Raw genomic sequence first — 115,343 nt, 5'->3', positions numbered from 1 at the left:
GTAGGTCACGTTGTAGGCGACCACGCGCGAGGACTGCGACTTGTCGGACACCGTGTGGCACTGGCGCTCGGTGCGGTTCACGACGCGGCCGCCGACGTGGTTGCGGTCGACGCGGTTGCCGATGAAGCCGCCGGCCACGGCGCCGGCCGCGGTCGCGGCCTTCTTGCCGTTGCCGCCGCCGACCTGGTTGCCGAGCAGGCCGCCGATGACCGCACCGGCGACGGTACCGCCGACGTTGCCGTCGCGTTCGGGCAGGCGCTCTTGCACGACCACGTCTTCGCAGACTTCGCGCGGGGTCGAGGTGGTGTTGGTCTCGCGGACCGGATCGGTGCCGATCACGGTCGCGTACAGCTTCTGCTTCTCGTTGATCGGGTTGACCTTGACCACGTCGGCGTAATCGACCTGCGGCGAGGTGTTGATCGCGCCGTTGGCGGCGATGTCGCCGACCGTGCCGGCCGGCGCGAGTTCGGCGCCCGCGACCGGAGCCAGCCCGGCCTGGCCGGCCGCGCCGTTGCCTCGGAAGCTCTGGAACGCCGCGACGGCGACGCCGCCGACGAGCAGCGCGGCAATCGCTACAGCTATCATGTTCTTGTTCATTTGGAGCCTCCGGGGCGCGCTGAGCAGCTATGTAGGTACAGACGGTCGGGATAGGTTGCCGACCGTTGGGGGGACGGCGCCATTCCACCACTCGAAAGCTGAACCAGTGCCTATTGATTTTCGCCAATCTGTCCCCTGCGTGAATCGTCACGCGGCCGCGTGCTAGCGTGTTTGCAACCTGCGTCACAACTCGACCGAACATGGCCAATCCTCTGCTCGCTCCCCTATTGGGTTTTCTCGGACGCCTGAGCTATCCGCGTCTGTTCGTGGTTACCGCGGCGCTGTTCCTGGTCGACCTGGTCATCCCCGACTTCGTCCCGCTCGCCGACGAAATCCTGCTGGGCCTGGGCACCTTGCTGCTGGCCAACTGGAAAAACCGCAAGGCGCCTCCGACCATCGAGCCGCCGACGCCGCCCGCGCGCTGAGCGCATGCACGCCCTGGTCGACAGCCACTGCCACCTCGACGCAGCCGAGTTCGACCTCGACCGCGGCGAGGTGATCGCGCGCGCGCGCCAGGCCGGCGTCGCCCGCCAGGTCGTGCCGGCGGTCGACGCGGCCGGCTGGCCGAAACTGCGCGAGGTCTGCACGAGCGCGCCCGGTCTGTATCCGGCCTACGGCCTGCACCCGATGTATCTGTCCTCGCACCGGCCCGGGCATCTGCACGAGCTGCGCGATTGGATCGAGCGCGAACGGCCGCTCGCGGTCGGCGAATGCGGGCTGGATTATTTCGTCGAAGGCCTCGATCGCGACGAGCAAATGCGTTACTTCGAAGGCCAGCTGAAGCTCGCGCGCGAGTTCGACCTGCCCCTGATCGTGCACGCACGCCACGCGGTCGAGGCGACCATCGCAGCGTTGCGCCGCATCGGCGGCCTGCGCGGCGTCGTCCACAGCTATTCCGGCAGCGAGGAACAGGCCGAGCAATTGTGGAAAGCGGGTTTCCTGCTCGGGCTTGGCGGCCCGGTCACCTACGACCGCGCCAAGCGCTTGCGGCGCATCGTCGCGGCGATGCCGATCGAGCAATTGCTGCTCGAAACCGATGCGCCCGACCAGCCCGATGCCGCGATCCGCGGCCAACGTAACGAGCCGGCGCGCCTGGCCGGCATCGCCGAAACGATCGCCGGACTGCGCGGGATATCGCTGGACGAACTCGCCGCCGCGACCAGCGCCAACGCCGAGCGCCTGTTCAAGCTGCCGGCCACTTCAGACGCCGTCTCCGGGTAGGAGCGGCGTCCAACAGGGATTTCCTCCGGTCACGAGCCGCGACCGCGCCATCGCAACGACGGCGCAAAGACGGTTGCCAATGGATTTCGCTACTGCTGCCTTCGCACTGGGTTGAAAGCCCGCGGTCGCGGCTCGCGCCGCTCCTAGCCTGCCGCTTGCGCCTTGGGCTTGAGCAGGATCTCCAGCGCGCGCCCGACCGCGGCGAAGGCGAAGACGCCGGTGATATGCGTGGCTGCGCCAAGCCCGGCCCCGCAATCGAGCTTCAGGGCCGCATCGCCGGCGAGCTTCGGCCGCAGGCCGCAGACGCTGCCATCCGGCTGCGGATATTTGACGTTCTCCAGCGAGTAGATCGCCGAAACGCTGAAATAGCGGCCGGTGTTCTTCGGGAAGTTGAACTCGCTACGCAGCTTTTTGCGGATCAGCGCCAGCATCGCATCGTGTTCGGTGCGCGAAAGATCGCGCACCCGCACCAGGGTCGGATCGGTGCGGCCGCCGGCCGAACCGACCACGATCACCGGCAGCTTGCGGCGCCGGCACCAGGCGATCAGTTCGACCTTGCTGCGGAAACTGTCGCAGGCGTCCAGGACCAGGTCGAAACCGCGGTCCAGCAGCTCGTCCAGGTTCGACGGGGTCAGGAAACTCTGCACCGCGTCGACCTCGATCGCCGGGTTGATCGCGCGGCAACGTTCGGCCATGGCCTCGACCTTGGCGCGGCCGTACTGGCCTTCCAAGGCCGGCAACTGGCGGTTGGTGTTGGACACGCACAGATCGTCGGCATCGATCAGGGTCAGGTGGCCGATGCCGGTACGCGCCAGCGCCTCCACCGCCCAGGAACCGACGCCGCCCATGCCGACCACGGCGATGCGGCATTGGCGGAAGCGTGCGACCGAGCCGTGACCGTACAGGCGGTCGATGCCGGCAAAGCGTTCTTGCCAGAGAGTGTCGGAGGATTGCGGGGTCATGCGTATATTGTAAGGGCGACGGCACGGCTTTCCGGCGCGAGCGTTAGGACGCTGCGGCGCGCGAGCGCGCCTGGCCAGGCCGTCCGTCCCCGCGGCCCTGCCTCCGCTCCTCGAATAATGTGCCTTCGAAGGCGCCGAAAGGCTTGGCCGCCAAAGGTTTCTGACCTGGACCTCACATTGGCGCGTGCTATCGTGCGCCGACATTGGATGGAGGCCAGGCAATGAGCGATACCCAGCCCAGCAACGCCGAAGCGAAACGCAAAGGCAATGGTTCGAAGTACTTGTTTCTGTTTCTCATCGGCCTGGTCGGCGGCGTCGTCGCCACGGTCATGGCGGTACGCGCACTGGATCAGCGCAAGGACCATTTCCCCGACAGCGTCATGCAAGTGCAGCAGTGGCATCTGGGCCAGCTCAAGGGCAAGGTCGAACAGAACCGTTGCGGAGCCACCGACACGCTCCCGCATCTGAAGGCCCTGCGCACCATGGCCGACGATCTCGAACCGGCCTTCCCCGACCTCAAGGACGACACCCGCTTCGGCCAGCACGCAAGCAAGATGCGCGCTGCGCTCGACGGCGCGCTGACCAGCCCGCCGCTCAACTGCGCCGGCGTCGGCACCGTTTCGGAACAGATCGGCGAGGCCTGCAAGGCCTGCCATCAGGACTTCCGCGGCTGATCGCCCCGGCTTCCCCGCCGCGAGCTGAACGCGGTGGGGAAGAAGTCGGATACAGGGTCGAAAATTGAACACGTGTTCACGTGACTGCGCATAGCTTGGCTGATGCGTGGCAACTGTCCGCCACTCGCCCCTAAAGCGCAGGAGCCTCGAATGAACACCAATAACATCCGATTGCTGGGTCTGGCCACGGTCGCTACGCTGGCGCTTGCCGGCTGTGCGACCTCTCCGGGCTACGGCGGAGGCTACGGCAACAGTTATCCGCCGCCGTCGCAGCCGAGCTATGGCAACAGCAACCAGAACAATTGCTATGACTGCGGTGTCGTGACCCGCATCGAACAGACCACCGCGACCAGCACGGCGCCGCGCGCGACCGGTGCGATCCTGGGCGGTCTGGTCGGCGCCGTCGCCGGCCGCGAGATCGCCGACGATCACACCGACAGCAAGGGCCGTCGCAACACCGCGACCGTCGCCGGCGCCGCCGCCGGCGCACTCGCCGGCAACGCCATCCAGAACCGCGTCGGCGCGCCGACCTACAACATCTATGTGCGCATGAACGACGGCCGCACCACCGTGGTCAGCCAGAAGGACCTCGCCGGCATTCGCGAGAACACCTACGTGCGCGTCGCCAACGGTCGCGCCTACGTTCGTTGATCGACGGCCGGCGGCGATCGGGCTCGCTCCGATCGAACGCGAACCGGGCTGCATCGTTCCGGGCTTGCGATCAAACCGCGATGAAACAATGTAACGAGAAGTAACGGAAAAACGGCCCGCATCGCGGGCCGTTTTTTCTTGCGCGCGCGCCGCGCTTCGCGTTCACGACCCGCATCACGATTAAGCGCGGAACTGGCTCACTTATCGCGCGTTGCACGATCTTGCCTTCGGTTAGGGTTTTCGAGTCCGCCACCGGACCCCGCCCATCGCAACATCAGGAGATCGTGGAATGAAACTTCGCTTCGTGCATCTGGTTTCCGCGAGTGCCGTGCTCACCGGCGCCATTGCAGCCGCCGTCGCCGCACCCGGCGCAGCCCAGAACAATCCGCTACGCGTCGGCATGGTCGCCGTCTCCGGCGCCGCCGACGATTTCCTCGGCTCGGTCGAGATCAGCATCACCAACACCAGCCGCAAGGCCGTGCGCCTGCCGAAGTGGCAACTGCCGTCGGATCAGTTCGACGCCAAGTTGTTCAACGTCAGCTACAACGGCCAGCCGGTCGCCTACGAGGGCGCGATGGTCAAGCGCGGCCTGCCGCAGGCCGAGGATTTCGCGATCCTGCAACCCGGCCAGACTTATCGCCGCGTGATCGACCTCTCGGCCGGTTACGACCTGTCGCAGACCGGCCAATACGTGGTCAGCTTCAATGCGCCGCTGCAGCACGCCTCGACCTCCGACCGGGTCATGCTGCACCAGGCCAACGGCTTGCCGATGAGCGCGCAAAGCGCGCCGCTGAGCCTGTGGGTCGACGGCCTCGACCAACTCGGCGGCAGCAAGGCCTCGCCTGCGGCGAAGAAGCCGCCAGTCGGCCCGAGCGCGATCGTCAATGGCGTCAACTACGTCGGTTGCACCACCTCGCGCACGAGTTCGGCCGGCCAGGCCGTCAATGCCGCACGTAGCTACGCCGAGAACGCCAAGGGCTATCTCAATGCCGGCACGCTCGGCCCGCGCTACACGACCTGGTTCGGCGCCTACACCTCCAGCCGTTACAGCACCGCACGCTCGCATTTCGTGTCGATCGATTCGGCGATCGACCAGAGCAACGGCCAGATCACCATCAACTGCGGTTGCAGCAGCAGCGCTTATGCCTACGTCTATCCGAACCAGCCGTACCAGATCTACGTCTGCAACGCGTTCTGGAGCGCGCCGCTGACCGGCACCGACTCCAAGGCCGGCACCCTGATCCACGAGATGAGCCACTTCACCGTCGTCGCCGGCACCGACGATCACGCCTACGGCCAAAGCGCGGCGAAGAGCCTCGCCAACAGCAACCCGAGCGCCGCGCTCGACAACGCCGACAACCACGAGTACTTCGCCGAAAACACCCCGTTCCAGAACTGAGCCGCGCACCCGCGCAGCGCGCTCGCCCGCCGAGCTCCGAACGGCCCGCCATGGCGGGCCGTTCGCGTTGAGGCCGCCGTCGATGCGAAATCCGCTCGCGCTCGACCCCATGCATCGGACTCGCGCGTTCGGTAACCACGAGCCTTCCGCCGGAAGTGGATGCGAAAGCGGAAGCGGGCGCCAGGAGGGCGCAAGGCGCCGACTGGGAGACGAGGCCGGGTCGGCGCCGTGCGGGGCTCCTTCCGGATGGAGATTCGGAAGCGCGGACGGCGCGTGGCGGGATCGGGGCGCCGGCCGCGGCAACGCATGCAGGGACGCGGGACGGCTCGGCGAGGCCGTCGGGTTGCCGGGGGCGTCGTGCCCCCGGCGCTCTTGCGGGATTCGCCCAGGCGCATCGGCCGACCGGCGGCTTCGCGATGCACGCAGCCATGGCGCGCTTTCGCTCGCCGGCATTCAATCGATAAAACCCGGGGGAAAGCCGTATCCGCAGGATTCGCGCCGGGTTGCATTCGCAACGCAACGAATCCGACGGGCCCGGAATCGTTGCGATCGCGCTTGAGCGAAGCGGGCAATATCCGGAACTGTGACGAAAATCAAGAAATACACAGCAAAAAGCCCGGCCGAAGCCGGGCTTTTCTGACTCTATGCGCTGCGATCGAAGACCGCAGCTGAACTTCGGTGCGAGCTTTACAGCGGTTCGACTGCGTCGGCCTGCAGGCCCTTCTGGCCTTGGACGACGGTGAAGGAGACCTTCTGGCCTTCCTTCAGGCTCTTGAAGCCCTGGGATTGGATCGCGCGGAAATGCACGAAGACATCTTCGCCGTTTTCACGGCTGATGAAGCCAAAACCCTTGGCATCGTTGAACCACTTGACGGTTCCCGTTTCTTTGCCGGACATCGCTACTCTCTCCTTGGAACGTGATGTTGTTAACACGACCTTCGTCGCGTGCTGGTTGCAAGGAGGAAGCGAGGTGCAACGATGTAGCGGATCGATGGATCTACCGCATCGGGGCCACGATTCACGGTGACCCTTGGCAAACGCAGCGACCGCAACGTACCCCGACATGGGCCAAAATGCAAACAGCCCGGACAGCCTGTCCGGACAAGGGATTCGGCATGAATTTGGATACGTTTTATTACATTTTGGCCGGGGTGCTGGTCGTCGTCGGAATGGTCGGAACGGTGCTCCCCGCCCTGCCCGGCCTGCCCCTGGTATTCGCCGGAATGGTGCTCGCCTCCTGGGTGTCCGGATTCGAGAAAGTCGGCTGGGTGGTGCTGGTCATCCTCGGCGTGTTGACGGTGCTGTCGATGGGCGTGGATTTCGCGGCCACCGCGATGGGGGCCAAACGGGTCGGGGCCAGCAAGCTGGCGATCGTCGGCTCGATCATCGGCACCTTCGCCGGGCTGGCCTTCGGCCTGATCGGCGTGTTCATCGGCCCCTTCGTCGGCGCCCTCGCCGGCGAGCTGATCCACACCCGCCAGCTCAGCCAGGCCACCAAGGTCGGGGTCGGCACCTGGGTCGGCATCGTCGCCGGCACCGTGCTCAAGCTCGGCCTCGCCTTCGCGATGGTCGGCCTGTTCGCCTTCGCCTGGTTCTTCTGATCCATTGCTTCTGATCCGGCGCGCGACCGCGTCGCAGCCCTCGCGCTGCGACGCGGTTCACGTCTCGTTCGCGTCCGGATGCAAGACTGCAACGGTTTTGTCGTTCGCGATCCATACGCCGTGAGTATCGCCATGCCCTTGCAACGCAGCTTGATATCCGTCGCGCTCGCCAGCGCCCCCGTGCTCGCCTTCGCCCAGACCGCGCCGCAAGCGGCGACCCCGCAAGCCTGCCTGGCGATCACCAGCAATGCCGATCGCCTGGCCTGCTACGACGCCGCGCTCGGCCACCCCGCCGACGGTGCGCGCCAGGCCGATATCGCGGCCAAGGAAGCCAAGGCGATCCAGCAGAACCTCGCGGTCGGCGACGAAATCGCCGGCGAGCCCAAGCCGAGCGTCGGCGAACGCGCCAAACGCGCCCTGTCGGGCAGCGTCTTCAGCCACGACGACCCGCTTGACAGCGCCATCGCCAACGCCGGCAAGGGCAGCCTGCTCGACAGCCGTTGGGAGCTGGCCAAGGATTCCAAACTCGGCGTGTTCAACTTCCGGGCCTACAAGCCGGTGTACCTGCTGCCGGTGTTCTGGAACGACGACCCGAACACGCTGCCGTCGTCGCCGAACCCGCGCAACAACGTGACCGAGCCGCAATCGCTCAAGGACATCGAGGCCAAGTTCCAGATCAGCTTCAAGACCAAGGCGGTCGAGAATCTGTTCGGCGACAACGGCGACGTCTGGATGGGCTACACCCAGAGCTCGCGCTGGCAGGTCTACAACGGCGAGGACTCGCGGCCGTTCCGCGAAACCAATTACGAGCCGGAAGTGCTGCTGGTGTTCCGCAACAACTACCGCATCGGCGGCTGGAACGGGCGCATGGCGGCGATCGGCATCAACCACCAGTCCAACGGCCGTGCCGATCCGTTTTCGCGCAGTTGGAACCGGGTGATCGCCAACGTCGGCCTGGACCGCGAGAACTGGGCGGTGATGCTGCGTCCGTGGTGGCGTTTGTCGGACGGCAACGACGACGACAATCCGGACATCGAGGATTATATCGGCCGCGGCGACCTCACCGTGGTGCATCGCCGCGGCGGTCACGAGTTCTCGCTGATGGCGCGCCATTCGATGCGCGGCGGCGACCGTTCGCACGGTGCGTTGCAGTTCGACTGGGGCTTCCCGATCCACAACCAGTTGCGCGGCCATCTACAGATCTTCGACGGCTACGGCGAGAGCATGATCGACTACAACCACCGCGCGACTTACATCGGGCTGGGTGTGTCGTTGTTGGAGTGGTACTGAGTTCGACCGCCTGCGCGCCCGTCATGCGGGCGCCGCCGGGGCCTTGAACGCAGCCGCCGCGATTCGCGTCGCGGCGACAGGATCGCGGTCGCGGCTCGCGCCGCTCCTGTCCTCGAAGCACGGCGTGTTTACTGCACAACGACGGAGAACGCGATGAAGATGCGGCGCATCCTCTCGCTCGACGGCGGAGGCATACGCGGTCTGGTGAGTTGCCACTGGCTCGACGGCGTCGAGCGGACGCTGATCCAATCCGGCAAGCCCGGCCTGCTCGAGAGTTTCGACCTGATCGCCGGCAGTTCCACCGGGGCGCTGGTCGCCTGCGGCCTCGCGCATGGGCTCAGCCCCGCGGCCATGGCCGAGCTGTATCGGGATCAACGCCATCTGATCTTTCCGGATCTGGCCGGACGACTGTGGTCGCGTGCGGGACGCGTGTTCTACGCCGGTCTCTCGGCCCCGCGCTACGACGGCGTGGGTCTGGAGAAGGTACTCAAGAAGGTATTCGGCAAGACCACCCTCGGCCAGCTCAAGGCGCCGGTGCTGGTCACCAGCTACGACACGATTTCGCGCGCGCCGGTGATCTTCAAGAGCTTCGATGCTTGTCATCGCAAGCTGCCGGTGTGGGAGATCTGTCGCGCGTCTTCGGCCGCGCCGACCTATTTCCCGGCCCACCCGATGCACCTGCAGGGCAAGCTGCACGCGCTGATCGACGGCGGCGTGGTCGCCAACAATCCGACCGCCTGCGCCATCGCCGAGGCGATGCGCAAGGACGCCCAGGTCGACAACAGCCGCGACCTGGTGGTGCTGTCGGTCGGCACCGGCGAACGCACCCGCAGCATCGACCTGCACTCGGCCCGAGAATGGGGCGCGCTGGAATGGGCGGTGCCGATCATCGACGTCCTGTTCGACGGCAACACCGATTCGGTCGACTACATCGCCAGGCAGTTGGTCGGCGACGGCTATTACCGGATGCAGACCGAACTGCTGGTCGGCCTGGACGACCTCGACGACACCAGCGCCACCAACCTCGCCGCGCTGGAGATACTGTCGAACGAATATCTGCTCCGGCCGGCGACGAAGAAGATGCTGGCACAGTTGGTTAAGAAGCTTTGAGGGGCGATCGCATCGTCCCGTAACGTGGCGCCGTTGCTTGCAGATTCGCGGTCGCGGCTTGCGCCGCTCCTGCAGGGGGCCGCCTAAGCCTTCGGCCATCGACGACGCGAGAGCGCGGCATGGCGGTCGCGGCTTGCACCGCTCCTACCCGAAGCAGCCTTGCTGTTGCTGTGCGTCGATTCGACATCGCGAAGGCCATCGAAGACCCAGAGGGCGGCCCGCAGGGATGCGGGCCGTTTTTCATCGGGACAGGGATGTCCCGTATGTAGAGCCCTGCGTTGGCATCGCTCGTGCGGGCCTGTGATTCAAAACGAAAGCATTTTTCTTTGGTTACCTTTGACCGAAGGGAATCCAGACGGACTTTTGTTGCTTATGACAAAAGAAAGTAACCCGCCGCTTTAGTGGCGGAAGCTTTTAGCGTTTGATCCTGATCCTGCTTGAGCGATACGCCGCGAGACCGAAACAGCGCGGTCGCGGCTCGCGCCGCTCCTACCCTCGCGACAGCTCACGCCTCCGATCAATGACGGAGGCGTTGCGGACTCTGCGCGTCCCGCGGTCGCGGCTCACGCCGCTGCTACAGGGGATGCATGCGAGAAGCCGCATACGACAACGCCCGGCACTGGCCGGGCGCTGCATGGATACGACGGTAACGAGTCAAACGAAACCCCAGGCTTACTCCACCACCACCGGAATCTTGCCGATCCGCGCCTGCCATTCCTTCGGCCCGGTCTTGTGCACCGACTCGCCGGCCGAATCGACCGCGACCGTCACCGGCATGTCCTGCACGGTGAACTCGTAGATCGCTTCCATGCCCAGGTCGGCGAAACCGACCACGCGCGAGGCCTTGATCGCTTTCGACACCAGATAGGCCGCGCCGCCGACCGCCATCAGATACACCGAGCGGTGCTTCTTGATCGACTCGATCGCGACCGGGCCGCGCTCGGCCTTGCCGACCATGCCGAGCAGGCCGGTCTGCGCCAGCACCTGCTCTGTGAACTTGTCCATGCGCGTGGCCGTGGTCGGGCCGGCCGGGCCGACGACCTCGTCGCGCACCGGGTCGACCGGGCCGACGTAATAGATGAAGCGGCCCTTGAAATCGACCGGCAGCGCCTCGCCCTTGTTGAGCATGTCGACCATGCGCTTGTGCGCGGCGTCGCGGCCGGTCAGCAGCTTGCCGTTGAGCAGCAGCACTTCGCCGGGCTTCCAACTGGCGACCTCGTCGGCGGTGACCGTGTCGAGGTCGACACGGCGGCCCTTGGACGAGTCGTAGGTCAGCTTCGGCCAGTCTTCCAGCGACGGCGGGTCGAGCGCGACCGGGCCGCTGCCGTCGAGGGTGAAATGCGCATGGCGGGTGGCCGCGCAGTTCGGGATCATCGCCACCGGCAGGTTGGCGGCATGGGTCGGGTAATCCTTGACCTTGATGTCGAGTACCGTGGTCAGGCCGCCGAGGCCCTGCGCACCGATGCCGAGCGCGTTGACCTTCTCGTACAGTTCCAGGCGCAGCTCTTCGGCACGATTGCTGGCGCCGCGCGCCTGCAGATCGGTGATGTCGATCGGCTCCATCAGCGCTTCCTTCGCCAACAGCATCGCCTTCTCGGCGGTGCCGCCGATGCCGATGCCGAGCATGCCCGGCGGGCACCAGCCCGCGCCCATGGTCGGCACGGTCTTGAGCACCCAGTCGACGATCGAGTCGGAGGGGTTGAGCATGGCGAACTTGGACTTGGCCTCGGAACCGCCGCCCTTCGCCGCGACGATCACCTCGACGGTGTTGCCCGGCACGACCTTGACGTTGACCACCGCCGGCGTGTTGTCGCGGGTGTTGCTGCGCTTGCCGGCCGGGTCGGCGAGCACGCTCGCGCGCAACTTGTTGTCGGGGTGGTTGTAGGCGCGGCGCACGCCTTCGTTGACCATGTCCTCCACGCCCATGGTCGCACCGTCCCAGCGCACGTCCATGCCGATCTCGAGGAACACGGTGACGATGCCGGTGTCCTGGCAAATCGGCCGGTGGCCTTCGGCGCACATGCGCGAATTGATCAGGATCTGCGCGATCGCATCCTTGGCCGCGGTGCTTTCCTCGCGCTCGTAGGCGGCGGCGAGGTTCTTGATGTAATCGACCGGGTGGTAGTAGCTGATGTACTGGAGCGCATCGGCGACGGACTGGATCAGGTCGTCCTGGCGGATGACGACGGGTCCGCTCACGGCGGAAACGGCATGGGACTGGGAGGCGGTCACGGCGGGCGTAGGCTGGCGGTGGGGACCGCCATTCTACCCTTCCGGCCCGGCCGGGGCCCTTGCGCGGACGGGCCGGGCGCCGAGGACGCGGTAAAGCCGGCGTCCATCCTGGCCGCACTGACGCCGCAAGACCGGCGTCCATCCTGGCCGCCTTGTGCGACTAAGCTGGCGGCTGTTCTGGCCGCCTCCCTGGTCCCTCGTGCCCCATTCGCCCTCGCAACCCTCGCCGGCACCGCAAGCACCGGCCCACTTCAACCCGGCCCTGCTGATCATCGGCCTGGCGCTTTCCGGGCTCGGCGGCGTCAGCCCCTTGCTGCTGGTGCCGCGGTTCGAGTCGGTGTTCGCAGTCTTCGGCATGGATCTGCCGCTGCTCACCCAGACCCTGATCGACTATCCCTGGCTGCTGTGCCCGCTGCCGGTGCTGGTATTGGCGCTGTGGATGCTGTGGCCGAAGCGGCGCCGCGATCTGGTCGCGTTGTTGTTCGGCGGCATCGCCGGCATCGGCGCCGGCGCGCTGGCGGTCATCGCGATGTATCTGCCGATCTTCAGGTTGGCGCAGACACTCTGAGCGAGCGCTCCGAGCGAGGCAGTGCGACCTGCATCGCGGCTCCGCCGCGCCGCCGCTGAAACCGACGCGGCCTCAGGCTACATTGCCCGCCTGCATTCGCCCTGGAACCCTCGCCCGTGATCACCTGCTATCTGCGCTACGTCATCGACCCTTACCAACTGGCCGAGTTCGAGCATTACGGCAAGCTCTGGATTCCCCTGGTCGAGAAATTCGGCGGCCAGCACCATGGCTACTTCATGCCCTCCGAGGGCACCAGCAACGTCGCCCTGGCGATGTTCTCGTTCCCCAGCCTGGCCGCGTACGAGGATTACCGCACGCGCTCCTTCGACGATCCGGACTGCCAGGCCGCCTTCGCCTATGCGCAGGAAAAGCGCTTCATCGTCAGCTACGAGCGCAGCTTCTTCCGCCCCGTATTCAAACCCGACTGAGCCGCAGCCGCCCGGCGGCGCCTGCCCGGAGTGCCCATGCCCGTCATCAGCCACAACCCGCCCGAACTGTTTCCGCCCTATCGCGGCTACAGCCACGCCACCGAAATCCGCGGCGACGCGCGCCTGCTAGTCATCAGCGGGCTCAACGGCTATCTCGCCGATGGCGTCACCCTGCCCGAGTCCTTCGAGGAGCAAGGCGAGCTGATATGGCGCCACATGGGCGTGCTGCTGCGCGCGGCGGGCATGGATTATCGCCACCTGATTTCGTTGCGCACCTACCTGGCCGACCCCGCCGACGACGAGGCCAACGTGCAGTTGCGCCTCAAATACCTCGACGGACACCGCCCGTCCTCGACCGTGGTCTGCTGCCGCCTGCTCGACCCGCGCTGGAAACTGGAAGTGGAAGCGATGGCCGCGGCCTGAGCCGCGCGCTCGTCGCAGCGATCGCGTCGCGACCGCCCCCGCCTCAGCCCTGCACGAAGCGATCCGGGCGCCGCGGCCTCGATCGCCGACCACGCCACATACCGGCGGCCCCGTTCTTGGGCACAATCGCCGCATGAGCACATCCAGTGATGCGAGCCCGTCGCCCCGCCAGGCGCAGGCCGACGGCGGCAAGCCCAGTCTGCGCGAACGCTTCGACGCCTTGCGCAACCTGCGCCCCTTCCTCAAGCAGATCTGGGCGACCAGCCCGGCGCTGACCCTGATCACCCTGGGCCTGCGCCTAGTCCGTGCCCTGTTGCCGGTGCTCACCCTGTACGTCGGCAAGCTGATCATCGACGAGGCGGTGCGCCTGGTCGCCGCCCACCCCGGCTTCGATTCGCTGTCATCGGCCTGGGCCAGCGGCCACTTGAACACCTTGCTGAGCTTGCTCGCGCTCGAATTCGGCCTGGCGATCGGCTCCGACCTGCTCGGGCGCATCGTCGCCTACGGCGATGCGCTGCTGTCGGAACTGTTCACCAACGCCACCAGCGTGCGCCTGATGGAGCACGCGGCGACCCTCGACCTCGAAGACTTCGAAGACCCCGACCTGCAGGACAAGCTCGATCGCGCGCGCCGCCAGACCATGGGCCGCATGAACCTGATGAGCCAGTTGTTCGGCCAGGTCCAGGACACCATCACGGTGGTGAGTTTCGCCATCGGCCTGTTGGTCTATGCGCCGTGGCTGATCCTGCTGCTCGCAGTGGCCCTGATTCCGGCCTTCATCGGCGAGGCGCACTTCAACGCCCTGGGTTACTCGCTCAACTTCGCCTGGACGCCGGAGCGGCGCCAGCTCGAGTACGTGCGCCAGATGGGCGCCAGTGTCGAAACCGCCAAGGAAGTGAAGATCTTCAATCTTCATCGCTTCCTGATCGCGAAGTACCGCGAGCTGGCCGGCAAGTTTTTCAAAGCCAACCGCGCCCTCGCCCGCCGCCGCGCGCTGTGGGGCACGGTGCTGGCCGGGCTCGGCACCCTGGGTTACTACATCGCCTACGGCTACATCGCCTGGCGCACGGTACGCGGCGATTTCAGCATCGGCGACCTGACCTTCCTCGCCGGCAGCTTCCTGCGCCTGCGCCAGCTGCTCGAAGGATTGCTGATCGGCTTCTCGCAAGTCGCCGGACAAGCCTTGTACCTGGAAGACCTGTTCTCGTTCTTCGAGATCAAGCCGGAGATCGTCTCGCCGGCCGACCCGCTCGCGATCCCGAAGCCGATCCGCCAGGGCTTCGTGTTCGAGAACGTCGGCTTTCGTTATCCCGACGCCGAGCAGTGGGCGCTGCGCGGGCTCGACTTCGAACTGCGCGCCGGCGAAGTGTTGGCCTTGGTCGGCGAGAACGGCGCCGGCAAGACCACCTTGGTGAAATTGTTGGCACGCCTGTACGACCCCGACGAAGGCCGCATCCTGCTCGACGGCCGCGACCTGCGCGATTACGACCTCGACGATCTGCGCGCCAACACCGGGGTGATCTTCCAGGACTTCGTCCGTTATCACCTGACTGCCGGCGAGAACATCAGCGTCGGCCAGATCGATGCGATGGGCGACGCTGCGCGCATCCGCGAAGCGGCGCGGCGCGGCATGGCCGACGAAGTCATCGAGAACCTGCCGCGCGGCTACGACCAGTTGATCGGCCGCCGCTTCAAGACCGGCGTCGACCTGTCCGGCGGGCAATGGCAGAAGATCGCGATCGCGCGCGCCTACATGCGCGATGCGCAGGTGATGATCCTCGACGAACCGACCGCGGCCCTGGATGCGCGCTCGGAGTTCGAGGTGTTCCAGCGCTTCAAGGAACTGTCGGCGGAAAAGACCGCGGTGCTGATCTCGCACCGTTTCTCGAGCGTACGCATGGCCGACCGTATCCTGGTGCTGGCCGAGGGCCGCCTGGAAGCCAGCGGCACCCATGTAGAACTGCTCGCCCAGGGCGGACGCTACGCCGAGCTGTTCGAGCTGCAAGCCGCCGGCTATCGCTGAGCCGGCAGCGGATACCCGCCGGGCGGAACTGTACCGGCGCCTCGTTGTCCCAGTGCGGAGCGGCGGCTATGGTGACTGCGCCGTTGCCGAGCGCACTTCGCTCGCGACCTCACGATCCAGGAGCGCACATGACCCCGATTTTTCATCGCAGCGTCCTTTCCCTCGCCCTGCTGCTGAGCCTGGCGGCCTGCCAGCGCAACCAGGAGGCCGAAGCGGCGACCGCCAAGGCGGCGCCGGCACAACAAGCCACCCACCAGGTCAAGAGCGAACTCGGCGAGCTGCGCGTCACCGAGATCGCCTCCGGGCTCGAACACCCCTGGGCCGTCGCGCTGTTGCCCGACGGCGGCTTCCTGGTCACCGAACGCCCCGGCCGTCTGCGCCGGATCGCCGCCGACGGTGCGATCTCGGCGCCGATCGCGGGCGTGCCGGCGGTCTGGGCCGAAGGCCAGGGCGGCCTGCTCGATGTCGTGCTGTCGCCCGACTTCGCCAGCAGCCGGCGCATCTACCTCAGCTATGCCGAGCCCGGCGACAACGGCAGCGCCGGCACCGCGGTGGCCTCGGCGACGCTCGGCGACGCGGCCTTGGCCGACGTCAAGGTGATCTACCAACAGCAGCCCAAGCTGGTCGGCCCGAATCACTTCGGCTCGCGCCTGGCCTTCGACAAGCAGGGACATATCTTCATCACCCAGGGCGAGCGCCAACAACGCATGGCCTCGCAAGAGCTCGACAAGCTGCAAGGCAAGTTGGTGCGCCTGAACCTCGACGGCAGCGTGCCCGAGGACAACCCCTTCGTCGGCCGCAAGGACGCGCGCCCGGAGATCTGGAGCTACGGCCACCGCAATATGCAGTCGTTGGCTGTCGACCCGCGCACCGGCACCGTCTGGGAAGCCGAGCACGGCCCGCGCGGCGGCGACGAGATCAACCTGCCGCAGCCCGGCAAGAATTACGGCTGGCCGCTGATCACCCACGGCATCGACTACAGCGGGCTGAAGATTTCCGAAGCCGAAGGTAAAGAGAAACCCGGCCTGGAATCGCCCTACCACGTCTGGGAAAAATCCCCGGCCCTGTCGGGCATGGCCTTCTACACCGGCCATGCCGGCTCGCCGTGGAACGACAGCCTGTTCCTGGGCGCCCTGGCCGACGGTAGCCTGATCCGCCTGAGCCTGGACGGCGACAAGATCGTCAAGGAAGAACGTCTGCTCAAGGAGCTCGACTGGCGCATCCGCGACGTGCGGGTGTCGGCGGACGGGAAGGTGTATGTGTTGACCGACGAGAACGAGGGCAAGTTGTTGCGGTTGGAGCCGCCGGTCAAGAAGTGATTGGCGGCGCACGCCGGTTGCCTTTGCCTTTGCCTTTGCCTTTGCCGTGAAAGCTTGGCGCAGTAGCTATCTCGCGAGAACACCTGGAGACCCGGAGGGCGCCGCACAGGACGTGCGGCGTTTTCCGATAAGACAGGGACGTCTTATCGGAAAATCCCGGCGCGAGCTGCGCGCTCGCAGGGGAGCTTCGTCAAGGAAGGCCTTTTCTTTGGTTAGCTTTCTTTTGGGCCAGCAAAAGAAAGTAACCCGGCCGCGTTAGCGGACGGAAGCTCTGCTCTTGCTTGATCGATACCCGGCGAGATCGGTCGCGACTTACGTCGCTCCTACAGGGGTGAGAGCTCTGCACTTGCTTGAGGTTTTCAGAAGCAAGATCAAACGCTAAGAGCTTCCGCCACTAAAGCGGCGGGTTACTTTCTTTTGTCTAAAGCAACAAAAGAAAGTAACCAAAGAAAAATGCTTTTACTTTGAATCACAGGCCCGCACGAGCGGTGCATCCGCAGGGATTTTTCATACGGGACATCCCTGTCCCGATGAAAAACGGCCTGCATCCATGCAGGCCACCCTCCGGGTCTTCTATTGCCTTCGCAAGGTCGATACGACGCACGGCAACGGCAACGGCAACGGCAACAGAAAAATCTTCAAGGCAACCGAAGCCAAAGCCGAAGCTGAAGCTGAAGCTAAGCAGTAACGACGTCGTCTCCACCAGCGCCACCTACTATTCGCCCCACGAAAAAGCCGCCCCCTTTTGCAAGGAGGCGGCTTCCGGTTGCCGCAAAAAACCGAAACGCTGGCCAATCAGGACTTCTGTTTCGCCCTCGCGAACGCATCCGCCAGGGCGCCACCCATCGGCGCGGCGGCCTTCGGGGCGAACGAGCCACCACGGGCCGGGGGCGCTTCGCGACGGCCGCCGCGCGGGTCGTTGCCGCGGCCGCCATTGCGGTCGCTACGCTCGTTACGTTCGGCGCCCGCACCGGCCGGACGCGGCGCCGGCACGGCGTCGTCGAGACGGCGCGTCAGGGCGATGCGCTTGCGCGGGATGTCGACTTCGAGCACCCGCACTTTGACCACGTCGCCGGCCTTGACCACCTCGCGCGGGTCCTTGACGTATTTGTCCGACAAGGCCGAGATGTGGATCAGGCCGTCCTGGTGCACGCCGATGTCGACGAAGGCGCCGAACGCGGCGACGTTGCTGATCACGCCTTCGAGGATCATGCCGACCTGCAGGTCCTTGAGGTCCTCGACGCCGTCGGCGAACCGCGCTGCCTTGAACTCGGGACGCGGGTCGCGGCCGGGCTTTTCCATTTCCTTGAGGATGTCGCGCACGGTCGGCACGCCGAATTTCTCGTCGGTGAACTGCTCGGGCTTGAGGCCGCGCACGAACTGCGGGTCGGCGAGCAACTGCTTCACCTCGCGTCCGCATTGCTGGACGATGCGTTCGACCACCGGATACGCCTCGGGGTGCACCGACGAGGCGTCGAGCGGTTGCTCGCCATCGACGATGCGCAGGAAGCCGGCGCATTGCTCGAAGGTCTTGTCGCCCAGGCGCGGCACCTTGAGCAAGGCCTTGCGCGAGGCGAACGGGCCGTTCTCGTCGCGATAGCGGACGATGTTCTCGGCCACCGTGCTCGACAGGCCCGACACGCGCGCCAGCAAGGCCGCCGAGGCGGTGTTGACGTACACGCCGACCGCGTTGACGCAGTCCTCGACGCGGGCGTCGAGCGCGCGCGCCAGACGGTACTGGTCGACGTCGTGCTGGTACTGGCCGACGCCGATCGCTTTGGGTTCGATCTTGACCAGTTCGGCCAGCGGGTCCTGCAGGCGCCGCGCGATCGAGACCGCGCCGCGGATGCTGACGTCGAGATCGGGGAATTCCTTGGAAGCGAATTCGGAGGCCGAGTACACCGAGGCGCCGGCCTCGCTGACCACGGCCTTGGTCAACTTGGCTTCCGGCACCAGTTTGATCAGGTCGGCGGCCAGCTTGTCGGTTTCGCGCGAGGCGGTGCCGTTGCCGATCGCGATCAATTCAACCCCGTGCTTGATGCACAGCGCGCGCAGCGTGTGCAGGGACTGGTCCCACTGCTTGCGCGGCTCGTGCGGGTAAATGGTGTCGTGGGCGACGAACTTGCCGGTGGCATCGACCACCGCCACCTTGACCCCGGTGCGCAGGCCCGGGTCGAGGCCGAGCACGGCGCGCGGGCCGGCCGGCGCGGCCAGCAACAGGTCCTTGAGGTTGTCGCCGAACACGTCGATGGCTTCGGCCTCGGCCTTCTCGCGGGCCTGGCCGAACAGGTCGAGCAACAAGTGCAGATGCAGCTTCGCGCGCCAGGTCAGGCGGCAGGCATCGAGCAGCCAGCGGTCGGCGGCGCGGCCCTGGTCGGAGATGCCGGCGTTGAGCGCGACCCGGCCTTCGCCGTAGGCGTGGCCGGCCTCGGCATCGGCGCCGGGCTCAAGTTCGAGGAACAGCACTTCTTCGCGACGGGCGCGGAACAGGGCCAACAGGCGGTGCGAAGGAATCTTCGCCAGTGATTCGGCGTGGTCGAAGTAGTCGCGGTACTTGGCGCCTTCGGCTTCCTTGCCTTCGGCGACGCGGGCGCGGATCACGCCGACCTCAGTCAGCCAGCCGCGCAGTTCGCCGACCAGCCTGGCGTCTTCGCCCCAGCGCTCCATCAGGATCGCACGTGCGCCTTCGAGCGCGGCCTTGACGTCGGCGACTTGCTTTTCCTCGCTGACGAAGCCGGCGGCGAAGGCTTCCGGGCTCAGGGTCGGGTCGGCCAGCAGGCCGTCGGCCAGCGGCTCCAGGCCGGCTTCGCGGGCGATCTGGGCCTTGGTGCGGCGCTTGGGCTTGTACGGCAGGTACAAGTCTTCCAGGCGCGCCTTGCTGTCGGCCGCTTCGATGTCGCCGCGCAACTCGTCGGTCAGCTTGCCCTGCTCGGCGATGCTTTCGAGCACCGCGGCGCGGCGGTCTTCGAGCTCGCGCAGATAGCGCAGACGCGATTCCAGGTCGCGCAGTTGGATGTCGTCGAGGCCGCCGGTCACTTCCTTGCGGTAGCGGGCAATGAAGGGCACGGTCGCGCCTTCGTCGAGCAAAGCGATGGCGGACAGGGCCTGGGCGGTCTGGGCGCCGATCTCGACGGCGATGAGTTTGGCGATCTTGTTTGCGATCTGCGCGGACTGCGTGTTCTGGTCTTGCATCGTTTCCAATCGATTACCCCGCTGGCGGGGGACCGGGCGATTGTCGCAATGCCGGCGTGAAGGCGAAACCCATTGACAGGACTGGGTTTTTGGGGCGGGCGGATGAGAAAACGAGCCGAGAGGAGTGAGAAGTAAGCGGGAGCGAGGCGGTATCGGCTTTGCTCGCTCCTCACCCCTCTCCACTCACCCCTCTCTTTAAGAACCGTTCTCATCGCTCGGGTACAATGTGCGCCCCGCTCCACCCGATCGATCCTCGCATGTCCTCCGCTTTTGGCACCGAAACGGTGCTGGACGTCCGTCACTGGACGGACGACTACTTCAGCTTCACCACCACCCGCGACGACGGTTTCCGCTTCGAGAACGGCCAGTTCGTGATGATCGGACTGCAGGTCGAGCAGGCGGACGGCTCGCACAAGCCGCTGCTGCGCGCCTATTCGATCGCTAGCGCGAACTGGGAAGAGCAGCTCGAGTTCTTCAGCATCAAGGTGCCGAACGGCCCGCTGACCTCGCGCCTGAAGTCGATCCAGCCCGGCGACAGCGTGCTGATCGGGCGCAAGCCCACCGGCACCCTGCTGATCCACGACCTGCATCCCGGCCGCAACCTGTACCTGCTCGGCACCGGCACCGGCCTGGCGCCGTGGCTGTCGGTGATCAAAGACCCGGAGACCTACGAGCGCTTCGACAAGGTGGTGCTCTGCCACGGCGTGCGCAACGAGAAAGACCTGGCCTACCGCGACTACATCGTCAACGAGCTGCCGCACCACGAGTTCCTCGGCGAGCAGATCGCCTCCAAGCTCAAGTACTGCCCGGCCGTGACCCGCGAGGCCTTCGAGTACGCCGGCCGCGACCAGCGCGGCCGCCTGACCGAGATGATGGAAAGCGGGCGGATGATGGACCTGCTCGGAATCGAGCCGCTCGACCCCGAGCACGACCGCGCGATGATCTGCGGCAGCCCGCAGGTGCTGGCCGATTTCCGCGGCGTGCTCGACCAGCGCGGCTTCACCGCCTCGCCGCGCATCGGCACGCCGGGCCAGTACGTGTTCGAGCGCGCCTTCGTCGAGAAGTAAACCCGGGCGGCAGGCACGACGCCCGCCGCGACAGAGCGCGCCATTCAGGCCGCGCGCCGCTCCTGGCGCAAGGCGCCGCGGTAACGCCGGCTGCACGGGATGCGGGTGCCGTCGCTCATGGTGATGCGCGCATCGCCGCTTTCCAGCGGCTCGATCTCGCCGACGCAATCCAGGTTGACCATATAGCTGCGGTGCACGCGCACGAAGCGGGCTGGATCGAGCTGAGTCTCGATGCCGGCCATGGTCGTGCGCAGCGGATAGTCGCGTCCGCGCAGATGCAGGTTGACGTAGTTGGACGAGGCCTGCAGCCACTCGACCTCGGCCGCGGCGATCAGGAACTCCTTGCCGAGCTTACGCACCAGGAAGCGCTCCGGCCGTTCCGGAACGACCGGCTCGGGCACGTCGTCGGCGACGGTCAATACGCTGGCTTCGCCCTGCCAACGGCGCAGCAACAAGCGATAGGCCTCGATCCACACCACCATATAGGTGTAGGAGCGCACGTCCTTGAGGTATTCGTAGACGTATTCGGCCGCCCAGGGGCTGAAGTCGTAGCTTTCGCCGAGACCGATGTAGACCGCTTTGCGGATGGCGACCATGGCGGTCACGTGGGCGACCGACCAGGCCACGCTGCCGAGCAGGTGCAGGGCCACGGCGCGGCGCCAGGTATCGACATGGAACGGGACCTGGCGCGTGTACCAGACCAGGGCCGGCACCAGCGCCAGCGCGACCAGGCAACTGCTGCCCTCCCAGACCGGCGGCGCCCAATTCGGGATGTCGAGGCCGGCACGACGGATGTCCATCAAGGTGGTCAGGCTGCCGGCGACCGCATTGACCCCGAACAGGATCACCCAGCCCAGGATCTCGGCGGTGCGGCGCCAGGGTTGGTAGCGGTCCCAGGCGCTGGGCGGGACGGCCGGACGGGCGGGAGGAAGGGCGGCGGCGCTGGCGGCCGCGGGGATCGGGGACACATCGTCGTTCATGCGCGCATTCTCGCCCGGCGACCGTCGCACGCGACGACCGGTCGTCCCCTGGGGACCGCGATTCGTCCCCATGAACCGCCATCGGTCACCCCGGCATCGCTCGCCGACGCCCGTCGCCACAGGCTTGCGGCTCCGCCACTGCCGTGACCGCCCATGCAACGCCGATACGACATCGACGCCCTGCGCGCCCTCGCCTTCGCCCTGCTGATCCTCTATCACTGGGCGATGCTCTACGTCGCCGACTGGGGCTGGCACCTCAAAAGCACGCATCTGTCGGAGACCCTGCAGTTGCCGATGCTGTTCGTGAACCGCTGGCGCATGGACCTGATCTTCTTGATCTCCGGCCTGTCGGTGCACTTCCTGTTGCGCGGCAGCTCGCTCGGCCGCTTCGTCGCCCAACGCAGCTGGCGGCTGCTGCTGCCGCTGACCTTCGGCTGCCTGGTGGTCGTGCCGATCCAGCCCTATGCCCAGGGCGTGGCGAACGGCCTGGTCGAGCCGGGTTTCGTCGACTTCCTGTTGCGCTACTACCGCTTCCAGCCCTGGCCGGCGGAGGCCTTCGACGGCTGGGAGTATGGCTTTACCTGGAACCACCTGTGGTACCTGGTCTATCTGTGGGTCTACACCCTGGTCTTCGCGGCCGTGTTGCCGCTGTTCCGCAACGGCGTCGGCCGCCGCGCCCATGCCGCGCTGGCCGCACTGCGCGGTTGGAAATTGGTCGTGTTGCCGGCGCTGCCGCTGGCGCTCGGCTCGATCCTGCTGCAGCCGCATTTCGAGGAAACCGGCGACCTGATCCACGACTGGTACCGCCACGCAATCTATTTCACCGTGTTCCTCTACGGCTACTGGCTCGGCAACGAGGCCGGCCTGTGGCAGGAACTGCTGCGCCTTCGCCGCTGCACCCTGGCCTGGGCACTGGCGCTGTTCGCGGCCTATCTGGCGATGATCCGGCTGCTGCCCGAGGACGTGCCCGACAGCGTGCAATACGCGATCTGGACCGTGCGCAGCCTGTACATCTGGGCGGCGATCTGCACGATCCTGGGCTGGTCGCACCATCTGCTCAACCGCCCGTTCCGCTGGCTGCCCTGGGCCACCGAAGCGGTCTACCCCTGGTACGTGCTGCACCAGAGCCTGACCGTACTGATCGCTTACTGGGTGCTGCCGCTCGAGTTCGGCGCGGTCGTCGAGCCGGCCATCGTTCTGCTCGGCACCGTGCTCGGTTGCTGGGCGCTGCACGAAGCGATCCGGCGGGTGCCGTGGCTGCGGCCTTGTTTCGGTTTGAAGGCGTGGCGCCGCGAGCGTCCGCAGATCTCGCTATCGAACAGGACGACCCCACAAGCGGCGGAGGCCGCCTAATGGCTTGGGATACGAGCGACGCGGCGGGGACCTGGTCCGTCGGCGGGTGTCGGCTGCGACGTCGTTGCGCCGACACGGTCGCGGCTTGCGCCGCTCCTACTCCGTAAAGCGTGCGCTGCCGATTCGACGTGGCCGTACCGGCGGCTTCTGGGTAGGAGCGGCGCAAGCCGCGACCACGTAGCTTCGGCCGCCGACGCGGTCGCGGCTTGCGCCGCTCCTACCCTAAAGCGCTGCGTGCGCCTCAGGCCAGCGCTTTCTCGATATCGGCGGCGATCGATTCGGGCTTGTCGGTCGGCGCATAACGCTTGATCACGGCGCCGTCGCGGCCGACCAGGAACTTGGTGAAATTCCACTTGATCGCGTCGATGCCGAGGAAGCCGCCCTTCTCGTCCTTGAGCCACTTCCACAGCGGATGCGCCTGGTCGCCGTTGACGTCGATCTTGGCGTACAGGGGGAAGCTCACCTCGTAGGTCAGCGAGCAGAATTCCTTGATCTCGGCCTCGTTGCCGGGCTCCTGATGGCCGAACTGGTCGCAGGGAAAGCCCAGCACTTCGAAACCGCGCGCGGCATAGTCGCGCTCGAGTTTTTCCAGGCCGGTGTACTGCGGGGTGAACCCGCATTTCGAGGCGACGTTGACGATCAGCAGCACCTTGCCGCGATAGCGATCGAGCGACTGGTTCTGACCGTCGATGTCGACGGCGGAGAAATCGTAGGCGGTGGTCATCGCGGGGACTCCCTGGGGACTGGACGCACCATAACGCTTCGCGGTGGCGGTGTCTGGGGCTGGATACGGCTTTGAGGTTGCAGCTGCATCCAGTTCGCTGTTGCCGTCATCCCCGCGAAGGCCGGTTCCAGGGCTTTACCGCGGCCTCACTCTGAAGTCTCTGGGTCCCCGCCTACGCGGGGACGACGAGCACGGCGTCGAGCCTCCAGGCAGCAGCGTTTCGCTCTTGCCGTCATCCCCGCGAAGGCGGGGATCCAGGGCTTTATCGCGACCTCACTCTGAAGTCTCTGGGTCCCCGCCTACGCGGGGACGACGAGCACGGTGGCGAGGCTCCAGGCAGCAGCGTTTCGCTCTTGCCGTCATCCCCTCGAAGGCGGGGATCCAGGGCTTTACCGCGACCTCACTGGGAAATCTGTGGATCCCGGCCAGGGCGCATGGCGCCCTGGCGTTCATGGATGCGCGAGCCAGTGGCTCGCAAGCGCATCCACTCACCCCACAAAAAACGAACGGCCCGCACGAGGCGGGCCGTTCGAAGTATCGCAATGCAGGCTCGGATCAGAACGAAGCCTTGAACTCCGCACCGACGATGCGCGGGTCGTTGACGAAACCGACCAGGTTGTTGAAGTCGATACCGCCGACCGCACGCTTCTCGTTGAGGATGTTGCGGCCGTACAGAGCCACGTCGTAACGGCCGTTGTCCCACTGGTAACCGATGCGCAGGCCGCCTTCGAGCAGGTCCTTGCCGCGGAACTCGCGGGCCTCGTACAGGAAGAAGTTCACTTCGCTGCGGTAAGCCCAGTCGGTGTAGACGTAGAACTCGTTGCCGTTGGCGAGCGGCAGGCTGTAGCGCGCAGTGACGTTGTAGACCCACTTCGGCGCCTGCGGCAGCGGGTTGCCGTCGATCGCCGCGAGGGTCTGGCCGTTGCGCACTACGGTCGGGTCGGTGACGGTGCAGCCGCCGCCGCAGGGAGCCACGAACAGGTTGCTGTCCTGGATCTCGGTGTCGTTATAGCTGGCGCCGAAGGTGACCATCAGGTTGTCGGTGACATAGGCGTCGAGGTCGACTTCCACGCCCTGGCCGAGGGTCTTGTCGGCGTTGACCAGGATGGTCTGGTTGAGCGCGCCGCCGACGGCGTTGAGCTGCTGGTTGTCGACGGTGTAGCGGAACAGGGCGACGCCGAGACGTGCGCGCTTGTCCCACAGGTCGGCCTTGAGGCCGGCTTCGTACGAGATCACCTTCTCGGCGTCGGCGACCGACGGCTGCGGCGGGGTCTGGAACAGCAGGCGGCCCTGGATGCTGGGCGCGCGGAAGCCCTTGGCGATGCGCGCGTACAGATTGATGTCCGGGGTGGCCTGGAACACGCCGCTGATGTCCCAGCTGACGTCGTCGACGTCGGTGCGGACCTTGAACGGGCCCGACACCGGCGCACCGAACGGCGCGCTCTGCAGCACGCTGGCGCTGAAGTCCTTCTTGTCCTGGGTGTAGCGCAGGCCGCCGCGCAGCTTGAAGCGCTCGGTCACGTCGTATTCGAGCGAGCCGAACGCAGCCCAGGCCTTGTTGCGCTGCTTCTGCTGGGCATGACCGGCCTGCACGCCACCGGCGAGGCTGTCGTAGTTGAGGCTGTCGACGGTGATGTCTTCGTCGAAATAGAACAGGCCGGCCTGCCAGTTGAGCGGACCCGCGTAGCTCGATTCGATGCGGAATTCCTGGGTCCACTGGCGGTGGTCCGGCAGGCCGTCGGCCGACTCGGCGGCGAACGGAATGCCGACCGGGGTGCTGCCGCCGGGCAGGAACATCGCGCCGACGCCGCCGTCGATGTCGCCGCGGCTCAACGAGTCGGCGGTTTCGTAACCGGTGATCGAGTACAGGGTCAGCTCGTTCGGCAGTTCCCAGCTCAGGCGCGCGCTGGCGCCGTAGCTGTCGAGCTTCTGCGAGTTGCGGCCGTCGATGCCGACCTCGTCGATGTCGAAACCGTCGGCGAAATCGTTCGTGCCCTTCTTGAACAGCATGGCGCGGAACAGACGCGCGGTGCCGTTGAGGTGGCGCGAGTGGACGTTGAACAAGGCGTTGAAGGTGTCGCTGCCGTCGTATTGCAGCTGCAGGCGCACGGCGGATTCGTCGTAGCCTTCGAGTTCGCCGTTGCTGCGCGCGTTCGGATTGGTGTTGGTCACCCAGTCGTCGCGGCGCTGGTACATCGCCGAAGCGCGGGCCGACCAGTTGGCGCCCAGCGGGCCGCTGATGGCGCCTTCGAAATTGGTGGTGCCGTAGGTGCCGTAGGACACCTGGCCGTAGCCTTCCAGCTCGCGGGTCGGCTTGGCCGACTCGAACTTGACCACGCCGGCCGGGGTGTTGCGGCCGAACAGCGTGCCCTGCGGGCCGCGCAGCAGTTCGACGTTCTCCAGGTCGAACACCGGGAAGCCCTTCAGCAGCGGGTTCTCCAGGACGATGTCGTCATAGACCAGCGAGACCGGCTGCGAGGCGTTGAGGTCGAAATCGGTATTGCCCAGGCCGCGGATGTAGAAACGCGGGAAGGCGCGGCCGAACGAGGACTCGATGTTGAGGCTGGGCAGGCGGCCGGACAGGAAACGGATATCGCCGCCGCCGGAACCGAGCACGTGCAGCTTCTCGCGGTCGACCGTAGTCAGCGCGACCGGGACGTCCTTGGCGCGTTCGACCTTGCGCTGGGCGGTGACCATCAGCGCGTCGAGGGTCTTGGCCTCGCCCTCGGCCGGTGCGGCCGGTGCAGCCGTGGCGGGCGCTGGCTCCTGGGCGAAAACGGTGGCGGAAGCGAGGGTCAGGCCGATAGCGACGGCCAGGGCGTGACTACGGGGCGCAGGGCTGCGGAGAGCACGCAAGTGCTGGAACATGGTCGGGTTTCTCGATGGACGCGGCGCGTGGGGCGCCAGTTCGTGGGAAACCGCCGCCGCCGTGCTCCCTCGGGCACGCGCGTACGGCGATGGGCGATCGGACCGTCCCTTGACGGCCGTGACGCGGACTGCCCGCGCCGGTGGCGGCTCATTGACCGGCGAATGTTACCAAACCATTAAAGAGCCCGTGCTCGAATGGGCTTTCTAGCCGATCGGCGGGCTTGGCAGTTGGGCAAGAGCAAATCCCCCCTGCCCCCCTTTTCAAAGGGGGGAACGGCCTGGGAGTACTGGAACCGCCACGGGGACGACCTCAGGGCCGCGAACCGCTCGGGCGGGTTTGCTTCGGCTTACTTCGCCGCGGCGACCTTGGCCGGTGCGGCGAAGGGCTTCACGCCCAGGGCGTCGTAGACCTCGCTCGGGTAGTAGGCGGTGTCGCCCTGCAGCACCAACGAGACCTTGCGGATGTCGGCGATGTCGCGGGTCGGGTCGCCGTCGATCAGGATCAGGTCGGCGCGCTTGCCGGCCGTCACCGAGCCGCGGTCGTCGAGCACCCGGGCGACCTTGGCGGCGTTCCAGGTCGCGACCTGCAAGGCCTGCGACGGGGTCAGGCCGGCGCGCACGTACAGGGCCAGTTCGTGCTGCAGGGTGAAGCCGGGCACCTCGTCGGTGCCGGCCAGCAGCGGCACGCCGGCCTTGTAGGCGCGGCCGACGAATTCCACCGCCTTGGCGTAGGACTTGTTGTAGCGCGCCGCGGTCGCATCGTCGGGGATGTTCATCTCGGCCGAACGACGACCGCGCTGCACGTCCGGCGGCAGGTGGTCGGCGATGCCCTCGACGATCGGCGACAACTCGCCGTCGCGCTGATGCAGGAACTCGAAGGTCGCCAGGGTCGGGTCGATCGCGATCTGCTTCTTCGCCAGGGTCGCGATGAAGTCCTGCACCGGCTTGGAATCCAGGTCGAGGTCGGCGGCCTTGTCGGCGACCAGGTAGAAGCGCTGCAAAGTGCGGGTGTCGGTCTTGTCGTCGACGAAGAAATTCAGCAGCAATTGGTTGATGTGCTGCACTTCGTCGTAACCCTGGTCGACCACGTCCTGGGCGCGCATGAACGCCGGCACGTGGCCGCTGACGCGCAGGCCCTTGCTGTGCGCATAGGCCGCGGTCTCGCGCAGCAGCTCCTTCGGGAAGGAGTTATAGATCTTCACCTGCGGATAGCCGTTGGCGGCGTACCAGTCGACCGCCGACTTGGCCCCGGCGATGTCCTTGATGACGAAGCCGTTGCGCGCCGAGAAATTGCTCTCGCCCTCGATGAAGCCGGCCGGCACCACGTTCGGCGACAACAGCGTGCCGGCCTTGATCTCGCCGATCATCTGCTGCAGGGTCGCGTTGTCGTTGCCCATGTCGCGCACGGTGGTCACACCCGCGGCGATGTTGAGGCCACCGTCCCAGCGCGACAGGTGGCCGTGCATGTCGAACAGGCCCGGCATCAGCACGCGGCCGCCGCCGTCGACGCTGCGGTCGTACTTCAGCGACGCCGCGGCCTTGCCGACCGAGACGATCTTGCCGTCGGCGACGACCACGTCGGTGGCCTCGCCGAGCTGGGCCTTCTCGCTGTCGAACACGCGCACGTCGCGCAGCAGAGTGGTGCCGGAAAAGCGGTGGCCGAGCTTCTGCCGCAAATCCACCAACAGCTTGCCTTCGGCGGCTTTCTGGCGGGTCTCCAGGGCCGCGGCGTTGCCCTGCCAGCCTTCCTCGATCAGCTGCAGATAGCCGGGATAGATGAAGGCGAACAAGCGCGGTTCCGCACCGGTGGTGGCCCAGGCGAAGTTCGGGGTGAAGCCCTGCCCGGTCATCGCCAGCAGCTGCACCTTCTCGGTCTTGCCGTCGCGAGTGACTTCGGCCTCGTCGATCTTGCGCGCGCTCAGGCTGCCGTTGGGCAGCAGCGGCAGCTTGCCGTCGCTGCGCTTGGCCAGCGCATTGAGCACCACGGAGAAACCGGCCGGGGTGCCGCCGAGCGGTGCGTACAGACCGGGACCGGATACGGTCGCCTCGCCCGAATCGGACAGCGACTTCCACACCGCCTTGTCGCCCTCGCGGCGGAAGCTCTCGTCGACTTTCGCGCCGAAGGTCGAGGTGCCCTGGACCTGGTAGGTCTGGTAGGTGCCGTCCTTCGCCAGCGTGTAGGTCTCCTTGAGCTCGGGGCCGCGGCCGTTGTCCTTGAAGATGAAATCGACCGTGACGGTGCCGTCGTCGGCCCGGGTCACGACCTGCTGGCCGGCCTGCTTGCCGCCGTCGACCAGGGCCAGGTAACGCGTGGTCTCGGCCGCGAAGGCGCTGGTGGCGAAACCCGAGGCGAGGCAGACCGCGAGGGCCAGGCGGGCGACGGAGGGCAGGCGCGGCGCGCGCAGGGTCGAACGGGACATCGGCAATTGAGGCATCGGATCGTGCTCCGGAAGAAACAGCATGGAATAGGCAGAAACCTGGAATGCAAAAGCTTTAACTGGAGTGCGAAAGCTTTCAGTCGTGATGCGTGACCATCAGGACGTAACCGTCCGGGTCTCTGACCCGGAACTCGCCCTTGGGGCGGTAGAACGGATAGGCCATCGCGCCGGCGTCGATACCTGCGGCGAGCACGCGCTCGCGCATCGCCGCGACGTCGTCGCAATACACGTAGAACAGCACCGCCTGAACGGTGTCGTCGACCGGCCCGTCGGCCAGCACCAGCATCAGCTCGGCGCCGCCGGGGCTCTGCAGCGAGACCCAGACCGGATCGTCGCCGCAGGAGGGCTCGTAGTGGGCGTTGCCGATAGCGAAGCCGAAGGTGGCGTAGAAGGCTACCGCGCGCGGCACCTGGGCGACGTGCAGCATCGGCACGAAACGCTGTGCGCTCGGCGCCGTCACGAGGCCCGTCCTGACGCCCGTCCTGTGTGCCGGCTGCCCTGCGCCATCGCCCCGCTCCCTGATGAACTGCGCCGGAGTGTAAACCGGCCGCCGCCGGCGAACCTGGCCCCTTGGTCATGCTTTGCCCGGCCTCGCGGGCCCGCCCCGGGCGGCCATGCCTTTCGTCACGGGCCGCCCCTGCCCGGGGTCGGTTAGGCTTTAAGGTTCCTATTGACGAGGTTCCGCACGATGAAGCATCCCCTCGCGCTGGCGTTGGCCGTGGCCCTGTTCGCCACCGGTACCAGCCTTGCCCACAATGCCCAGGCCCAGACCAAAGCAGACCAAGCCGTGACCGCCAACGCTCAATCGAACGCGAACCCGTTCTTCCAGGAGAGCCCGCTGCCGCTGCAGTTCCCGCAGTTCGACAAGATCAAGGACGCCGATTTCGCGCCCGCCTTCGATCGCGGCATGGCCGACCAGCTCAAGGAAATCGACGCGATCGCCAACAGCGCCGACGCGCCGAGCTTCGACAACACCATCCTGGCGCTGGAGCGTTCGGGCCGCATCCTCGCCCGCTCGACCTCGACCTTCTTCAACCTGATGAGCACCGACACCAACCCGGTGCGGCAGAAGCTCATGCAGGAATACGCGCCGAAGATGTCGGCCCACCGCGATGCGATCAACCTCAATCCCAAGCTGTTCGCACGCATCAAGACCCTGTACGGCCAGCGCGATTCGCTGGGCCTGGACGCCGAGGGCGTGCGCCTGGTCGAGCGTTACTACACCGACTTCGTCCGCGGCGGCGCCAACCTCAGCGACGCGCAGAAGACCCGTCTGAAGGCGATCAACGCCGAACTGGCCGAACTGGGCGCCAAGTTCAGCGAGAACGTGCTCGAAGAGGTCAAGGACTCGGCCATCGTCGTCGACAGCAAGGCCGAACTCGACGGCCTGTCCGACGAGCGCATCGCCGCCGCGGCCGAAGCGGCCAAGGCGCGCAAGCTGGAAGGCAAGTACCTGCTGACCCTGCTCAACACCACCGGCCAGCCCCCGGAAACCGACCTGACCAACCGCGCCCTGCGCGAGAAGCTGCACAAGGCCTCGGTCGCGCGCAACAGCCGCGGCAACGCCTTCGACAACACCGCGCTGGTGTCCAAGGTCGTCACCCTGCGCACCGAACGCGCCAAGATGCAGGGCTACCCGAACTACGCCGCCTACGTGCTCGAGGACGAGACCGCCAAGAACCCCGAGGCGGTCAACAACATGCTCGGCCAACTCGCCCCGGCCGCGGTCGCCAACGCCAAGCGCGAAGCCGCCGACCTGCAGGCGATGATCGACAAGGAACAGGCCGCCAAGGGCGAGAAGAGCTTCCAGCTCGAGCCCTGGGACTGGGCGTTCTACGCCGAGAAGGTTCGCAAGGAAAAGTTCGCCTTCGACGAAGCCCAGCTCAAGCCCTACTTCGAGATGAAGAACGTGCTCGAGAACGGCGTGTTCTACGCCGCCGGCCAGCTCTACGGCCTGAAGTTCAAGCAGCGCACCGACCTGCCGCTGTACCGCCCGGACACCAGCGTTTACGACGTGTTCGACGCCGACGGCAAGCAGCTGGCGATCTTCATCGCCGACATGTACGCGCGCGATTCCAAGCGCGGCGGCGCCTGGATGAACTCCTACGTCGACCAGTCGGAACTGTTCGGCACCCTGCCGGTGGTGGCCAACCACCTCAACATCCCGGCGCCGCCGGCCGGCAAGCCGACCCTGATGACCTGGGACGAGGTCACCACCATGTTCCACGAGTTCGGCCATGCCCTGCACGGCATGTTCTCGAACGTGAAGTACCCCTACTTCTCCGGCACCAGCGTGCCGCGCGACTTCGTCGAGTTCCCCTCGCAGGTCAACGAGATGTGGGCCGACTGGCCGTCGGTGCTGGCCAACTACGCCAAGCACTACCAGACCGGCGAGCCGATGCCGAAGGAACTGCTGGACAAGGTCCTGGCCGCTTCCAAGTTCAACCAGGGCTTCACCACCACCGAGTACCTCGGCGCGGCCATGCTCGACCAGAACCTGCACCAGATCGGCGACGCCGCCCAGGTGCCGAAGGCCAAGGACGTGATGCCCTTCGAGACCGCTTCGCTGAAGAAGGACGGCATCTATTACACGCCGGTGCCGCCGCGTTACCGCACCCCGTACTTCAGCCACATCATGGGCGGCTACGCGGCCGGCTACTACGCCTACATCTGGTCGGAAGTGCTGGACGCCAACACGGTGCAGTGGATCAAGCAGCACGGCGGCCTGACCCGCGAGAACGGCGACCGCTTCCGCGCCACCCTGCTCTCGCGCGGCGGCAGCAAGGACGCCCTGCAGCTGTTCCGCGATTTTGCCGGGCATGAGCCGAAGATCGAGCCCCTGCTGGAGCGCCGCGGCCTGACCGCCCCGGCGGCCGGCGAACCCAAGAATAAATAATTCAAGCCCGCCCTTCAGGTTTTGCAACGCAAAAGGCCGCCCACCTGTCCGGTGGGCGGCCTTTTTGTCGTTGGAAGGCACATAACCACCGTTATCACGATCTAAAGATTTCCAAAGAATTTCCGCACTTTCGACGAAGCTCGACTTATGTCACATTCGGTCCAAGTGGAGCCCAACTAACCTGATTTTGGATATCGACGGCGTCGGTGCGCGCAAGCGAAACGACAGGATTTCGATCAACAGGGGACATCAGGATGGCCGCCATCTCCGTGGTCCAAGCCGCAAGCTCGTCCGGTTCCAGTTCCAACCGCAACGACCGACGCATCGCGCTGGTCGAACGCGACCCGATGTTGAGACAACAGATCCTGCATTCGCTGCAGATGCGCCAGTTCGCCGTCGTCGAATGCGCGAACGCCACCGCGCTATACCGCAACCTGCTCAGTTCGCCCTGCGATATCGCAGTGATCGCCAGCGACCTGCCCGACGACAATCCGCGCACGGTCGCCCTGCACCTGCGCCAACATTCCGACATCGGCATCGTCATGCTCGATGCCGATGCCGGCAACGGCTGCCAGACCGAGTCCTATCGCGAGATCGCCGACGCTTGTTTCCCCAAACCGGTCGACCTCGACGGACTCGCCGCAGTCATCACCGCGATGCACAGCCTGCAACACCACATGCGTGCGATGCCGTCGCGCAGCAGCGCCGGCCTGAGCGAATGGGAACTCGCCCTCGACGGTTGGACCCTGCGCACGCCGGACGGATCTTCGATCGACCTCAGCGCGCCCGAGCGCAGTGTCTTGTTACGCCTGGTCAATACCGGCGCCGGCGGCCATCCGGTTTCGCACGACAGTCTGATCGGTTCCTTGACCAGCGATGTCTACGATTTCGACCCGCACCGCCTGGAAATGCTGATCTATCGTCTGCGCAAGAAAGTCGCGCTGATGAGCCCCTTGCCGTTGCCTCTGCGCGCCGTGCGCGGCATGGGTTATCTGTGCACCATCGTGCGCGCGAACAATTGAATAGTCACTGCGGACTTTCATAGCGGCCGCAGGGGGCGGCCGACGTCGACAACTGTCCAAATCACATACTCGCTTGCGTGATCTCGCGTGAGTGAAGGTGATGCTGCATGAGTGTATTGCGTAGATGGGCTACCTAGCCTGCATCAACCGATGCCTGCCGTGCCAGCGAACGCGGCAGCAGCGATACCCGGGGACGAAGAACGAATCGCGGCCATAACGGCCGGCTGGCGTGCGCTCCGTCCTGCGCTATCGATCGGCTCACCGCAACGATCGTAGACGGAGACTGTTGCCATGAATCAGCGCGACACGCAGAACGGAATGCTTCTGACCACCGCATCGGCAGCCACGCACGACATCCGCACCCACGGCCTGCGAACGATGCGCACACCCCTGTTTCGATCGACCGCCTGCTGGTGCCTCGCGCTAGGCCTGGCCGCCACGCCCTTGTTCGCCAGCGCCGCCGAAGACGGCTCCGCACTGGCCGCGCCCGCGATCGAAAGCAGCGAAGACACCTCGTCTTCCAACGGCGAACAACCGATCGCCAGCGATGAACTGCTCGACGAGGAAGCACCGCTGCTGCCGCTGGTGTTCGATGGCATACCCAACAGTTCCACCTGGGATTCGATGGCCTTCGACGACGGCGGCATGGCCTCGCCGATGAGCGTGATCCAACCGCCCGACCCGGCCAACAACAGTCTGCCCGGCATCAGCGCTTATCTCAGCAACTGGTTGCTCGGCAACGACTACCAGGCCTGCGGCCTGCTCGGCAGCGGCTGCCTGACCATCGATCGCGCCAACTTCAATTATTCGTATCTGTCGCTGATCCTCAACCTGGTGCAGGCGCCGAACGTACTCGACCTGGACGGCAACCAACCCGCGAACCATTTGACTCTGATCGGCGCGGTGCAGTCCGACAGCTACATCCAGTTCCAGGACAGCAACTACACCGGCAACAACAACAACGCCTCGTGCGTGATCATCGGCCTGGCCTGCACCTGGAGCACCAATGCCGCGCAGAACAACCAGGTCATCATCGGCGACGGCAGCTATGCCAACGGCTCCAACACCATCGTCATGGGCACCAACGCCCGCCATCAGCTGCCGACCGTCACCGCGGCCTCGCAGGGCTTCGTCGGCGGCCCCGACACCAACTACGCCGCGCGCCTGGGCAATTCGGTGGTGATCGGCGACAACAGCTTCGGCAACGCCAACCGCCAGACCATCCTCGGCTTCGGCGCGACTTCGACCCACGCCAACAGCGTCGCGCTCGGCGCCGGCTCCAGCACCGCGATCGGCGCGCAGAGCGGCTACACCGCGTTCGGCCTGGTCGCGCCGCAGACCTCGGCCGGCGAAGTCTCGATCGGCGCAGCCGGCTCGACCCGCAAGCTGACCAACGTCGCAGCCGGCAGCACCGGCACCGATGCGGTCAACGTGGCCCAATTGCAGGGCGCGCTGGCCAACGCCGCGGCCGATCCGTTCGCGGTCAAGTACGACGACCTCGGCGGCACGCCCGACTTCGGCAACGTCACCCTGCAGGGCCCGGGCGGCACCGTCATCTCCAACCTCGGTGCCGGCGTCATCGCCGCCGGCAGCACCCAGGCGGTGAACGGCAGCCAGATCTTCGCGATCAGCCAGTCCAATGCGCAGCGCCTCGGCGCCGGCGCCTCGGTGGCGGCCGACGGCACCGTGACCGCGCCGAACTTCATCATCGACGGCAACGGCTACAACAACGCCGGCGACGCATTCGCCGCGGTCAATGCCGGCATGGCCAACGCCGATGCCTTCGCCGTGCAATACGACGACGACGGCCTCGGCAATCCCGATTACGGCAACGTGACCCTGCGCGGCCCGGCCGGCACCGGCACCTTGATCGGCAATCTCGCCGCCGGCCAGATCGCCGCCGCCAGCTTCGACGCCATCAACGGCAGCCAAATATTCGGCATCGGCACCTCGGTGGCGAACCTGTTCGGCGGCGGTACCACCTTCAACGCCGGCGGCACCTTCACCGCGCCGAACTACGTCATCGGCGGCAACAGCTACAACAACGTCGGCGCCGCGCTGACCGCGCTCGACGGCGGCCTGACCGGCAGCAACGCCTTCGCCGTGCGCTACGACGACGACGGCAGCGGCAACCCCGACTACGGCAACGTTACCCTGCAAGGCCCGGCCGGCACCGTGATCGACAACCTCGCCGGCGGCGCAATCGCGGCCGGCAGCCTGCAGGCGGTCAACGGCGGCCAGTTGTTCAGCCTCGGCACCTCGACCGCGGCGCTGTTCGGCGGCGGCGCCACCTTCAACATCGGCGGTGGCTTCACCGCGCCCAACTACGTCATCGGCGGCAATACCTATAACGACGTCGGCGCGGCGCTGAGCGCGCTCGACGGCGGCCTGGCCGGCAACGATGCCTTCGCGGTGAAGTACGACGACGACGGCAGCGGCAACCCCGACTACACCCGCGCCACCCTGCGCGGCCCCGCCGGCACCGGCACCACCCTGGACAACGTCGCCAACGGCCAGATCGCCGCCGGCAGCCTCGAGGCCGTCAACGGCGGCCAGGTGCAAGGCTTCGGCGACGGCATCGCCTCGATCTTCGGCGCCGGCGCCAGCTTCAGCGGCGGCGTTTTCGGCGCACCGAGCTTCACCGTGCAAGGCGGCAGCTACCAGGACGTCGGCGCGGCCTTCGCCGCGGTCGATGCCAGCCTGACCAACATCAACAACCGCATCGACAACCTGCCGCCGGGCAGTACCCCCGAACCTCGCATCGCCATCGACGGCACCGGCAACGCCACGGTCGGCGCCGGCACGCGCGCGATCGCCGCGGGCGCCAGCGCCAGCGCCATGGGCCAGCATGCGGTCGCGATCGGCGGCGATGCCTACGCTGCCGGCGACAACGACACCGCGATCGGCGGCAACGCCCGGGTCAACGCCGACGGCAGCACCGCGGTCGGCGCCAATAGCAGCATCTCGGCCAGCGCGACCAATGCGGTCGCGGTCGGCGAAAGCGCCAGCGTGACGGCGTCGGGCGCGGTCGCGCTCGGCCAGGGCGCGGTGGCCGACCGCGCCAACACCGTCTCGGTGGGCACCGCTAGCGCGCAGCGCCAGATCGTCAACGTCGCCGCCGGCAGCCAGGACAACGACGCCGTCAACGTCGCCCAATTGCGCTCCTCGCAGGCCGGCACGGTGCGTTACGACACCAACGTCGACGGCAGCGTCAACACCACCCAGGTGACCCTCAACAACGGCGGCAGTTCGGTGCAGATCCGCAACGTCCGCGCCGGCACCTCCAACACCGATGCGGTCAACGTCCAGCAGCTCAACGACGGCGTCAACCGCGCCATCACCACCTCCAACCAGTACACCGACAACTGGGGCAACGGCCTGCGCCGCGAGATCGGCCAGCTCGACGACAAGGCCAGCGCCGGCGTCGCTTCGGCGATGGCGGTCGCGGGGTTGCCGCAGTCCTACATGCCCGGCAAGAGCATGGCGGCGATCGCGGCAAGCTCGTTCCGCGGCGAAACCGGCTTCGCGATCGGCGTCTCGACGATCAGCGAAGACGGCCGTTGGGTCTATAAATTCTCCGGCAACAGCAACTCCAAGGGCGACGTCGGCGTGACCGTCGGCGCCGGCCTGATGTGGTGAGCCCGGAAACCTGACCTCCCCCCGGCGACCGCGCGCGCCCCGCCGTGGTACGCCAGGCCGCCCGAAGCGATTCGGGCGGTCTTCTTTTTGCCAGACCGTCGCTGCCGCGGCGCGGCGCCGACCTTGGATAGCCACCGCATCGCCGCCATCTAACCCACAGCCCTGTCCCGCCTGCGATCACGTCCCGAATGAATCCGAACGCCGCCGACACCCGCGATGCGCACACCGCCGCACAGGCCCTGTACGAGTGGCTGCGCCCGCACCGCCGGGTGTTCGTGCTGACCGGCGCCGGCCTCAGCACCGGCTCGGGCATCCCGCATTACCGCGACGAGAACGGCGCCTGGCAGCGCAAGCCGCCGATCGATTTCCGCGCCTTCGTCGGCGACGCCCGCGCCCGTGCCCGTTACTGGGCGCGCAGCTTCGTCGGCTGGCCTTCGTTCGCCGGCGCACGGCCGAACAGCGGCCACCAGGCGCTGGCGCGTTGGCAGGAACGCGACGGCCCGCATGCGCTGGTGACCCAGAACGTCGACGGCCTGCACGCACGTGCCGGCAGCCGCGACGTGGTCGATCTGCACGGCTGCCTGGACGAGATCGTCTGCCTCGACTGCGGCGCGCGGCGTGCGCGCGAGTCGGTGCAAGCCGAGTTGGCCGAACGCAATCCGGATTGGGTCGACCTCGACGCGGCGGTCCTGCCCGACGGCGACGCCGACCTGGAAGGCCTGGAGTTCGAGCGCTTCGCCACGCCGGTGTGCGGCCACTGCGGCGGCATGGTCAAGCCCGACGTGGTGTTCTTCGGCGAAAACGTGCCGCGCGCGCGCGTCGCCGCGGCCCAGCAGGCCCTGGCCGAAGCCGACGCGATGCTGGTGGTGGGTTCGTCGCTGATGGTCTATTCCGGCTTCCGCTTCGCCCGCGCAGCGCGCGAGGCCGGCCTGCCGCTGGCCCTGCTCAACCGCGGCGTGACCCGCGCCGACGACATCGCCACGCTCAAGCTCGAAGCCGATTGCTCGGCGACCTTGCAGGCGGCGTTGGGCTGACTCGGGAATCGGAAATCGGGAATCGGGAATCGGGAATCGGCTTACGCTACGCCGACGGTAGGAGCGGCGTAAGCCGCGACCAACCGAAGAAGTTGACGCCAGCGAAGCGACCGAAGCCCCAAACAATCGGCGCTTGTTTTTTTTGTATGTCGCAGCCCCTGACTGCGGACAACAACGTGGTATTCCACCGCTTCGCTCTATCGCGGCTCGCGCCGCTCCTACCCGGCAGCGGTGCGCTATCGCTTAGAACGTCCGGCGCAAGAAGTTAACGCCAGCGCCGCAACCGAAGCCCAGACAATCGGCGTCTGTTTTTTCGTATGCCGCAGACCCTGGCTGCGGACGAAGACGTGGTATTTCACCGCTTCGTTCTGTCGCGGCTTACGCCGCTCCTACCCAGAAGCGGCGGCGCGGCGGCCTCAGGGCGTCGGACGCCGATCGATGCGGCTGTGTTCGAGAAACAGCTTGCGCGCGGCCACGCCGATGTCGGGCTGGTCGATGAAGAAGCCCTGCACGCCCAGGGCGTAGAGCTGCAGGGCCTCGCCGAGCGCGCTCTGGACCACGCCGTTGGCGGTCTGGCTCAGGAAGGGTTCCTCGGCGCGCACCGTATACGGGTGCACCTGCAAGCCGAGCTGCAAGGCGCGGCCGAGCACCGGATGGACGAAACCGGTGTTGCGGGTGGTCAGCAAGGCATGGCCGTCGCCGTCGGCATCGCGCTTGGCCGGCAGGGCCACGCGCGGCAGCAGGCTGCTCTTGGACGGGCCCAGGCCGGCGACGTAGTGCGTCCGCATCCAGCTCAGCGCCGCGGTTTCGGTCAGCGCCGCATAGCCGGTGCCGGCGCCGATGCCGCCCGGGATCGCCGTGCCCAGATCGCCATAGATCGCGCTCAGGTCGCTGCCGTGCGCGAGGTGGTAGACGAAGTCGTAGGGTCGGTCGCGCTCGAAGTCGCCGTACAACTGCACCAGCGGCAGGTCGATGCCGGCCCTCGGCAGGATCCTGCGCTTGAGCTCGATCAGGTTGGCGACCTCGAAACTCTGGATGTAAACCCGCGCCGGGTCGGTGAAGCCCTCGGCGACCAAGGTCTGCACCAGCTTCTCGCCGAGCGAGACCTGGATCGGCGTGCCGTCGATGCGCTTGCCTTCGAGGGCGAACCAGGTCGGATGCTTGGTCTCGGGATAAATGCCGATGACGCGGCCGTCGCGGCTGTGCTCCTTGGCCAGAGCGATCACCTCGCGCAGGGTCGCGATCTCGAACCGGCCGTCGAAGCGCGTGTTGCCGGGGCGGATCTGCGGGATGCGTTCGCGTGCGCGCAGGGTCTTGAGTTCGGCCAGGGTGAAGTCTTCGGTGAACCAGCCGGTGAGGCGCTCGCCGTCGATGACCTTGCTGACGCGGCGGTCGGCGAACTCCGGGTGGTCGGCGACGTCGGTGGTGCCGGAGATCTCGTTCTCGTGGCGGACCACCAATTCGCCGTCGCGGGTCGCGACCAGGTCCGGTTCGATGAAGTCGGCGCCCTGCTGGATCGCCAGGCGATAGGCTTCTAGCGTGTGCTCGGGGCGATAACCGCTGGCGCCGCGGTGGGCGATCACGATCAGGCGCGGGCTATCGGCGGTCTGCACGGCGGACGAGGACTCCGGAGCGACGGGGGCGGGCGTGGCGTTCGCTGCCGCGCCGGCCAGCGCGCCGCAGACGATCCAGGCCAGTCTAAGAGATGTACTGCGCTTCACCGGTCGATTCTCCGCTAGTTCGTATGCATCCAGGCGCGTCCACGCCGGCCGGCCCGCGTGCCGGCGCCGGCGCAGTGCCGACGCGACAGGCGCGCCCGACCCGCCATCGTCGGGCCGGCCATCATCAGGCCGGCCATCATCAGGCATGGGCATTGCCGCGATTTGACGATCCCGCCCCAGAACGGTCCCGTATTGAAGCGCGGCCCGCCGCAGCCGCTATGATGCGGCGATCATTCGGGGAGAGCGTTCGATGAGCCTGGTGGCCAAGGTATTCCGGCACAAGTCGGTGGAACAACTGCAGGCCGAGGCCAGCAAACGTACGGATTTCCGCCGCGTACTCGGGCTCTGGCAGCTCACCGCGATCGGCATCGGCGGCATCATCGGCGTCGGCGTGTTCGTCCTCGCCGGCCACGAAGCCGCCACCAACGCCGGCCCCGCGGTCGCCCTCGCCTTCCTGCTCGCCGGCATCGCCAGCGCCGCGGCGGCGCTGTGCTACGCCGAGTTCGCCGGCATGATCCCGGTCACCGGCAGCGCCTACACCTACAGCTACGCCACCTTGGGCGAGCTGCCGGCCTGGCTGATCGGCTGGGACCTGTTGCTCGAATACGCGCTGATCGTGGCGGTGGTCGCGATCGGCTGGTCCGGCTACGTGCAGGCCCTGCTCGGCAGCGCCGGCTTCCATCTGCCGGTATGGGCGCAAGGCGCCATCGGCACCGGCGAAGGCCGCGTCTTCAACCTGATCGCGGCCCTGGCCACGATCGGCGTGTCGGCCTTGCTGGTGTTCCGTACCGAATGGGGCGCGCGCTTCAACACCCTGATCGTCGCGATCAAGGTCATCGCGGTGGTGCTGGTGATCGGCGTCGGCGCGTTCTACATCGACCCGGCCAACTGGGTGCCGTTCATTCCCGAACGCGTCGTCGACGCCAACGGCGTCGGCCACTTCGGCCTGCAAGGCGTGGCGACCGCCGCCGCGGTGGTGTTCTTCGCGGTGTTCGGCTACGACACCCTGACCACCGCCGCCGAGGAGTCCAAGAACCCGCAACGCGATCTGCCGCGCGCGGTGCTGCTGTCGCTGGGCGTGTCGATGGTGCTGTATCTGGCGGTGTCGCTGGTGCTGACCGGCATCGCGCCCTACACCACCCTCGGCGGCGACGCCCCGGTCTCGGAAGCCTTCACCCGCCTCGGCCTGCCGTGGATCGCCGCGGCCATCTCGATCTCGGCAGTGATCGGCATCGCCAGCGTGCTGTTCGCCTTCATGCTCGGCGCCGCGCGCATCTGGTTCTCGCTGTCGCGCGACGGCCTGCTGCCGGGCTGGTTCGCCAAGATCCATCCCAAGTACGGCACGCCGCACCGCCCCACCATCGTGCTCGGCATCTTCACCGCCCTGGTTGCCGGCTTCCTGCCGATCGGCGAGGTCGCCAAGCTGGTCAACATTGGCGTGCTCTCGGCCTTCATCGTGATCTGCGCCTCGGTGTGGGTGCTGCGCGTGCGCAAGCCCGACCTGCACCGCGCCTTCCGCACGCCGTTGGTGCCGCTGATCCCGCTGATCGGCATCGGCTTCTCGATCTGGCTGCTGTCCGAGCTGGCCGCGATCACCTGGCTGATCTTCCTGGTCTGGGTCAGCCTGGGCCTGCTGGTCTATTTCGGCTACGGCATGCGCCACAGCAAGCTGGCGGCCGAGGTGCAGGAGTGAGTTGACACAAACGCAGAAGTGAGTTGAGAGAAGTGAGGAATGAGTAAAGGCAAGAGCGGCTTTTCGCTCACTTCTTACTCCTCTCTGCTCACTTCTGATTGTCTCTGCTCACTTCTCACTCCTCCCGCTCACTTCTCCTCCCGCCCCTCACCGCGGCGCGATGTAACCGCCCGGCACGCCGTCGGGCGACAGCACCAACTGCCACAGCTGCGCGTGGCGACTGCGGAAGGTCGCCATCGAGGCGGCCAGATAGAACCGCCACATGCGCCGGAAGCGCTCGTCGTAGCGCGCCGTATCCAGATGTTCCCAACCGCGCTCGACGTTGTCGCGCCAGGCCTGCAGGGTCAGGTCGTAGTCGGCGCTGAAGTTGTGCCAGTCCTCGATCACGAAACGGTCTTCGACGTGCTCGGCGATCTGCTTGGCCGAGGGCAGCATCGAGTTCGGGAAGATGTATTTGGCGATCCACGGGTCGGAATGGGTGACCGAGCGGTTGCCGCCGATCGTGTGCAGCAGGAACAAGCCGTCGCGCTTGAGGCAGCGGCGGGCGACGTCGAAATAACCGGCGTAGTTCTTGACCCCGACGTGCTCGAACATGCCGAGCGAGAAGATCCGGTCGAAGGGCTCGTCGAGCTCGCGGTAGTCCTGCAGGCGGAACTCGATCGGCAGCCCGGCGCAGAGCTCGTCGGCCAGATCGGCCTGCTCGCGCGACACGGTCACGCCGACCCCGCGGATGCCGTAGCGCTCGGCGGCGAACTTCAAGGCCTCGCCCCAACCGCTGCCGATATCGAGCACGCGCATGCCCGGGCGCAGGCCGAGCTTGCGGCAGACCAGGTCGAGCTTGGCCTCCTGCGCCGCATCCAGGTCGTGCAGCGGCTGGCCGCGCTCGTCGCGCCAATAGCCGCAGCTATAGACCAGGCGCTTGCCGAGCATGGCCCGGTAGAGGTCGTTGCCGAGGTCGTAATGGCGCTCGCCGATGGTGAAGCTGCGGCGGTGGCTCTGCAGATTGACCAGGTGCGCACGCAGGCCGTCGAGAATCGCTGCCCAGCCGTGGACCTGCTCGTCGACATGGGCGCGCATCAGGCGCACCAGCATCTCGTCAAGCGAGTCGGTATGCCACATGCCCTCCATGTAGGACTCGCCCAGGCCGAGCGAGCCTTGCGCCATCACCCGGGAGTAGAACTCCTCGTCTTCGACGCGGATGTCCCAGGGCCGCTGGCCGCCGACGCGCACGTCGGCCAGTTCCAGCAACCCCTCGACTCGTTTACGCAGCGACGCAACGGACATGTCGGCCTCGGCTCGGTCGTTGAAACGCTCGGCACTGCCTGCGGATCACGGCGCTGATCGACCCGCTGTTCCCTGGACCACGCTTCCGGGGCAGCGCGCCTGCCTGCCGCGTCGCCGCACCATAACAAACGCCTCGTCGCGCGATGTGCCGGGCTTGGCTGTTTCGCGCGCGCTCCGGCGGCGGTCGGACCGCCGGGCCGCGGCGGCGCTCAACCTCCGCCGCTGAACATCGCGCGGTACTGCGGCGCGACGTGCGGCAGCAGCGCCGACGCCGGCACCTCGACGGTCTGGGTACCGTCCGAATACGGGCCGACCTCGTACGGGGCGAACACGAACTTGAGCCCGCTGAGCTTGCCGTCGGCGGCCCGGACCGGTTCGAACATGGCGAAGTTGGCCGGGTCGGCCGAGGTGCCGTCGTCGATCATGCGGCCGCCGGTCTCCATTTGTTCGGCGCGCACGGCCGGCGCCGGGTCGTCGGCGTCGATGCGCTGCGACAGGGCCGAGTGCAGTTGCTCGCGGACATAGCGCGAGATCGCGTCCCAGCCTTGCTTCTGCGGCACCAGCTCGGCGGCCTTGAGCTGCTTGTTCTGCTTGGGCAACCAGACGAAGCGCGCGATCAGCGGCGCGGCATGGGCGCCGCCGGTGTAGCTGCTACCGTCGGCCGACACCGCCACCAGGTCGGGCGTGTCGAGGATGTCGTTGAAGGTCAGCGACAACTCGTACGGCGACGGGTTTTCTTTCGCGGTGCGCCCGTTGGCCGACTCGATCAGCTCGGCGCGCGCCTGGTCGGCGTAGGTCTTGAGCTCTTTCGCCAGGCCCGGGTATTTCGCCGCCTGCGTGTCGTAGGTGATGCCGACCACGTAGTTCGGCGTGGTCTCGACGACTTCCTTGAGCTCGACCGGTGCGTCCGCGACGACCACCGGTGCCGGCAAGGTCGAGGCCGGGTCGGCCGGCGCCACGCCGGGCTGAGGCGAGGCTTCTTTCTTGCAGGCCGCCAGGGCCAGCGCAAGCAGGGAGACGGCGATGACACGCTTCATACAGCAATCCTTTTGGCAGACGTCCATGGTTGTTTCGCGCGACATTATCGCGCAAAGCGTGACGTCCACATCTAGATCGCCCTCGGTCCGCCGCTATCCGCGGCGCCGTTCACCACTCGTTGCGGTGGGGCAACAGGCCCTGCAGTTCCTGGTCGGTCAGGTTGCGCCACTGGCCGGGCTTGAGATGGCCCAGTTTGACGTTGCCGATACGGGCGCGCAGCAGTTGCTTGACCCGAAAACCGAAGTGCGCGGCCATCAGGCGGATCTGCCGGTTCAAGCCCTGCACCAGCACGATCCGGAAACCGAAGCGGCCGAGCTTGCCGGTCTTGCACGGCAAGGTGGTCTGGCCGTGGATCGGCACGCCGCGGCCCATGCCGCGCAGGAACTCGGGGGTGACCTCGTGGTTCACCGCGACCAGGTATTCCTTTTCCAGCTTGTTCTCGGCGCGCAGGATCTCGTTGACGATGTCGCCGTTGCTGGTCAGCAGGATCAGGCCTTCGGAATCCTTGTCGAGGCGGCCGATCGGGAAGATGCGGCGCTCGTGGCCGACGAAGTCGACGATGTTTTCCTTGACCGTCGACTCGGTGGTGCAGACGATGCCGACCGGCTTGTTGAGGGCGATGTAGACGTGCTGGCGCTTGCCCTTGACCACCGCGCGCGCGCGCAGGATCTCGCCGTCGATGCGTACCTCGTCGCCCTCGCCGACTTCGGCGCCGACCCCGCCGCGCATGCCGTTGACGGTGACCCGCCCTTCGGCGATCAAGCGGTCGGCCTCGCGGCGCGAGCAGAAGCCGGTGTCGCTGATGTGTTTGTTCAGACGCATAAAGACAGGATGCCGGAAACCGGCAGCAGACGGGCGAAGGGCGCGTAGGCTGGCACAGCGGCGCCGGCTTGGCGACCCCTGGCCGCGTTCGGATTCAGGGGCGGGTGCCCGATGCGCGGGCCCGAGGCTGGCTCAAACCTCCCGCGCAACAGCCTGGGCCACGCGCCGCCGGGCCTCAGCCCAGTTGCTCGGTGTATTCGGGGTGGCGTTGGATCCAGGCCGCCGCATAGGAACAGGCCGGGCGGACCTTGTAGCCGGCTTCGCGGGCGTATTCGAACGCCGCCCTGACCAGGTCGCCGGCGATGCCGCGGCCGCCGATCGCCTCCGGCACCAGGGTGTGGGTGATGACGAGCTGGTCGCCGTTGAGGTGGTATTCGAGCAGGGCCTGCACCCCGTCGACTTCGGTGAGGAAACGCTGCTGGTCGGGAACGTGGCGAACGGAAACGGCCATGGGTCTACCTGGGATGCGGATGAGGGCGGCCATCGGGGGCCGCAGTTGGAGAATATCGAGCCGCGATCGGGGGCCGCGCGGGCGGCCCCCGCCGGGACGACGAACCGGACCGGTATCCGGCCCGGTGCCGGGGCTCAGCGATTATCGCGCTTGCCCTGGTTGTGCCGGTCCTGGGTGCCGATCGATCCCTGGATGGCGTCCATCCGGCTTTCCGCGGCATGCAGTTCCTCGGCCTTTTGCGCCGCACCGGGCGACTGCGGGCCCGACTGCGGCACCTGGCCGTGCTTGGACTCGAGCTGCTGCCAGGGCTGCGCCTCGCGTGCCTGCTCCTGCTTGGCTTCCAGCAACTGACGGGTGTTGGCCAGGGCCTGTTCCGGGGTGATGCGCGGACGGCCGCCCTCGTCGTCGCCGCTGCCGGCGGCCTCGGACGCCTCCAACGCGGCCTTATCTTCACGCTGCGGCGTGTCGGCGCCGGCCGGTTCGGCTTCGGCGGCGGCACCGGCTGCGACCAGGCTTCCGGCCGCGCCGGACGATTGCGACGTCCGTGAGCGGTGGGTTTGTGCCTGCAGCGCCGGCGCGGCCGACTCCGAAGCGGCCGCGGACGCCACCAGAGAGCTCGCTGGCGAAGAGCCGGCCGCCGAGGTATCGGCCTCGACCGGTTTCTTGGCCTTGCGCGGTTTGGCCGCGGCCTTCGCCGGCACGCCGGTCACCGCCGGCGTCGCCACCAAGGGGGTGTCGACGACCGCATCGGTCGGCGTCACTGCCGCGACGCGGCTGTCGATCAACGGCGCCAACGGGGCCGCCGGCGTCGCCGCCCGCGGTCGGGCCGCGCGCGGCGCAGGCGCCTGGGCGACGAGCTTGCTTGCGGCCGGCTGGCTTACGACGGTTTTGCTTACGGCCGGTTTGTTGGACGCTGGCTTGTTCGCTGCAGGCGCGGCCTGCTTGGCCTTGTTCGGCAACGCCGTTTTCGCGGTGTTTTTCGCCGCTTTCCCGATCGCAGCCGACTTGCCCACGGCTTGCTTGACCGAAGCCGGCTTGATCGAAGCGGGCTTGATCGAAGCCGGCTTGGCCGAGGCGGGTTTGGACGGGATAGTTTTCTTGGCGTTCACCCGGCTGGCGGTCTGCGCCGCGCCGCGCTTGCCGGCCGCGGCCTGCCTGGCCGGCGCTTTCTTGACACTGACTTTCCTGACACTGGTTTTCTTGGCGACAACCTTCTTGGCGCTCGCCTTCTTGCTCGCCGTCTTGCTGGCGCTCGTCTTCTTGGAGACGGCCTTCTTGGCCGCCGCCTTCTTGATGGCGGTGGTCTTGCCCGCGCCCTTCTTCGCCGGCGCTTTCTTGCTTGCGGCCTTCTTGGCGACGGCCTTCCTCGCCGGGCGCTTGTTCGCCGCGCTCTTCGCGGCCGTGGTTTTCTTGGCCGCCTTGGTCGCGGCCTTGCGCGCAACCTGCTTGCCTGCGCGCTTCGCGCTCTTGCCCGCGGCGCTCTTGCCTACCGATTTACTGACTGACTTGCTGACGGACTTGCCGGCTTTCTTGATCGCCATGCCCTGCTCCTGTCGGTTTTTCCGGATGAGCGGTCACCCCCAAGGACCGTGCCTGTTTGTTAACACGCACGACCTTCATGACGGGTGAGCAAAGGTGAGACTCGACCCAGAGCGTCAGCCGCCTGTTCCTGACCGCCCGGTGTTGACACGATGTGTCACTTTTGGAACGCCGAAACCCCTTGAAATCGATGGCATGGAATGTGCTTCAATGTGAAGTACGTCACACTGTGAAAACAAAGGGGGTCTCAGATGCGTTACTTAAAATCCCTCGACGACGACCAGCAGGCCGAAGCCGATATCACCCGTCTTTATGAACTCGTGCGCACCGCCGAGCCCGATGCCGCCGAGCTGCGCCGGCTGGATGCCCAGATCTATGCCGGGCTGATCGCCTCTTACAGCGACGAAGCCTACGAGATCGGCACGGCCGTCAATGCCGCGCAGCTCCTGTCCTGAGCATCGCTCAAACGGCAACGGCGGCCTGAGCCGCCGTTCGCAAAGCCGCAATCCGGGGACGCGGCGATACGACATGGCAGCGGCCGAAGCCGCTGCCGCCCTTCTCAGCCGCCGAAGAAACTCGGCAGGCTCGGGCTCGCGAGCCGCTGCAGGAATATCCAGAAGATATTCGGCTCCATCAGCAGCATGAACAACACACCGTAGATCGCGCCCGACAAATGCGCGTTGTGGTTGATGTTGCCCTGGCCGCGCTTGTCCATCCAGTACGAATAGCCGACATAGGCCACCGCATAGACGATGGCCGGCACCGGGATCACGAACACGATGATCCAGCTCCAGGGATTGACCAGCACGAAGGCGAACAGCACCGCCGACACCGCGCCGGACGCGCCGAGGCTGACGTAGCCGCCGTCCTTGCGATGGCGCAGATAGCTCGGCAGGATCGCGACCACGATCGCCGACAGATAGAAGAACGCGTAGCCGAACGGCCCGACGACTTCGCCGAACAGGCGCTCGACCGCGCCGCCGAAGAAATACAGGGTGATCATGTTGAACAGCAGATGCATCCAGTCGGCATGCACGAAGCCGTGGGTCAACAGACGGTCGTACTGACGGAAACGCTCGATTGCCGGCGGCCACAGCACCAGGCGCTCGTACAGGCTGCGTTTCTCGAAGGCTTGCCACGTCACCAGCGCGGTCACGGCGATCAGGATTAGGGTGATCAGCATCGGTTCGGATTCTCGTCGGCGCGTCCGGCCGGGCCGGACTCGCTCAGGTCGGCTCGCCCGGCGGCGCCGGGCGGGTTCGGATGGGGGCGTTCAAGCTTGGCAGCGTCGCTCACGCGGCCTGGCGGTAGTGGTCCTGCATCGGGTAGCTGCGCGCGTACAAGGCGAATGCGGCCGCCGCGACGAAGGCGAAACCGGCGAAGAAGAACATCAGGAAGGCGTTCTCGCTGAGCCCGGTCGCAGCGATGTGGGTGGTCACCGCTTCGTTGCGCACCGCGGCGTTGGTCAGCATCACCCACAGGTTGCCGAAGGTGCTGGTGAGGTACCACAGCGCCATGATCACGCCCTTCATCGCGTGCGGGGCCTGGCTGTAGGCGAACTCGAGCGCGGTCGCCGAGACCAGCACCTCGCCGAGAGTCAGCAGCACGTAGGGAAGGACCTGCCATGCCAGCGACATGGGGTGGCCGGCGTCCATATACAACTGCAGCACCGCCGCCACGATCCAGGACAGGCCGGAGATCGCGATGCCGAAGCCCATGCGCCGCAGCGGCGTCGGCTGCAGGCCGATACGGCGCAGCGCCGGGTACAGCAGCAGGTTGTTGAACGGGATCAGCAGCATCACCAGCAGCGGATTGATCGCCTGCATCTGCGAGGCCGCGGCGCGCGCGCCGCCTTCGCCGGAGATCAGCCAGGTCGGCCACCACCACAGGTCGGTCGGCACGAACATCTTCTGGCCCTGCAGCACCCAGGTCGATGCCTTCTGGTCGAACAGCGACCAGAACGGGGTCACGAAGGCGAACACGATCAGGATGCGCAGCACCGCGCGCACGCCGTCGACCGCGGCGTCGGGGTGCTTGCCGCGGGCGCGGTCGAGCTGCAGGGAAATGCCGTAGCCGCCGAAACCGATCAGCAAGCCCAGCGCCAGGCAGGCGCTCTTGACGAAGCCCATCGCCGGCACCGCGGTCAGCGCCAGGGCGCCGACCGCCAGGGCCACGCCGAGGCCGGCGACGATCGCGCCGGGATTGCCCTGCCCGGCCACGCGCGCGCTCAGCGCGGTACGGGCGACGTTGAAGAAGGAGTCCGGATCGGGCGCGTCGCGGGTCGGCGGCACCCGCACGTAGCGGTTGCGGCCCAGCCAGAAGATCAGCGTGGCCAGGAACATCAGCGCGCCGGGAATGCCGAAGGCGATGCTCGGGCCGTACTCGCGCAGGAAGATCGGCATCAGCAGCGAGGCGAACAGCGAGCCGAAGTTGATCGTCCAATAGAAGGCATCGAAGACCAGCTTGGCCTTGTGCTTGTTGCTCTGGTCGAACTGGTCGCCGCAGAACGACACCACCAGGGGTTTTATCCCGCCGGCACCGAAGGCGATCAGGAACAGGCCGGTATAGAAACCGGCCTGGCTGTGCTCGAACATCGCCAGGCAGGCATGGCCGACGCAGTAGATCAGCGAGAACCAGATGACCGTGTTGTATTTGCCGAAATAGCGGTCGGCCAGCCAGCCGCCCAGCAAGGGGAAGAAATAGGTGCCGATCATGAAGCTGTGGAACACCTCCTTGGCGAGGTGTTCGCGCTCGGCCAGGTCGGAGGTCGAAGCCAGCAGCAGGGTCCCGACCAGGAACGAGGTCAGGATGTTGCGCATGCCGTAGAAACTGAAGCGCTCGGCCGCCTCGTTGCCGATGATGAAACCGATCTGGCGGGGCATTTTGCCCTGCGAATCGGCGGTGGCGGGGGCGGTGGCGGCTTGGCTCATCTACGGCAGTCCTCGGCGGTCGGGCGCGGAGGCGGTCGATAAGCGCCCCCGCTGGACCCGGGCGCGACGGCGACCGGGCGGTCCAGCCCTACAGCCTAACCGATCGCCCCGGCGGCCGGCCTGACCGCAGCCGCCGGCTCAGGGCCGGCGGCCGGGCCCGCCTGAACCGGTTTGGCTGGGCTAGGTCGGCTTGGTCGGCCGGTCCTGCCCCGCCCGCCCGTTCAGATCGCCGGCGTTGCCGCCGTACAGCGCTTCAAGCCCATTCGGTCAGCCCTTCGCGCTCGTACACGGTGGCGAAGGACGGCCGCGCCTTCATGCGCTGCGCGAACGCGCCCAGGTGCGGCCAGTCGTGCGCCGGCCGCGGCATCTTGCGGGTCCAGCGCATCAGCATGGTCAGGTAGAAATCGGCCGCGCTCAGGCGCTCGCCGAGCAGGTACGGGCCCTGCTTGGCGAGTTGCGCGTCGAGGCGTTCGCACGCGGCCTCGATGCGCGCCTGCGCACCGGCACGCACCGCCTCGTCGTCGGCCTGCAGGTCCCACGGATACCACCACAGGCGCAACGGCGATTGCAGGGTATTGGTGAGGTTGAAGATCCATTGGTTGTATTCGGCGCGCTGCGGCTCGTCGAGCGCCGGCGCCAGACCGGCCTGCGGATGACGGTCGGCGAGAAACATCGCCAGGCCCGCGGCTTCGTAGCGCGGCTGGCCGTCGACGATCAGGGTCGGTACCACTCCGTTCGGATTCAGCGCCAGGTACTCGGCGTTCTTGTGCGCGCGGGCTTCCATATCGACCGCTCGCAGTTCGTGCTCGATCCCCATCTCGATGAGCAGCCAATGGACGACGAAGCTGGCGGTGCCGGGCGAATAGTAGAGCGCGTACATGCGGAGGACTCCGGAAGTGAGGGCGACAGTCTAGGGGAGCGATGGCGGTTGCGGGGTTGGATCGTTGGAGGGAGCAAAAGCAAATCCCCCCTGCCCCCCTTTTCCAAAGGGGGAACAGCGCTGACAGATCAGGAGTAAGTCGCCTTCCCATGAAGTCGCCCCTCTGAAAGTCGCCCCTGCAGAAGTCGCCCCTCTGAAAGTGGCCTCGCTGAAAGTCGCCCCCTTTGAAGAAGGGGGCTGCGCGCTGCGCAAGTCCGATGCAGTGGCGAACCCTAATCGCGCGGGGGATTTGCTTTGCGCCCGCGAGCGACCACCGAAGCGGCACATCGCATGGTCGCACCGGACCCATTCCCCCACCTTTGCCTCGGAGCCGCCCTCCTGACAGCAGGCTGTCAGCAGTCTGCGTATTTGCGTGCGGATCGGACCCTCGCGGCCAATCCAGAGGTGCGGTTCTTCGCTACCATGCGGAGCGATTCCGGGGAGAACCGATCCGATGCCACGTACCGCCACACGTACCGTCCTGGTCGCCGCGTTGCTCGCGGCCGCCACCACCCCGCTGCATGCCGCCGCAGCCGACGACGCCCTGACCACCGTCGCCGAGCGCAGCGGCTTCCTCAAGACCGGCCGCTACGACGAAGTGATCGCCATGTGCGCGTCCTTCGCCAAGCGCTACCCCGACGCGGTGCGCTGCGAGGAGTTCGGCACCACGCCGGAAGGCCGCCCGATGAAGCTGCTGGTGGCGACCCGCAGCGGCGCGTTCACGCCGGCGCAGGCCCAGGCCAAGTCGCTGCCGGTCACCCTGATCCAGGGCGGCATCCACTCCGGCGAGATCGACGGCAAGGACGCGGGCTTCCTCGCGCTGCGCCAGATCCTCGACGGCGAGGCCGCGCCGGGCGCGCTCGACAAGCAAGTGCTGCTGTTCGTGCCGGTGTTCAACATCGACGGCCACGAGCGCTTCGGCCGCTGGAATCGTCCCAACCAGCGCGGCCCCGAGGAAATGGGCTGGCGCACCACCGCGCAGAACTACAACCTCAACCGCGACTACCTCAAGGCCGATGCGCCCGAAATGCAGGCCATGCTCAAACTGGTCGGCACCTGGGACCCGTTGGCCTACATCGACCTGCACGTCACCGACGGCGCCAAGTTCGAACAGGACGTCTCGATCCAGGTCGAACCGGTGCACTCCGGCGACGCCGCGCTGCGCCCGGCCGGCTTGGCTTTGCGCGACGGCGTGATCGAACGCCTCGCCAAGCAGGGCTCGCTGCCGGTGTCGTTCTACCCGTCCTTCATCGAAACCGACAACCCGGCCTCGGGCTTCGAAGACGCGGTGCCGCCGCCGCGCTTCTCCAACGGCTACATCCCGCTGCGCAACCGCCTGGGCATGCTGGTCGAAACCCATTCGTGGAAGGACTATCCGACCCGCGTGCGGATCACCCGCAACACCATCGTCAACGTGCTCGAACTGGTCGCCGGCCACGGCAGCGACTGGCGCCGCGAAGCCCTGGCCGCCGACCGGCGCGCGCAGGCGCTCGGCGGCCAGCCGGTCGCACTCGACTACAAGGCCACCGACAAAGTCCGCGACGTCGCCTTCCGCGGCTATGCCTATACGCGCACGCCGTCGGAGGTCTCCGGCGCGCTGATGACCCGCTACGACGAGACCAAGCCCGAGGTCTGGAACGTAAAACTGAAATACGACATCCAGCCCAGCCGCGTGGTCGAAGCACCGCGCGGCGGCTACCTGGTGCCGGCCGCGCAGGCGCCGTGGGTCGCGGCCAAGCTCGACCAGCACGGCGTGAGCTATCGCCGCCTCGGCGCCGCGCTCAAGGATGCGCAGGTCGAGACCTTCCGTTCCGACAAGACCGAGTTCGCCGCGCAATCGGTCGAAGGCCACCAGCGCGCCACTTTGAGCGGCGCCTGGAAGCCGGAAAACCAGAGCCTGGTCGCCGGCGCGCTGTTCGTACCGATCGCCCAGCCCAAGGCGCGCGTGGTGATGGCCCTGCTGGAACCGCAGGCGCCCGATTCGCTCGCGGCCTGGGGCGAGTTCAACAACGCCTTCGAGCGCAAGGAGTACATGGAGGACTACGTCGCCGAGGAAGTGGCGCGCGAGATGCTGGCCAAGGACCCGAAGCTGAAGGCCGAGTTCGAGGCGAAGATCAACAACGATCCGGCCTTCGCCAAGAGCCCGCAGGCGCGCCTGGACTTCTTCTATCGTCTGCATTCGGCCTGGGACGTGCGCTACAACCAGTACCCGGTGGTGCGTACGCAGCAGGTGCCGCGCTGATCGTCGGCGCGCGCTGAAGTAACGAGCCGCAACGCGCGGAGCCCCAGTGGCTCCGCGCGTTTTTTCGTCTCGCATCCACGTGTAGGAGCGGCGTAAGCCGCGACCGCCGAAGCCAGGACTCAACCGCTATCGCGGGGCAACCGGAACGAGGTCGCGGCTCACGCCGCTCCTACACTCGCGGACTTAGGCCGCGTTATCCTCGACGCCTGTCCCGATCGGAGCGTCGCGTAGCCATGCGAACCTTCCCTTCTGCCGCGATCGCGCCGATTCCGCGTTCGTTCGCATCCGCGTTCGCCGCGGCCCTGCTGCTCGCCGGCATCGCCGCAAGCTCGCAGGCGCTCGCCACCGAAAACACCGCGCGCATCGAAACCCGCGCGACCACCGTGACCGTGCTCAGCTTCAACCTCTGGCACGACAAAGGCGATTGGCCCAAGCGCCGCGCCATGATCCTCGCCGAGATCAAGCACCTGAAACCGGACGTGATCGCCCTGCAGGAAGTGCTGCAACGCGACGGCCTGCGCAACCAGGCCGAGGACTTCGCAGCCGCGCTCGGCTATCGGGTGCAATTCGTCTCGGTCGACCCGCCCGGTGCGGCGCGCCGCTACGGCAACGCCCTGCTCACCCGCAAACGCCCCGAGACGCGCGAGATGCGCAAGCTCGAACCGCTCGACGACTACCGCACCGCCGCGCACGCCCGGCTGCGCCCGGGCCCGCCGCGTACCCGTATCGACGTCTACGCCACCCACCTGCATAACGACCAGGCCGGCGGCGCCATCCGCGCCACGCAGGTATCGAGCCTGCTGGACTTCATCGACACCACCGCGCAGGGCAGCTACGTGATCGTCGCCGGCGACTTCAACAGCGCTGCCGACTCGCCGGAACTGCAGGCGCTGGCCGCGCGTTATCGCGACGCCTACGGCAACGCCCATCCCGATGCGTCGAGGAATGTCACGGCCCATACCACCCTCAACCCCGCCTACCTGCCGGCGCAGCGCATCGACCACGTCTTCTACGACCCGATCGGCTTCGAACTCGTCGAGGCCCGCGTCGTGCTCAAGCAAAGCCGCGAGGGCGTCTGGCCCTCCGACCACTTCGGCCTGCTGGTCAAGCTGCGCACCCGGCCCAAGCTCGTCACCCTGCGCGCGTCACCGAACTGACACTTGCGGCGACTAGCGTGGGTGGGTTCCCCTGCCCCGCCGGAGCCCCGCATGATCCGTTCGACCCTGACTTCGTTGTTGCTCGCCTGCGCCGCGACCGCGTTCGCCGCCCCCGCCGTCGCCGCTCACTGGTCGCTGACCGACCTCGTCGAAACCCCGGCGACCCAGCGCGATGCGGTGCGTCTGCCGCCGGGCACGCCCGACCAGGCCAACCTCAACCGATTCGGTTTCTATTCCGACCTGACCTACAACCCACGCGACGGCTATTGGTACGCCCTGTCCGACCGCGGCCCTGGCGGCGGCGTGATCGACTACGCCACCCGCGTGCAGCGCCTGCGCATTCCCTACGACCGCCGCAGCGGCCGCATCGGCCAGCCCATCGTCGATAAGACCGTGTTGTTCAGCGCGCGCCGCGGCGACAGCTTCAACGGCCTCAACCCGCAGTTGCTCAACGGCGACGCCGCCAAGCTCGGCCTGAGCTTCGACCCGGAAGGCTTCGCCGTCGGCCGCAACGGCCACTTCTACGTCGCCGACGAATACGGCCCGAGCCTGTACGAATTCGCCCCGAACGGCCGCTTCCTGCGCGCCTTCGCCACGCCCGCCAACCTGCAGCCGCGCAACGCCCAGGGCCAGCTCGACTACGTCGGCGACCGCAAGCTCGTGGCCAGCGGGCGCCAGGACAACCGCGGCTTCGAAGGTCTCACCCTCGCCCCGTCCGGCGACAAGCTGTACGCGGTGATGCAGGACCCGCTGGTGCAGGAAGGCGCCAACAACGACGGCCGCCGCAGCCGCAACGTCCGCATCGTCGAGTTCGACCTGCGCAGCGGCCGTTCCAGCGCCCAGTACGTCTACCAACTCGAACCGATCGCGGCCTTGAACGCGCTCGATCCGTCCAGCGACGACGATTTCTCCGCGACCCAGCAGGGCCGCAGCATCGGCCTCAGCGCGATCCATGCCTTAAGCGACCGCGACTTCCTGGTGCTGGAACGCGACAACCGCGGCCTCGGCGTCGAAGTCACCGCCGCTGCGCTGCATAAGCGCGTGTACCGGATTTCGTTGCGCGGCGCGAGCAACGTCGCCACGCGCTCGCTGGCCGGCAGCAACGACCTGCCCGCCGGCGTGCGTCCGGTCGACAAGGCGCCCGAACTCGACATCCTGGCCGCCCTGCGCGGCGCTGGCGCCCGCGACATCCCCGAGAAACTCGAAGGCCTGGCGATCGGCCCGCGCCTGCGCAACGGCAAGCACCTGGTGCTGATCGGCAGCGACAACGACTACAGCGTCACCCAGAGCGGCGCCGGCGAGCAGTTCGAGGTTTGCGTCGATCGCCGCAGCGGCGAACGCGCACAGGTTCCGCTGGATACCGATTGCCCGGCCGGCAAGGCCCGCATCCCGGGCACCCTGGTTGCCTTCGCGGTCGATTTCCGCCGCTGAGGCGGACGGATGGTCGCCTCCATCAGACTTGGCCGGCGTTCAGCCGTCGAGCACCTTTGCTGTTCCCCCCCTTTGAAAAAGGGGGCTGGGGGATTTGCTTTTCGCAGAAAGCGCAAGAATCAGTGCATGCAGCGAACCTCGCGCCCCTACTTCGCCATGTACTTCCAATTGCGCCCCTTGCCCTCGGCCATCCACTCCACGGCCTGGGCGACCCGCGCCTTGCGGGTGTCCTCGCGCTTCGCGCTCTCGATCCATTCGACGTAGTCGCGCCGCTGGCTCGGCGGAAACGCCTCGTAGGTCGCCTTGGCCTTCGCGTTCTTCTTCAGCGCCAGCGCGGCGGCCAGATCCGCGGGCAGTTCGACCGGCGGCTTGGGCTGCGCACGCTTGCTCGCAGGACGCGTTACGCCATCCTCGATCAAGGCCATCGCCTGCTTCACCAGGCCAGTGAGTTCGCGCTTGCCGGGCAGGTCGCCGATCTTGCTCAGACGGCCGAACTGGCCCATCGCATCGCTGTCGGCGGACTGCTGCGCACCGACGATGTTCGCGCCCTGCCAGAAGCCGAAGGTGGCGTGTTGCTTGAACGCCGCCATGCTGCACATCAGCTTGCCGCGGTAAACGAAACTCGGTATGCCCCACTTGATCGCTTCCTCGACCTGCGGACAGGCGACGTGTACGACGCTGCGCAGGTGTTCGAGGATCGGCTGCGCGAACGGCGCCGCCTTGGCGATATAAGCATCGATGCGCGGATCGGGCTGGCTCATGGCGGTCGACCGTCGGCCTGGCGATGAGGCCTTATTCTGCGCCGCTTACGCGCTCAGCGGCCACTGCCCCAGCACGTCGTAGGCGTTGCGCGAGCCGAGCTGGCTGTGGATCAGGACGAAGGCGTCGACGTGCCAGTCGATGGCCTCGATGGCGATCGGCGGATGCAGCGGACGCACGGCGTCGCGGACGATGGTCACGTGCGGCACCAGGGCGCGCCCGGACTCGACCCGCACGCCTTCCTTGGCCAGGGCCACGCCGAGCCGTTGGTACAGGCTGTCCAGGGCTTCCGGCGTGCGCTCGCTGCCGAGCCACCAGGGCACCGACTTGTTGCGGAAACTGCCGGCGCGGTCGAGCCGCAGGTCGAACGCCGGCAGGTCCAGGCTCGCCGCCGCGGCCTGCGCCCGCGCCGCGCGCTCAGGCTGGAATTCGGAGGTGTCGCCGAGGAATTGCAGGGTCAGGTGATAACGGTGCGCGCCGATCAGGCGCCCGCCGGCGTCGTGTTCGCGGTGCAGGGCCGCCGCGGCCGCGGCGATGCGCGCCTGGGTCGCCGCATCGGGCAACAGGGCGAAGAACAATCGATGAACATCGGGCGAAGCGGCCGGCGCCGCGAACAGCGAGTCTTGATGCATGGCCGCAGTGTAAAGCCCGCGCCGCGGCCTGCCCATTACGCGAACTGGGTCGACTCCACCGCACAGGCGCTGGGGCATGATGAGCGGGCCGCCGGCCGGCGGTTCGATAGCCCCGCGCGCCCGATCGCGACGGCGCCCCCAGCGAATGGAGTCCCTCATGAAGTCGATCCTGAATCTATGCGCCCTCGCCTTGCTGGCGCTGTCCCTGCACGCCCATGCGCAGACGGCGCCGGCTGCGGCCCCACAGGGCTCCGACAAGCATGAGCACGACCGACGCGCGCAAGCCAGGCGCGAAATCGAGGGCATCGTCGAGACCTTCAAGGCCGCGATCATCGCCAAGGACTCGGCCACCCTGAAGGGCCTGTTCCTGCCAGAACACAATTCCTGGATCCTGGTGTCCTCCGACGAAGAGTTCCGCCAGCGCAAGGCCAAGAACCCCAAGCTCAAGAAACTCGAGCCCGGCACCTACGTCGAGTTCGCCGAGCAGATGGGCCAGGGTAAGGAACGCTTCGAAGAGAAGTTCTCGAACGTGAAAATCGAAACCGACGGCGCCATCGCCAGCGTGCATTTCGACTTCGTCTTCCTCGAAGACGAGCGCATGACCGGCAAGGGCCAGGAAGCCTGGCAGTTGGTCAAGACCGAACAGGGCTGGAAGATCAACGCGGTGGTCTACTCCTCCTACCCGCTCCAGTAAGCCCGATGCTCCCGGCCCGCGCCGGGAGCATCGCTGAGCGGCATGCAGACGAGCGCTGCCGCACTTATTCGCTCAAGCCGATACAGCGCCCAGCGGCGCGGCTCAGGCCGTCGCCGCGAGCGGCACCGGTTCGTTCGAGGCGCGCTCGGAGTACGCATCCAACAGGCTCGCGACGATCTTGCGGGCACCGCTGAACGGCTTGCGCCCGTGCGCCATCTGCATGTTGTCGAGCAGCATCACGTCGCCGACCTGCCAGGGGAACCGGATCGAGGCCCCGGCGAAAGCCTCGCGTACCGCCTGCAGGTCCTCGGCGGCGATCTCGCCGCCGTCGCCGTAATAGGCATGACGCGGCAAACGGTCGGCACCGAACATGTTGAGCAGCGAGGTCGCCACTTCGGCGCCGAGGTTGCTGACGTGGAACAGGTGCGCCTGGTTGAAGAACACGCGTTCGCCGGTCAGCGGGTGCCGCGCCGTGCCGTGGTTGGTCTGGGCGGTGCGCAGGGTTTGCGCATCCAGCCACTCGTGGACGATGCCGTTGGCCTCGCAGAAACGCGCGACTTCGCCGCGGTCGGAGGTCTGGAACACCGTCTCCCAGGGAATGTCGACATAGGGCCGGTAGTGGCGCACATAACGCACGCCACGCGCCTCGAAGCGGTCCATACGCTCCTCGCCGATGGCGGCGGCGACCCGACGCATGTCGGCGATCGGGGTCTCGCCGCCGCTCTGCGGCGCCACCAGGCAGCAGAACGCGATCTTCAGCGGCCAGTCGCGCTGATAGGCGTTCTCGCAATGCAGGGCGATCTCCTGGTCGGGCGGGTACTCGGTGGCGGTGAACACGCCCTTGCCGACCGAACTGCGCGGGGTCGAGCGATAGGTGTAATCGAGCGCGCGCGGCGACACCGCTTCGCCGAAGCCCTCGAAGTCGCCGACCGAAGCGACGTCGAAGCCGCGGAACAGCAAGGCCCCGTGTTCAAGCAGGCGCTCCTCGATCAGTTCGCGGCGTGCCGAGACGAAGGCCGCCAGATCGCGCTCGCCGGCGCCGGGTTCGAATACGCGCGGTGCGCGGCCGTCGGCGAACAACGCGGTTTCCTTGAAAGCATGCATGTCCAGTACTCCTGTGAAACGCGGCGCCGCGGTAGCCGCCGCGGCGCGTGACGATGTTGGGGCGGCTCAGAACCGATAGCGGATCTTGGCCAGCAGTTGGTCGGAATCGCGCAATTCCAGCGCGTCGGTGAACTGATCGTAGGTGCCGAGCGGGTCGCGTTCGAGGAAGGTCGAGCCGCCGCGCGAATAGGCCACGAAGATGTCCGACTGCGGGCCGAGCAGATAGCGATAGCGCAACTGCAGGCCGAAGTTGTTGACGTCGAAGTCCGCCCTCGCCTGCCCGCTCGCCCGCATCTGCCCGTTCGGCTGCAGGATGTAGCCCTGGCCGCCGTCGGCCCGCACCGAGGCCCACTCGGTCTTCAGGCGCACCTCGTGATGCAGACCCGGGAACCAGCTCAGGTTGAGGCTGGCGTAGTCGCCGCGCCGCGAGTAACGGCCGAAGTTACGGCCGTCCTCCCAGATCAGCCAGTCGCTGCCGCGGTCCGGGCTGAAGATCAGTTGGGCATTGAAATCGTCGTTGGGATACCAGACCGCACTGAGCTCCAGCTCCGGCGTGGCCTTGCCCGACAATCCCTGCGGCAACATCGACAACGCCGCCCCGTAGGTCCAGTCGCCGTAGCGGCGGCTGACGAATTCGGCCTCGGAGCGATAACGCTGCGAGCGCTTCCACAGGCCGTTGCCGCGCGAGATCAGGTCGTCCCAACCGGAGCTGATCAGGCTGACGTTGAAATTCAGGCGGTTGCCGCTGCGGTAGTTGTAGTTGTTGACGATCGCCAGGGTGGTCGGCAGACGGTCGCCGCGGTCGTTGCTGCGCGCCTGCAAGTCGGCGAACCAGCGCACGCTGCGCAGGTTGGCGCCCTCGTCTTTGACGCGGTGGACGTAGTCGGCGGCGAGCTTGACCTCGTTGAGGCTGGCGCGGCGCTGGTAGCCCAGGTCGTTGAAGTCGAGGTGGTTGCCGACGTGATTGGCCTCGAAGCGATAGCGCCAGCTTTCCGACGGCGTCCAGTTGATGCGCATCCAGGCGCCGCTGTCGTTGACGCTGCGCCCGCGCTGGTCGATGAAGCTGCCGAGCACCTGGCCGTTGATCACCAGGGCATCGCTCGGCCGCCAGCTCATGTCGACCGCTTGCACCTGCGCGCTGCGGTCGCGGAACGGGCGTTCGGTGTCGGTGCCGAGCCAGCCGATGCTGAGCTTGTCGTGCACCGGGAACAACAAACGCGCGGCGTAGAAATCGCGGCCGGCCTCGCCGTCCTCGGTCGCCGCGAGCACGCCATAGCTGAGCCGGCCCAACGAGCCGTTGAGCTTGATCGCGGCGTCGATGTCGCTGGCGCCGCTGCCGTCGTCGGCATCGCCGCCGATGCGGCGGGTGTGGATCAACCGCCCCTGGTCGGGCGTGCTGAGGTCGAAGATGCCCTGGTTTTCGGTGAAGAACGGGCGCCGGTCGCTGAAGAAAGTCTCGATGGCGTCGAAGTTGATCACCAGGTCGTCGGACTCGACCTGGCCGAAGTCCGGGTTCACCGTCGCGCTGAGCTGGAAGCGCGGCGACGGCTTCCAGAACAGATCGACGCCGCCGTTGTACTTGGTGCGGCCGGTGATCATGTCGTGGTTGGCGGTGACATAGGGCCAGAAGTGCAGCAAGGCCTTGCGGTATTGCGGAATCTCCAGGCGCTCGAAGCCGGAGACGAAGCGGCCGCGTTCGATCGACACCGCCGGGTAGGACTGGCGCTCGCCGTTGCCGCCGAGCACGCGGCTGAAATACACCGCGATGTTGCGACTGGCCGAGTCGGTGCCGCGCATCGGCGCCACCGTCCACGGGATCAACATCTCGACCTGCCAGCCGTTCTCGGTCTCATCGACCGCCCAGCTCCAGTCGGTGTCCCAGTCGTAGTTGGGCACGTTCTCGTTGGTCACCACGCCGTCCATGATCGAGCCCGACAGGCCGACGCTGAAGGTGTAGGCGGTGCGGCCGTCGCCGTCGAAGTCGACCATGAAGTTGACGCCGTCGATGACGTCCTCCTGGTCGCGCTCCAGGCGCGGTTTGACCCGCGCGAACGCCGGCGCCTGTTCGAGCACGAAGGCGACGACGATGCCGTCCGGCGTCGACAGCAGGCGCGCCTGGGTGCCGCTGCCGCTGTCGGGCGCGGTCAGACGATACGGCTCGGTGACCTTGAAGTCGTCGTAGCGCTTGGCCTGTTCCCATTCGGTTTCGTCGAGCTTGCCGTCGATCACGATCGAGGCGCAGGCCGGCGAGCTGACCAACAGGGTCAGCATCAGCACCGAACCGGCGCGCAGCCGCGAGGCGGGAAAATCTGCAGTCATGTGGTGTCCAAAGGTGGGGCTGGAAGAAGGCGTGGCGCGTCGGGTCCGGATCAGGTCTCGGACAGATAGGCGAGCGTCTTGCGTTCTCCCTTGAACGATTCGCGGCCGTGCATCATCAGGATGTTGTCGATCATCAGCAGGTCGCCGCGCTGCCAGTCGAACAGCAGCTTGCTGGCGTCGAGCGCGCGGCGCACCTCGGCCAGGGCTTCCTCTTCCATCGGCTCGCCGTCGCCGTACTCGCATTCGTGCGGCAGGTTGCCCTTGCCGACCATCTGCTCGTACATGCTGCGCAGCTGCGGGTTCAAGGCCGAGGGGTGCCACTGCTCGGCCTGGTTGAACCACACTTCCTGGCCGGTCTGCGGATGGGTGACGAAGGCGTCGCAACGCGTGGTCACCCGCAGCACGCCGTCGGCCTGCCAGCGGCAGGTCGAACCCTGCTCGGCGGCGATGCTCTCGACCTCGGCCCGGTCCTGGGTCTGATAAGTGGTCTGCCAGTTCTTGCCGAGCGGGATGCTCGACTGGAAATTGCGCACGTAGTTGATGCCGCGCTCGCGCAGCTTGCGCACGATCTCGTCGGGCACCGCGCGCAGCACGTCGCTGCTGTTGGCCAGCGAGGTCTGTCCGCCCGAGGCGGCCGGGATCACGCTGTGGAAGAACAGGCGGCGCGGCCAGCGCGGCAGGTAGGACATCTCGTTGTGCAGGCTGATCACTTCGCTGGCCGGGTATTCGGTCGAGGTGTAGACGTCGGCGGCGACGCGGCTGCGCGGCGAATTGCCGCCGATGTAGTCGAAGGCCTGCGCGCCGAGGCGCTCGGAGCAGGCACGGAAATCCTCGGCGCCGGCGAGTTGGAAGCCGCGCAGCAGGATGCCGCCGTGCTTGAGCAACCAGGCCTGGACCTGCTCGCGGTTCTGGACGAGGTAATCGTGCAGCGCCGCCTGGCTGGCATCGCCGGCGGGGGTGATCACGATCGGATGGTGGTCGGAGTTGAACAGCGCGTTGACGTTCATGGCAGGTCCCTGTCGTTCTTGAAATCCGTAGCGTTCGAAATACTGTGCGGTTGCGGTCTCGCCCGGCGCGATGCCGGCGCGGCCGCTATACGCACAAACTTGCGGTCAGTTCCGCGTTGAGTTGCTCCAGCACCGCGGCGCGCTGGCTGTTGACGAAAAAGTGGCCGCCGTCGAACCAGGTCACCTGGCAGGCGCCCGAGGTTTCTTTGTGCCAGCCGTCGACCTGGCCGGGCTCCTTGTTCAGATCCTCGCGCCCGGCGAACACGCTGATCGGCATCGGCAACAGCGGGCCGTGTCGGTAGCGATAGTTCTCGGCGATGGCGAAATCGGCGCGGATCGCCGGCAGCAGCAGTTCCATCAGCTCGCGGCTTTCCAGCACTTCCGGCGGCGTGCCCTCGTACTCGCGCAGCACCTCGGTGAACTGCGCATCCGACAAGGTGTGCAGTTGCCGGGTCGGGCTGCGGAACTGCGGCGCATGGCAGCCGGACATGAACAGTTGGCTCGGCGTGCTCAAGCCGTGCAGGCGCAGGTAACGGCTCAGCTCGAACGCGACCAAGGCGCCGACGCTGTGGCCGAAGAACGCGCACGGCAGGTCGTCCATGCGCGAGATCACCGGCGCCACCGCCTGCAGCAATGCCGGCAATGACCCGATCGGCTCCTCGGCGATACGCGCGCTGCGCCCCGGCAACTGCACCGCGCAGACTTCGACGGCCGGGTCGAGCGCCTCCTGCCAGCGGAAGAAATTGAAGGCGTTGCCGCCGGCGTAGGAGAAGCAGAACAGCCGCATGCGCCGGGTCGAAGACGGCGTACGGATCAACCACGGCGTGGTCTGCAAGGAAAGCGACGAACTCATGTCAGGGTCTCGGCGAGGGCGCGCTCGGCATCGGCGCCGATGCGGGAAGTGCGCGTGGACGAGGGATGGGCGAGGAACTCGGCGATGGCCGAGGCGATGCGCTGCGCGTGCGGCTCGACCAGCATGGCGTAGTGGCCGGCATCGACCGCGACCGCCTCGAAGCCGCCGCTGATCGCCTCGATGCCTTCGGCGACGCGGTCCGACGAATCGGCGCGGAAGGCCTGCACCGGCGCGTCGATGCGGCTGGCTGTATAGCCCGACAACAGTTGCAGATGCGCACGGGTCACCGGCCACTGCGCCTGCAGATGGGCGAAGGCCGCGGCATCGGCATCGCGCCAGCCCAGGCGCTGCAACAGCGGCTCGACTTGTTCGAAGCGCTGCGCCGACAGCACCTCAATGGCCAGCCCGTCGAACTCGACCGACATCGGCCAGGCCATGCCGCGCCCCTGCAACTCGGCGCGCAGGGCGACCTCGGCCGCGCGCATCGGGTCCTTGTCGAGACCGGCGATGGGCAGATGGGTATCGAGCAGGCCGAGGTATTCGACCCGCTCGCCGGCGGCGAGCAACTGCTGGGCGATCGTCGCGGCGAGAATGCCGCCGCTCGACCAACCGAGCAGACGATACGGACCTTGCGGCTGCAGACTACGGATCGCCTCGACCTGCGCCTGGGCCATCGCCTGCAACGAGGCCGGGCGTTGGGGCAGGCCTGCGGCTTCCGGCGATTGCAGCCCATAGACCGGGCCCAGCGGAGCCAATCGCGCGGCCAGGGCGGTATAGAACGAAACCTGGCCGCCGACCGGATGCACGCAGAACATCGGCCGGCCCGTCGCCGCCGCTTGCAGCGGCACGCACAGCGAGGCCGGGCGCAGGTCTTGCTCGTCGATCGCCGCCGCCAATGCCGCCAAGGTCGGCGCCGAGAAGGTCGCCGACAGCGGCACGGCCACGCCGAGGCGCGCACGCAGTTCGTGCACCACGCGGATCGCCAGCAGCGAATGGCCGCCGAGTTCGAAGAAGCGGTCGTGCCGCCCCACCCGCTCGACGCCGAGCAATTGCGACCAGACTTCGGCGATGACCGCTTCGGTCGCGCCCTGCGGCGCAGCGTAGGCGTGCTGGACCCGCGCCGCGCCATCCGGCACCGGCAAAGCGGCGCGGTCGAGCTTGCCGTTGGCGGTCAGCGGCCAGCCCGGCAGCACCACGAACGCCGCTGGCAGCATGTGTTCGGCGAGCGAGCGCGCCAGGCGCTCGCGCAACGCCGCCGCAGTCGGTGCGGCGTCGCCGCGCGCCAGCAGATAAGCCACCAGACGCTGGTCGCCGGCCTGGTCTTCGCGTGCGACCACCACCGCCTCGCGCACGCCGTCGCATTCGCCCAGACGGGCCTCGATCTCGCCGAGTTCGATGCGGTGGCCGCGGATCTTGACCTGGAAATCGTTGCGGCCCAGGTATTCGATGCGGCCGTCCTCGCGCCAGCGTCCGAGGTCGCCGGTGCGGTACATACGCGCACCCGCCGTGTCCGCGAACGGGTCGGCGAGGAAGCGCTCGTCGGTGAGCTCGGGCCGATGCAGGTAGCCGCGGGCCACGCCGGCGCCGCCGATGTGGATCTCGCCGGTCACCCCGACCGGCACCGGCTGGCGTTCGCCGTCGAGGATGTAGAGCTGGGTGTTGGCGATCGGCGTGCCGATATGCGGGGCAACGCCGGCGCGGATCGGCGCCAGGGTGGCGTCGACCGTGCACTCGGTCGGGCCGTAGACGTTGAAGCAGCGCAGCGACGAGGTCGCGGCGGCGTCCCAGGCGCGCGCCGACAGCGCTTCGCCGCCGATCAACACCATCCGCAGATCGGTGCCGTCGCGCCGCAGCAGGCCGCGTTCTATCAACAACTCGAACTGGGCCGGCGTGCAATCGAAGGCCTGGATGCGTTCGCGCACCAGGAACTCCAGCATCGCTTCGGCGTCGGCGCGAACCTCGGCCGGCACCAGCACCACGCTGCGGCCGGACAGCAACTGTGTCAGCGATTGCAGCGAAGCATCGAAGGACAGGCCGGCATTGAGCGCAACCCGCGCGCCGGCCGCGCAATGGATGAAGGCCTCGCCCTCCAGCGCAGCCCACAGATTGAGCACGTTGCGATGCTCGACCATCACCCCCTTGGGCCGTCCGGTCGAACCGGAGGTGTAGATCGCATAGGCCAGTTGCTGCGGGCCGATTCCGGTCAGCTCCGGGTCGTGTTCGGGCTGTTCGGTCAGGCCGGCATCGTCGAGCAGCACCAGCGGCAGCGCAGTCGCGAGCGGCGATGCCGCGGACGTCGTCAACAAGGCCACCGGCGCGCTGTCGGCGAGCATGTAGTCCAGGCGCTCGCTCGGATAGGCCGGGTCCAGCGGCACGTAGCCGGCGCCGGCCTTGAGGATGCCGAGCACGCCCACGATGGTTTCTAGCTCGCGTTCGACCCGGATCGCGACGCGATCGTCTGCACGCACGCCCAGCGCGATCAGGCGATGGGCGACGCGGTTGGCGCCGCGGTTGAGTTCGGCATAGCTCAGGCTGCGTTCGCCGCAGACCAGGGCCTCGGCCTCGGGCGTACGCTGTGCCTGCAACTCGAAGCCGCGATGAATCGAGGCCGGCAGATCGAAGCTTGCCTCGGTGTCGTTGAAGCTGCGCAGCACCTGCCCGCGCTGCGACACGCCCAGCAATGGCAACGCGGCGATGACGCAGCGCTCGTCGGCGGCCATGGCTTCGAGCAACGACACCAGGCAGGCGGCGTAGCGTTCGGCGGTGGCGCGGTCGAACAGCGCGGTCGCATAGGCCAGGCTGCCGGCGATGCCATCGGCGCCGTCGGCCAAGGCCAGCGACAGGTCGAACTGGGTCGTCGTCAACGGGCTGTCGATCGATTCCAGCGCCAGTCCCGGCAAGCTCAGCGCACCGCCGCCCGGGGTGTTGTTGAAGGCGAACATGGTCTGGAACAACGGCCCGTAGCTCAAGCTGCGTACCGGCTGCACCGCCTCGACCACCTGCTCGAACGGCAGCTCTTGGTGGGCGTAGACATCGAGCATGGTCGCCTTCACCTGCGCCAACAGTTCGGCGACGCTGGCTTGGCCGTCGACGCCGATGCGCAGCGCCAGGGTGTTGACGAAGAAGCCGATCAGCGGCTCGATCTCGGTGCGCTGGCGATTGGCGACCGGACTGCCGATCACGACCTCGTCCTGCCCGCTCAGGCGCGACAGCAGGCTCGCCCAACCTGCGAGCAAAGTCATGAACACAGTCGTGCCGTGACGCTGCGACAAGGCGCGCAAGGCCGCCGAAGCCTGCGCCGACAGACGCAGCTCGACCCGGTCGCCGGCATAGTTCTGCACCGGCGGGCGCGGCCGGTCGCTCGGCAGCTCCAACAACGCCGGTGCGCCTTGCAGTTGCCCGCGCCAGAACTCGACTTGCTCGCGCAAAGTCTCGCCTTGCAACCACTGGCGTTGCCAGAGGGCATAGTCGGCGTACTGGATCGGCAGCGGCGGCAGCGGATCGGATCGGCCTTCGTGGAAGGCGGCGTACAAAGTCGCTACTTCGCGCACCAACACGCCGATCGACCAGCCGTCGGAAACGATGTGGTGCTGGGTGACCAGCAGCACGTGCTCGTCGTCGCGCAGACGCAGCAGGCGGCCGCGGATCAGCGGGCCGCGAGCGAGATCGAACGGCGCACGGGCCTCTTGCAAGCTCAAGCCGGCCAGCGCGTGTTCGCGCGCTGTCTCGTCGAGTTCGCGCAGGTCGTGTTCGATCAGGGCGAAGCCGGCATCGGCCGCGGCGATCAGCTGGACCGGCTCGCCATCGACCTCGGCGAAACAAGTGCGCAGGTTTTCGTGACGGGCGACGACCCGGTCGAGCGCGGCTTTGAGCGCCTCGCGATCCAACCTGCCGCTCAAACGCAGCGCCGCCGGCATGTGATAAGCCGCGCCGGCGGCCGGATCGAGTTGATCCAGGAACCACAGGCGTTGCTGCGCCCACGACAGCGGCAACGGCCCGTTGCGGTCGGCCAGTGCGATCGGCGCCAACGATTCGGCGGCGCGGTCGATGCGATCCAGGGCGCGCGCCATGCCTTCGAGACTCGGCTGCGCGAACACTTCGCGCAGGGCGAACTCGAGGCCGAGGGTGGAACGCAGTCGGGTGACCAGTTGCAGCGCCAACAGCGAATGCCCGCCGAGTTCGAAGAACTGATCCTGGCGACCAACCTGCTCCAGGCCGAGCAGCTCGCACCAGATCGCCGCGAGCGCGGTCTCGGTGTCGCCCTGCGGCGCCTCGTAATCGCGATGGATCACCGCGTCGTCGCCCGGCGCCGGCAAGGCCTTGCGGTCGAGCTTGCCGTTCGGGGTCAGCGGCAAGGCCGCCAGGGTCACGAACGCGCTCGGCAGCATGAACTCGGCCAGACTGCGCGACAGCTGCTCGCGCAGGTGCGCCGCCGACAGCTCGACGCCGTCAGCGGGGACCACGTAAGCGATCAGCCGCTTGTCGCCGCCCTCGCCTTCGCGCGCCACCACCACTGCTTCGCGCACGTCCTCACAGGCCGCGAGCTGGGTCTCGATCTCGCCGAGTTCGATGCGGAAGCCACGGATCTTGACCTGGAAGTCGTTGCGACCCAGGTATTCGATGGTGCCGTCGGCCCGCCAGCGACCCAGGTCGCCGGTCTTATACATGCGAGCCTGTTCGTTAGCGACGAAGGGGTCGCGGACGAAACGCTCGGCGGTCAGTTCCGGACGGTGCAGATAACCGCGGGCCACGCCTTCGCCGCCGATATACAGCTCGCCGACCACCCCGATCGGTACCGGCTCCAAGTGCGCGTCGACGATATAGATGCGGGTGTTCGCCACCGGCTTGCCGATGTGCGAGGCGAAACCGTCGGCGCGGTCCATCGCCACCCAGGTCGAGTACGTCGTGGTCTCGGTCGGGCCGTACAGGTTGGCGACCATGGCCACGTCGGTCTGGGCGAAGATCTGCTCGACCAAGGCGCGTTTGAGCGGCTCGCCGGCCAGGTTGACCGTACGTACCGACACCGGCACCCCGCCGCTCTGCAGCAAGGCGTTGATGCCCGAGGGCACGGTGTTGATCAGGCTCAGCGGGCTGGCCGGATCGGTCGCGAGCACATCGCGCACCACCGTGATCTGCGCACCGATGCTCAGCGGCGCGAACAGCTCGTACACCGCCAGATCGAAGTTGATCGAGGTCGAGAACAGCGTGTCGCGCAGCTGTTCGGCGCTGAAGTTCGCGTTCGCCCAGGCAATGAAATTGGCTGCGTTCGCGTGTTCGATCGCCACCCCCTTGGGCTGGCCGGTCGAACCGGAGGTGTAGATCACGTAGGCCAGATGACGCGCAGTCAGACCGTCGACGACCGGGTCGTGCCCGGGCTGATCGGCCAAGGCGGCATCGTCGGCGAACAACACCGGCACTTCGACCTCGCCGAGCAAACCGCCCAAAGACGTCTGACTCAACAACGCCATCGGCGCGCTGTCGGCGAGCATGTAGGCCAGACGGTCCGGCGGATAGTTCGGGTCCAGCGGCACGTAGGCCGCGCCGGCCTTGAGGATGCCGAGCACGCCGGCGACCAGCGCCGGACCGCGTTCGAGACAGATCGCGACACGGTCGTCGGCGCGCACGCCCAACGCCAACAAGCGATGAGCGATGCGGTTGGCGCGGCGGTTCAGTTCGGCATAGCTCAATCGTTGGTCGCCGCAGACCACCGCAGTCGCGTCCGGCGTCGCCCGCACCTGCGCTTCGAACGGCTGATGCAGCAGGCGCTCGCGCGGATAGTCGAAGTCGGTATCGTTGAAGTCTTCCAGCACATGCTCGCGTTCGGCCGCCGATAGCAGCGGCAGGCGGGCGACCGGGCATTGCGCGTCGGCGACCATGGCTTCGAGCAGACTGACGAAATAGCCGGCGTAGCGTTCGATGGTCTCGCGCTCGAACAGGTCGCTGGCGAAGGACAGGTTGCCCTGCAGGCTGTCGCCGCTGTCGGCCAGGGCCAGTTCGAGATCGAAGTGGGCGGTATGCAGCGGACGGCCGATGCTTTCCAGCTCCAATCCCGGCAACTGCAGCGCGCCGCCACCCGGGGTGTTGTTGAACGCGAACATGGTCTGGAACAGCGGGCTGTAGCTCAGGCTGCGCGCCGGCTGTACCGCTTCGACCACCTGCTCGAACGGCACGTCCTGGTGGGCGTAGGCGTCGAGCATGGTGCTGCGCACACGGCCGAGCAGATCGGCGACGCTGCCCTGTCCGTCGACCTCGATGCGCAAGGCCAGGGTGTTGACGAAGAAGCCGATCAGCGGCTCGATCTCGGCGCGCTGGCGATTGGCGACCGGGCTGCCGACGACGATCTCGCCCTGCCCGCTCAAGCGCGACAACAGGCTCGACCACGCCGCCAGCAAGGTCATGAACAAAGTCGCGCCGTGGCGCTGCGACAACTCGCGCAGCTCGGCGGTCAGTCGCGGCGACAGGCTCAGGCCGACGCGGTCGCCGGCATAGCTCTGCAACGGCGGGCGCGGCCGGTCGGTCGGCAGTTCCAGCAGCGCGGGCGCACCGTGCAGGTGCTCGCGCCAGAAACCGAGTTGTCGGCGCAGGGTTTCGCCCTGCAGCCATTGCCGCTGCCACTGCGCGTAGTCGGCGTACTGGATCGGCAACGGCGGCAGCGGGTCGTCCTGGCCCTGGCTGAAGGCCGCGTACAGCGCGGTGACTTCCTTGACCAGCACGCCGAGCGACCAACCGTCGGAGACGATGTGATGCTGGGTCAACAGCAGCACGTGTTCGTCCGCGGCCAGGCGCAGCAAACGTCCGCGGATCAGCGGGCCGGCAGCGAGGTCGAACGGCGCGCGCGCTTCTTCGGCGCCGAGCTTGGCGACCGCGCGTTCGCGCGCATCGGCATCGAGGCCGCGCAGATCGATCTCGACCAGGTCGAAGCCTCGGTCGGCCGGCGCGATCGATTGCGATGCGATCCCGTCGATTTCGACGAAACGAGTGCGCAGGTTTTCGTGGCGGGCAACGATGCGGTCGAGGGTCGCCTTGAGCGCATCGCGGTCGAGACGGCCGCTGAGGCGCAAAGCGGTCGGCATGTGATAGGCCGCGCCCGCTGCCGGGTCGAGCCGGTCGAGGAACCACAGGCGTTGCTGCGCCCACGACAGCGGCAAGACCGCGGCGCGATCGGCGCGCGGGATCGCCGCTTCGTCGGTGCGTTCGGCGCCGGACAGGGCCGCCGCCATCACCGCCAGGGTCGGCCTCGCGAACACCTCGCGCAGCGCCAGCGCCGCACCGAGGCTCTCGCGCAAGCGCGTGGTCAATTGCACGGCGAGCAGGGAATGACCGCCGAGTTCGAAGAAATGATCGTGACGGCCGACCCGCTCCAGGCCGAGCAGTTCGCACCAGATCGCTGCGACCGCGGTTTCGGCCTCGCCTTGCGGCGCTTCGTACTCGCGCGCCGCCACCGCCGACGCATCCGGCGCCGGCAGCGCCTTGCGGTCGAGCTTGCCGTTAGCGGTCAGCGGCCACGTGGCCAGGCTCACGAACGCCGACGGCAGCATGTAATCGGCCAGGTTCTTGGCCAGCGCCTCGCGCAACGCTGCCGCCGAGATTTCGGCGTCGTCGTCGGCGATCACATAGGCCACCAGGCGCTTGTCGCCGGGCTGGTCTTCGCGTGCCAGCACCACCGCTTCGCGCACGCCCACACAGTCGGCCAGGCATGCTTCGATCTCGCCGAGCTCGATGCGGAAACCGCGGATCTTGACCTGGAAGTCGTTGCGGCCGAGGAACTCGATGCTGCCGTCGGCATGCCAGCGGCCGAGGTCGCCGCTGCGGTACAGGCGTGCGCCCGGCTCATCGCCGAAGGGGTCGACGACGAAACGTTCGGCGCTGAGCTCATCGCGATTGAGATACCCGCGGGCGACGCCGGGGCCGCCGATGTAGAGCTCGCCGGCGACGCCGACCGGCACCGGCTCGCCGCGCGCGTCGAGCAAGTACACGCGAGTGTTGGCGATCGGCTTGCCGATCGGAATGCTGCGCGCGCCCTCGGCGACCGCGGCGATCTCGAAGTTGGTGGCGAAGGTCGTGGTTTCGGTCGGGCCGTAGCCGTTGACCAGGCGCCGCGGCCGCTGCGCCCGGCCGAGCGCGCGCGCGACGCTGCGCGGGTCGAGCGCGTCGCCGCCGATCAGCAGATGGTTCAGGCCGGCGAAGGCCGGCGCCAAGGCGTCGACATACTCGTTGAACAGGCCCACGGTCAGCCACAACGCAGTCACGCCGCCGTCGATCAGGGCCGCGGCGAAGCGAGCCGGTTCCAGCACGTCGTCGGCGGCGATCACTTCCAGGCGCGCGCCGTTGAGCAAGGCGCCCCACAGCTCCCAGGTCGAGGCGTCGAAAGCCGGGTTAGCGCACAGACCGATGACATCGTCGACGCCGAACTGCGCGCATTCGTTATTGATGACCAGGCGCAACACGTTGCGGTGCTCGACCATCACCCCCTTCGGCAGGCCGGTCGAACCCGAGGTGTAGATGACATAGGCCAGATGCCGCGAGCCGAGCCCGGCCACGTCGGGCGCGAGGTCGAGCGGCGACGGCGACGCCGCATCGGCGATCCCGTCCATCGCCACGAAGGCGGCCTCGCTGCCAGCCAGCGCCGGTATCGCCTGGTGCAGGGCGTTCGGCGCGAGCAGCGCGCGCGGCGCGCTGTCGGCGAGCATGAAGGCCAGGCGTTCGTCGGGATGCTGCGGGTCCAGCGGCACGTAGCCGGCGCCGGCCTTGAGGATGGCGAGCAGACCCACCACCAGTTCCAGGCCGCGTTCGGCGCAGATGGCAACGCGGTCGTCGGGTTGCACGCCGAGCGCGATCAGGCGGTGGGCGAGACGGTTGGCGCTGCGATCCAGTTCGGCATAGGTCAGGCTGCGTCCCTGGAAACGCGCGGCGATCGCGGTCGGCTGTTGTGCGGCGTGTTGCTCGAACACGCTGTGGATGCAGCGGTCGTGCGGGTAGTCGGCGTCGGTGGCGTTGAAACCGCGCAGCACCTGCTCGCGCTCATCGGCGCTGAGCAGTGGCAAGGCATCGACCGTGCGCGCATCGTCGCCGACCATGCCTTCGAGCAAACGGACGAAGTGCCCGGCATAGCGCTCGATGGTGGCGCGCTCGAACAGATCGGTGGCGAAAGCCAGGTTGCCTTCGAGGGTGGCGCCGGCATCGGTGACCGCCAGCTCGATGTCGAAGTGCGCGGTGTGGCGGGCGCCGCCGACCGCTTCCAGGCTCAGCCCCGGCAGTTCCAGGGCGCCGCCGTCGGGGGTGTTGTTGAAGGCCAGCATGCTCTGGAACAGCGGGCTGTAGCTCAAGGTGCGCGCCGGCTGCACCGCTTCGACCACCTGCTCGAACGGCACATCCTGGTGCGCATAGGCATCCAGGGTGGTGGCCTTGATCTGTGCCAGCAGCGCGGCCACGCTCGGCGCCGCGCTCAGGTCGACGCGCAGGGCCAGGGTGTTGACGAAGAAGCCGATCAGCGGCTCGACTTCGGCGCGCTGGCGGTTCGCGACCGGGCTGCCGATGACGACCTGGTCCTGCCCGCTCAGGCGCGACAACAGCACCGACCACGCGGCCAGCAAGGTCATGAACAAGGTGGTGCCGTGGCGCTGCGACAAGGCGCGCAGCGACGCGGTCAGCGCCGGCGACAGGCTCAGCGCGACGCGATCGCCGGCATAGCTCTGCAACGGCGGGCGCGGACGGTCGGCCAGCAGTTCCAGCAAGGCCGGTGCGCCGCGCAGATGCTCGCGCCAGAAATCCAGCTGCGCCTGCAGGGTCTCGCCTTGCAGCCACTGCCGTTGCCACAAAGCGTAGTCGACGTACTGGATCGGCAACGGCGGCAAGGGATCGGCGCGACCTTCGTGGAACGCCGCATACAGCGCGCTGACTTCGCGCACCAGCACGCCGAGCGACCAGCCGTCGGAGACGATGTGATGCTGGGTGACCAGCAGCACGTGTTCGTCGTCGGCCAGACGCAGCAGACGGCCGCGGATCAAGGGACCGACGGCGAGATCGAACGGCGCCTGCGCTTCCTGCGCGGCCAGTGCGGCGACCGCGGCGTCGCGCGCATCCGCAGCGACGTCTGTAAGGTCGTGTTCGATCAGGGCGAAGCCGACCTCGGCCGGCGCGATCACCTGCACCGGCGTGCCGCCGCCATCGACGAAGCAGGTGCGCAGGTTTTCATGACGGGCGACGATGCCGTCGAGGGTGCGCTTGAGCGCGCCGCGGTCGAGCGTGCCGCTCAGGCGCAACGCCGCCGGCATGTGATAGGCGGCGCTGGCGGCGCGGTCGAGCTGATCGAGGAACCACAAGCGTTGCTGGGCCCACGACAAGGGCAAGGCGCCGTTGCGGTCGGCCAAGGCGATGGCGCTGTCGTCGGCGCGGCCGGCGCCGGCCAGCGCCGCGGCCATCGCGGCGAGGCCGGGATGGGCGAACACCTCGCGCAGCGCGAGTTCGACGCCGAGCGCTTCGCGCAGGCGCGTGACCAACTGCACCGCAAGCAGGGAATGCCCGCCGAGTTCGAAGAACTGGTCCTGGCGTCCGGCGCGTTCCAGGCCGAGCAGTTCGCACCAGACCCGGGCCACCGTCTGTTCCAGTTCGCCCTGCGGCGCTTCGTATTCGCGCAGCGCGAGCGCGGACTGGTCCGGCGCCGGCAGCGCCCTGCGGTCGAGCTTGCCGTTGGGCGACATCGGCCAGGCGTCCAGGCTGACGAAGGCCGACGGCAGCATGTACTCGGCCAGATCGCGCGCCAGCGCGGCACGCAAGGTCGCTGCCGACACGTCGGCGCCCGGCTCCGCCAGCAGATACGCCACCAGGCGCTTGCCGCCGGCCTGGTCGTCGCGTGCGGTCACCACCGCTTCGCGCACGCCGGCGCAGGCGCACAGGCGCGCCTCGATTTCGCCGAGCTCGACCCGGAAGCCGCGGATCTTGACTTGGAAATCGTTGCGGCCGAGGTAGTCGACGGTGCCGTCGGGTAGCCAGCGGCCGAGGTCGCCGGTCTTGTACATGCGCGCATCGGCGTCGGCGACGAAGGGGTCGGCCAGGAAGCGCTCGGCGCTGAGTTCGGGGCGGCCGAGATAACCGCGTGCCAGGCAGGCGCCGCCGATATAGATCTCGCCGTTGACCCCGGGCGGCACCGGCTGGCGCTCGCCGTCGAGCAGGTAGATGCGCGCATTGGCGATCGGCGCGCCGATCGGCGGGGTCGCCGGCCACGTCATCGGGTCGCCGGACAAGGTGTGGGCGGTGCAGACGTGGCTTTCGGTCGGGCCGTAATGATTGTGCAGCTCGCGTCCGGGGACGCGGGCGAAGAAACTGCGGATCGCCGGGTTGACGAACAACTGCTCGCCGGCGGTGACCACGCGGGTCAGCGACGGCAAGGCTTCGCCATTGCGCTCGGCCGCCGCAACCAGCCCCTGAAAGGCCACGAACGGCAGGAAGATCCGCTGCACCTCGTGGCGCTTGATGAAATCGACCAGCGCGAACGGGTCCTGGCGGGTCGCTTCGCGCAACAGCATCAGGCAACCGCCCGAGGCCAGCGTATAGAACAGTTCCTGGAAGGCGACGTCGAAACCGAGCGCGGAGAACTGCAGCACCTTCTCGCCGACGGCGCGACCGGCCTGGTCGCGGCACTGCCAATCGATCAAGTTGACCAGCGGCGCTTGCGGCATCGCCACGCCCTTGGGCTGGCCGGTCGAGCCCGAGGTGTAGATGACGTAGGCCAAATGGTCCGGCGTCAGGCCGGCGACGAGCGGATCGTGCTCAGGCTCGGCAGCGAGTGCAGCATCGTCGAGGTCGATCAGCGGCACGCGAGAAGCGCCCAGGGCCGGCACCTCGGCGAGCAGACTGTGTTGGCTCAGCAGCGCCAGCGGTGCGCTGTCGCCGAGCATGTAGGCCAGGCGTTCGTCGGGATAGGCCGGATCGAGCGGCAGGTAGCCTCCGCCGGCCTTGAGGATGCCGAGCACGCCGACCACCAACTCCGGCCCGCGCTCGGCGCAGATCGCGACGCGGTCGTCGGGTTTCACCCCGAGCGCGATCAAGCGATGCGCGACCCGATTGGCGCGGCGGTTGAGTTCGGCGTAACCGAGGCGGCTCTCCTCGAATACCAATGCGCAGGCATCCGGGGTGCGCTGGGCCTGCTGCTCGAACAACTGGTGCAGCACGCGCTGCGGCGGAAACTCGACCTCGCTGTCGTTGAAGCCTTCGAGCACGCGCTTGCGTTCGGCGGCGGCCATCAGCGGCAGGCGCGCGACCGGCTCGGCGCCTTCGGCGGCCAAACCTTCGAGCACGCCGACGAAGTAACCGGCATAACGCTCGATGGTGGCGTGATCGAACAGATCGCTGGCGTAACCGATGTTGCCCTCGACTGCGCCGTCGATCTCGCGCAGCCCGAGTTCCAGATCGAAATGCGCGGTGTAGCGCGAGGTGCCGAGCATCTCCAGGCTCAGGCCCGGCAAGCTCAGTTCGCTGTTGCCCGGCGTGTTGTTGAACGCCAGCATGGTCTGGAACACCGGCCCGTAGCTCAGGCTGCGCGCGGGCTGCAGGGCTTCCACGACCTGCTCGAACGGCACGTCCTGGTGGGCGTAGGCGCCGAGCGTGGCGGCCTTGACCTGGGCCAGCAAGGCAGCGACGTCGGGCTTGCCGCTGAAATCGATGCGCAAGGCGATGGTGTTGACGAAGAAACCGATCAAGGGCTCGACTTCGCTGCGGCGGCGGTTGGCCACCGGGCTGCCGATGACGACTTCGTCCTGACCGCTCAGGCGCGACAACAGGGTCGCCCACGCCGCCAGCAGGACCATGAACATGGTCGTGCCGTGACGTTGCGACAAGGCATGCAGGGACGCAGTCAGCTGCGGGGTCAAGCGCAGATCGACGCGGCCGCCGGCATAGCGCTGCACCGGCGGGCGCGGCCGGTCGCTCGGCAATTCCAGCAAGGCCGGTGCGCCGCCGAGATGGCCGCGCCAGAAATCCAGTTGCCCCTGTAAGGCATCGCCTTGCAGCCATTGGCGCTGCCAGACCGCGTAGTCGGCGTACTGGATCGCCAGCGGCGGCAGCGGATCGGCCTGGCCCTGGCTGAAAGCGCTGTAGAGCGCGGTGACTTCGCGTACCAGCACGCCGATCGACCAACCGTCGGAGACGATGTGGTGCTGGGTCAGCAGCAACACGTGCTCGTCGTCGGCCAGACGCAGCAGACGGCCGCGGATCAAGGGGCCGGCGGCGAGGTCGAACGGCGCCCGCGCTTCGGTCGCACCGAGTTCGGCGATGGCGGTTTCGCGCGCGTCCGGCGCCAGCGCGCCGAGGTCTTGTTCGTCGAGAGCGAAGCCGCGCTCGGCCGAAGCGACCACTTGGGTCGGCACGCCGTCGACTTCGACGAAGCAGGTGCGCAGGTTCTCGTGGCGGGCGATCAGGCGGTCGAGGGTGGCCTTGAGCGCGGCGCGGTCCAGGCGCCCGCTCAGGCGCAGCGCCACCGGCATGTGATACGCGGCGCTGGCGGCCGGGTCGAGCCGATCGAGAAACCACAGGCGCTGCTGCGCCCACGACAACGGCAGCGGCGCGCTGCGGTCGGCGAGCGGGATCGTAGGCGCGGCGAGGTCGTCGCCGCGCTGTTCGATGCGTTTCTTGAGCCGGTTGCGCAAAATCGCCTGTTTCAGCTCTTCCAGAGCCTGGTCCTGCTTATTCATCTACGGATTCCCTTTCCAGCAGCTTGCGCAATTCGTCTTCCGACATCGAATCCAACTCGTCCTGCATGTCGCCGAGCTCGTCGCCGAGGAAGACCTCGACCTGCAAGGCCTTGATCGCATCGGCCAGCACCGACAGCAGCGGACGTTCGAACAAATCCCGCAACGGCACTTCCACATGGAACTGCTCGCGCACCCGGATCGCCAATTGCATGATCAGCAGCGAGTGACCGCCGAGCTCGAAGAAGTGGTCGTGGCGGCCGACCCGCTCGATCCCGAGCAAGTCCTGCCAGATTTCGGCCAGGGTCTGCTCGACTTCGCCGAGCGGCGCTTCGTACTCGCGGCTCGCCAATGCCGATTGGTCCGGCGACGGCAGCGCCTTGCGGTCGAGCTTGCCGTTCGGGTTCAAGGGCAAGGCGTCCAGGGCGACGAACGCGCTCGGGATCATGTACTCCGCCAAGTCGCGCGCCAGCGCTTCGCGCAGATTGGTCACCGAGATCTCGACGCCCTGCTCCGCCACCACGTACGCAACCAAGCGTTTGTCGCCGCTGTCGTCTTCGCGTGCGATCACCACCGCTTCGCGCACACCGTCGCAGGCGGCCAGGCGCGCTTCGATCTCGCCGAGTTCGATGCGGAAACCACGGATCTTGACCTGGAAATCGTTGCGGCCCAGGTATTCGATCGTGCCGTCGGCGCGCCAGCGGCCGAGATCGCCGGTCTTGTACATGCGCGCATCGGCTTCGGTCGAGAACGGATCGCGCAGGAAACGCTCGGCGGTCAGCTCCGGGTGATCCAGGTAACCGCGTGCGACTTGCACGCCGCCGAGGAACAATTCGCCCGGCACGCCGACCGGCACCGGCTCGCCGCGCGCGTCGAGCAGATACACCGGCGTATTCGCAATCGGTCGGCCGATATTCGGGCCGCCGACCGAGTCCCGAATGCTGCCGATGGTGGCGTCGACCGTGCACTCGGTCGGGCCGTACATATTGTGGAAATGGATGCTCGGCGACGCTTTGAGCTTGTCCCACATCGCCTTGCCGATCGGCTCGCCGCCGAGCAGCACGCTGTTCGGCTGGTGCCCCGGCTTGCCGATCAGGCCGGCGGCCAGCAACACCTCCAACTGCGACGGTGTGCTGTCGAAGGCATCGATGCGGTAGCGATCGATGAACTCCAACATCGCCGGGCCGTTGGCGCGGATCGACTGCGGGATCAGCACCAGCGCATGACCCGACAACAGTTGCAGGATGCCCTTCAAGGACATGTCGAACGAGAACGCCGCATTGAGCGCGACACGAGAACCGCCGCCCAATTCGCGATGGGTGGTATCGCCCATCACCCGCCAGAAGTTCACCGCCGAGCGGTGCTCGACCATCACGCCCTTGGGCTGGCCGGTCGAACCGGAGGTGTAGATCACATAGGCCAGATTGCGCGGCGTCAGGCCTTCGATACTCGGATTGCTTTCGCTCTGCTCGGCCAGCGACTCGTCGTCGAGCACCAGCACCGGCAGCGGCGACGACTCCAACATCGGCATCGCCGCACGCAAGGCCGACTGGGTCAGCAGCGCGATGGGCCGGCTGTCTTCGAGCATGTAAGCCAGGCGCTCGATCGGATAGCTCGGGTCGAGCGGCACGTAGGCCGCACCGGCCTTGAGCACACCCAGCAAGCCGACGATCATCGCCACGCTGCGCTCGGTGCAGATCGCCACCCGGTCGTCGGGTTTAACGCCGAGCGCGATCAAGCGGTGCGCGACCCGGTTGGCGCGACGGTTCAGTTCGGCGTAGCTCAGGACTTCGTCTTCGACCAAAAGCGCTTCGGCATCCGGCGTGGAAGCCGCCTGCGCCTCGAACTGCGCATGAATCGTGCGGTCATGCACCGCATCGGCACGCAGATCGTTGAACTCGCGCAGCACCTGCTCGCGCTCCGCGCCCGGCAGGATCGGCAGGCTCAGCAGCGAGGTCTCGCCGCCGGTTTCGAGCGCGGCGATCAAGGACTCCATCGCGGTCTGCATGTAGCGGACCACGCGCGGGCCGTCGATGCCGGCCACCGACAACAGGGTCAGGCCGAAACCTTCGCCGCGGTCCTCCACCGACAGGGTCAACGGATAGTTGTTGCGGGCGTCGCCGCCGATCAGGCGCATGCCTTCCCAGGCCGCATCGGCGTCGCGAGTGTCGCCCTGGCGCACCTCGCGGCGGTTGCGATAGTTCAACAAAGCGGTGAACAGCGGCAACGGCGGCAGGATCGCGCTGCACTGCTGGGCCAACGCCAGCGAAGCCTGCTCGCGCTCCAGCAGCTCGCCGAGGAAGCCATAGGTGTCGCGCACGGCTTGGCCGACATTGCGTCCGGCCAGGCCGACCCGCACCGGCAAGGTGTTGAGGAACATGCCGACCACCTGGTCGGCGCCTTCCGAGCCCTGCATGCGGCCCGACAGCACGGTGCCGAACACGACGTCGTCGCGGCCGCTGCACTGGCCGAGCACGCGGGCCCAGGCCAAGTGGAACAGCACCGACGGCGTCACCCCCCAGTGACGCGCGGTTTCGCGCACGCGCACGGCGAAGGCATCGGCGAACTCGACCCGCGACTCGTTGGCGCGGGCGCCGTCGACCTGCACGTCGAGCACGCCGAACGGAGCGGTCGGCTCGTCGACGTCGCCGAACTGCTCGCGGAACCAGGGCTCATGGCGCTGTTCCGGCGCGGCCACGGTGCGGGCGATGAAATTGCGGTACGGCATCGGCGCCGGCAACAGCGCGCCCTGCCCCTGCAGCAACAGCTCGGCTTCCTTGAGCATGAGCTGCTTGGAGTAGTTGTCCTCGACGATGTGGTGGGTCAGCAGGGCCAGCAGCCATTCGCCCGACTCGGCGTCGAAAGCGATCTGCGCGGCCATCACCGGCGCCCGGGTCAGATCGAGGCGGATGCGGTTGGTGTCGCTGTGCGCCAACAACTGCGGCAAGGCCGCCTCGCCCGCAGCCAGCGCCACTTCCGTGACCGGCAGCGGCGCGCGCCGCTGCACCACTTGCACCGGTTGCGGCAGGCCGTCCCAGTGCACGGCGCTGCGCAGGATGTCGTGGCGATCGATCACTTGCTGCAGGGCGCCGAGGAAACGGTCGAGACGCTCGCGGCCGTCGAAGGCCACCACCGAGCGCAGCAGATAGGTGTCGCCCTGGCTCTGGTTCTCGAGCAGGTGGTGGAACAGGATGCCCTTCTGCAGCGGCGCCAGCGGGTAGATGTCCTGAACGTTGCCGACCCCGTCCGGGACCGCGGCGACGATGGCGTCGATCTGCGCCTGTTCCAGCGCCACCAGCGGCAACAGCTCCGGGGTGATGGCGACGGTATCGGCACCGATGCGGTTGGCCGGCACCGTGGCTTCGTCCGGCGTGTTGGCAGCGTCCGCGCGCGCTGCGAGCGCGCTCAGGGTCGGCGCGGCGAACACGCTGCGCACGTCGACCGACAGGCCGTGCTGGCGCAAACGCTCGATCAGGCCGATCAACAGCAGCGAGTGGCCGCCGAGCTCGAAGAAATGATCGTGGCGGCCGACCCGTTCCAGGCCCAGCAGTTCCTGCCAGGCCTGGGCGATGACGCGCTCGGTCTCGCCTTGCGGCGCCTCGAAGCTCCGGCTCGACACCGAGGCCTGGTCCGGCGCCGGCAGCGCCTTGCGGTCGAGCTTGCCATTCGCGGTCAGCGGCAAGGTCTGCAGGCGCACGAAGGCGCTCGGGATCATGTACTCGGCCAGCTCGCGCGCCAGCGCTTCGCGCAGTTCGGCCGCGCTCGGTTCGGCGCCGTCGGCGGCGATGAAATACGCCACCAGGCGCTTGTCGCCCGGCTGGTCTTCGCGCGCGATCACCACCGCCTCGGCGATGCCGGCGCAAGCGGCCAGCTTGGCTTCGATTTCGCCCAGTTCGATGCGGAACCCGCGGATCTTGACCTGGAAATCGTTGCGGCCGAGGTATTCGAGATCGCCGTCGGGCAGCCAGCGGCCAAGGTCGCCGGTCTTGTACAGCCGCGCCTGCGGCGAGGCCGAGAACGGATCGCGCAGGAAGCGCTCGGCGCTGAGTTCGGCGCGGTTGAGATAGCCACGGGCGACGCCGTCGCCGCCGACGTACAACTCGCCGGCCACGCCGACCGGCACGGGCTGCAACTGACCGTCGAGCACGTACAGCTGCAGGTCCGGGATCGCGCAACCGATCACGCTGCCGCGGGCCTGGCGCACGTCCTCGGCGCGGATGCGCCGATAGCTCGCGTGCACGGTGATCTCGGTGATGCCGTACATGTTGATCAACTGCGTGCGTTCGCAATCGTTGCGCTCGATCCACGGCGCCAGGGTGTGCAGCTCCAGCGCTTCGCCGCCGAAGATCACCGCGCGCAGCGCATGCGACCGATCGCTGCGCGCCTGCGCCGCGATCAGCGCGCGGAACGCACTCGGGGTCTGGTTGAGCACGGTCACGCCTTGCTCGGCGAGCAGTTCGTAGAACTCGGCCGGGGTGCGCGCGCACAGCTCCGGCACCACCACCAGGCGGCCGCCGTGGAACAGCGCGCCCCAGATTTCCCAGACCGAGAAGTCGAACGCGAACGAGTGGAACAGGGTCCAGACGTCGTCGCGGCCGAACTCGAACCAGGGCCGGGTCGCCGCGAACAGGCGCACGACGTGGCCGTGTTCGACCATCACGCCCTTGGGTTGGCCGGTCGAGCCGGAGGTGTAGATCACATAGGCCAAATGATCGGGCTCGACCGCCAACGCCGGATCGTGCACGGGCCGGTCGGCAAGCGAGCCGTCGTCGAGCACCAGCAAGGGCGCATTCGCTTCGCCGAGCAAGGGCAACTCATCGCGCAGGGTGGCCGAGGTCAACACCGCCACCGGCGCGCTGTCGCCGAGCATGTAGCTCAAGCGGTCGGCCGGATACACCGGGTCCAGCGGCACGTAACCGGCGCCGGCCTTGAGAATGCCGAGCACGCCGACCAGCATGTCGAAACCGCGCCCGATGCAGATCGCGACGCGATCATCGGCGCGCACGCCGAGTTCGAGCAGACGGTGCGCGACCTGATTGGCGCGGCGGTTGAGTTCGCCGTAGCTCAGGCGGGCGCCGTCGAAGTTGAGCGCAACGGCGTCGGGATCGCGCGTCGCCTGGGCCTCGAACAGGCCGTGGATGCTGTCCTGGCTGCGGAAGCTGGCGCGGGCGGCGCCGAAGCCGCCGAGCACTTGCTCGCGCTCGGACGCCGGCAACACTGGTAGACCGCGCAATGCACGCTGCGGCTCGCGTGCGAGCGCATCGACCAGCGCAAGCACCGCGGTTTCCAGATAGGCCATCAGGCGCGGGCCGTCGATGCCCGGCACCGCCAGGGTCGACAGACCGAAGCCGTGGCCGCGGTCGTTGACCGACATCGTCAGCGGGTAATTGGTGCGGTCCTCGCCGCCGATGCGGCGCATGCCGGCCCAGACCCTCGCGGCGTCTTCCGACTCGGCGGCGCTTTCCTGGTGGCTGTGGCGGTAGTTGAGCAGGGTAGTGAACAAGGGCGTCGGTGCGCGCACGCCGCTGCAGCGCTGGGCCAGCGCCAGCGAGGCCTGCTCGTGAGCGAGCAATTCGCCGAGCGCGCGATAGGCGTCGCGGACCGCGTCGCCGACCTCCACCCCGGCCAGCGCGACCCGCATCGGCAAGGTGTTGATGAACATGCCGACCACGTTCTCGGCCACGTCGGCGCCCTGCAGGCGGCCGGACAGCACCGTGCCGAACACGACCTCGTCGCGGCCGCAGCACTGGCCCAGGACCTGTGCCCAGGCCACATGGAACAGCACCGCCGGGGTCACGCCGTGGTTGCGCGCGGATTCGCGGATCGCCGAGGCCAGCGCGTCGTCGAATTCGACTCGCGCTTCGGCCACGGCGGCGCCGTCGCCCTGCACGTCGAGCACGCCGAACGGCGCGGTGGCTTCGTCGATATGGCCCAGCTGCGCGCGGAAATAGGCCTCATGTTCGGCATCGCCGACAGCGCGGGTGCGGGCGATGAAATTGCGGTACGGCAACGGCGCCCGCAGCAAGGCGCCCTGCCCCTGCAGCAGCAGATGGATCTCGCCGAGGATCAGCTCCATCGTGACGTGGTCGCAGACCATGTGATGGTTGAGCAAGGCCAGCAACCATTCGCCGCTGTCGCCATCAAACACGATCTGCGCGGCCAGGTTCGGCGCGCGTTGCAGGTCGATGCGATGGCGGCGCGGATCGGTGCGCCGCAGCAGGCAGTCCATCGCGGTCTCGCCGGCGTCCGGGGTCAGTTCTGTCAGCGGCAACGGCGCGCGGCGATGCACCACCTGCACCGGCTCGGTCAGGCCCTGCCAGCGCACCGCGCTGCGCAGGATGTCGTGGCGATCGATCACCGCCTGCAACGCGCCGAGGAAGGCGTCGAGGCGGTCGCGCGCCGCGAAGGCTACGACCGAACGCAGCAGATAGGTATCGCCGCCGTCCTCGCCTTCGAGCAGGTGGTGGAACAGGATCCCTTCCTGCAACGGCGCCAGCGGATAGATGTCCTGGATGTTGGCCACGCCACCTGGCACGGCCGCAACGATGCCGTCGATCTGCTCCTGGCTCAAGCTCACCAGCGGCAACATCTGCGGAGTGATCTTCGCCGATGCCTCGCGGCCGCCGCCCACCAGATCGACGCCGTCCTCGACCGCCATCGCCAGCAGCGCCGGCTTGTGCAGTTTCAGCTGCTCCAGCAGTTCCGGGCCCATCGCGCCGCGCGGCGCGCGGATCGACAATTCGCCTTGCTTGACCAGCACGGCGACGCCGAGTTCGCGTAATCGGGCCAGCAGTTCGTCGAGACTCATACTTGGAATTCCTCGGTGTCCGCGTCCGCGCCGGAGGCGGCGAACACGTCGGGGATCAGATTGGCCGGCACCTGGTAGGCGTCGGAGGCGGCGCCGGCGATCGGCACCAGGCGCTGCGCGAGTTCGCTCAGGCTCGGTGCGGTGAACACCGCGCCGATGTCGGCGTTGTAGCCGCGTTGGCGCAGGCGCTCGATCAGCACCATCGCCAGCAGCGAGTGGCCGCCAAGTGCGAAGAACTGGTCGTGGCGGCCGACCCGCTCGACCCCGAGCAGGGCCTGCCAGACTTCGGCAACGGCGAGTTCGGCCTCGCCCTGCGGCGCTTCATAGGCGCGCGCGGCCACCGCCGAGGCGTCCGGCGACGGCAACGCGGCGCGGTCGAGCTTGCCGTTCGCGGTCAGCGGCCAGGCCTCGACCACCACAAAGGCGCTCGGCAGCATGTATTCGGCCAGCTCGCGCGCCAGCGCTTCGCGTAGTTCACCCGGCTGCGGCACGGCGCTGCTCTCGGCCAGGACGTAAGCGACCAGGCGTTGATCGCCGGGGCTGTCTTCGCGGGCGATCACGATAGCCTCGGCGACGCCAGCGCAGGCGGCGAGCCGCGTCTCGATTTCACCGAGTTCGATGCGGAAGCCGCGGATCTTGACCTGGAAATCGTTGCGGCCGAGGTATTCGAGTTGGCCGTCGATCCTCCAGCGCGCGAGGTCGCCGGTGCGGTACATGCGCGCGCCGGCGACGCCCACGAACGGGTCGTCGAGGAAGCGCTCGGCGCTCAGTTCGGGGCGGCCGAGATAGCCGCGCGCGACCTGCACCCCGCCGATATGCACTTCGCCGGCGACGCCGACCGGCACCGGCGCGCCGAGGCGGTCGAGCAGATAGATGCGGGTGTTGGCGATCGGCTGGCCGATCGGCACCGCGTCGGCGGCGGACGGCGCCTCGCCGGCCTCGCTGACGTAAACGGTGCAGCCGACCACGGTTTCGGTCGGGCCGTATTCGTTGATCACCACCGAGGCCGGCAACACGCGTTCGCGGAAACGCTGCAGGCCGCGGCGGGTCAGTTGCTCGCCGCCGACCACCAGCACGTGCGCGGTCGCAGACACCGGTACGGCGGCCAGATTGGACAGCGCGTCCAGATGCGCCGGGGTCAGCTTGAACAACCACGGCTGCTTATGGCCGGCGTAGTCGAGCAACTGGCCCAGGCAAGCTTGCGCTTGTTCGGCCAGCAGCACCACCGGCTTGCCCGCGAGCCACGGCGTCAACAAGCTGGTCACGGTGGCGTCGAAGCCGAACGGCGTCGCCACCAACGCGCCCTGCACCGCCGCGCCGAGGTATTCGCGCCGCGCGTGTTCGAGATAATTCACCAGGCCCTGGTGATGCACCATCACGCCCTTGGGGCGCCCGGTCGAACCCGAGGTGTAGATGACGTAGGCCAGATGCGCCGGCGTCAGCACGGCGACTTGCGGGGCGTCTTCGGCGCCGTCCGACCACTGGCTTTCGTCGAGAGCGAGCAGGCTCGCGGTCGACGACAAGGCCTCGATGCGGCCGCGCAGCGACGGCGACACCAGCACCGCCACCGGTGCGCTGTCGCCGAGCATGTAGGCCAGGCGCTCGTCGGGATAAGTCGGCTCCAGCGGCACGTAGCCCGCGCCGGCCTTGAGCGTGGCGAGCAGGCCGATCGCCATCGCCTCGCTGCGCTCGGTGCAGATGGCGACGCGATCATCGGGTTTCACGCCGAGCGCTATCAAGCGGTGCGCCAGTCTATTGGCACGGCGCTCGAGTTCGGCGTAGCTGAGCCGGGTCTCGCCGCAGATCAGCGCGACCGCCTCAGGCGTGCGCGCAGCCTGCGCTTCGAACAGCTCGTGCGCGCAGCGGTCCTGCGAATAGGCCGCGACGGTGTCGTTGCAGGTCTTCAGCAGACGCTCGCGTTCGGCCGCATCGAGCAAAGGCAGACGCGCGACCGTGGCGCTGTCGTCCGCCGTCATCGCTTCGAGCAGGCTCAGCAGATGCCCGGCGTAGCGCTGCATGGTGGCGCGGTCGAACAGGTCGGTGGCATAGGCGAAGCTGGCTTCGAGCGCCTCGCCGGTGTCGTTGACCGCCAGTTCCAGATCGAAATGCGCGGTCTGGCGCGGCGTGTCGATCGCCGACAGTTCCAGTTCCGGCAGGCGCAACACGCCGCCGGCGGCGGTATTGTTGAACGCCAGCATGGTCTGGAAGATCGGGCTGTGGCTGAGCGAACGCTGCGGCTGCAGCGCCTCGACCACCTGCTCGAACGGCAGGTCCTGGTGGGCATAGGCGTCGAGCGTGGTCGCCTTGATCCGCTGCTGCAGCTCGGCCGTGCTCGGCTCGCCCTGCAGGTCGACGCGCAACGCCAGGGTGTTGAGGAACAAGCCGATCAGCGGTTCCAGCTCGCTGCGGCGGCGGTTGGCCACCGAGGTGCCGATGACGACTTCGTCCTGACCGCTCAGGCGCGACAACAGGGTCGCCCAGGCCGCGAGCAAAGTCATGAACAAGGTGGTGCCGTGGCGCTGCGACAGCGCGCGCAGGCTCGCGGTCAACGCCGCCGGGATCTGCAGGTCGAAGCGATCGCCGGCATAGCTCTGCGCGGCCGGGCGCGGCCGGTCGGTCGGCAGCTCCAACAGCGCCGGCGCGCCGCTCAGGCGCTCGCGCCAGAATTCGATTTCCTGCTGCAGGGTCTCGCCCCGCAGCCACTGCCGCTGCCACGCGGCGTAGTCGGCGTACTGGATCGCCAACGGCGGCAGCGGATCGTCCTGGCCCTGGCTGAAAGCGGTGTACAGCGCGGTCACTTCCTTGACCAGCACGCCGAGCGACCAGCCGTCGGAGACGATGTGGTGCTGGGTGACCAGCAGCACATGCTCGTCGTCGGCCAGGCGCAACAGGCGCCCGCGCACCAGCGGTCCGGCAGCGAGGTCGAACAAGGCATGCGCCTCGGCGAGGCCGCGTTCGGCCACCGCCGCTTCGCGCGCATCGGCGGACAAGCCGCTCAGGTCTTCTTCGATCAGGTCGAAACCGCGCTCGGCCGGGTCGATCATCTGCGCCGGGGTACCGTCGACGGCGACGAAGCGGGTGCGCAGGTTCTCGTGGCGCACCACCAGACGGTCGAGGGTGGCCTTCAGCGCATCGCGATTCAGACGACCGCGCAGGCGCAGCGCCACCGGCATGTGGTAGGCGGCGCTAGCGGCGTGGTCGAGACGGTCGAGGAACCACATGCGCTGCTGCGCCCACGACAACGGCAGGGTCGCAGCGCGGTCGGCGCGCTGCATCGGCGGCGTGACCACCGTCTCGCGGCGCGCGCCTTCGCGCTTGCGCAACTGCTGCAGGGCCACGGCGCGCCGCAGCTGTTCGAGCTTAACGCTTTGCTCATCGTTCATCGACGGCGTCCTCCGACAACAGGGCCAACAACTCGCTCTCGCTCAGTTCGCCGAGCGACTGCTCGATGTCGGCGACGTCGCTCTCGGCGAAGGATTCGATCTGCGCCGACACCACCAGCCCGGCGAGGAAGGACAAGGTCGGCTGCTCGAACAGGGTGCGCAGCGGGATCTCGACTTCGAAGCGCTCGCGCACCCGGATCGCCAGCTGCATGATCAGCAGCGAGTGACCGCCGAGTTCGAAGAAATGGTCGTGGCGGCCGACCCGCTCGATGCCGAGCAAGTCCTGCCATATCTCGGCCAGGGTCTGCTCGACTTCGCCGAGCGGCGCTTCGTACTCGCGACTGGCCAAGGCCGACTGGTCCGGCGACGGCAAGGCCTTGCGGTCGAGCTTGCCGTTCGGGGTCAACGGCAACGACTCCAAAGCGACGAACGCGCTCGGGATCATGTACTCCGCCAAGTCGCGCGCCAGCGCTTCGCGCAGGTTGGTCACCGAGATCTCGACGCCCTGCTCCGCCACCACATAGGCCACCAGGCGCTTGTCGCCGCTGTCTTCTTCGCGTGCGATCACCACTGCTTCGCGCACGCCGTCGCAGGCAGTCAGGCGTGCTTCGATCTCGCCCAGCTCGATGCGGAAACCGCGGATCTTGACCTGGAAATCGTTGCGGCCCAGGTACTCGATGGTGCCGTCGGCGCGCCAGCGGCCGAGGTCGCCGGTCTTGTACATGCGCGCATCGGCTTCGGTCGAGAACGGGTCGCGCAGGAAACGTTCGGCAGTCAGCTCCGGGCGATCCAGATAGCCGCGTGCGACTTGTACGCCGCCGAGGAACAGCTCGCCCGGCACGCCGACCGGCACCGGCTCGCCGCGGCTGTCGAGCAAGTACACCGGCGTGTTCGCAATCGGACGGCCGATATTCGGGCCGCCGACCGCATCGCGGATGCTGCCGATGGTCGCATCGACCGTGCACTCGGTCGGGCCGTACATATTGTGGAAGTGGATGCTCGGCGAGGCCTTGAGCTTGTCCCACATCGCCTTGCCGATCGGCTCGCCGCCGAGCAGCACGCTGGTCGGCTGATGACCGGGCTTGCCGATCAGGCCGGCCGCCAGCAACACCTCCAACTGCGAGGGCGTGCTGTCGAAGGCATCGATGCGGTAGCGGTCGATGAACTCCAGCATCGCCGGGCCGTTGGCGCGGATCGACTGCGGGATCAGCACCAGGGCGTGGCCCGACAGCAGTTGCAGGATGCCCTTCAGCGACATGTCGAACGAGAACGCCGCATTGAGGGCGACACGAGAACCGGCGCCCAATTCGCGATGGGTGGTCTCGCCCATCACCCGCCAGAAGTTCACCGCCGAGCGGTGCTCGACCATCACGCCCTTGGGCTGACCGGTCGAACCGGAGGTGTAGATCACGTAGGCCAGATTGCGCGGCGTCAGGCCAGCGATGCTTGGATTGCTTTCGCTCTGCTCGACCAACGACTCGTCGTCGAGCACCACCAGCGGCAGTGGCGACGATTCCAGCATCGGCATCGCCGCGCGTAAGGCCGACTGGGTCAGCAGCGCGATGGGCCGGCTGTCTTCGAGCATGTAAGCCAGGCGCTCGATCGGATAACTCGGGTCCAGCGGCACGTAAGCGGCGCCGGCCTTGAGCACGCCCAGCAAGCCGACGATCATCGCCACGCTGCGTTCGGTGCAGATCGCCACACGGTCGTCGGGTTTGACGCCGAGCGCGATCAGACGGTGCGCGACCCGGTTGGCGCGGCGGTTGAGTTCGCCGTAGCTCAGCACATCGTCTTCGACTAACAGCGCCTCGGCATCCGGCGTGGAAGCCGCCTGTGCCTCGAACAAGGCATGCATCGTGCGGTCGTGCACCGCATCCGCGCGCTGGTCGTTGAACTCGCCCAGCACTTGCTCGCGTTCGGAGACCGGCAGGATCGGCAACGCCTGCAACGGCGTGTCGCCGCCGGCTTCGAGCGCGCCGATCAAGGACTCCATCGCAGTCTGCATGTAGCGGACCACGCGCGGGCCGTCGATGCCCGGCACCGACAGCGCGGTCAGGCCGAAGCCCTGGCCGAGGTCCTCGACCGACATGGTCAGCGGATAGTTGTTGCGGGTGTCGTCCTTGAGCACGTACACGCCGTCCCAGGCCTCGGCCATGGCCTGCTCCTCGGCGGCGTTGCCGGGCTCGTGGCTGTGGCGATAGTTGAGCAAGGCGGTAAACAAGGGCAACGGCGGCGCGATCGCGCTGCACCGCTGGGCCAGGGCCAGCGAGGCCTGCTCGTGGGCCAGCAGTTCGCTGAGCCGATGGTGGGTGTCGCGCACCGCCTCGGCCACGGCTGCGCCGCCGACCGGGATGCGGATCGGCAAGGTGTTGAGGAACATGCCGACCACTTGGTCGGCGCCCTCCGAACCCTGCAGGCGGCCCGACAGCACCGTGCCGAACACCACTTCGTCGCGGCCGCTGCAGCGCGCCAGCACTTGCGCCCAGGCGACGTGGAACAGCACCGCCGGGGTCACGCCGCGCTCGCGCGCTAGTTCGCGGATGCGCCGCGCCAACGCGTCGTCGAACACGATCCGCGCTTCGCGCGCCTGCTCGCCGCTGCTCTGCACGTCGAGCACGCCGAACGGCGCGGTCGGTTCGTCGACATGGCCGAGCTGCTCGCGGAACCAGGCCTCGTGTTCGGCCTCGGGCACGGCGCGGGTGGCGGCGATGAAATTGCGGTACGGCAGGCTCGCCGGCAGCGCGTCGCCGCGGCCCTGCAACAGGGCCAGGATCTCCGACAGGATCAGCGCCATGGCGACGTGGTCGCCGCTGACGTGGTGGCGCAACAAGGCCAGCAGCCATTCGCCGCTGTCCGGGTCCTGGGCACGGAACGCCGCCAGGATCGGCGCGCGCTGCAGGTCCAGGCGCATGCGGCGCGGGTCGGTGTGGGCGAGCAACTGCGGCAGGGCCGGCGAATCGGCCGACAGTTCGGCCTCGTGCAGGGGCAACGGCGCCTGCCGGTACACGACCTGCACCGGCTGCGGCAGGCCCTGCCAGATCACCGCGCTGCGCAGGATGTCGTGGCGGTCGATGACCTGCTGCAAGGCATCGAGGAACGCGTCCATGCGCTCGCGGCCGTCGAAGCCGAGCACGGTGCGCAGCAGATAGGTATCGCCGCCGCTGTCGTTCTCGAGCATGTGGTGGAACAGGATGCCTTCCTGCAACGGCGCCAGCGGGTAGATGTCCTGGACGTTGCCGGCGCCGCCGGGCACGGTGGCGACGATGGCGTCGATCTCGGCCTGGTTCAGCGTCACCAGCGGCAGCAGCTCGGGGGTGATCGCGGTGGTACCGGCGACGATCAGGTTCGGCGCGACCTCCGCCGCCGGCGCTTCGGCCTCGCCGGCGATCTTGCCGGCCAGCACGCTCAGCACCGGAGTGGTGAACACGGTGCGCACGTCGACGTTGAGGCCGCACTGGCGCAGGCGTTCGATCAGGCTGATGACCAGCAGCGAATGCCCGCCCAGTTCGAAGAAGTGGTCGTGGCGGCCGACCCGCTCGATCCCGAGCAGGTCCTGCCAAACCCCGGCGATGGCCTGCTCGGTCTCGCCTTGCGGCGCTTCGTATTCGCGGCTCGCCAGCGCGGACTGATCCGGAGACGGCAAAGCCTTGCGATCCAGCTTGCCGTTCGGGGTCAACGGCAACGACTCCAAAGCGACGAACGCGCTCGGGATCATGTACTCGGCCAAGTCGCGGGCCAGCGCTTCGCGCAGGTTGGTCACCGAGATCTCGGCGCCCTGCTCCGCCACCACATAGGCCACCAGGCGCTTGTCGCCGCCGTCGTCTTCGCGTGCCACCACCACCGCTTCGCGCACACCGTCGCAGGCGGCCAGGCGCGCTTCGATCTCGCCGAGTTCGATGCGGAAACCACGGATCTTGACCTGGAAATCGTTGCGGCCCAGGTATTCGATCGTGCCGTCGGCGCGCCAGCGGCCGAGGTCGCCGGTCTTGTACATGCGCGCATCGGCTTCGGCCGAGAACGGATCGCGGACGAAACGTTCCGCGGTCAGCTCCGGGCGATCCAGATAACCGCGTGCGACCTGCACGCCGCCCAGGAACAACTCGCCCGGCACACCGACCGGCACCGGCTCGCCGCGCGCGTCGAGCAGATACACCGGCGTGTTCGCAATCGGTCGGCCGATATTCGGGCCGCCGACCGAGTCCCGAATGCTGCCGATGGTGGCGTCGACCGTGCACTCGGTCGGGCCGTACATATTGTGGAAGTGGATGCTCGGCGACGCTTTGAGCTTGTCCCACATCGCCTTGCCGATCGGCTCGCCGCCGAGCAGCACGCTGGTCGGCTGATGACCGGGCTTGCCGATCAGGCCGGCCGCCAGCAATACCTCCAACTGCGAGGGCGTGCTGTCGAAGGCGTCAATGCGGTAACGGTCGATGAAGTCCAGCATCGCTGGGCCATTGGCGCGGATCGACTGCGGAATCAGCACCAGGGCGTGGCCCGACAGCAGTTGCAGGATGCCCTTCAAGGACATGTCGAACGAGAACGCGGCGTTCAAGGCCACGCGCGACGGCTTCGTCAGTTCGCGATGGGTGGTCTCGCCCATCACCCGCCAGAAGTTCACCGCCGAGCGATGCTCGACCATCACGCCCTTGGGCTGGCCGGTCGAACCGGAGGTGTAGATCACATAAGCCAGGTTGCGCGGTGTCAGGCCTTCGACGCTCGGATTGCTTTCGCTGTACTGAGCCAGCGACTCGTCGTCGAGCACCACCAGCGGCAGCGGCGAAGATTCCAGCATCGGCATCGCCGCGCGCAGCGCCGACTGGGTCAGCAAGGCGATGGGCCGGCTGTCTTCCAACATGTAGGCCAGGCGCTCGCTCGGATAGCTTGGGTCCAACGGCACGTACGCCGCACCGGCCTTGAGCACACCCAGCAAGCCGACGATCATCGCCACGCTGCGTTCGGTGCAGATCGCCACGCGGTCGTCGGGTTTGACGCCGAGCGAGATCAAACGATGGGCGACTTGGTTAGCGCGGCGGTTGAGCTCTGTGTAGCTCAGTGCTTCGTCTTCGACCAACAGCGCTTCGGCATCCGGAGTGGAAGCCGCCTGCGCCTCGAACTGCGCATGAATCGTGCGGTCGTGCACCGCATCGGCACGCAGATCGTTGAACCCGCGCAGCACCTGCTCGCGCTCGGCCGTGCTCAACAAGCTCAGCTCGCCGACCTTGCGCGCATCGCCGCCGACCATGCCCTGCAGCAGCGCGATCCACTGCCGCACCATGCGCTCGGCGGTGGCGCGGCCGAACAGGTCGCTGGAGTACTCCAGCTCGCCGCTGAGGTCGTCGCCGGCATCGCCGAGCAACAGGCGCAGGTCGAAATGCGCCTTGGCATTGGTCGCCGGGACCGCGCTCAGTTCCAGACCGGGCAGCGCCAGACTGCCGCTGTCGGGCGTGTTGTCGAGGGTCAGCATCACCTGGAACAAGGGGCTGTGGCCGAGGCTGCGCTCCGGCGCCAACGCCTCGACGACTTGCTCGAACGGCAGCTCCTGGTGGGCATAGGCGCCGAGCGTGGTGGCCTTGACCTGGGCCAGCAGCTCGGCGACGGTCGGGTCGTCGCGCAAGTCGACGCGCAGCGCCAGGGTGTTGATGAACAGACCGATCAGCGGTTCGAGTTCGGTGCGGGCGCGATTGGCCACCGGCGTGCCGATCACCACCTCATCCTGACCGCTCAAGCGCGACATCAACGCCGACCAACCGGCCAGCAGGGTCATGAACACGGTGGTGCCGTGACGCTGCGACAACGCGCGCAGGGCCGCGGTCAGCGCCGCCGGCAACGCGACCGGGATGCGGTCGCCGGCATAGCTCTGCAGCGACGGGCGCGGACGGTCGCCGGGCAGTTCCAGCAGGGTCGGCGCGCCGCCCAGGTGGGAACGCCAGAAGTCGATGTGTTTCTGCAAGGCCTCGCCCTGCAGCCACTGGCGCTGCCACACCGCGTAGTCGGCGTATTGCACCGGCAGCGCCGGCAAGGGGTCGGCGCGGCCCTGAGTGAAAGCGGTGTAGAGCGCGCTGACTTCGCGCACCAACACGCCCATCGACCAGCCGTCGGAAATGATGTGGTGCTGGGTCACCAGCAGCACGTGCTCGTCGTCGCCGACGCGCAGCAGGCGGCCGCGGATCAGCGGGCCGGCGGCGAGATCGAACGCCGCCAGCGCTTCGTCGCGGCCGATCCGAGTGGCCTCGGCTTCGCGCTCGGCCGGCGCCAATGCGCGCAGGTCGTGATCGACCAGAACGAAGCCGATCTGTTCCGGCGCGATCTCCTGCCGTGCCGAACCGTCGACGCCGACGAAGCGGGTGCGCAGGTTTTCGTGGCGGGCGACGATGCGGTCGAGCGCCGACTGCAAGGCCAGGCGGTCGAGCCGGCCCTTCAGGCGCAGCGCTGCCGGCACGTGATAGGCCTCGCCGGCCGCCTGGTCGAGCCGGTCGAGGAACCACATGCGCTGCTGCGCCCACGACAACGGCAATTCGCCGTCGCGATCGGCACGCGCGATCGGCCGCGCGCCATCGGGCTGCGCGGCCGGGGTCGCCGACTTGTTGAGTCGGCGCCGCAGCAGTTCCAGTTTCAGCAGCTCGATGTCCGCCGACGATTCCTTAGACATCCCGCATCTCCATCGCTAGTTGTTCCATGGTGTGTCGTCCCTTGGCTACCGCGCGGTCGCGGCGGCTCACGGGTTTTCCTCTTCGAGCAGGGCGCGCAGTTCTTCTTCCGAGAGCTGATCGATGTCGGCGGCCATGCGTTCGACGTCCTCGTCGGCGTAGCGGCCGACGCTGGCGACCAGCACCACCCGTGCCAGCAGTGCGACCTCGGGCGACTTGAACAACTCGGCCACCGGCACGTCGACGGCGAAGGCTTCGCGCACCCGCGCCATCACCTGCACCGCCAACAGCGAATGCCCGCCGACCTCGAAGAAATGGTCGTGGCGGCCGACCTGTTCCAGGCCCAGCAGTTCCTGCCAGATCGTGGCGATGGTCTCCTCGACCTCGCCCTGCGGCGGCTCGTAGTTGCGCGCGGTCACCGCGATACGGTCCGGCGCCGGCAGGGCCTGGCGGTCGAGCTTGCCGTTGGCGGTCAGCGGCCAACGGTCGATCAGCATGAACGCGCTCGGCACCATGTACTCGGGCACCTGCGCCGCCAGCACTTCGCGCAGACGGCCCGGCAAGGTGCTGCGCCACTTGGCTTCGAGCGGGTCGTGGGCGAAACCGGCCTCGTCCTTGCGCAATTGCTCCGCCGCAATCTGGCTACGCCAATCGAAATGCAGCGCCTGGCCGTTGCGGCCGATCAGGGCGTGGTATTCGCCGCCCTGCGCGTTCGGCGCCCAACTCAAGTCGAGGCTGTAGCCGCGCTCGCGGCAGAAGTCTTCGAGATCGGCGCACAGCGCGCCATGGCCGGCGTCGATCGCGGCCTGGGCCTTGATCGCAGCGACCGAGGCGCCGCCCTCGCCCGCGCCGAGGCGCTGCCAGGCGCGCTGATACGGAGTGGCCCAGGGATGCGCGATCGCGCGCAGTCCGAGCACCGCCTCGTCGCTGGCGTCGATGCGCTGCTGCAGGCGCTGCGCATCGAAGCCTTCGTCGCCCCAGTCCTGCCAGTCGATCGCGAACACCTCGTCGCGCTCGCCGTCGATAGTCAGCACCACGTCGTAGCGATACGCCGACATTTCGTTTTCGTGGCGGGCCAACTTGGGCAGCACGCGCACCGCACTGATACGCGGGTAACGATCGCGCAGAGCGTGGAACCAGACCGGGTCGATCAGCAACTCGATGTCGCCGCGCATCTTCTGCGCGGCGCGGTCGCCCAGTTGCGTCGCCGACAGGCTGTCGGGCGACTGGAACGCTTGCACCGACAGATGGAACGACGGCATGAGGCCGTGATGGCGCACATCGCCGATCATCAGCTTGCCGCCGGCGGCGGTGACGCCGATCGACGAGGCGATGACCTGTTCCAGGTAGGCCAGGTTCGGAAAGTACTGCACCACCGAGTTGATCACCACCGTGTCGAACTCGCCGTGGATCGCCGAGAAATCGGTGGCCTCGCCCTGGAACACGTCGGCCTTGCCGCTCAGCTCCGGGGTGATCCCGACCAGGTGGTTGACCTTGGCCACGGTCTTGACCGACAGGTCGGTGCCGACGTAGCGCTCGCAGCGCGGCGCGATGTTGCACAGGATCATGCCGGTGCCGACGCCGATCTCGAGCACCCGCCGCGGCTGCAGCGCCTCGATCCGCACCAAGGTGCCGTCGAGCCATTCGCGCATGCCTTCGCTGGCGATCGCCTCGCGGGTGTAGGTGCTGTTCCAGCCGGTCAGGTCGAAACCGAAGTCGGCCTGCTCGACGGTCTCCTCCTCGCCCTGGTCGTCGAAGATGTCCGACCACTGCGCGACCTGGCCGTCGAGTAGTTCTTCGAGCGCCTCGTCCTTGGCCGCAGCGCGCGGCGCCACGTAGGCCACCAGGCGCCTCTCGCCGGGCTGGTCTTCGCGTGCGACCACCACCGCCTCGCGCACGTCGGCGCAGGCCGACAGACGCGCCTCGATTTCGCCGAGCTCGATGCGATAGCCGCGCAGCTTGACCTGGAAGTCGTTACGGCCGACGTACTCCAGGGTGCCGTCGCTGCGCCAGCGGCCGAGGTCGCCGGTGCGGTACATGCGCGCGCCCGCGGTGGCCGCGAACGGGTCGCGGACGAAGCGTTCGGCGCTCAGTTCGGCACGGCCGAGGTAACCGCGGGCGACGCCGGCACCGCCGACGTGGATCTCGCCGACCACGCCGACCGGCAAGGGCTCGCCGTCGCCGCCGAGCACGTAGATGCGGGTGTTGGCGAGCGGCCGGCCGATGTGCGGCGCGACCCCGGCTTCGATCCGCGCATAGCTGGCGTCGACCGTGCATTCGGTCGGGCCGTAGACGTTGTAGCAGCGCATCGACGAAGCCGCCGCGGCTTCCCAGGCACGGGCGGGCAGCGCTTCGCCGCCGACCAACATCGTGCCCGGGCGCTTGGCGCCCGAAACCGTGTCGTCGAGCAGACCGGCGGCGAGCAAGGCCTCGAACTGGGCCGGCGTGCAGTCGAAGATGTCGATGCGTTCGCGGCCCAGGAACTCGATCAGCGCCGCGCCATCGGCACGGATCGCCGCCGGCACGATCACCATGCAACGGCCCGACAGCAACTGCACCAGCGACTGCACCGAAGCGTCGAAGGACAGCGCCGCGTCCAGGCCCAGGCGCGCGCCCGGCGCGCAGTCGGCGAACACCTCGCGTTCGAACGCCGACCACAGGTTGAGCACGTTGCGGTGCTCGACCATCACACCCTTGGGCTCACCGGTCGAACCGGAGGTGTAGATCACGTAGGCCAAGTGCGACGGCGTCAGCGCGCTCACCACCGGGTCGTGCTCGGGCTGGGCGGCCCAGGTCTCGTCGTCGTCGAGCATCAGCACGGCAATGTCGGGAGCGTGCTCGTCGAGCGACCAGGCCGCCTCGCGCAGCGCGTTCTGGGTCAGCAAGGCTTTGGGCGCGCTGTCGCCGACCAGATAGGCCAGGCGTTCCGGCGGATAGGCCGGGTCCAGCGGCACGTAGGCCGCGCCGGCCTTGAGCACGCCGAACACCGCGACCACCGCCTCCAGGCCGCGTTCGACGCAGATCGCGACGCGGTCGTCGGGCGCCACGCCGAGCGCGATCAGGCGATGGGCGACGCGATTAGCGCGGCGGTTGAGTTCGCCGTAGCTCAGCGCACGGCCCTCGTACTCGACCGCAGTGGCCTGCGGATCGCGGGCGGCCTGGGCCTCGAACAGGCCGTGCACGGTCTGCCCTTCATGCATCGGCATCGGCGCATCGCCGCCGATCTCGTTGAAACATTCCAGCACCAGACGGCGATCGTCGGCACTCAGCAAGGACAGGCTGCCGATGCGGCGCTGTTCGCCCTCGGCCATCGCCCGCAGCAGGGTCTGCAGATGCAGCGACCAACGTTCGATGGTGGCCGCGTCGAACAGATCGTTGGCGTACTCGAGGCTGCCGTCCAGGCCGCCTTCGTTCTCGATCAGTTCCAGCGACAGGTCGAACAAAGTCTCGTCGCGCGGCTGGTCGATCAGGCTCAGGCTCAGTTCGGGCAATTGCAGGGTGCCGGTCGGGGTGTTCTGCAGCACCAGCATGTTCTGCACTACCGGGTTGTGACCCAGGCTGCGCGCCGGCTGCAGCATGTCGACGACCTGCTCGAACGGCACGTCCTGGTGTTCGTAGGCGCCGAGCATGACCGCACGGGTACGCGCCAGCAGTTCAGCGACGGTCGGGTCGTCGCCGACGTCGACGCGCAGCGCCAGGGTGTTGACGAAGAAGCCGAGCAAGGGCTCGACCTCGCCGCGACGGCGGTTGGCGACCGCGGTGCCGACCACCACGTCGTCGCTGCCGCTCAAGCGCGACAACAGCAGCGACCAGCCGGCCAGCAAAGTCATGAACAACGTCGTGCCATGACGCTGCGACAAGGCGCGCAGACCGTCGGCGGTCTGCTCGTCGATGCGGAAACGCCGGGTACTGCCGATGTAGCGCTGCACCGGCGGACGCGGCCGGTCGGTCGGCAGTTCCAGCAGGGCCGGCGCGCCGCTCAGGTGCTCGCGCCAATAGCCCATCTGCGCTTCCAGCGCATCGCCGCGCAGCCACTGGCGCTGCCACACCGCGTAGTCGGCGTATTGCACCGGCAACGGCGGCAGCGGATCGGCGCGGCCTTCGGCGAACGCGGCATACAGCGCCGACACCTCGTCGACCAACACGCCGAGCGACCAGCCGTCGGAAATGATGTGGTGCTGGGTCAGCAGCAGCACGTGTTCGTCCGCGGCCAGACGCAGCAGGCGGCCGCGGATCAGCGGCCCCGTCGACAGGTCGAAGGGCTTGCGCACTTCCGCCGCCGACAGGCTCTGCACTTCGCGCTCGCGCGCCGGCGCATCGAGACCGCTGAGGTCGAGGTCGTCGAGGACGAAACCGCAATCGGCCGGCGCGATCGACTGCACCGGCTCGCCGTCGCCGGCGACGAAGCAGGTTCGCAGGATTTCATGGCGTGCGACGACGCGGTCGAGGGTGGCCTGCAGCACCGCGCGGTCGAGGCGGCCGCTGAGGCGCAGCGCCGCCGGCATGTGATAGGCGGCGCCGGCGGCGGAGTCGAGCTGGTCGAGGAACCACAGGCGCTGCTGCGCCCACGACAGCGGCAACGGCGCGTCGCGGTCGGCCGCCAGGATCGGCGGCAACGCCGCGGCGCGGGCGCCGCGCAGGCTCTGGGCCATGTCGGCGAGCACCGGCCGGGCGAACACGTCGCGCAGCGACAGCTCGACGCCGCGGCTCTCGCGCAGACGCGTGACCAACTGCACCGCGATCAGCGAATGACCGCCGAGCTCGAAGAAATGATCGTTACGGCCGACCCGCTCGCGACCGAGCAAGTCCTGCCAGACCTGGGCCAGCGCGGCCTCGGCCTCGCCCTGCGGTTCGGCGTACGCACGCGCAGCCATCGCCGCGTCGTCCGGCGCCGGCAGCGCCTTGCGGTCGAGCTTGCCGTTGGCGGTCAGCGGCAGCGCGTCCAGGCGCACGATCGCCGAGGGCAACAGGTAATCGGCCAGCGAGCGCGCCAATTGCTCGCGCCACTGCGCCGCAGTCGTCGCGGCCTCTGCGGCGGCGACGACATACGCCACCAGGCGCTTGTCGCCGGGCACGTCCTCGCGGGCGATCACCACCGCTTCGCGCACGCCGGCGCAGGCCGACAGCGCCGCTTCGATCTCGCCCAACTCGATGCGGAAGCCGCGGATCTTGACCTGGAAGTCGTTGCGGCCGAGGTATTCGATGCTGCCGTCGTCGCGCCAGCGGGCGAGATCGCCGGTCTTGTACAAGCGCGCCTGGACCGGATCGGAATCGGCGCTGACGAAGGGGTCGCGGAGAAAACGCTCGGCGCTGAGCGCCTCGCGTCCGAGGTAGCCGCGTGCGACCTGGGCGCCGGCGATGCACAGCTCACCGGCGACGCCGATCGGCGCCGGCTGGCCGTGCGCATCGAGGATGTAGACGCGGGTGTTGGCGACCGGGCGGCCGATCGAGACTTCGCGCCCGGGCAACTGCGAGGCATCGGCGAACAGCGCCGCGGTCGCGTACACCGTGGCCTCGGTCGGGCCGTAGGTGTTGAGCAGGCCGCAACGCAGGCCCGGCGCGTTCAACCATTGCGCCAGATGACGGCGCTCGACCTTCTCGCCACCCACCACTACCAGGCGCAGGCTCGCCGCCGGCAACAGCCGGCCATCCGACACCGACTGCGACCATTGATGCCAGAACGCGGTCGGCAGATCGGCGATGTTGATCGCTTGCGCGCTCAGGAAGTCGACGAACTCGGCGTCGGGCGCGACCAGGTGCGCCGGACGCAGCACCACCGTGGCGCCGGCCGACAGGGTCGGGAAGATTTCCACGACCGAACTGTCGAACGAGTAAGAAGCGAACTGCAGCATGCGGTCGCCGGGCTGCAGCGCGCAGTGGGCGATGTGGGTACGGATCAGTTCGGCGACGTTGCGGTGCTCGACCATCACGCCCTTGGGCTGGCCGGTCGAACCCGAGGTGTAGATCACCTGCGCCAGATGCGCCGGGGTCAGCCCCAGCGACTGCGGATCGGGGTCGTTCGACTCGCCCTCGCCCGGTGCCGCGATCAGCTCGTCGATCGCCAGCACCGGCAGGCGCGCCGGCTCGCCGAGCGGCAGGCGTTCGCGCAACCCGGCCTGGGTCAGCAACGCCGCCGGGCGGCTGTCGTCGAGCATGTAGGCCAGGCGTTCGGACGGATAGTTCGGGTCCAGCGGCACGTAGGCGCCGCCGGCCTTGAGCACGCCGAGCAGGCCGGCGACCATCGCCGCGCTGCGTTCGACGCAGATCGCCACGCGGTCGTCGGGTTTAACGCCCAGGGCGATCAGGCGATGGGCGATGCGGTTGGCGCGGCGGTTGAGTTCGGCGTAACTGATCGAGGCCTCGCCGTCGATCAGGGCGATCGCATCCGGCTGCGAGGCGGCGTGGCGCTCGAAGCGGCGGTGCATCAGCCGCTCCGGCGCCGCCACCGTCGCGGTGTCGTTGAAGCCGAACAGCACCTGTTCGCGCTCGGGCGCCGACAGCAGCGGCAAGCCGCTGAGCTTGCGTCCGCCGTCCTGCGCGAATGCGGCGAGCATGGTGGTCAGATGGCCGGCCATGCGTTCGGCGCTGGCGCGGTCGAACTGCGCCTGCGCGTAATGCAGACGGCCGCGGATGCCTTCGGCGGTATTGGCGAGTTCCAGCGACAAGGCCAGCCCGGGCTGCGACGACAGCGACGCTGCACTGCCGTCGAGCGCCAGCAACACTTCGAACAAGGCCTCGCCACGGCCGCGCACGGCCTCGGCGACCTGGGCGAACTGCAGTTCGGCATGTGCGGCGGCATCGGCCAGGACGGCGGCGGCCCGTGCGATCGCGGCGGCAACGCTCGGGTCGTCGTGCAGGTCCAGGCGCAGGGCCGCGACTTCGTTGGTCAAGCCGGCCGAGGCCAGGCCGGTGACGACCTCGCCCTGCCCGCTCCAGCGCGACAGCAAGGCGGTCCATGCCGCCAACAGCACGGCCGGCACCGGCGCGGCCTGTTGCACAGCGAATGCGCGCAACGCCGAGGCCGTCGACGCAGGCACGGCCACCTCGACCGAAGCGGAGACCTGATCCGGCGCCGCGCTGCGCGGGCGATCGCTCGGCAACGCCAGTGCGACCGGCGCACCGTCGAGCTGAGCCTGCCAATAGGCGCGGTCGCGATCGAACACACCGGCATCGCGCCACGGCGCGGCGCTGCCGGCGCGCGCCGACAATGCGGCGCGGCCGCCGCTCAACATGCGGTAACGCGCGATCAAGGCGCTCGCCGCATCGGGATCGACCGCAGCCAAGGCCGGCGACACGCGCAGTACCAGGATCTGCAGGCCGTCGCGGCGATAGGCGGCGACGGTCAGCGGCGCATCGGTAGCGCCGATCTGGCTCAGGGCGATGTCGATGCAGGCCTGCTCGTCCTGGCCGCCGGCGAAGGCCGGGCTCAGCAGATGCAGGGCCGGTCCGGCGACGGCGCCGAAGGCGCGCTGCACGACCTCGGTCGCGGCGGCGTCAAGCGCGGCGGCATCGAGCGCAGTGTCGAAACGCAACAGCGCATGCGCAGCGCCATCCTGGCCATGAGCGAACACCGGCAGACGGTGGGCCGGCAACGGCGCGATGGCGGCGTCGAAATCGGCGGTCATCGCCTCCAGCGCGTCGACGTAGGTACGCAGCAAGGCTTCGATGTGAATCGGCTGCAGGTTCAGGCGCGCATCGAGGATGACGGTGTAGCCGTCTTCGCGATTGCCGTTGGCGTGCAGCGACAGGCCGAAATTGATCTCTTCGAACAGCTCGCCTTCGCGCACCCGCAGCGAAGCCTCGCGGGTCAGCGGGTTGGAGACGCGGAAATTGGTGTAGGTGAACAAGGAATCGACGGCGAGCGCGGGATGGCGCTGCAGGATCGAGGCCAGCGGATAACGCCGGTGGGCGCGGCTGGCGGTCTCAGCCTCGTGCACGGCCGCGGCCAGCTCGCGCCAGCGCTTGCCGCCGAGTTCGACGGTCTGCGGCAATACATTAAGGAACAGGCCGAGCACGTTCTCGGTGCCGCGCGTTTCCAGGCGGCCGTTGTCGGTCTGGCCGGTGACGACGCGGTCGGCGCCGATCATCGCCCGCAGGGTGCAGGCATGGGCCATGAACAGCAGCGTGCGCACGGCGACGCCTTCGCGCACGGCCAGTTCGTCCAGGCGCGTGGCCAGGGCCGCGTCGAGACGGATCTCGCGGTGCTCGCGCGCCGCTGCGTTCGGCGCGACCGCGGCCAGGCGGCCTTGGCCGGCGCGGCGGCCGCACTCGTCCCAGAACGCGCGGTTGGCCGGGTCGGCCTCTTCGCGGGCCAGCTGGGCGACGTAATCGGCGAAACGCGAACGACCGCTGTCGAAGCTCGGCGCGGTCTCGGCGCCGGTCTGGTAAGCGCGATAGCACTCGAACACCTGCCGCTGCAGGGTCGCCATGCTCCAGCCGTCGAGAATGGCGTGATGCGCGTCGATCACCAGCTGGATGCAGTGCTCGGCTTTGCGCAGCACGGTGAAGCGGATCAGGCTCGGCCCGTCGAGGGCGAAGCCCTTGGCCTTGATCGCGGCGATGGCGAGCGCCACCTCGCGCTCCTGCGCCGCCTCATCGAGCCCGCGCAGGTCGGCCTGGTCGATGTTCGGCGCCACCTGCGCGTGCACCAGCTGCAGCGGCACCGAATAGCGGCCGAGGTCGAAGCCGGTGCGCAGCACCGGATGGCGGGCGACGACGTCGCCGATCGCGCGCACGAAAGCCTGCGCGTCGAAGGCGTCGAAACTCAGCTCGAACGAGAACACGTCGTGATAGGTCGAGCCGCCGCTGTTGGACAGATCGCTGTCGAGCAGGCCGTGGAAGATCATGCCGTGCTGCAGCGAAGTCACCGGATAGGCGTCCTCCAGGCCTTCCGGCAGCAGCGCACGGTCGGCCGCGGCCACCAGCGCGAACGGCGCCAGCACCGCATCGTCGGCGATGGCAGACGCCTCGGCGCCGGCCTCGACGACCTGCTCGGCGGCGGCGTTGCGCGCGGCCAGGCTGGCCAGCTGCCCCAGGGTCGGATGCTTGAAGATGTCGGCGACCGACACCTTGATCCCGTGCGCCTGCAGTTCGGCGACGAGCTGGATCGAGAAGATCGAATCGCCGCCGAGCGAGAAGAAGTCCGAGCCGCGCTCGATGCCCTGCACGCCGAGCAACTGTTCCCAGACCGAGGCGATCAGGCGCTCGGTCTCGTCGAGGGTCTCGTCGACCGCTTCGGCGTTAGCGCGCTGCGCCTCGAACACCGCGGTCAACGACTTACTGCAGATCTTGCCGTTCGGGGTCAGCGGCATGCGTTCGACGAACAGGATCTGCGCCGGCACCATGTGCCGCGGCAGCCGCTGGGCGAGACGTTGCTTGAGTTCGTCGGCACCGAACGTGGCGGCGCCGCCGTCGGCGAAGGCCAGCAGCAATTCCATGCCATTGGCCGAGTACAGCTGCACGCTGATCTTGCGCGCGGGCAGCAAGGCGGCGAGCTGGGCGACGATCTCGGCCGTCTCAACGCGCTTGCCGCGGATCTTGATCTGGCCGTCGCGACGGCCCAGGTAAACGATCTGACCGTCTTCGTCGTAACGGCAGATGTCGCCGGTGCGGTAGACCGGCGAATCGGCGAGCGCGGTGCGTACGAAGCTGCGCGCGGTGGTTTCGTCCAGGTTGTGATAGCCCGCGGCGACGCCGCGGCCGGCGATCACCAGCTCGCCCGGCACGCCCGGTGCGCACAGACGCAGGCCGGCGTCGACGATATAGGCCTGGGCGTTCTGGATCGGCCGGCCGATCACCACTTGCGAGCGCTGCAGCCATTCCTCGCGCCCGGCCTGATAGACCACCGAGATGTCGGTGCACTCGGTCGGGCCGTAGATGTTGGCGAGCGCGGCATTGCAGGCCTCGCTGCCCAGCCACGGCCGCAGCAGGCTCAGGTCCAGCGCTTCGCCGCCGAGCGCGAGCAGGCGCAGGCTGCGCAGCGATTCGTAGCGGTTGCCGGCGTCGTGCTTGACCAGCGCGTACATCGCGCTCGGCGCGCAATTGATCAGGCTCACCCCGGTCTGTTCGATCTGGCGCAGTTGCGACTCGGGATCGAACAGGTCCGGACGCGCCAGTACCAGGGTGCCGCCGGCCATGAGCGGGGCGAAGATGTTCTTGATCGAGGCGTCGAAGCCGATCGGGATCATCAGCAGCACCCGGCTAGCCGCGTCCAGCGAGCAGAAACGGATGTACCAGTCGCACAGGTTGGCGAAGGCGCCGTGCGGGATCAGCGCGCCCTTCGGCCGCCCGGTCGAACCGGAGGTGTAGAGCAGATAGGCGATGTCTTCCGCGCCCAGCGCCGGATAGGCCGGCGCAGCGATGTCGGCGCTCGGGGTCGGCAAGCTGTCGAGATCGAGGACGAAGCCATAGAACTCCGGCAGGTGGTCGGCCAAGCTCGACTGAGTCACGACCACACCGGCGCTGCTGTCGCCGAGGGTGTAGTCGATGTGCTCGCGCGGATAGCTCGGGTCCAGCGGCACGAACACCGCGCCGGCGCGCATCACCGCGACCGTGGCCGCGGCCAGGTCGATCGAGCGGTCCAGGTGCACGGCGACCTTGTCGCCCTTGGCGATGCCCATCGCCAACAGGCGCGCGGCGATCTGGCGTACGCGCGCGTCGAACTGCGCATAGCTGGCCTCGCCGTCGACCGACCGCACCGCGATGGCCTGCGGATCCGCCACCACCGAAGCGTCGATGCGGGCGAACAGGTCGGCGTGATCGACCGGTCGCTGCTCACCCTGGGTGAAGGCGGCATAGCGCTGCGCCAGGGTGCCCTGCAACAGGTCGGCGACCGGGCGCTGCGGCTGCTCGACGATCTCATCGAGCAAGGCCAGGTACAGATCCAGCCAGGCCTCGACGGTGCCGGCGCGGAACAGGTCGGTGTTGTAGTAGGCGATGACCTGCTCGCCCTGCACTTTCAGGGTCAGGTCGTACTGCGAGCGGGTGCCGAACGAGGCGCGTTCGCTGGCTTCCACGTCGTCGAACAGTTCCAGCTTGCGGGCCGCGCGTTCGTACAGGAACTTGACCTGGAACACCGGCGAATAGGCGGCGTCGCGCTCGATGCCGAGGGCGTCGACGACCTTGTCGAAAGGCATGTCCTGATAGCGCAGCGCGTCCATCGCCGCCAGGCCGGCCTGACCCAAGTACTCGCCGACCGGGGTTTCCGGGTGGATCTGGCTGCGCAGGGCCAGCTGGTTGACGAAGAAACCGGCCATGTCGCGCAGGTCGGCGTGATCGCGGCCGAACACGTCGGTGCCGACCACGATGTCGTTTTCGCCGCTGAGTTTGTTCAGCAGCAGATGGCAGACACCAAGGTAGAAGCCGAACTCGGGCAGGCCGCGGCCACGCACGAAGGCAGCGACCTTGCGGCCGAGTTCGTCCGGCACCCGGCGGGCGATCTGCGCGCCGTTGTAGCTCTGCTGCGCCGGACGCGGAAAGTCCAGCGGCAGTTCCAATACGCCTTTGATGCCGTCGAGCTGGTGCTGCCAGTACGAACGCGACACCTCGTAACCGCCGGCCTCGTACTGCTCGACCTGCCAGGCGGCGTAGTCGAGGTAAGACACCGGCTCGACCGCGACCCGCGCATGACCGCGGTCTCGGTAGATCCGCGAGACTTCGTGAACGAATTGCTGGATCGACCACTCGTCGGTGGCGATATGGTGGAAACCGACCAGCAAGGTGTAGGCACCGGCGCCGCGCTTGAGCAGGTGCACCCGCAGCGGCAGTTCTTCGCCGAGGTCGAACGGGCGCTCGGAGACGTCGCGTCGGCATTCGGCGAGGCCGGCCTCGCGCTCGGCCTCGGAGGCCTGGGTGAGATCCTTGAAGGCGATCTGGAAACTGCGCCCGGCGTCGAAACGCTGGCGCGGCACGCCGGCCTCGACCCGATAGGTGGTGCGGTAGATCGGATGGCGCTGGACCACCGCCGCGACCGCCTCGCCGAACGCGGCGACGTCGAGTTCTCCGCGCAGCTCCAGCTCCATCGGCAGGATGAAACTGGTCAGTTCGGGATCGTACTGGTACAGGAAGTACAGGCGCTGCTGGGCGAACGACAGCGGATACGAACCCTCGCCGCCGCGCGCGGCGATCGCGTCCTGCGACAGGCGCGCGTAATAGGACGACAGCTCGGCCTTGTAGCGCTTCATCGTCGCCTTGACCTCGTCGGTCAGCAAGGCCTGGTCGCCGGTGATCCGCAACTTGCCGTCGACGACCTTGATGTCGATGCCGTTTTGTTCGACGTACTGCACCAGCTCGAAAAGAAACATTAGCTAATTCCCTGTGATCCTGTGGGGCCGCCGCTGCCGGCGACCGCTCGAGGTTGCATCCCTGGCCGCCGCGCCTTAAGCCGCCGCGGCGTGCGTATCAGTTGAAGTTCCAGACGTGTTTGGCGAACAGACGCTCGGACTGCACCTGGCGGCCTGCGCAGAACTCGAGCAACTGGCTCGATTCCTGGATCTGGCGCGCGTCCTCGGTGTAGTCCATGCCCATGAAGTACTTGAACCACGGCTCCATGCCGAGCGCGTAGACGTAGACCTGCGAGGGCTTGAAGATCTCGATCATCTTCTGCGCCGAGGCGCAGTCGGAGCCGTTGAAACGGCGCGACTCGTTGATCTCGCGCGGAATCGGCTTGGTGAACAACGAGCCGTACAGCCAGCTCATCGGCGCGCCCACGCACTCCATGCCGATGAACAGCAGGTCGATGTGGCCGATCACCTTCTGGATGCGCTCGTACATGCGCTCGTCCAGGCTCGACGAGTCGGCGCCGGAGAAGATCTTCTGCCCGGCGAACTCGAAGTACCACGCGGTCTTGGAGCGGATGTGCAGGTCGGCGTGCTCGCCGAGGAAGGGGATCGCGCGAATGCGTCCGTCGACGCAGTCCAGCGTCTCCATGTCCTCGAACTCGCGCACCTTGAAGCCGATGGTCTGCAGCATCAGCTTGATCGAGGGGTCGACGATGCTGCCGCCGCCGTTCTTCGGCACCAGCACCTCGCCGATCTTGTGGCGCAGCTGCAGCAGGGTCTCCACACAGACGTGGTCCATGTGGGTGTGGGTCAGGCAGACGTAGTCGATGGTCTCGGGCAGCTCGCTGAAGCTCAGCACACGGTCGCCGTTGGCCTCGTCGCGCACGGCGATGATCGGGTCGACCAGGATGCTGGTGCGGTCGGTTTCCAGCAGCAGGCCGGCATGGCCGAGGTAGCTGACCCGCAAGCGTCCTTCCAGCGGCGCACGGGTCACCCGCGGCGGCTCGGTGGTGAACAGTTCGTCGACGGTCAGCCCGCCCTGCAGGCCGACGCCCTCGAACAGCCGGTCGATCTGTGCGCGCTCGATCGGGGTGCCGCGCGCGGCGAACAGGCCGTCGATGAAGTCGTGGGCGAACGGCACCTCGACGTGCAGATGATTCTCGTCGGGCAGGCGCGGCGAGCTGAGCACGAACGGACGCTCTTTGACCTTGCCGAGCAGCCCCAGCGAGACGCTCTGCGCCAAGGGCTTGTACAGCGGGCTCTCGTAGATCAAGCCTTCGATCAGGCGGAACGAGGCATTGTGGTTCATGTCGTAGATCAGCTCGACGTAACCGCGCAGCGCTTCCGGCACTTGCGCGTACAGCGGCTCCAGCGACAGACCCTTGGCCTGCTCCAGCATTTCGTTGAGCTTCGCCACCGCCTTGCGCAGGTCCAGATAGTCCTGGTGGGTGTGCTCGATGTCGTGGATCAGGCCGCGCACATTGTCGAGCTGGTCTTCGCTGCAATTGACGAAGTCGCCGCCCGACAATTCCGGATTCTTGCTTGCGGCCAGATGCAACTGGTGATTGGCGACGAAGGACTTCATCAGGCGCAGGCTGCGGCCGGTGATGTTCATCGCCGCGCTGACCGGCGGCAGCAGATAGGGCCAGGCGTACCACTTCAGAACCAGCGGTTCGAAATAGACGTTTTCCCTGAGGTAGTAGCGCTGCTGCATGCTCATGTTCCTTGCCGTTTCCATTCCAGAAGGTGATCGTTCGCGTGTTGCGGTATTCGCGTCTGCGTCTACAAGTCGAACTCGATGACGGTGGCGTCGTCGGCCTCGCGGCGCAGGCGCGGCGACTGCTGTTCGACGAACGCGGCCATGTCCTTCAAGGCCTGGCGCCCGTACAGTTCGCCGACGTTGGCGTTGATGCCGTAGCGCTGACGGATCTCGAAGCCGAGCCGGGTGATGACCAGCGAGCTGCCGCCGAGCTCGAAGAACTGGTCATGGCGACCGACCCGTTCCAGGCCCAATAGCTCGCACCAGATCTGCGCAAGCGCGGTCTCGACCTCGCCCTGCGGCGCTTCATAGTCGCGTCGAATCACCGCGTCGTCGCCCGGCGCCGGCAAGGCCTTGCGGTCGAGCTTGCCGTTCGGGGTCAGCGGCAAGGCCGCCAAGGTCACGAAGGCACTCGGCAGCATGAACTCGGCCAGGCTGCGTGACAGCTGCTCGCGCAAACTCGCCGCCGACAGCTCGATGCCGTCATCGGGGACCACGTAAGCGATCAGGCGCTTGTCGCCGCCCTCGCCTTCGCGCGCCACCACCACTGCTTCGCGCACGCCGTCGCAGGCGGCCAGCTTGGTCTCGATCTCGCCGAGCTCGATGCGGAAGCCGCGAATCTTGACCTGGAAGTCGTTGCGGCCGAGATATTCGATGGTGCCGTCGGCGCGCCAGCGGCCGAGGTCGCCGGTCTTGTACATGCGCGCCTGTTCGTTAGCGACGAAGGGGTCGCGGACGAAACGTTCCGCGGTCAGCTCGGGACGGTGCAGATAACCCCGCGCCACGCCTTCACCGCCGATATACAGCTCGCCGACCACCCCGACCGGCACCGGTTCCAGGTGCGCGTCGACGATATAAATGCGGGTGTTCGCCACCGGCTTGCCGATGTGCGAGGCGAAACCGTCGGCGCGGTCCATCGCCACCCAAGTCGAATAGGTCGTGGTCTCGGTCGGGCCGTACAGGTTGGCGACCATCGCCACATCGGTCCGGTCGAAGATCTGCTCGACCAGCGCACGCTTGAGCGGCTCGCCGGCCAGGTTGACCGTGCGCACCGTCGCCGGCACCCCGTCGCTCTGCAGCAAGGCGTTGATGCCCGAAGGCACGGTGTTGATCAGGCTCAGCGGGCTGCCCGGGTCGGTCGCGAGCACGTCGCGCACCACGGTGATCTGTGCGCCGATGCTGAGCGGCGCGAACAGCTCGTACACCGCCAAGTCGAAGTTGATCGAGGTCGAGAACAGCGTGTTCGCCAGCTGCTCACCACTGAAGTTGGCGTTGGCCCAGGCGATGAAGTTGGCTGCGTTGGCATGCTCGATCGCCACGCCCTTGGGCTGGCCGGTCGAACCGGAGGTGTAGATGACGTAGGCCAGATGACGCGCAGTCAGACCGTCGACGACCGGGTCGTGCTCGGGCTGATCGGCCAAGGCGGCATCGTCGGCAAACAACACCGGCACTTCGACCTCGCCGAGCAAGCCGCTCAGGGACGCCTGACTCAACAGCGCCATCGGCGCGCTGTCGCCCAGCATGTAGGCCAAACGGTCCGGCGGGTAGTTCGGGTCCAGCGGCACGTAGGCCGCGCCGGCCTTGAGGATGCCGAGCACACCGGCCACGAGCGACGGGCCACGTTCGAGACAGATCGCGACACGGTCGTCGGCGCGCACACCCAACGCCAGCAGCCGATGAGCGATGCGGTTGGCGCGGCGGTTCAGTTCGGCGTAGCTCAGGCGCTCGCCATCGCAGACCACCGCAGTCGCCTCCGGCGTCGCCCGCACCTGCGCTTCGAACGGCTGATGCAGCAGGCGTTCGCGCGGATAGTCGAAGCCGGTGTCGTTGAAGGTTTCGAGCACGTGCGCGCGCTCATCCGCCGACAACAGCGGCAGGCGAGCGACCGGGGCCTGTGCGTCGGCGACCATGGCCTCCAGCAGTCGAACGAAATAGCCGGCGTAGCGTTCGATGGTCTCGCGCTCGAACAGGTCGGTGGCGTATTCCAACTCGCCGACGATCTCGGCGCCGGATTCGCTCAAGGCCAGCGACAGGTCGAAACGGGTGGTGGTCTGCGCCGTCGCCAACGGGCTCAGGCTCAGGCCCGGCAGGTTCAGGGTCGCGCCGCCGGGCGTGTTGTCGAGCGACAACATCGCCTGGAACAACGGGCTGTGGCTGAGCGTGCGCGCCGGCTGCAAGGCATCGACGACCTGCTCGAACGGCAGGTCCTGATGCTCGTAGGCGTCGAGCGCGACCGCACGCACCCGCGCCAGCAGCTGCGCCGCGCTCGGGTCGTCGCGCAGGCTCACGCGCAGGGCCAGGGCGTTGACGAAGAAGCCGATCAGCGGCTCGGTCTGGGGATGCTGGCGGTTCGCCACCGGCGTGCCGACCACCACTTCGTCCTGTCCGCTCAGGCGCGACAACAACGTCGACCAGGCGGCCAACAAGGCCATGAACAAGGTCGCGCCCTGCCCTTGCGCCCAGGTGCGCACAGCGACGCTGAGTGCGGCCGGCAGTACCAGCGGCACGCTATCGCCGGCATAGCTCTGCACCGGCGGGCGCGGCCGGTCGGTCGGCAGTTCCAGCAACACCGGCGCGCCGCGCAATTGCCTGCGCCAGAACTCGCCGAGCTCGCGCAGACGCTCGCCCTGCAGTTGCTCGCGCTGCCAGGCGGCGTAGTCGGCGTACTGGATCGACAAGGGCGGCAACGGATCGGCCTGCCCCTGGCGCAGCGCGGCGTACAGCGCGCTGACTTCCTTGACCAGCAGGCCGATCGACCAACCGTCGGAAATGATGTGGTGCTGGGTGAACAGCAGGATGTGCTCGTCCGAGGACAGCAGCAGCAAGCGGCCGCGGATCAGCGGCCCGCCGCCGAGGTCGAACGGCGCCACCGCTTCGGCGGCGCCATGTTCGGCCGCGGCCAGCGCGCGCGAACCGGGGTCGAGATGGCGCAGGTCGTGATCGGCCAGTTGGAAACCGGTGTCGGCCGGGCCGATCGACTGGCGCGGCTCGCCCTGCTCTTCGACGAATACCGTGCGCAGGCTTTCGTGACGGGCCACGACCCGGTCCAGCGCCGCCTGCAAGGCGCCGCGGTCGAGCTTGCCGCGCACGTGCAGGGCCGCGCACATGTGGTAGGCGGCGCCGGCGGCGGCGTCGAGTTGATTGAGGAACCACAAACGCTGCTGCGGCCAGGACAGCGGCAGAACGCTGTCGCGCGCGACCGGCGCGATCGGCTCGAACGAGGCCACCCGCGGCGCCTCCAGCGCCTCGGCATGCGCGGCGAGCGCCGACAGGGTCGGACGCGCGAACAGATCGCGCAGGGCGATATCGACGCCGATGGTCTGGCGAATCCGCGACACCGCCTGCAAGGCCAGCAAGGAATGCCCGCCGAGTTCGAAGAACTGGTCGTGGCGGCCGACGCGCTCCAGGCCGAGCAGCTCGCACCAGATCTGCGCGAGCGCGGTCTCGACCTCGCCCTGCGGCGCTTCGTAATCGCGCCGGATCACCGCGTCGTCGCCCGGCGCCGGCAGCGCCTTGCGGTCGAGCTTGCCGTTCGGGGTCAGCGGCAGGGCCGCAAGGGTCACGAAGGCGCTCGGCAGCATGAACTCGGCCAGACTGCGCGACAGTTGTTCGCGCAAACTCGCCGCCGTCAGCTCGACGCCGTCAGCGGGGACCACATAAGCGATCAGCCGCTTGTCGCCGCCCTCGCCTTCGCGCGCCACCACCACCGCTTCGCGCACGCCCTCGCAGGCCGCGAGCTTGGTCTCGATCTCGCCGAGCTCGATGCGGAAGCCGCGGATCTTGACCTGGAAATCGTTGCGGCCCAAATACTCGATGGTGCCGTCGGCCCGCCAGCGCCCCAGGTCGCCGGTCTTATACATGCGCGCCTGTTCGTCAGCGACGAAGGGGTCGCGGACGAAACGTTCCGCGGTCAGCTCCGGGCGGTGCAGATAACCGCGGGCCACGCCTTCGCCGCCGATATACAGCTCGCCGACCACCCCGACCGGTACCGGCTCCAAGTGCGCGTCGACGATATAGATGCGGGTGTTCGCGACCGGCTTGCCGATGTGCGAGGCGAAACCGTCGGCACGGTCCATCGCCACCCAGGTCGAGTACGTCGTGGTCTCGGTCGGGCCGTACAGGTTCGCAACCATCGCCACATCGGTCCGGGCGAAAATCTGCTCGACCAAGGCGCGCTTGAGCGGCTCGCCGGCCAGGTTGACCGTGCGCACCGTCGCCGGCATCCCGCCGCTCTGCAACAAGGCGTTGATGCCCGAAGGCACGGTGTTGATCAGGCTCAACGGGCTGCTCGGATCGGTCGCGAGCACGTCGCGCACGACCGTGATCTGCGCACCGATGCTCAGCGGCGCGAACAGCTCGTATACCGCCAGGTCGAAGTTGATCGAGGTCGAGAACAGCGTGTCGCGCAGTTGTTCGGCGCTGAAGTTGGCGTTGGCCCAGGCGATGAAGTTGGCTGCGTTCGCATGTTCGATAGCCACGCCCTTGGGCTGGCCGGTCGAACCGGAGGTGTAGATCACGTAGGCCAAATGATGCGCGGTCAGACCGTCGACGACCGGGTCGTGCTCGGGCTGATCGGCCAAGGCGGCATCGTCGGCGAACAACACCGGCACCTCGACCTCGCCGAGCAAGCCGCTCAGGGACGTCTGACTCAACAGCGCCATCGGCGCGCTGTCGGCGAGCATGTAGGCCAGGCGGTCCGGCGGATAATTGGGGTCCAGCGGCACGTAGGCCGCGCCGGCCTTGAGGATGCCGAGCACACCGGCGACCAAAGAGGTGTCGCGTTCCACACACAAGGCAACCCGATCGTCCGCCCGCACGCCCAACGCCAACAAGCGATGAGCGATGCGGTTGGCGCGGCGGTTCAGTTCGGCGTAGCTCAATCGTTGGTCGCCGCAGACCACCGCAGTCGCGTCCGGCGTCGCCCGCACCTGTGCCTCGAACGGCTGATGCAACAAGCGCTCACGCGGATAGTCGAAAGCGGTGTCGTTGAAGGTTTCGAGCACGTGCTCGCGCTCGGCCGCCGACAGCAGCGGCAGACGCGCGACCGGGCATTGCGGGTCGGCGATCATCGCCGCAAGCAACACCTCGAAGCACTGCGCATAGCGCGCGACCGTGGCCTGATCGAACAGATCGGTGTCGTAGACGAAATCGCAACGCAGGCCGTCGTCGAACTCCATCGCCTGCAGGGCCAGGCCGATGCGGTCGCTGCCGAGGCGTTGCGGCAGCGGGAACGGCCGCAGGCCGATCTCGCCCCAATGCGCCACCGGCGCATCGGACTCGTCGGCCTTCCACAGCGCCGCGAGATCCTTGCTTCGGCGCGCGTTCTGGAACACGAACACGCTCTGGAACAGCGGATGCTCGCCGCGGTCCTGGCCGGCGTGCAGGCGGTCGACCAGGCGCGAGAACGGATAGTCCTGCTGGGCCATGCCCTTGAGCGCGGCGTTGCGGGCCAGGCGCAGCACGTCGGCCACGCTCTGGCGTTCGGCGAAGCCGGCGCGCAACGCGACCATGTTGACGAAGTCGCCGACCACGCCGTCCCACTGCGGGCGGCTGCGGCCCGGCATCGGCGAGCCGACGACGATGTCGTCCTGGCCGCTGAGGCGGTGCAACAGAATCTGATAGGCGGCCAACAAGGTGGTGAACATCGTGCCGGCCTGGCGCGTGGCCAGGGCGGTCAGGGCCTGGGTGGTCGCCGCCGAAAGCGACAGCGAGACCACTGCCTGCAAGCCGCTCGGCCGCGCCGGACGCGGACGGTCGCTCGGCAGGTCCAACACCGGCGCGGGCGTGGCGAAGCGGTCCTGCCAATAGGCGAACTGACGTTCGGCCTCGGCGCTGCCGAGCCAATCGCGCTGCCAGGCGACGTAGTCCCGATAACCGGCGGCGGGCGCGCCCTGCTCGATTTCGGTCGCGGTGCCCGACAGCAAGGCGCCGAATTCTTCGAGCAGGCGCCAGTAGGACCAGCCGTCGCAGATCAAATGATCTAAAGCCAGCACGAACACCGATTCGCGCGCATCGCGCACGTCACGCACATAGAGGGCGGCCCGCACCAGCGGCGCGCGCTCGTCGTCGAACGCAGCCAGCGCGTCGGCGCCGACCCGCGCCCTCAACTCGTCCTCGTCGAGCCCGGCGGCATCGACGATCGACAGCGGCACCTGCGCCCCGGCCGCGATGCATTGCTCGGGCTCGCGGCCGTCGAGGCAGCGCACGCGCGCGCGCAGCATCGGGTGGCGCGCGGCCAGGGTCTCCAACGCACGCGCGATCGCCGACGGCTCGATCCGCCCCTGCAAGGCCACGGCGAACACGTTGTTGTGGTTGCCGCGCCCGGCCGGGTCGAAACGGTACAGAAACCACCGTCCCTGCTGCGCAGCGGACAGCGGAAACCAGGCGTCCATGTCCTCGTTTCGCTCCATGTCGATGGCCCTCTCCAAATTCATCTATCGCGTCCTGTCGATTCGCGTCCTGCCGAAGCCGGTCTCGCGACCGGCGGTCCTGTGTCGCTGCGCCTCAGTCCTGGCGCGTCCAGTGCGCCGCGGCCGCGACCACGTCGCTGAGCACGCCGGCGGCGGTGATCTCCACGCCCGCCCCCGGGCCGCTGACGCACAGCGGCATGCGGTCCTGCAGTTCGGTGCGGATCGAGATCAGGTTCTGGCCCGGTTCGAGCTGCGCGAACGACGAGTGCGCCGGCACCCGGCGCAGGTTGATGCGCCCGCCTTCGCGGCTGGCCTCGGCCAGCACCACCCAGCGCTCGCCCTGCTCCAGGGCGCTGGCGATGCGCGCCTTCCAGCCGGCATCGGCGACCTGCAGGGCCGGGATCAGATCGTCGGAAGCGATGTCGAGATCAGCGAAGGGCTCGATCACCAGGTCTTCGAGCTCCATCGCGAAACCGGCCTCGCGCGCCAGCACCAACAACTTGCGGCTGAGGTCGATCGCGCGCAGGTCTTCCATCGGATCGGGCTCGGTATAGCCCAGCGCGCGCGCTTCGGCGACCGCGGCCGAGAACAGGCAGCCTTCGTGCATGCGATGCAGGATGTAGCTCAGCGAGCCCGACAGCACGCCCTGCACCGAGATCACCCGCTCGCCGCGCAGGCGCAGATCGCGCAGCGGGCCGAGCAAGGGAATCGCCGAGCCGACCGTGGTCTCGTAGCGGTAGGGCACGCCGCGTTCGCGCGCGGCATGCTGCAGGTCGCGATAACTCGACAGGCTGCGCGCGTTGGCGCGCTTGTTGGCCGCGACGATGCCCATGCCGCCCAGCAACAAACGCGGATAGAAATCGGCGATCTCGTCGCTGGCGGTGCAGTCGACCACCAGGGTGCGCACGCCGCCGTGGCGGCCGACGTGCGACATCAGGCGTTCGACGTCGTCGGCGCCGCGCTCGGGCATGTGCTCGTCGATCGACTCCGGGACGATGCCGTGGGTGTCGAAGGCGAAGCCGCGGCGGTCGAAACCGGCGAGCAGGCGCAGATCGAGATTGGCTTCCGACAACAAGGCCGGCTGGCGATTGCCGAGCTGGCGCCGGAAGGCGCTGCCGACTTTGCCGCGGGCGCCGATCAGCACCAGGTCGACGCGGTGGGCGTCGACCACGCTGTTGCGGGCTTGGATACGTACGGGCGAGTAATCAGCCAGCATAAGTTGCGACCTCCGCTGCGTTGATGAAGCGGGCGCCGTGGCCCGGTGTGGCGGCTACGCCGCGGAATTGGGCGATGCTGCGCTCCATCGCGGCGGCATCGATGAGGAAGCCGTCGTGGCCGTGGCGCGAGTTGATCTCGAGGAAGTGCGCGCCGGGAATCGATTCGCACAGCAGTTCCTGCTCGGCCGGCGGATACAGGCCGTCGCTGGAAATGGCCACGATCAGGGCCGGCTGGCGGATGCTCGCCAGGGCCGCGTCGACGCCGCCGCGGCCATGGCCGACGTCGTGCTGATCCATCGCATCGATCAGCGCCAGATAGCAATTGGCGTCAAATCGGCGGACGAAATTCTCGGCATGATGCTGCATCCAGCCGCGCACGGCGAAGTCGTCGGGAAGCTTGGCGTGAACATCGAACACCGCCGCGCCGTTGGCGCGCCCGTAACGGTCGTCGAGCGAGGCCGGGCTGCGATAGGTGGCCATGGCGATCGCGCGCGCCGCGCCGAGGCCGGCATGCGGCGCGTCCTCGCGCGGGTAGTCGCCGCCGCGGAACTTCGGATCGGCGCGCAAGGACAGGCGCTGCGCCTCGCTCCAGCTGATGCACCAGGCCGAGTGGCGCGCGCTCGCGGCGATCACCGCGATCGATTCGACCCGCTGCGGATCGAGCAAGGCCCATTCCAGGGTCTGCAGGCCGCCCATCGAACCGCCGATCACCAGCTTGATGCGGCGGATACCGAGCGCATCGGCCAAGGCCATCTGCGCGCGGACCTGATCGCGGATGGTCAGCTTGGGAAAGCGCGTGCCCCAGTGGCCGCCATCGGGATGCGGCGAGGCCGGCCCGGTGCTGCCGTAG

General features: G+C 67.8%; 59 protein-coding genes and 1 pseudogene (2 of these 60 running past the window's edge). 26 read left to right on the top strand and 34 right to left on the bottom strand.

What is annotated here, in order from left to right; genetic code table 11:
* A protein-coding gene (locus LC490_RS05040; protein WP_051884720.1) for a glycine zipper 2TM domain-containing protein crosses the window boundary here: on the bottom strand, nt 1-597 show its 5' portion. 225 nt of this gene lie to the left of the window's left edge; the window shows 597 of its 822 coding nt (coding positions 1-597); the start codon lies at nt 595-597; its stop codon lies beyond the left edge, outside the window.
* A gap of 200 nt (nt 598-797) precedes the next feature.
* Between LC490_RS05040 and LC490_RS05035 the strand changes: the two genes are divergently transcribed.
* Together LC490_RS05035 and LC490_RS05030 are read left to right on the top strand one after the other, a co-directional pair.
* Nucleotides 798-1,022: a DUF6116 family protein gene (locus LC490_RS05035; RefSeq protein WP_031371468.1), complete on the top strand. Its 225-nt coding sequence runs from the start codon at nt 798-800 to the stop codon at nt 1,020-1,022.
* A gap of 4 nt (nt 1,023-1,026) precedes the next feature.
* A complete protein-coding gene (locus LC490_RS05030; RefSeq protein ID WP_223619487.1) occupies nt 1,027-1,818 on the top strand; it encodes a TatD family hydrolase in 792 nt (263 codons plus the stop codon).
* Nucleotides 1,819-1,961: 143 nt separating this feature from the next.
* On the opposite strand, the gene LC490_RS05025 is transcribed toward LC490_RS05030, so the two are convergent.
* Nucleotides 1,962-2,780 carry a tRNA threonylcarbamoyladenosine dehydratase gene (locus tag LC490_RS05025; protein ID WP_223619486.1) on the bottom strand — a complete coding sequence of 273 codons (819 nt, stop codon included), beginning with the start codon at nt 2,778-2,780 and terminating at the stop codon, nt 1,962-1,964.
* Between the two features lie 221 nt (nt 2,781-3,001).
* Between LC490_RS05025 and LC490_RS05020 the strand changes: the two genes are divergently transcribed.
* The 3 genes from LC490_RS05020 (at nt 3,002) to LC490_RS05010 (ending at nt 5,504) form a co-directional block, all read left to right on the top strand.
* Nucleotides 3,002-3,454, top strand: a complete 453-nt coding sequence (locus tag LC490_RS05020) for a cytochrome c (RefSeq protein WP_223619485.1) — start codon at nt 3,002-3,004, stop codon at nt 3,452-3,454.
* A gap of 150 nt (nt 3,455-3,604) precedes the next feature.
* On the top strand, nt 3,605-4,105 hold the full coding sequence (locus LC490_RS05015) for a glycine zipper 2TM domain-containing protein (protein WP_031371472.1): 501 nt from the start codon (nt 3,605-3,607) through the stop codon (nt 4,103-4,105).
* A 289-nt stretch (nt 4,106-4,394) separates the two neighbouring features.
* Nucleotides 4,395-5,504 (top strand): M35 family metallo-endopeptidase, encoded by a 1,110-nt coding sequence (locus tag LC490_RS05010; RefSeq protein WP_223619484.1) that lies wholly within the window; start codon nt 4,395-4,397, stop codon nt 5,502-5,504.
* Between the two features lie 687 nt (nt 5,505-6,191).
* On the opposite strand, the gene LC490_RS05005 is transcribed toward LC490_RS05010, so the two are convergent.
* Nucleotides 6,192-6,401: a cold-shock protein gene (locus LC490_RS05005; protein ID WP_031371474.1), complete on the bottom strand. Its 210-nt coding sequence runs from the start codon at nt 6,399-6,401 to the stop codon at nt 6,192-6,194.
* A 218-nt stretch (nt 6,402-6,619) separates the two neighbouring features.
* Between LC490_RS05005 and LC490_RS05000 the strand changes: the two genes are divergently transcribed.
* From LC490_RS05000 to LC490_RS04990, 3 genes are all read left to right on the top strand, one after another.
* Nucleotides 6,620-7,105, top strand: a complete 486-nt coding sequence (locus tag LC490_RS05000; protein WP_223619483.1) for a DUF456 domain-containing protein — start codon at nt 6,620-6,622, stop codon at nt 7,103-7,105.
* Between the two features lie 132 nt (nt 7,106-7,237).
* Nucleotides 7,238-8,395 carry a phospholipase A gene (locus LC490_RS04995; RefSeq protein WP_223619618.1) on the top strand — a complete coding sequence of 386 codons (1,158 nt, stop codon included), beginning with the start codon at nt 7,238-7,240 and terminating at the stop codon, nt 8,393-8,395.
* A gap of 153 nt (nt 8,396-8,548) precedes the next feature.
* Nucleotides 8,549-9,505, top strand: a complete 957-nt coding sequence (locus tag LC490_RS04990) for a patatin-like phospholipase family protein (RefSeq protein WP_051884722.1) — start codon at nt 8,549-8,551, stop codon at nt 9,503-9,505.
* 672 nt (nt 9,506-10,177) lie between these two features.
* On the opposite strand, the gene LC490_RS04985 is transcribed toward LC490_RS04990, so the two are convergent.
* Nucleotides 10,178-11,704: a fumarate hydratase gene (locus LC490_RS04985; protein ID WP_031374154.1), complete on the bottom strand. Its 1,527-nt coding sequence runs from the start codon at nt 11,702-11,704 to the stop codon at nt 10,178-10,180.
* A 232-nt stretch (nt 11,705-11,936) separates the two neighbouring features.
* Between LC490_RS04985 and LC490_RS04980 the strand changes: the two genes are divergently transcribed.
* From LC490_RS04980 to LC490_RS04955, 6 genes are all read left to right on the top strand, one after another.
* Nucleotides 11,937-12,305, top strand: a complete 369-nt coding sequence (locus tag LC490_RS04980; protein WP_223619482.1) for a hypothetical protein — start codon at nt 11,937-11,939, stop codon at nt 12,303-12,305.
* Nucleotides 12,306-12,421: 116 nt separating this feature from the next.
* Nucleotides 12,422-12,733 carry an NIPSNAP family protein gene (locus LC490_RS04975; RefSeq protein WP_223619481.1) on the top strand — a complete coding sequence of 104 codons (312 nt, stop codon included), beginning with the start codon at nt 12,422-12,424 and terminating at the stop codon, nt 12,731-12,733.
* A gap of 36 nt (nt 12,734-12,769) precedes the next feature.
* A complete protein-coding gene (locus LC490_RS04970) occupies nt 12,770-13,156 on the top strand; it encodes a RidA family protein (protein WP_031374157.1) in 387 nt (128 codons plus the stop codon).
* A 133-nt stretch (nt 13,157-13,289) separates the two neighbouring features.
* Entirely contained in the window at nt 13,290-15,179 is a 1,890-nt protein-coding gene (locus LC490_RS04965; RefSeq protein ID WP_223619480.1) for an ABC transporter ATP-binding protein, read from the top strand.
* 128 nt (nt 15,180-15,307) lie between these two features.
* A complete protein-coding gene (locus tag LC490_RS04960) occupies nt 15,308-16,498 on the top strand; it encodes a PQQ-dependent sugar dehydrogenase (RefSeq protein ID WP_223619479.1) in 1,191 nt (396 codons plus the stop codon).
* 550 nt (nt 16,499-17,048) lie between these two features.
* A complete protein-coding gene (locus tag LC490_RS04955; protein WP_223619478.1) occupies nt 17,049-17,186 on the top strand; it encodes a hypothetical protein in 138 nt (45 codons plus the stop codon).
* Between the two features lie 314 nt (nt 17,187-17,500).
* Here the strand turns inward: LC490_RS04955 and LC490_RS04950 are convergent.
* A pseudogene (locus tag LC490_RS04950) lies at nt 17,501-19,690 on the bottom strand (Tex family protein); the annotation flags it as partial.
* A 257-nt stretch (nt 19,691-19,947) separates the two neighbouring features.
* Here LC490_RS04950 and LC490_RS04945 point away from each other — a divergent pair.
* Nucleotides 19,948-20,757, top strand: coding sequence for a ferredoxin--NADP reductase (locus tag LC490_RS04945; RefSeq protein ID WP_223619476.1), 810 nt, complete (start codon nt 19,948-19,950; stop codon nt 20,755-20,757).
* Nucleotides 20,758-20,801: 44 nt separating this feature from the next.
* Here the strand turns inward: LC490_RS04945 and LC490_RS04940 are convergent, their stop codons facing one another.
* Nucleotides 20,802-21,737, bottom strand: coding sequence for a LytTR family DNA-binding domain-containing protein (locus LC490_RS04940; protein ID WP_081931291.1), 936 nt, complete (start codon nt 21,735-21,737; stop codon nt 20,802-20,804).
* 153 nt (nt 21,738-21,890) lie between these two features.
* Here LC490_RS04940 and LC490_RS04935 point away from each other — a divergent pair, with 153 nt between their 5' ends.
* A complete protein-coding gene (locus tag LC490_RS04935) occupies nt 21,891-23,090 on the top strand; it encodes an acyltransferase family protein (protein WP_223619475.1) in 1,200 nt (399 codons plus the stop codon).
* A 241-nt stretch (nt 23,091-23,331) separates the two neighbouring features.
* Here the strand turns inward: LC490_RS04935 and LC490_RS04930 are convergent, their stop codons facing one another.
* The 4 genes from LC490_RS04930 to LC490_RS04915 all read right to left on the bottom strand — a co-directional run bounded on the left by LC490_RS04930 (nt 23,332) and on the right by LC490_RS04915 (nt 29,580).
* Entirely contained in the window at nt 23,332-23,814 is a 483-nt protein-coding gene (locus LC490_RS04930) for a glutathione peroxidase (RefSeq protein WP_223619474.1), read from the bottom strand.
* Between the two features lie 555 nt (nt 23,815-24,369).
* Nucleotides 24,370-26,682 (bottom strand): TonB-dependent receptor, encoded by a 2,313-nt coding sequence (locus LC490_RS04925; protein ID WP_223619473.1) that lies wholly within the window; start codon nt 26,680-26,682, stop codon nt 24,370-24,372.
* Nucleotides 26,683-27,029: 347 nt separating this feature from the next.
* Nucleotides 27,030-29,102 (bottom strand): amidohydrolase family protein, encoded by a 2,073-nt coding sequence (locus tag LC490_RS04920; protein WP_223619472.1) that lies wholly within the window; start codon nt 29,100-29,102, stop codon nt 27,030-27,032.
* A gap of 94 nt (nt 29,103-29,196) precedes the next feature.
* The gene (locus tag LC490_RS04915) at nt 29,197-29,580 is read right to left on the bottom strand and encodes a VOC family protein (RefSeq protein ID WP_152566390.1); all 384 of its coding nucleotides are present in this window, start codon (nt 29,578-29,580) and stop codon (nt 29,197-29,199) included.
* 228 nt (nt 29,581-29,808) lie between these two features.
* Between LC490_RS04915 and LC490_RS04910 the strand changes: the two genes are divergently transcribed.
* The 4 genes from LC490_RS04910 to LC490_RS04895 all read left to right on the top strand — a co-directional run bounded on the left by LC490_RS04910 (nt 29,809) and on the right by LC490_RS04895 (nt 37,711).
* The gene (locus LC490_RS04910; RefSeq protein WP_031373800.1) at nt 29,809-32,016 is read left to right on the top strand and encodes a M3 family metallopeptidase; all 2,208 of its coding nucleotides are present in this window, start codon (nt 29,809-29,811) and stop codon (nt 32,014-32,016) included.
* Nucleotides 32,017-32,270: 254 nt separating this feature from the next.
* Entirely contained in the window at nt 32,271-33,038 is a 768-nt protein-coding gene (locus LC490_RS04905; RefSeq protein WP_223619471.1) for a winged helix-turn-helix domain-containing protein, read from the top strand.
* A 291-nt stretch (nt 33,039-33,329) separates the two neighbouring features.
* Nucleotides 33,330-36,677: a YadA family autotransporter adhesin gene (locus LC490_RS04900; RefSeq protein ID WP_223619470.1), complete on the top strand. Its 3,348-nt coding sequence runs from the start codon at nt 33,330-33,332 to the stop codon at nt 36,675-36,677.
* A 188-nt stretch (nt 36,678-36,865) separates the two neighbouring features.
* Entirely contained in the window at nt 36,866-37,711 is an 846-nt protein-coding gene (locus LC490_RS04895; RefSeq protein ID WP_051885362.1) for an NAD-dependent protein deacetylase, read from the top strand.
* 416 nt (nt 37,712-38,127) lie between these two features.
* On the opposite strand, the gene LC490_RS04890 is transcribed toward LC490_RS04895, so the two are convergent.
* Nucleotides 38,128-39,432, bottom strand: coding sequence for a glycerophosphodiester phosphodiesterase family protein (locus tag LC490_RS04890; protein ID WP_223619469.1), 1,305 nt, complete (start codon nt 39,430-39,432; stop codon nt 38,128-38,130).
* Between the two features lie 250 nt (nt 39,433-39,682).
* Here LC490_RS04890 and LC490_RS04885 point away from each other — a divergent pair, with 250 nt between their 5' ends.
* Nucleotides 39,683-41,125 carry an amino acid permease gene (locus LC490_RS04885; RefSeq protein ID WP_223619468.1) on the top strand — a complete coding sequence of 481 codons (1,443 nt, stop codon included), beginning with the start codon at nt 39,683-39,685 and terminating at the stop codon, nt 41,123-41,125.
* A 147-nt stretch (nt 41,126-41,272) separates the two neighbouring features.
* Here the strand turns inward: LC490_RS04885 and cfa are convergent, their stop codons facing one another.
* The 5 genes from cfa to LC490_RS04860 all read right to left on the bottom strand — a co-directional run bounded on the left by cfa (nt 41,273) and on the right by LC490_RS04860 (nt 46,261).
* Nucleotides 41,273-42,409: a cyclopropane fatty acyl phospholipid synthase gene (gene cfa / locus LC490_RS04880; protein WP_223619467.1), complete on the bottom strand. Its 1,137-nt coding sequence runs from the start codon at nt 42,407-42,409 to the stop codon at nt 41,273-41,275.
* A gap of 209 nt (nt 42,410-42,618) precedes the next feature.
* Entirely contained in the window at nt 42,619-43,446 is an 828-nt protein-coding gene (locus LC490_RS04875; RefSeq protein ID WP_223619466.1) for a DUF3298 and DUF4163 domain-containing protein, read from the bottom strand.
* 109 nt (nt 43,447-43,555) lie between these two features.
* On the bottom strand, nt 43,556-44,269 hold the full coding sequence (locus LC490_RS04870; RefSeq protein WP_031373157.1) for a pseudouridine synthase: 714 nt from the start codon (nt 44,267-44,269) through the stop codon (nt 43,556-43,558).
* 175 nt (nt 44,270-44,444) lie between these two features.
* The gene (locus LC490_RS04865; protein WP_031373158.1) at nt 44,445-44,720 is read right to left on the bottom strand and encodes a GNAT family N-acetyltransferase; all 276 of its coding nucleotides are present in this window, start codon (nt 44,718-44,720) and stop codon (nt 44,445-44,447) included.
* A 134-nt stretch (nt 44,721-44,854) separates the two neighbouring features.
* On the bottom strand, nt 44,855-46,261 hold the full coding sequence (locus LC490_RS04860; protein ID WP_223619465.1) for a hypothetical protein: 1,407 nt from the start codon (nt 46,259-46,261) through the stop codon (nt 44,855-44,857).
* Between the two features lie 249 nt (nt 46,262-46,510).
* On the opposite strand from LC490_RS04860, the gene LC490_RS04855 reads away from it, so the two are divergent.
* Complete coding sequence (locus LC490_RS04855) at nt 46,511-46,714, top strand: hypothetical protein (protein WP_031373161.1); 204 nt, start codon at nt 46,511-46,513, stop codon at nt 46,712-46,714.
* Between the two features lie 104 nt (nt 46,715-46,818).
* Here LC490_RS04855 and LC490_RS04850 read toward each other — a convergent pair whose 3' ends face one another.
* The 3 genes from LC490_RS04850 to LC490_RS04840 form a co-directional block, all read right to left on the bottom strand.
* Nucleotides 46,819-47,439 carry a rhomboid family intramembrane serine protease gene (locus LC490_RS04850; protein ID WP_031373162.1) on the bottom strand — a complete coding sequence of 207 codons (621 nt, stop codon included), beginning with the start codon at nt 47,437-47,439 and terminating at the stop codon, nt 46,819-46,821.
* Nucleotides 47,440-47,551: 112 nt separating this feature from the next.
* Nucleotides 47,552-49,189, bottom strand: a complete 1,638-nt coding sequence (locus LC490_RS04845) for an oligopeptide:H+ symporter (protein ID WP_031373163.1) — start codon at nt 49,187-49,189, stop codon at nt 47,552-47,554.
* Between the two features lie 253 nt (nt 49,190-49,442).
* Complete coding sequence (locus LC490_RS04840) at nt 49,443-50,069, bottom strand: glutathione S-transferase family protein (RefSeq protein ID WP_031373164.1); 627 nt, start codon at nt 50,067-50,069, stop codon at nt 49,443-49,445.
* A gap of 493 nt (nt 50,070-50,562) precedes the next feature.
* Here LC490_RS04840 and LC490_RS04835 point away from each other — a divergent pair, with 493 nt between their 5' ends.
* From LC490_RS04835 to LC490_RS04825, 3 genes are all read left to right on the top strand, one after another.
* Nucleotides 50,563-52,350: a M14 family metallopeptidase gene (locus LC490_RS04835; protein ID WP_223619464.1), complete on the top strand. Its 1,788-nt coding sequence runs from the start codon at nt 50,563-50,565 to the stop codon at nt 52,348-52,350.
* A gap of 233 nt (nt 52,351-52,583) precedes the next feature.
* Nucleotides 52,584-53,507, top strand: coding sequence for an endonuclease/exonuclease/phosphatase family protein (locus LC490_RS04830; protein ID WP_223619463.1), 924 nt, complete (start codon nt 52,584-52,586; stop codon nt 53,505-53,507).
* Between the two features lie 51 nt (nt 53,508-53,558).
* The gene (locus LC490_RS04825; protein WP_223619462.1) at nt 53,559-54,938 is read left to right on the top strand and encodes an esterase-like activity of phytase family protein; all 1,380 of its coding nucleotides are present in this window, start codon (nt 53,559-53,561) and stop codon (nt 54,936-54,938) included.
* Between the two features lie 146 nt (nt 54,939-55,084).
* Here the strand turns inward: LC490_RS04825 and LC490_RS04820 are convergent, their stop codons facing one another.
* The gene (locus LC490_RS04820) at nt 55,085-55,699 is read right to left on the bottom strand and encodes a YdeI/OmpD-associated family protein (RefSeq protein WP_223619461.1); all 615 of its coding nucleotides are present in this window, start codon (nt 55,697-55,699) and stop codon (nt 55,085-55,087) included.
* Between the two features lie 45 nt (nt 55,700-55,744).
* A complete protein-coding gene (gene thpR / locus LC490_RS04815; RefSeq protein ID WP_223619460.1) occupies nt 55,745-56,329 on the bottom strand; it encodes an RNA 2',3'-cyclic phosphodiesterase in 585 nt (194 codons plus the stop codon).
* Between the two features lie 157 nt (nt 56,330-56,486).
* Here thpR and LC490_RS04810 point away from each other — a divergent pair, with 157 nt between their 5' ends.
* Entirely contained in the window at nt 56,487-57,023 is a 537-nt protein-coding gene (locus LC490_RS04810; protein WP_223619459.1) for a nuclear transport factor 2 family protein, read from the top strand.
* Nucleotides 57,024-57,125: 102 nt separating this feature from the next.
* Here the strand turns inward: LC490_RS04810 and LC490_RS04805 are convergent, their stop codons facing one another.
* The 13 genes from LC490_RS04805 to metX all read right to left on the bottom strand — a co-directional run.
* Nucleotides 57,126-58,127, bottom strand: a complete 1,002-nt coding sequence (locus LC490_RS04805; protein ID WP_223619458.1) for a TauD/TfdA family dioxygenase — start codon at nt 58,125-58,127, stop codon at nt 57,126-57,128.
* Between the two features lie 66 nt (nt 58,128-58,193).
* On the bottom strand, nt 58,194-60,446 hold the full coding sequence (locus LC490_RS04800) for a DUF5916 domain-containing protein (protein WP_223619457.1): 2,253 nt from the start codon (nt 60,444-60,446) through the stop codon (nt 58,194-58,196).
* Nucleotides 60,447-60,496: 50 nt separating this feature from the next.
* Nucleotides 60,497-61,453, bottom strand: coding sequence for a TauD/TfdA family dioxygenase (locus LC490_RS04795; RefSeq protein ID WP_031373173.1), 957 nt, complete (start codon nt 61,451-61,453; stop codon nt 60,497-60,499).
* A gap of 85 nt (nt 61,454-61,538) precedes the next feature.
* A complete protein-coding gene (locus LC490_RS04790) occupies nt 61,539-62,306 on the bottom strand; it encodes an alpha/beta fold hydrolase (RefSeq protein ID WP_031373174.1) in 768 nt (255 codons plus the stop codon).
* Complete coding sequence (locus tag LC490_RS04785) at nt 62,303-75,994, bottom strand: non-ribosomal peptide synthetase (RefSeq protein ID WP_223619456.1); 13,692 nt, start codon at nt 75,992-75,994, stop codon at nt 62,303-62,305. Before LC490_RS04785 ends, LC490_RS04790 begins: the two co-directional genes overlap by 4 nt.
* On the bottom strand, nt 75,987-82,799 hold the full coding sequence (locus LC490_RS04780) for a non-ribosomal peptide synthetase (protein ID WP_223619455.1): 6,813 nt from the start codon (nt 82,797-82,799) through the stop codon (nt 75,987-75,989). The genes LC490_RS04785 and LC490_RS04780 overlap by 8 nt, the downstream gene beginning before the upstream one ends.
* Complete coding sequence (locus LC490_RS04775) at nt 82,796-86,182, bottom strand: non-ribosomal peptide synthetase (protein WP_223619454.1); 3,387 nt, start codon at nt 86,180-86,182, stop codon at nt 82,796-82,798. The genes LC490_RS04780 and LC490_RS04775 overlap by 4 nt, the downstream gene beginning before the upstream one ends.
* Nucleotides 86,172-92,831 (bottom strand): non-ribosomal peptide synthetase, encoded by a 6,660-nt coding sequence (locus tag LC490_RS04770; protein ID WP_223619453.1) that lies wholly within the window; start codon nt 92,829-92,831, stop codon nt 86,172-86,174. The genes LC490_RS04775 and LC490_RS04770 overlap by 11 nt, the downstream gene beginning before the upstream one ends.
* Nucleotides 92,832-92,897: 66 nt before the next feature.
* Nucleotides 92,898-105,131, bottom strand: coding sequence for a non-ribosomal peptide synthetase (locus tag LC490_RS04765; protein ID WP_223619452.1), 12,234 nt, complete (start codon nt 105,129-105,131; stop codon nt 92,898-92,900).
* A gap of 97 nt (nt 105,132-105,228) precedes the next feature.
* On the bottom strand, nt 105,229-106,827 hold the full coding sequence (locus tag LC490_RS04760) for an MBL fold metallo-hydrolase (protein ID WP_200875880.1): 1,599 nt from the start codon (nt 106,825-106,827) through the stop codon (nt 105,229-105,231).
* Between the two features lie 62 nt (nt 106,828-106,889).
* Nucleotides 106,890-113,300, bottom strand: a complete 6,411-nt coding sequence (locus LC490_RS04755; protein WP_223619451.1) for a non-ribosomal peptide synthetase — start codon at nt 113,298-113,300, stop codon at nt 106,890-106,892.
* 70 nt (nt 113,301-113,370) lie between these two features.
* On the bottom strand, nt 113,371-114,492 hold the full coding sequence (locus LC490_RS04750; RefSeq protein ID WP_223619450.1) for a hypothetical protein: 1,122 nt from the start codon (nt 114,490-114,492) through the stop codon (nt 113,371-113,373).
* Nucleotides 114,482-115,343, bottom strand: partial view of a homoserine O-acetyltransferase gene (metX, locus tag LC490_RS04745; protein ID WP_223619449.1) — the 3' portion only. The gene runs 269 nt beyond the window's last position; only the last 862 of its 1,131 coding nucleotides appear in the window; its start codon lies beyond the right edge, outside the window; its stop codon occupies nt 114,482-114,484. The genes LC490_RS04750 and metX overlap by 11 nt, the downstream gene beginning before the upstream one ends.

It is taken from the genome of Lysobacter sp. ESA13C (assembly GCF_019970005.1).
Taxonomy (GTDB): domain Bacteria; phylum Pseudomonadota; class Gammaproteobacteria; order Xanthomonadales; family Xanthomonadaceae; genus Lysobacter; species Lysobacter antibioticus_B.
The sequence above is the reverse complement of the archived record's forward strand: the minus strand, read 5'-3'. Positions and strand labels throughout refer to the sequence as shown.

Coding starts and splice junctions, on each gene's coding strand:
- LC490_RS05035 (WP_031371468.1), top strand. CDS start 798: ATGGCCAATCCTCTGCTCGCTCCCCTATTGGGTTTTCTCGGACGCCTG.
- LC490_RS05030 (WP_223619487.1), top strand. CDS start 1,027: ATGCACGCCCTGGTCGACAGCCACTGCCACCTCGACGCAGCCGAGTTC.
- LC490_RS05025 (WP_223619486.1), bottom strand. CDS start 2,780: ATGACCCCGCAATCCTCCGACACTCTCTGGCAAGAACGCTTTGCCGGC.
- LC490_RS05020 (WP_223619485.1), top strand. CDS start 3,002: ATGAGCGATACCCAGCCCAGCAACGCCGAAGCGAAACGCAAAGGCAAT.
- LC490_RS05015 (WP_031371472.1), top strand. CDS start 3,605: ATGAACACCAATAACATCCGATTGCTGGGTCTGGCCACGGTCGCTACG.
- LC490_RS05010 (WP_223619484.1), top strand. CDS start 4,395: ATGAAACTTCGCTTCGTGCATCTGGTTTCCGCGAGTGCCGTGCTCACC.
- LC490_RS05005 (WP_031371474.1), bottom strand. CDS start 6,401: ATGTCCGGCAAAGAAACGGGAACCGTCAAGTGGTTCAACGATGCCAAG.
- LC490_RS05000 (WP_223619483.1), top strand. CDS start 6,620: ATGAATTTGGATACGTTTTATTACATTTTGGCCGGGGTGCTGGTCGTC.
- LC490_RS04995 (WP_223619618.1), top strand. CDS start 7,238: ATGCCCTTGCAACGCAGCTTGATATCCGTCGCGCTCGCCAGCGCCCCC.
- LC490_RS04990 (WP_051884722.1), top strand. CDS start 8,549: ATGAAGATGCGGCGCATCCTCTCGCTCGACGGCGGAGGCATACGCGGT.
- LC490_RS04970 (WP_031374157.1), top strand. CDS start 12,770: ATGCCCGTCATCAGCCACAACCCGCCCGAACTGTTTCCGCCCTATCGC.
- LC490_RS04965 (WP_223619480.1), top strand. CDS start 13,290: ATGAGCACATCCAGTGATGCGAGCCCGTCGCCCCGCCAGGCGCAGGCC.
- LC490_RS04960 (WP_223619479.1), top strand. CDS start 15,308: ATGACCCCGATTTTTCATCGCAGCGTCCTTTCCCTCGCCCTGCTGCTG.
- LC490_RS04955 (WP_223619478.1), top strand. CDS start 17,049: ATGCAGGCCACCCTCCGGGTCTTCTATTGCCTTCGCAAGGTCGATACG.
- LC490_RS04945 (WP_223619476.1), top strand. CDS start 19,948: ATGTCCTCCGCTTTTGGCACCGAAACGGTGCTGGACGTCCGTCACTGG.
- LC490_RS04940 (WP_081931291.1), bottom strand. CDS start 21,737: ATGAACGACGATGTGTCCCCGATCCCCGCGGCCGCCAGCGCCGCCGCC.
- LC490_RS04935 (WP_223619475.1), top strand. CDS start 21,891: ATGCAACGCCGATACGACATCGACGCCCTGCGCGCCCTCGCCTTCGCC.
- LC490_RS04930 (WP_223619474.1), bottom strand. CDS start 23,814: ATGACCACCGCCTACGATTTCTCCGCCGTCGACATCGACGGTCAGAAC.
- LC490_RS04925 (WP_223619473.1), bottom strand. CDS start 26,682: ATGTTCCAGCACTTGCGTGCTCTCCGCAGCCCTGCGCCCCGTAGTCAC.
- LC490_RS04920 (WP_223619472.1), bottom strand. CDS start 29,102: ATGTCCCGTTCGACCCTGCGCGCGCCGCGCCTGCCCTCCGTCGCCCGC.
- LC490_RS04910 (WP_031373800.1), top strand. CDS start 29,809: ATGAAGCATCCCCTCGCGCTGGCGTTGGCCGTGGCCCTGTTCGCCACC.
- LC490_RS04905 (WP_223619471.1), top strand. CDS start 32,271: ATGGCCGCCATCTCCGTGGTCCAAGCCGCAAGCTCGTCCGGTTCCAGT.
- LC490_RS04900 (WP_223619470.1), top strand. CDS start 33,330: ATGAATCAGCGCGACACGCAGAACGGAATGCTTCTGACCACCGCATCG.
- LC490_RS04895 (WP_051885362.1), top strand. CDS start 36,866: ATGAATCCGAACGCCGCCGACACCCGCGATGCGCACACCGCCGCACAG.
- LC490_RS04885 (WP_223619468.1), top strand. CDS start 39,683: ATGAGCCTGGTGGCCAAGGTATTCCGGCACAAGTCGGTGGAACAACTG.
- cfa (WP_223619467.1), bottom strand. CDS start 42,409: ATGTCCGTTGCGTCGCTGCGTAAACGAGTCGAGGGGTTGCTGGAACTG.
- LC490_RS04875 (WP_223619466.1), bottom strand. CDS start 43,446: ATGAAGCGTGTCATCGCCGTCTCCCTGCTTGCGCTGGCCCTGGCGGCC.
- LC490_RS04870 (WP_031373157.1), bottom strand. CDS start 44,269: ATGCGTCTGAACAAACACATCAGCGACACCGGCTTCTGCTCGCGCCGC.
- LC490_RS04865 (WP_031373158.1), bottom strand. CDS start 44,720: ATGGCCGTTTCCGTTCGCCACGTTCCCGACCAGCAGCGTTTCCTCACC.
- LC490_RS04860 (WP_223619465.1), bottom strand. CDS start 46,261: ATGGCGATCAAGAAAGCCGGCAAGTCCGTCAGCAAGTCAGTCAGTAAA.
- LC490_RS04855 (WP_031373161.1), top strand. CDS start 46,511: ATGCGTTACTTAAAATCCCTCGACGACGACCAGCAGGCCGAAGCCGAT.
- LC490_RS04845 (WP_031373163.1), bottom strand. CDS start 49,189: ATGAGCCAAGCCGCCACCGCCCCCGCCACCGCCGATTCGCAGGGCAAA.
- LC490_RS04840 (WP_031373164.1), bottom strand. CDS start 50,069: ATGTACGCGCTCTACTATTCGCCCGGCACCGCCAGCTTCGTCGTCCAT.
- LC490_RS04835 (WP_223619464.1), top strand. CDS start 50,563: ATGCCACGTACCGCCACACGTACCGTCCTGGTCGCCGCGTTGCTCGCG.
- LC490_RS04830 (WP_223619463.1), top strand. CDS start 52,584: ATGCGAACCTTCCCTTCTGCCGCGATCGCGCCGATTCCGCGTTCGTTC.
- LC490_RS04825 (WP_223619462.1), top strand. CDS start 53,559: ATGATCCGTTCGACCCTGACTTCGTTGTTGCTCGCCTGCGCCGCGACC.
- LC490_RS04820 (WP_223619461.1), bottom strand. CDS start 55,699: ATGAGCCAGCCCGATCCGCGCATCGATGCTTATATCGCCAAGGCGGCG.
- thpR (WP_223619460.1), bottom strand. CDS start 56,329: ATGCATCAAGACTCGCTGTTCGCGGCGCCGGCCGCTTCGCCCGATGTT.
- LC490_RS04810 (WP_223619459.1), top strand. CDS start 56,487: ATGAAGTCGATCCTGAATCTATGCGCCCTCGCCTTGCTGGCGCTGTCC.
- LC490_RS04805 (WP_223619458.1), bottom strand. CDS start 58,127: ATGCATGCTTTCAAGGAAACCGCGTTGTTCGCCGACGGCCGCGCACCG.
- LC490_RS04800 (WP_223619457.1), bottom strand. CDS start 60,446: ATGACTGCAGATTTTCCCGCCTCGCGGCTGCGCGCCGGTTCGGTGCTG.
- LC490_RS04795 (WP_031373173.1), bottom strand. CDS start 61,453: ATGAACGTCAACGCGCTGTTCAACTCCGACCACCATCCGATCGTGATC.
- LC490_RS04790 (WP_031373174.1), bottom strand. CDS start 62,306: ATGAGTTCGTCGCTTTCCTTGCAGACCACGCCGTGGTTGATCCGTACG.
- LC490_RS04785 (WP_223619456.1), bottom strand. CDS start 75,994: ATGAATAAGCAGGACCAGGCTCTGGAAGAGCTGAAACAGGCGATTTTG.
- LC490_RS04780 (WP_223619455.1), bottom strand. CDS start 82,799: ATGAGTCTCGACGAACTGCTGGCCCGATTACGCGAACTCGGCGTCGCC.
- LC490_RS04775 (WP_223619454.1), bottom strand. CDS start 86,182: ATGAACGATGAGCAAAGCGTTAAGCTCGAACAGCTGCGGCGCGCCGTG.
- LC490_RS04770 (WP_223619453.1), bottom strand. CDS start 92,831: ATGTCTAAGGAATCGTCGGCGGACATCGAGCTGCTGAAACTGGAACTG.
- LC490_RS04765 (WP_223619452.1), bottom strand. CDS start 105,131: ATGTTTCTTTTCGAGCTGGTGCAGTACGTCGAACAAAACGGCATCGAC.
- LC490_RS04760 (WP_200875880.1), bottom strand. CDS start 106,827: ATGAGCATGCAGCAGCGCTACTACCTCAGGGAAAACGTCTATTTCGAA.
- LC490_RS04755 (WP_223619451.1), bottom strand. CDS start 113,300: ATGAATTTGGAGAGGGCCATCGACATGGAGCGAAACGAGGACATGGAC.
- LC490_RS04750 (WP_223619450.1), bottom strand. CDS start 114,492: ATGCTGGCTGATTACTCGCCCGTACGTATCCAAGCCCGCAACAGCGTG.